This window comes from Sphingomonas sp. NBWT7 (assembly GCF_014217605.1).
Classification (GTDB): Bacteria; Pseudomonadota; Alphaproteobacteria; order Sphingomonadales; family Sphingomonadaceae; genus Sphingomonas.
In genome coordinates, this window is record NZ_CP043639.1 from 2433136 (window position 1) to 2543096 (window position 109961).

The 109961-nt window shown below is 68.2% G+C and carries 116 protein-coding genes and 2 tRNA genes (1 of these 118 running past the window's edge); 76 read left to right on the forward strand and 42 right to left on the reverse strand.

Going from position 1 to position 109961, the window contains the following annotated elements:
- On the forward strand, positions 1–41 hold the 3' end of the coding sequence (locus tag F1C10_RS11765; protein ID WP_185206401.1) for a folate-binding protein YgfZ. The gene continues 715 nt to the left of window position 1, outside the view; the window shows 41 of its 756 coding nt (coding positions 716–756); the start codon falls outside the window, past its left edge; the stop codon is at positions 39–41.
- On the opposite strand, the gene F1C10_RS11770 is transcribed toward F1C10_RS11765, so the two are convergent.
- A complete protein-coding gene (locus F1C10_RS11770) occupies positions 38–865 on the reverse strand; it encodes an LD-carboxypeptidase (protein ID WP_185206402.1) in 828 nt (275 codons plus the stop codon). The genes F1C10_RS11765 and F1C10_RS11770 overlap by 4 nt on opposite strands.
- An 85-nt stretch (positions 866–950) precedes the next feature.
- Here F1C10_RS11770 and F1C10_RS11775 point away from each other — a divergent pair, with 85 nt between their 5' ends.
- The 10 genes from F1C10_RS11775 to F1C10_RS11820 all read left to right on the forward strand — a co-directional run bounded on the left by F1C10_RS11775 (position 951) and on the right by F1C10_RS11820 (position 8241).
- The gene (locus F1C10_RS11775; protein WP_185206404.1) at positions 951–2360 is read left to right on the forward strand and encodes a glutamate ligase domain-containing protein; all 1410 of its coding nucleotides are present in this window, start codon (positions 951–953) and stop codon (positions 2358–2360) included.
- Between the two features lie 22 nt (positions 2361–2382).
- Entirely contained in the window at positions 2383–2637 is a 255-nt protein-coding gene (locus F1C10_RS11780; RefSeq protein ID WP_185206406.1) for a DUF6356 family protein, read from the forward strand.
- Between the two features lie 16 nt (positions 2638–2653).
- Positions 2654–3196, forward strand: coding sequence for a GNAT family N-acetyltransferase (locus F1C10_RS11785; protein WP_185206408.1), 543 nt, complete (start codon positions 2654–2656; stop codon positions 3194–3196).
- Positions 3197–3256: 60 nt separating this feature from the next.
- Complete coding sequence (locus tag F1C10_RS11790; protein ID WP_185206409.1) at positions 3257–4003, forward strand: alpha/beta hydrolase; 747 nt, start codon at positions 3257–3259, stop codon at positions 4001–4003.
- Positions 4003–4713 carry a tetratricopeptide repeat protein gene (locus F1C10_RS11795; RefSeq protein ID WP_185210211.1) on the forward strand — a complete coding sequence of 237 codons (711 nt, stop codon included), beginning with the start codon at positions 4003–4005 and terminating at the stop codon, positions 4711–4713. Before F1C10_RS11790 ends, F1C10_RS11795 begins: the two co-directional genes overlap by 1 nt.
- 13 nt (positions 4714–4726) lie before the next feature.
- Positions 4727–5182, forward strand: coding sequence for a VOC family protein (locus F1C10_RS11800; RefSeq protein WP_185206411.1), 456 nt, complete (start codon positions 4727–4729; stop codon positions 5180–5182).
- Positions 5182–5523, forward strand: coding sequence for a VOC family protein (locus tag F1C10_RS11805; protein ID WP_219729749.1), 342 nt, complete (start codon positions 5182–5184; stop codon positions 5521–5523). Before F1C10_RS11800 ends, F1C10_RS11805 begins: the two co-directional genes overlap by 1 nt.
- A gap of 82 nt (positions 5524–5605) precedes the next feature.
- The gene (gene gloB / locus F1C10_RS11810) at positions 5606–6343 is read left to right on the forward strand and encodes a hydroxyacylglutathione hydrolase (protein ID WP_185206413.1); all 738 of its coding nucleotides are present in this window, start codon (positions 5606–5608) and stop codon (positions 6341–6343) included.
- 38 nt (positions 6344–6381) lie between these two features.
- Positions 6382–6798, forward strand: a complete 417-nt coding sequence (locus tag F1C10_RS11815) for a hypothetical protein (protein ID WP_185206415.1) — start codon at positions 6382–6384, stop codon at positions 6796–6798.
- 120 nt (positions 6799–6918) lie between these two features.
- Positions 6919–8241, forward strand: coding sequence for a cystathionine gamma-synthase family protein (locus tag F1C10_RS11820; RefSeq protein ID WP_185206416.1), 1323 nt, complete (start codon positions 6919–6921; stop codon positions 8239–8241).
- A 96-nt stretch (positions 8242–8337) separates the two neighbouring features.
- On the opposite strand, the gene F1C10_RS11825 is transcribed toward F1C10_RS11820, so the two are convergent.
- From F1C10_RS11825 to F1C10_RS11840, 4 genes are all read right to left on the reverse strand, one after another.
- A complete protein-coding gene (locus F1C10_RS11825; protein ID WP_185206417.1) occupies positions 8338–9807 on the reverse strand; it encodes an ammonium transporter in 1470 nt (489 codons plus the stop codon).
- Between the two features lie 11 nt (positions 9808–9818).
- On the reverse strand, positions 9819–10157 hold the full coding sequence (locus F1C10_RS11830) for a P-II family nitrogen regulator (protein ID WP_085809919.1): 339 nt from the start codon (positions 10155–10157) through the stop codon (positions 9819–9821).
- A gap of 141 nt (positions 10158–10298) precedes the next feature.
- The gene (locus F1C10_RS11835) at positions 10299–10499 is read right to left on the reverse strand and encodes a DUF2007 domain-containing protein (RefSeq protein ID WP_185206418.1); all 201 of its coding nucleotides are present in this window, start codon (positions 10497–10499) and stop codon (positions 10299–10301) included.
- Between the two features lie 95 nt (positions 10500–10594).
- Entirely contained in the window at positions 10595–11149 is a 555-nt protein-coding gene (locus F1C10_RS11840; protein WP_185206419.1) for a pyridoxamine 5'-phosphate oxidase family protein, read from the reverse strand.
- Positions 11150–11201: 52 nt separating this feature from the next.
- On the opposite strand from F1C10_RS11840, the gene F1C10_RS11845 reads away from it, so the two are divergent.
- Both F1C10_RS11845 and F1C10_RS11850 read left to right on the forward strand, forming a co-directional pair.
- Positions 11202–11447 carry a type II toxin-antitoxin system CcdA family antitoxin gene (locus tag F1C10_RS11845; protein WP_185206420.1) on the forward strand — a complete coding sequence of 82 codons (246 nt, stop codon included), beginning with the start codon at positions 11202–11204 and terminating at the stop codon, positions 11445–11447.
- Positions 11447–11740 (forward strand): CcdB family protein, encoded by a 294-nt coding sequence (locus tag F1C10_RS11850; protein WP_185206421.1) that lies wholly within the window; start codon positions 11447–11449, stop codon positions 11738–11740. The genes F1C10_RS11845 and F1C10_RS11850 overlap by 1 nt, the downstream gene beginning before the upstream one ends.
- 10 nt (positions 11741–11750) lie before the next feature.
- Here F1C10_RS11850 and tldD read toward each other — a convergent pair whose 3' ends face one another.
- From tldD to F1C10_RS11865, 3 genes are all read right to left on the reverse strand, one after another.
- On the reverse strand, positions 11751–13175 hold the full coding sequence (tldD, locus tag F1C10_RS11855) for a metalloprotease TldD (protein WP_185206422.1): 1425 nt from the start codon (positions 13173–13175) through the stop codon (positions 11751–11753).
- A gap of 54 nt (positions 13176–13229) precedes the next feature.
- The gene (locus F1C10_RS11860; RefSeq protein WP_185206423.1) at positions 13230–13424 is read right to left on the reverse strand and encodes a hypothetical protein; all 195 of its coding nucleotides are present in this window, start codon (positions 13422–13424) and stop codon (positions 13230–13232) included.
- A gap of 139 nt (positions 13425–13563) precedes the next feature.
- Positions 13564–13794, reverse strand: coding sequence for a zinc-finger domain-containing protein (locus tag F1C10_RS11865; protein ID WP_185206425.1), 231 nt, complete (start codon positions 13792–13794; stop codon positions 13564–13566).
- Between the two features lie 66 nt (positions 13795–13860).
- On the opposite strand from F1C10_RS11865, the gene F1C10_RS11870 reads away from it, so the two are divergent.
- On the forward strand, positions 13861–14781 hold the full coding sequence (locus F1C10_RS11870; protein ID WP_185206427.1) for an ABC transporter ATP-binding protein: 921 nt from the start codon (positions 13861–13863) through the stop codon (positions 14779–14781).
- Positions 14782–14803: 22 nt separating this feature from the next.
- On the opposite strand, the gene F1C10_RS11875 is transcribed toward F1C10_RS11870, so the two are convergent.
- A complete protein-coding gene (locus F1C10_RS11875; RefSeq protein ID WP_185206429.1) occupies positions 14804–15733 on the reverse strand; it encodes a DUF808 domain-containing protein in 930 nt (309 codons plus the stop codon).
- Positions 15734–16022: 289 nt separating this feature from the next.
- Here F1C10_RS11875 and F1C10_RS11880 point away from each other — a divergent pair, with 289 nt between their 5' ends.
- The 4 genes from F1C10_RS11880 to F1C10_RS11895 are packed head-to-tail and all read left to right on the forward strand — an operon-like array spanning position 16023 to position 19511.
- Entirely contained in the window at positions 16023–18095 is a 2073-nt protein-coding gene (locus F1C10_RS11880; RefSeq protein WP_185206431.1) for a S9 family peptidase, read from the forward strand.
- Entirely contained in the window at positions 18092–18565 is a 474-nt protein-coding gene (locus tag F1C10_RS11885) for a hypothetical protein (protein WP_219729750.1), read from the forward strand. Before F1C10_RS11880 ends, F1C10_RS11885 begins: the two co-directional genes overlap by 4 nt.
- Entirely contained in the window at positions 18562–19122 is a 561-nt protein-coding gene (locus F1C10_RS11890) for a DedA family protein (RefSeq protein WP_185206435.1), read from the forward strand. The genes F1C10_RS11885 and F1C10_RS11890 overlap by 4 nt, the downstream gene beginning before the upstream one ends.
- Entirely contained in the window at positions 19119–19511 is a 393-nt protein-coding gene (locus F1C10_RS11895) for a thioesterase family protein (protein ID WP_185206437.1), read from the forward strand. The genes F1C10_RS11890 and F1C10_RS11895 overlap by 4 nt, the downstream gene beginning before the upstream one ends.
- 24 nt (positions 19512–19535) lie before the next feature.
- On the opposite strand, the gene ppc is transcribed toward F1C10_RS11895, so the two are convergent.
- The 3 genes from ppc to F1C10_RS11910 are packed head-to-tail and all read right to left on the reverse strand — an operon-like array spanning position 19536 to position 23237.
- Positions 19536–22193, reverse strand: coding sequence for a phosphoenolpyruvate carboxylase (ppc, locus tag F1C10_RS11900; RefSeq protein WP_185206439.1), 2658 nt, complete (start codon positions 22191–22193; stop codon positions 19536–19538).
- Between the two features lie 56 nt (positions 22194–22249).
- The gene (locus F1C10_RS11905) at positions 22250–22648 is read right to left on the reverse strand and encodes a hypothetical protein (protein WP_185206441.1); all 399 of its coding nucleotides are present in this window, start codon (positions 22646–22648) and stop codon (positions 22250–22252) included.
- Between the two features lie 19 nt (positions 22649–22667).
- Positions 22668–23237, reverse strand: coding sequence for an HNH endonuclease (locus F1C10_RS11910; RefSeq protein ID WP_185206443.1), 570 nt, complete (start codon positions 23235–23237; stop codon positions 22668–22670).
- A gap of 100 nt (positions 23238–23337) precedes the next feature.
- Between F1C10_RS11910 and F1C10_RS11915 the strand changes: the two genes are divergently transcribed.
- The 7 genes from F1C10_RS11915 to F1C10_RS11945 all read left to right on the forward strand — a co-directional run bounded on the left by F1C10_RS11915 (position 23338) and on the right by F1C10_RS11945 (position 28713).
- Entirely contained in the window at positions 23338–24153 is an 816-nt protein-coding gene (locus tag F1C10_RS11915) for an enoyl-CoA hydratase/isomerase family protein (protein ID WP_185206444.1), read from the forward strand.
- A gap of 65 nt (positions 24154–24218) precedes the next feature.
- Positions 24219–25055 (forward strand): tRNA glutamyl-Q(34) synthetase GluQRS, encoded by an 837-nt coding sequence (gluQRS, locus tag F1C10_RS11920; protein WP_185210212.1) that lies wholly within the window; start codon positions 24219–24221, stop codon positions 25053–25055.
- 9 nt (positions 25056–25064) lie between these two features.
- The gene (locus F1C10_RS11925) at positions 25065–25301 is read left to right on the forward strand and encodes a twin transmembrane helix small protein (RefSeq protein ID WP_185206446.1); all 237 of its coding nucleotides are present in this window, start codon (positions 25065–25067) and stop codon (positions 25299–25301) included.
- 23 nt (positions 25302–25324) lie between these two features.
- On the forward strand, positions 25325–25882 hold the full coding sequence (locus F1C10_RS11930; protein ID WP_185206448.1) for a cob(I)yrinic acid a,c-diamide adenosyltransferase: 558 nt from the start codon (positions 25325–25327) through the stop codon (positions 25880–25882).
- A 60-nt stretch (positions 25883–25942) separates the two neighbouring features.
- Positions 25943–27196, forward strand: coding sequence for an ergothioneine biosynthesis protein EgtB (gene egtB, locus F1C10_RS11935; protein ID WP_185206450.1), 1254 nt, complete (start codon positions 25943–25945; stop codon positions 27194–27196).
- A 25-nt stretch (positions 27197–27221) separates the two neighbouring features.
- Complete coding sequence (gene egtD / locus F1C10_RS11940; protein WP_185206452.1) at positions 27222–28199, forward strand: L-histidine N(alpha)-methyltransferase; 978 nt, start codon at positions 27222–27224, stop codon at positions 28197–28199.
- Positions 28200–28209: 10 nt separating this feature from the next.
- Positions 28210–28713, forward strand: a complete 504-nt coding sequence (locus F1C10_RS11945) for a hypothetical protein (RefSeq protein ID WP_185206454.1) — start codon at positions 28210–28212, stop codon at positions 28711–28713.
- Positions 28714–28717: 4 nt separating this feature from the next.
- On the opposite strand, the gene kynU is transcribed toward F1C10_RS11945, so the two are convergent.
- Both kynU and F1C10_RS11955 read right to left on the reverse strand, forming a co-directional pair.
- Positions 28718–29956 carry a kynureninase gene (kynU, locus tag F1C10_RS11950; protein WP_185206456.1) on the reverse strand — a complete coding sequence of 413 codons (1239 nt, stop codon included), beginning with the start codon at positions 29954–29956 and terminating at the stop codon, positions 28718–28720.
- A complete protein-coding gene (locus tag F1C10_RS11955; RefSeq protein ID WP_185206458.1) occupies positions 29953–30786 on the reverse strand; it encodes a tryptophan 2,3-dioxygenase in 834 nt (277 codons plus the stop codon). Before F1C10_RS11955 ends, kynU begins: the two co-directional genes overlap by 4 nt.
- Before the next feature lie 143 nt (positions 30787–30929).
- On the opposite strand from F1C10_RS11955, the gene F1C10_RS11960 reads away from it, so the two are divergent.
- The 9 genes from F1C10_RS11960 (at position 30930) to F1C10_RS12000 (ending at position 39616) form a co-directional block, all read left to right on the forward strand.
- The gene (locus F1C10_RS11960) at positions 30930–31907 is read left to right on the forward strand and encodes an NAD-dependent epimerase/dehydratase family protein (protein WP_185206460.1); all 978 of its coding nucleotides are present in this window, start codon (positions 30930–30932) and stop codon (positions 31905–31907) included.
- Between the two features lie 94 nt (positions 31908–32001).
- A complete protein-coding gene (locus F1C10_RS11965; RefSeq protein ID WP_185206462.1) occupies positions 32002–32538 on the forward strand; it encodes a glycoside hydrolase family 108 protein in 537 nt (178 codons plus the stop codon).
- Between the two features lie 11 nt (positions 32539–32549).
- Complete coding sequence (locus tag F1C10_RS11970) at positions 32550–32957, forward strand: holin family protein (RefSeq protein ID WP_185206464.1); 408 nt, start codon at positions 32550–32552, stop codon at positions 32955–32957.
- Positions 32958–33045: 88 nt separating this feature from the next.
- Positions 33046–33609, forward strand: coding sequence for an ATP-dependent protease subunit HslV (gene hslV / locus F1C10_RS11975; protein WP_308458059.1), 564 nt, complete (start codon positions 33046–33048; stop codon positions 33607–33609).
- 273 nt (positions 33610–33882) lie between these two features.
- Positions 33883–35304 carry an amidohydrolase gene (locus F1C10_RS11980; protein ID WP_185206466.1) on the forward strand — a complete coding sequence of 474 codons (1422 nt, stop codon included), beginning with the start codon at positions 33883–33885 and terminating at the stop codon, positions 35302–35304.
- On the forward strand, positions 35301–36593 hold the full coding sequence (locus F1C10_RS11985; RefSeq protein ID WP_185206468.1) for an amidohydrolase family protein: 1293 nt from the start codon (positions 35301–35303) through the stop codon (positions 36591–36593). The genes F1C10_RS11980 and F1C10_RS11985 overlap by 4 nt, the downstream gene beginning before the upstream one ends.
- A gap of 83 nt (positions 36594–36676) precedes the next feature.
- Positions 36677–38635 carry a heme lyase CcmF/NrfE family subunit gene (locus F1C10_RS11990; protein WP_185206470.1) on the forward strand — a complete coding sequence of 653 codons (1959 nt, stop codon included), beginning with the start codon at positions 36677–36679 and terminating at the stop codon, positions 38633–38635.
- A 22-nt stretch (positions 38636–38657) separates the two neighbouring features.
- Positions 38658–39185 (forward strand): redoxin family protein, encoded by a 528-nt coding sequence (locus tag F1C10_RS11995; protein ID WP_185206472.1) that lies wholly within the window; start codon positions 38658–38660, stop codon positions 39183–39185.
- Positions 39182–39616: a cytochrome c-type biogenesis protein gene (locus F1C10_RS12000; protein WP_185206474.1), complete on the forward strand. Its 435-nt coding sequence runs from the start codon at positions 39182–39184 to the stop codon at positions 39614–39616. The genes F1C10_RS11995 and F1C10_RS12000 overlap by 4 nt, the downstream gene beginning before the upstream one ends.
- Here the strand turns inward: F1C10_RS12000 and F1C10_RS12005 are convergent.
- Positions 39613–40143: a GNAT family N-acetyltransferase gene (locus F1C10_RS12005; RefSeq protein WP_185206476.1), complete on the reverse strand. Its 531-nt coding sequence runs from the start codon at positions 40141–40143 to the stop codon at positions 39613–39615. The genes F1C10_RS12000 and F1C10_RS12005 overlap by 4 nt on opposite strands.
- Before the next feature lie 144 nt (positions 40144–40287).
- On the opposite strand from F1C10_RS12005, the gene F1C10_RS12010 reads away from it, so the two are divergent.
- Positions 40288–41082: a glutathione S-transferase family protein gene (locus F1C10_RS12010; protein WP_185206478.1), complete on the forward strand. Its 795-nt coding sequence runs from the start codon at positions 40288–40290 to the stop codon at positions 41080–41082.
- 21 nt (positions 41083–41103) lie between these two features.
- The gene (locus tag F1C10_RS12015) at positions 41104–42459 is read left to right on the forward strand and encodes a cytochrome P450 (RefSeq protein ID WP_185206480.1); all 1356 of its coding nucleotides are present in this window, start codon (positions 41104–41106) and stop codon (positions 42457–42459) included.
- A 51-nt stretch (positions 42460–42510) separates the two neighbouring features.
- Here the strand turns inward: F1C10_RS12015 and F1C10_RS12020 are convergent, their stop codons facing one another.
- The 3 genes from F1C10_RS12020 to F1C10_RS16735 form a co-directional block, all read right to left on the reverse strand.
- Positions 42511–43449 carry an NAD-dependent epimerase/dehydratase family protein gene (locus F1C10_RS12020; protein WP_185206482.1) on the reverse strand — a complete coding sequence of 313 codons (939 nt, stop codon included), beginning with the start codon at positions 43447–43449 and terminating at the stop codon, positions 42511–42513.
- A 250-nt stretch (positions 43450–43699) separates the two neighbouring features.
- Complete coding sequence (locus tag F1C10_RS12025; protein WP_185206484.1) at positions 43700–43843, reverse strand: hypothetical protein; 144 nt, start codon at positions 43841–43843, stop codon at positions 43700–43702.
- Positions 43844–44116: 273 nt separating this feature from the next.
- Complete coding sequence (locus F1C10_RS16735) at positions 44117–44242, reverse strand: hypothetical protein (RefSeq protein ID WP_258042890.1); 126 nt, start codon at positions 44240–44242, stop codon at positions 44117–44119.
- A gap of 18 nt (positions 44243–44260) precedes the next feature.
- Here F1C10_RS16735 and F1C10_RS12030 point away from each other — a divergent pair, with 18 nt between their 5' ends.
- Both F1C10_RS12030 and F1C10_RS12035 read left to right on the forward strand, forming a co-directional pair.
- A complete protein-coding gene (locus tag F1C10_RS12030) occupies positions 44261–45319 on the forward strand; it encodes a GSCFA domain-containing protein (RefSeq protein WP_219729751.1) in 1059 nt (352 codons plus the stop codon).
- On the forward strand, positions 45316–46092 hold the full coding sequence (locus F1C10_RS12035; RefSeq protein WP_185206486.1) for a hypothetical protein: 777 nt from the start codon (positions 45316–45318) through the stop codon (positions 46090–46092). The genes F1C10_RS12030 and F1C10_RS12035 overlap by 4 nt, the downstream gene beginning before the upstream one ends.
- A gap of 154 nt (positions 46093–46246) precedes the next feature.
- Here the strand turns inward: F1C10_RS12035 and F1C10_RS12040 are convergent.
- Positions 46247–46333: transfer RNA gene (locus F1C10_RS12040), tRNA-Leu, on the reverse strand.
- Between the two features lie 97 nt (positions 46334–46430).
- Here F1C10_RS12040 and F1C10_RS12045 point away from each other — a divergent pair.
- The 4 genes from F1C10_RS12045 (at position 46431) to gltB (ending at position 54374) form a co-directional block, all read left to right on the forward strand.
- Positions 46431–47357, forward strand: coding sequence for a complex I NDUFA9 subunit family protein (locus F1C10_RS12045; RefSeq protein WP_185210215.1), 927 nt, complete (start codon positions 46431–46433; stop codon positions 47355–47357).
- A gap of 109 nt (positions 47358–47466) precedes the next feature.
- Positions 47467–48267: an undecaprenyl-diphosphate phosphatase gene (locus F1C10_RS12050; RefSeq protein WP_185206488.1), complete on the forward strand. Its 801-nt coding sequence runs from the start codon at positions 47467–47469 to the stop codon at positions 48265–48267.
- A gap of 135 nt (positions 48268–48402) precedes the next feature.
- Positions 48403–49860, forward strand: coding sequence for an NAD(P)-dependent oxidoreductase (locus F1C10_RS12055; protein WP_185206490.1), 1458 nt, complete (start codon positions 48403–48405; stop codon positions 49858–49860).
- Positions 49857–54374, forward strand: a complete 4518-nt coding sequence (gene gltB / locus F1C10_RS12060) for a glutamate synthase large subunit (RefSeq protein ID WP_185206492.1) — start codon at positions 49857–49859, stop codon at positions 54372–54374. Before F1C10_RS12055 ends, gltB begins: the two co-directional genes overlap by 4 nt.
- Before the next feature lie 144 nt (positions 54375–54518).
- Here the strand turns inward: gltB and F1C10_RS12065 are convergent, their stop codons facing one another.
- Entirely contained in the window at positions 54519–56681 is a 2163-nt protein-coding gene (locus F1C10_RS12065; protein WP_185206493.1) for a transglycosylase domain-containing protein, read from the reverse strand.
- Positions 56682–56744: 63 nt separating this feature from the next.
- Here F1C10_RS12065 and F1C10_RS12070 point away from each other — a divergent pair, with 63 nt between their 5' ends.
- The 13 genes from F1C10_RS12070 (at position 56745) to F1C10_RS12130 (ending at position 71526) form a co-directional block, all read left to right on the forward strand.
- Positions 56745–57350 carry an NADPH-dependent FMN reductase gene (locus tag F1C10_RS12070; protein WP_185206494.1) on the forward strand — a complete coding sequence of 202 codons (606 nt, stop codon included), beginning with the start codon at positions 56745–56747 and terminating at the stop codon, positions 57348–57350.
- A 155-nt stretch (positions 57351–57505) separates the two neighbouring features.
- Complete coding sequence (locus tag F1C10_RS12075; protein ID WP_185206496.1) at positions 57506–58618, forward strand: hypothetical protein; 1113 nt, start codon at positions 57506–57508, stop codon at positions 58616–58618.
- Complete coding sequence (locus tag F1C10_RS12080) at positions 58615–60024, forward strand: phosphotransferase family protein (protein WP_185206497.1); 1410 nt, start codon at positions 58615–58617, stop codon at positions 60022–60024. Before F1C10_RS12075 ends, F1C10_RS12080 begins: the two co-directional genes overlap by 4 nt.
- Complete coding sequence (locus F1C10_RS12085; protein WP_185210216.1) at positions 60021–62315, forward strand: CoA transferase; 2295 nt, start codon at positions 60021–60023, stop codon at positions 62313–62315. The genes F1C10_RS12080 and F1C10_RS12085 overlap by 4 nt, the downstream gene beginning before the upstream one ends.
- 12 nt (positions 62316–62327) lie before the next feature.
- Positions 62328–63143 carry a crotonase/enoyl-CoA hydratase family protein gene (locus F1C10_RS12090; RefSeq protein WP_185206499.1) on the forward strand — a complete coding sequence of 272 codons (816 nt, stop codon included), beginning with the start codon at positions 62328–62330 and terminating at the stop codon, positions 63141–63143.
- The gene (locus tag F1C10_RS12095; RefSeq protein WP_258042891.1) at positions 63144–64649 is read left to right on the forward strand and encodes an acetyl-CoA acetyltransferase; all 1506 of its coding nucleotides are present in this window, start codon (positions 63144–63146) and stop codon (positions 64647–64649) included. It abuts the gene before it with no gap.
- 123 nt (positions 64650–64772) lie between these two features.
- Positions 64773–66812 carry a malate synthase G gene (locus F1C10_RS12100; RefSeq protein ID WP_185206501.1) on the forward strand — a complete coding sequence of 680 codons (2040 nt, stop codon included), beginning with the start codon at positions 64773–64775 and terminating at the stop codon, positions 66810–66812.
- Positions 66809–67657 (forward strand): CoA ester lyase, encoded by an 849-nt coding sequence (locus tag F1C10_RS12105; RefSeq protein WP_185206502.1) that lies wholly within the window; start codon positions 66809–66811, stop codon positions 67655–67657. Before F1C10_RS12100 ends, F1C10_RS12105 begins: the two co-directional genes overlap by 4 nt.
- 111 nt (positions 67658–67768) lie before the next feature.
- Complete coding sequence (rpiB, locus tag F1C10_RS12110) at positions 67769–68227, forward strand: ribose 5-phosphate isomerase B (RefSeq protein ID WP_185206504.1); 459 nt, start codon at positions 67769–67771, stop codon at positions 68225–68227.
- Positions 68224–69531 carry a serine hydroxymethyltransferase gene (gene glyA, locus F1C10_RS12115; protein ID WP_185206506.1) on the forward strand — a complete coding sequence of 436 codons (1308 nt, stop codon included), beginning with the start codon at positions 68224–68226 and terminating at the stop codon, positions 69529–69531. The genes rpiB and glyA overlap by 4 nt, the downstream gene beginning before the upstream one ends.
- 9 nt (positions 69532–69540) lie before the next feature.
- Complete coding sequence (locus F1C10_RS12120; protein ID WP_185206508.1) at positions 69541–69717, forward strand: hypothetical protein; 177 nt, start codon at positions 69541–69543, stop codon at positions 69715–69717.
- Between the two features lie 56 nt (positions 69718–69773).
- Complete coding sequence (gene nrdR / locus F1C10_RS12125) at positions 69774–70235, forward strand: transcriptional regulator NrdR (protein ID WP_185206510.1); 462 nt, start codon at positions 69774–69776, stop codon at positions 70233–70235.
- 91 nt (positions 70236–70326) lie between these two features.
- The gene (locus F1C10_RS12130; protein WP_185206512.1) at positions 70327–71526 is read left to right on the forward strand and encodes a TrmH family RNA methyltransferase; all 1200 of its coding nucleotides are present in this window, start codon (positions 70327–70329) and stop codon (positions 71524–71526) included.
- 60 nt (positions 71527–71586) lie between these two features.
- Here F1C10_RS12130 and F1C10_RS12135 read toward each other — a convergent pair whose 3' ends face one another.
- On the reverse strand, positions 71587–71850 hold the full coding sequence (locus F1C10_RS12135) for a hypothetical protein (protein WP_185206514.1): 264 nt from the start codon (positions 71848–71850) through the stop codon (positions 71587–71589).
- Positions 71851–72262: 412 nt separating this feature from the next.
- On the opposite strand from F1C10_RS12135, the gene F1C10_RS12140 reads away from it, so the two are divergent.
- Positions 72263–72730: a hypothetical protein gene (locus F1C10_RS12140; RefSeq protein ID WP_185206516.1), complete on the forward strand. Its 468-nt coding sequence runs from the start codon at positions 72263–72265 to the stop codon at positions 72728–72730.
- Positions 72731–72993: 263 nt separating this feature from the next.
- Here F1C10_RS12140 and F1C10_RS12145 read toward each other — a convergent pair.
- The 6 genes from F1C10_RS12145 to F1C10_RS12170 all read right to left on the reverse strand — a co-directional run bounded on the left by F1C10_RS12145 (position 72994) and on the right by F1C10_RS12170 (position 76394).
- Positions 72994–73069: transfer RNA gene (locus tag F1C10_RS12145), tRNA-Phe, on the reverse strand.
- 29 nt (positions 73070–73098) lie between these two features.
- Positions 73099–73284, reverse strand: a complete 186-nt coding sequence (locus tag F1C10_RS12150) for a DNA gyrase inhibitor YacG (RefSeq protein ID WP_185206518.1) — start codon at positions 73282–73284, stop codon at positions 73099–73101.
- On the reverse strand, positions 73281–74204 hold the full coding sequence (locus F1C10_RS12155; protein WP_185206520.1) for a ribonuclease: 924 nt from the start codon (positions 74202–74204) through the stop codon (positions 73281–73283). The genes F1C10_RS12150 and F1C10_RS12155 overlap by 4 nt, the downstream gene beginning before the upstream one ends.
- Positions 74197–74772, reverse strand: coding sequence for a nucleoside triphosphate pyrophosphatase (locus F1C10_RS12160; RefSeq protein WP_185206521.1), 576 nt, complete (start codon positions 74770–74772; stop codon positions 74197–74199). The genes F1C10_RS12155 and F1C10_RS12160 overlap by 8 nt, the downstream gene beginning before the upstream one ends.
- Before the next feature lie 14 nt (positions 74773–74786).
- Positions 74787–75032, reverse strand: a complete 246-nt coding sequence (gene infA / locus F1C10_RS12165) for a translation initiation factor IF-1 (RefSeq protein ID WP_026325702.1) — start codon at positions 75030–75032, stop codon at positions 74787–74789.
- 147 nt (positions 75033–75179) lie between these two features.
- Positions 75180–76394, reverse strand: a complete 1215-nt coding sequence (locus F1C10_RS12170) for a UbiH/UbiF/VisC/COQ6 family ubiquinone biosynthesis hydroxylase (RefSeq protein ID WP_185206523.1) — start codon at positions 76392–76394, stop codon at positions 75180–75182.
- Between the two features lie 194 nt (positions 76395–76588).
- On the opposite strand from F1C10_RS12170, the gene F1C10_RS12175 reads away from it, so the two are divergent.
- On the forward strand, positions 76589–78901 hold the full coding sequence (locus tag F1C10_RS12175; protein WP_185206525.1) for a DNA translocase FtsK 4TM domain-containing protein: 2313 nt from the start codon (positions 76589–76591) through the stop codon (positions 78899–78901).
- A 126-nt stretch (positions 78902–79027) separates the two neighbouring features.
- Here F1C10_RS12175 and F1C10_RS12180 read toward each other — a convergent pair whose 3' ends face one another.
- A complete protein-coding gene (locus F1C10_RS12180; RefSeq protein WP_185206527.1) occupies positions 79028–79393 on the reverse strand; it encodes a hypothetical protein in 366 nt (121 codons plus the stop codon).
- A 78-nt stretch (positions 79394–79471) separates the two neighbouring features.
- Positions 79472–80482 carry a hypothetical protein gene (locus tag F1C10_RS12185; protein WP_185206529.1) on the reverse strand — a complete coding sequence of 337 codons (1011 nt, stop codon included), beginning with the start codon at positions 80480–80482 and terminating at the stop codon, positions 79472–79474.
- A gap of 74 nt (positions 80483–80556) precedes the next feature.
- Between F1C10_RS12185 and cysD the strand changes: the two genes are divergently transcribed.
- From cysD to F1C10_RS12205, 4 genes are all read left to right on the forward strand, one after another.
- Positions 80557–81465, forward strand: coding sequence for a sulfate adenylyltransferase subunit CysD (gene cysD, locus F1C10_RS12190; protein WP_185206531.1), 909 nt, complete (start codon positions 80557–80559; stop codon positions 81463–81465).
- Between the two features lie 160 nt (positions 81466–81625).
- Entirely contained in the window at positions 81626–83554 is a 1929-nt protein-coding gene (gene cysN / locus F1C10_RS12195; RefSeq protein ID WP_185206533.1) for a sulfate adenylyltransferase subunit CysN, read from the forward strand.
- 8 nt (positions 83555–83562) lie between these two features.
- Positions 83563–84303, forward strand: coding sequence for a 3'(2'),5'-bisphosphate nucleotidase CysQ (locus tag F1C10_RS12200; protein ID WP_185210218.1), 741 nt, complete (start codon positions 83563–83565; stop codon positions 84301–84303).
- 60 nt (positions 84304–84363) lie between these two features.
- Complete coding sequence (locus F1C10_RS12205; protein ID WP_185206535.1) at positions 84364–84666, forward strand: hypothetical protein; 303 nt, start codon at positions 84364–84366, stop codon at positions 84664–84666.
- 28 nt (positions 84667–84694) lie between these two features.
- On the opposite strand, the gene F1C10_RS12210 is transcribed toward F1C10_RS12205, so the two are convergent.
- Positions 84695–85396, reverse strand: coding sequence for a dienelactone hydrolase family protein (locus tag F1C10_RS12210; RefSeq protein ID WP_185206537.1), 702 nt, complete (start codon positions 85394–85396; stop codon positions 84695–84697).
- Between the two features lie 118 nt (positions 85397–85514).
- Between F1C10_RS12210 and F1C10_RS12215 the strand changes: the two genes are divergently transcribed.
- Genes F1C10_RS12215 through F1C10_RS12240 form a run of 6 tightly spaced genes read left to right on the forward strand, consistent with a single transcriptional unit; the run spans position 85515 to position 91038 of the window.
- The gene (locus F1C10_RS12215; RefSeq protein ID WP_185206539.1) at positions 85515–85748 is read left to right on the forward strand and encodes a DUF6489 family protein; all 234 of its coding nucleotides are present in this window, start codon (positions 85515–85517) and stop codon (positions 85746–85748) included.
- A complete protein-coding gene (mnmE, locus tag F1C10_RS12220) occupies positions 85748–87019 on the forward strand; it encodes a tRNA uridine-5-carboxymethylaminomethyl(34) synthesis GTPase MnmE (protein ID WP_185206540.1) in 1272 nt (423 codons plus the stop codon). The genes F1C10_RS12215 and mnmE overlap by 1 nt, the downstream gene beginning before the upstream one ends.
- Positions 87019–88746 (forward strand): tRNA uridine-5-carboxymethylaminomethyl(34) synthesis enzyme MnmG, encoded by a 1728-nt coding sequence (gene mnmG / locus F1C10_RS12225; protein WP_185206542.1) that lies wholly within the window; start codon positions 87019–87021, stop codon positions 88744–88746. Before mnmE ends, mnmG begins: the two co-directional genes overlap by 1 nt.
- Complete coding sequence (locus tag F1C10_RS12230) at positions 88743–89363, forward strand: 16S rRNA (guanine(527)-N(7))-methyltransferase RsmG (protein WP_185206543.1); 621 nt, start codon at positions 88743–88745, stop codon at positions 89361–89363. Before mnmG ends, F1C10_RS12230 begins: the two co-directional genes overlap by 4 nt.
- On the forward strand, positions 89360–90142 hold the full coding sequence (locus F1C10_RS12235; protein ID WP_185206545.1) for a ParA family protein: 783 nt from the start codon (positions 89360–89362) through the stop codon (positions 90140–90142). Before F1C10_RS12230 ends, F1C10_RS12235 begins: the two co-directional genes overlap by 4 nt.
- The gene (locus tag F1C10_RS12240) at positions 90139–91038 is read left to right on the forward strand and encodes a ParB/RepB/Spo0J family partition protein (protein WP_185206547.1); all 900 of its coding nucleotides are present in this window, start codon (positions 90139–90141) and stop codon (positions 91036–91038) included. Before F1C10_RS12235 ends, F1C10_RS12240 begins: the two co-directional genes overlap by 4 nt.
- Before the next feature lie 7 nt (positions 91039–91045).
- On the opposite strand, the gene holA is transcribed toward F1C10_RS12240, so the two are convergent.
- Genes holA through F1C10_RS12260 form a run of 4 tightly spaced genes read right to left on the reverse strand, consistent with a single transcriptional unit; the run spans position 91046 to position 95536 of the window.
- Complete coding sequence (gene holA, locus F1C10_RS12245; protein WP_185206549.1) at positions 91046–92062, reverse strand: DNA polymerase III subunit delta; 1017 nt, start codon at positions 92060–92062, stop codon at positions 91046–91048.
- Complete coding sequence (gene lptE / locus F1C10_RS12250; protein ID WP_185206550.1) at positions 92059–92571, reverse strand: LPS assembly lipoprotein LptE; 513 nt, start codon at positions 92569–92571, stop codon at positions 92059–92061. The genes holA and lptE overlap by 4 nt, the downstream gene beginning before the upstream one ends.
- Positions 92568–95090 carry a leucine--tRNA ligase gene (leuS, locus tag F1C10_RS12255; protein ID WP_185206552.1) on the reverse strand — a complete coding sequence of 841 codons (2523 nt, stop codon included), beginning with the start codon at positions 95088–95090 and terminating at the stop codon, positions 92568–92570. Before leuS ends, lptE begins: the two co-directional genes overlap by 4 nt.
- An 8-nt stretch (positions 95091–95098) precedes the next feature.
- Complete coding sequence (locus tag F1C10_RS12260; protein WP_085810087.1) at positions 95099–95536, reverse strand: DUF3576 domain-containing protein; 438 nt, start codon at positions 95534–95536, stop codon at positions 95099–95101.
- Between the two features lie 255 nt (positions 95537–95791).
- Here F1C10_RS12260 and F1C10_RS12265 point away from each other — a divergent pair, with 255 nt between their 5' ends.
- Complete coding sequence (locus tag F1C10_RS12265; RefSeq protein ID WP_258042893.1) at positions 95792–96463, forward strand: porin; 672 nt, start codon at positions 95792–95794, stop codon at positions 96461–96463.
- A gap of 19 nt (positions 96464–96482) precedes the next feature.
- On the opposite strand, the gene F1C10_RS12270 is transcribed toward F1C10_RS12265, so the two are convergent.
- Positions 96483–97034, reverse strand: a complete 552-nt coding sequence (locus F1C10_RS12270) for a thiamine phosphate synthase (protein WP_258042894.1) — start codon at positions 97032–97034, stop codon at positions 96483–96485.
- 22 nt (positions 97035–97056) lie between these two features.
- Between F1C10_RS12270 and F1C10_RS12275 the strand changes: the two genes are divergently transcribed.
- A complete protein-coding gene (locus F1C10_RS12275; RefSeq protein ID WP_185206556.1) occupies positions 97057–97734 on the forward strand; it encodes a YggS family pyridoxal phosphate-dependent enzyme in 678 nt (225 codons plus the stop codon).
- Positions 97731–98396 (forward strand): HAD family phosphatase, encoded by a 666-nt coding sequence (locus F1C10_RS12280; RefSeq protein ID WP_185206558.1) that lies wholly within the window; start codon positions 97731–97733, stop codon positions 98394–98396. Before F1C10_RS12275 ends, F1C10_RS12280 begins: the two co-directional genes overlap by 4 nt.
- A gap of 23 nt (positions 98397–98419) precedes the next feature.
- Here the strand turns inward: F1C10_RS12280 and ribA are convergent, their stop codons facing one another.
- The 7 genes from ribA to hemE all read right to left on the reverse strand — a co-directional run bounded on the left by ribA (position 98420) and on the right by hemE (position 105257).
- Positions 98420–99490, reverse strand: a complete 1071-nt coding sequence (ribA, locus tag F1C10_RS12285) for a GTP cyclohydrolase II (protein ID WP_185206560.1) — start codon at positions 99488–99490, stop codon at positions 98420–98422.
- The gene (locus F1C10_RS12290) at positions 99487–100269 is read right to left on the reverse strand and encodes an exodeoxyribonuclease III (RefSeq protein WP_185206562.1); all 783 of its coding nucleotides are present in this window, start codon (positions 100267–100269) and stop codon (positions 99487–99489) included. The genes ribA and F1C10_RS12290 overlap by 4 nt, the downstream gene beginning before the upstream one ends.
- Before the next feature lie 356 nt (positions 100270–100625).
- Positions 100626–101222 carry an outer membrane lipoprotein carrier protein LolA gene (locus F1C10_RS12295; RefSeq protein WP_185210220.1) on the reverse strand — a complete coding sequence of 199 codons (597 nt, stop codon included), beginning with the start codon at positions 101220–101222 and terminating at the stop codon, positions 100626–100628.
- 112 nt (positions 101223–101334) lie between these two features.
- On the reverse strand, positions 101335–102066 hold the full coding sequence (locus F1C10_RS12300; RefSeq protein WP_374939349.1) for a TerC family protein: 732 nt from the start codon (positions 102064–102066) through the stop codon (positions 101335–101337).
- 223 nt (positions 102067–102289) lie between these two features.
- On the reverse strand, positions 102290–103546 hold the full coding sequence (gene rho, locus F1C10_RS12305; protein ID WP_185206564.1) for a transcription termination factor Rho: 1257 nt from the start codon (positions 103544–103546) through the stop codon (positions 102290–102292).
- A gap of 179 nt (positions 103547–103725) precedes the next feature.
- Positions 103726–104184 carry a CopD family protein gene (locus F1C10_RS12310; protein ID WP_185206565.1) on the reverse strand — a complete coding sequence of 153 codons (459 nt, stop codon included), beginning with the start codon at positions 104182–104184 and terminating at the stop codon, positions 103726–103728.
- A complete protein-coding gene (gene hemE, locus F1C10_RS12315) occupies positions 104184–105257 on the reverse strand; it encodes a uroporphyrinogen decarboxylase (RefSeq protein WP_185206567.1) in 1074 nt (357 codons plus the stop codon). The genes F1C10_RS12310 and hemE overlap by 1 nt, the downstream gene beginning before the upstream one ends.
- Positions 105258–105596: 339 nt before the next feature.
- On the opposite strand from hemE, the gene F1C10_RS12320 reads away from it, so the two are divergent.
- The 6 genes from F1C10_RS12320 (at position 105597) to hpf (ending at position 109951) form a co-directional block, all read left to right on the forward strand.
- Positions 105597–106430, forward strand: a complete 834-nt coding sequence (locus F1C10_RS12320; RefSeq protein WP_185206569.1) for a pyruvate, water dikinase regulatory protein — start codon at positions 105597–105599, stop codon at positions 106428–106430.
- A gap of 65 nt (positions 106431–106495) precedes the next feature.
- Positions 106496–107044 carry a nucleoside triphosphate pyrophosphatase gene (locus F1C10_RS12325; protein ID WP_258043159.1) on the forward strand — a complete coding sequence of 183 codons (549 nt, stop codon included), beginning with the start codon at positions 106496–106498 and terminating at the stop codon, positions 107042–107044.
- Between the two features lie 80 nt (positions 107045–107124).
- Positions 107125–107949 (forward strand): shikimate dehydrogenase, encoded by an 825-nt coding sequence (locus F1C10_RS12330; protein WP_185210222.1) that lies wholly within the window; start codon positions 107125–107127, stop codon positions 107947–107949.
- A 29-nt stretch (positions 107950–107978) separates the two neighbouring features.
- On the forward strand, positions 107979–108617 hold the full coding sequence (gene coaE / locus F1C10_RS12335; RefSeq protein WP_185206573.1) for a dephospho-CoA kinase: 639 nt from the start codon (positions 107979–107981) through the stop codon (positions 108615–108617).
- 7 nt (positions 108618–108624) lie between these two features.
- The gene (gene dnaQ, locus F1C10_RS12340) at positions 108625–109311 is read left to right on the forward strand and encodes a DNA polymerase III subunit epsilon (RefSeq protein ID WP_185206575.1); all 687 of its coding nucleotides are present in this window, start codon (positions 108625–108627) and stop codon (positions 109309–109311) included.
- Positions 109312–109363: 52 nt separating this feature from the next.
- The gene (gene hpf / locus F1C10_RS12345) at positions 109364–109951 is read left to right on the forward strand and encodes a ribosome hibernation-promoting factor, HPF/YfiA family (RefSeq protein ID WP_185206577.1); all 588 of its coding nucleotides are present in this window, start codon (positions 109364–109366) and stop codon (positions 109949–109951) included.
- The last annotated feature ends 10 nt before the right edge of the window (positions 109952–109961 follow it).

The following is a 109961-nucleotide window of genomic DNA, read 5'->3' on the forward strand; positions in this document are numbered from 1 at the left end:
GGCTTCAGGCAGCGCTGACGGTCGCCGCGCCATCCGATTAGCCCGCGACCATCCCGAACGGCACGACGCGGTTGGTCTGCGTGTGCCCGATCTCCGCCGGCCCCAGGAACGGCACACCCATGTTGGCGCACCACCGCGCGATCATCGCCGCCAGCGTCTCGCCCCAGCGTGGGCTGTTGTCCTTGACGTCGGTCACGGCGCCTAGCCGCACGCCGGCGATGCCGCGCAGCTGCGTCGCGTTGGCCATCGTGAACAGCAGCCGGTCGACATTGTACAGCGGCTCGGACACTTCCTCGATCAATAGCTCGTGATCGGTAAGATCGGGCAGCCACGGCGTCCCAATCAGCGCGCCGAGGATCGCGAGATTGAACGCCGCCGCCGGCCGTTTGCCGAGGCCCGGCTCGAGCCCCTGCCGCTCGCCGCGCGCGATCCAGCCCAGCGCGCGCGCCACCGTCGCATCGCCGCCGCCCGATCGACGCATGATGTCGATCGGCATCGGTCCGTGCGCCACCTGCCCGATCCGCCGCGCGTAGAGCGCGCCGAGCAGGAAGCCCATATCCGAATAGCCGACGTATTTCTTGACGCGCGCGGCGGCGTTGAGCTGCGGCATCACGCGCGCCAGGATCCGGTTCGATCCGTAGCCGCCACGCGCAAACCAGATCGCGCCGAATGCGGCATCGTTGGCGAATTCGAGGAACGCCGCCGCGCGCCGCGCATCGGGGCCGGCGAAATGCCCGTCATTCTCCCAGCATTGGGGATGGAAGACGAGCTCGACCTCGGGATAGGCGATCGCGGCGAGCGCGGTCAGCGGCGCGACCATGTCGGGGTTCGCGGTGTTCGCCGGCGCGACGATGCCGATCTTCACGCTGCGATGCTCATGCTGGCGCCTTTGTCATCTGTTCCGGCGCCTTCACCTTGCCCGATCCCGCCCGCGGCGATAGCGCGCCGCCATGCACGACGGCAACATCGCGAACGCCCGCTTCTTCTTCGTCGGGGTCGGCGGATCGGGGATGATGCCGCTTGCGATGATCCTCGCCGGGCGCGGCGCGATCGTGGCCGGCTCGGATCGCGGGCTCGATCAGGGGCGCGTACCGGCGAAGTTCGACGATCTCGCCGCCAAGGGCGTCGCGCTGTTCCCGCAGGACGGCAGCGGCATCGTCTCGCCCGACCAGATCGTCGTCGCCTCCGCCGCGGTCGAGGCGAACGTCGCGGACATCGTCGCCGCCGACCGGCTCGGCTGCCGCCGCATGACGCGCGCCGAGCTCAACGCGACGCTGTTCAACGCCAGCCGCGTGCCGATCGGCGTCGCGGGCACCAGCGGCAAGTCGACCGTCACCGGCATGATCGCGCGCATCCTCCACGATGCGGGCCGCGATCCGACGGTGATGAACGGCGCGGTGATGAAGGATTTCGCGCGTGCCGATCGCCCCTTCGCCAGCGCGCTCGTCGGTAGCGGCGACGCCTATGTCAGCGAAGTGGACGAGAGCGACGGATCGATCGCGCTCTACCGCCCTAGGATCGCGGTGCTCAACAACGTCAGCCTCGACCACAAGTCGCTCGACGAACTGAACGCGCTGTTCGCCGCTTTCATCGGCGCGGCGGGGATGGCGATCGTCAACGCCGACAATCCCGATGCCGCCGCGCTCGCGCTGCCGCTGCCACGCGATCGGGTGACGACCTTCTCGCTCGGCGGCGACGCCGATCTCGTCGCGCGCGAGATCGTCGAGGAGCCGTTCGCGGTCGGCTTCACGCTGCGCGACGCGCGCGTGCGGCTGCAGGTGCCCGGGCGGCACAACGTGTCGAACGCGCTCGCCGCGATCGGCGCCGCGCTCGCCGCGGGCGTGCCGTTCGACGCCGCGGTCGCCGCCATCGCCGCATACACCGGGCTGAAGCGCCGCTTCGATCTCGTCGGCACGGCGGGCGGCGTCGCGGTGATCGACGATTTCGGACACAACCCGGACAAGATCGCCGCAACGCTGGCGACACTCCACGCCTTTCCCGGCCGGCTCCTCGTCCTGTTCCAGCCGCACGGTTACGGGCCGTTGAAGGCGATGCGGCGCGAACTCGTCGAAACCTTCGTGCGCGGCCTCAATCGCAACGACCTGCTCGTCCTCCCCGATCCCGTCTACCAGGGCGGCACCGTCTCGCGCGAGGTGACGAGCGCCGATCTCGTCGGCGACATCGCAGCGGCGGGCGGCGCGGCGCGCCACGTGCCCGATCGCGCCGCCGCCGCCGCGCATCTCGTCGCCCAGGCGCGGCCCGGCGACCGCATCGTCGTGATGGGCGCGCGCGACGATACGCTGCCACTGCTTGCCGCGGAGATGGTGGCGCAGCTCGCCGCACGTGATAAGGTCGCATGACCAGCCACCAAGGAGAGCACCGATGATCCGCCGCCTGTTCCTCGACCACCCCGCCTCGGTCGGCGAGAGCTACGTCGAGCATTTCGGCGTCGCCTCGCGCTTCGGCGTGCGGATGGTGGCAGGCGGGCTCGGCGCGCTGGTCCACGGCGTCCTGCCCTTCGCGTGCAAGTCGACCGGCAGTCGCACGATCGCGATGCTCCACGCCGAGATGGTCGCCAAGCGGACGGCGAAGCGCGACGCCGAAACGCAGCTCAAGACGGTCGAATACGTCATCTGAGCGTGGGCGCGCGGTAATGAGCAGCGCGGCACGATCGATCGATATCCGTCCGCTCGCAGCCACCGATCTCGGCGCGGCGGTGGCGATTCAGGACGCAACCTATCCCGCTTTCCTGCGCGAGCCGGCGACGGCCTTCGCCAGCCGCCTCGCGCTCGGGGCGAGCTACTGCTTTGCGGCGCATATCGACGGTGTGCTCGCGGGATATCTCCTCGCGCATGGCTGGCAGCGTGAAGCGCCCCCGCCGATCGGCGCCGCGCTGATCGACGATGGCGCGCGCGACGTGCTGTTCATCCATGATCTGGCGGTCGCGTCGGCGGGACGCGGCACGGGAATCGGCCGCGCGCTGGTGGCGCAGGGCATCACCGCCGCGGCGGTCGATGGGATCACGGCGGCGGAACTGATCGCGGTCGAGGGGGCGAGCGCCTTCTGGGCCATGCTGGGCTTCGCACAGGCGCCGACCAGCCCCGCGCTCGCGGCCAAGGTCGCCGACTACGGCCCGCACGCCAGGTGGATGACGCGAGCGATCGGGCTCACGAGCCAACCCGACGGCCTCGCCTGACGTCTCTCATCCGCTCGTCGGGGTTTCGCCGATCCGTCCGCTCCCCTACATCGCGCGGCGATGACCGACGCCCCCCGCGCCGCCAGCGCGCCCCGCCCCCAAACCCGCCCGCGCCTCGCCTACCACCTCACCGAAGGCGCCGGGCCGACGATCGTCTTCCTCCCCGGCTATGCCTCCGATATGGAAGGTACCAAGGCGCTCGCGCTCGAGCGCTGGGCGAAGGCGAGCGGCCGCGCCTTCCTTCGCTTCGACTATGCCGGTTGCGGCGCGAGCGAGGGCAAGTTCGAGGATCAGTCGCTCGCCGACTGGCGCGACGATGCGCTGGCGATGATCGATCAGGCGGTGACGGGGCCGGTCGTGCTCGTCGGCTCGTCGATGGGCGGGTGGATCATGCTGCTCGCCGCGCTCGCCCGCCCGGATCGCGTCGCGGCGCTCGTCGGCATTGCGCCCGCGCCCGATTTTACCGACTGGGGCTTCAGCCAGGACGAGAAGCTCTACATCCTCCAGCACGGCCGGCTCGAGCGGCCCAATCCCTACGGCCCCGCCCCCACCGTTTACACCCGCCGCTTCTGGCAGGCGGGCGAGGCGAGCCGCGTGATGCACGGCCCGATCGCGATCGACTGCCCCGTCCGGTTGCTTCACGGCCAGCGCGACCCTGACGTGCCGTGGGCGCAGTCGACGCGGCTCGCCGAGCTGCTGCGTACCGGCGACGTTCAGCTGACGCTCGTCAAGGACGGCGACCACCGCCTGTCGCGTGACGCCGATCTCGCGCTGCTGATCCGCACGGTGGAGGAGGTATTGCCATGATGCTGATCGCGCTTGCGCTACAGGCCGCGGCGCTGCCGCCGAGCGAAAGCTGCGCCGCGCTGATTTCGACCGACGCCGTCGCGGCGGAACGGCGCGCGAGCGGCGATCGCAGCGTCGACGGGCGCGCCTGCCTCGGGCTCGCGCTCGTCGCGCAGCAACGCTTCGTCGACGCCGCCCCCGCCTTCGAAGAGGCCGCCAAGGCCGCTGAGCTGAAGCGTGACGGCAACGCCGCCCGCTATTGGGCGCAGGCGGGCAATGCGTGGCTCGCGGGACAGAACCCGGCCAAGGCACGCGCGGCGCTCGACGCGGCGCTGGCGGCGGGCACGCTCGATGGGCTGGAGCGCGGAGAGGCGGCGCTCGATCGCGCGCGCGCGCTCGTCGCCGCGGGCGACACCAAGGCAGCGCGCGCCGACCTCGACCTCGCGCTGGTCGATGCGGCGGACGATCCGCTCGCCTGGCTCCTCTCCGCGACGCTCGCGCGGCGCACCGGCGACATGACGCTGGCGAAAAATCACATCGCCGAGGCGTTGCGCCGCTCGCCCGACGACGCGCAGGTGCAGCTCGAGGCGGGCAACATCGCCGCACTGGCAGGCGACGAGGCGAGCGCACGCGCCGCGTGGGAGGCGGCGGCGCGGATCGCCCCCGATCGGCCGGCGGGCCAATCCGCCGCTCGTGCGTTGACGCAGTTCGCCGCAGCCGCGACCAAGTAACCACGGAGGACCAATGCGCTATCTCCACACCATGATCCGGGTCGCCGATCCGGAAAAGACGATCCGCTTTTTCGAGGTGCTCGGCCTCAAAGAAGTCCGCCGCACCGAGAGCGAGGCGGGGCGCTTCACGCTGATCTTCCTCGCCAGCCCAGACGACATGAACGGCCCGGGCGAGCGCGCGCGTGCCGAGGTGGAACTGACCTACAACTGGCCGCCCGAAGACGGCAGCGCGCCCGAGGAATATACCGGCGGGCGCAATTTCGGGCATCTCGCCTATGATTGCGACGATATCTACGCGACGTGCCAGGCGGTGCTCGACGCAGGGTACACCGTCCACCGCCCCCCGCGCGACGGGCACATGGCGTTCGTGAAGTCGCCCGATGGCATCTCGATCGAGCTGCTGCAATTGAACGGGCGCAAGCCGCCGCAGGAGCCCTGGGCGTCGATGCCCAACACCGGCAGCTGGTGATGGCGGTGCCCGCGCCCGCAATGTCGACGGGGACGGGACGGTTGATCGTCAACATCGACGTTCCCGATCTGGCGCGGGCGCAGGCCTTCTACTGCGGCGTGTTCGGCCTCACACCGGCACGGCGGCTCGGGCCCGGCGTGCTCCAGCTCGTCGGGCTGGACGCGCCGATCTACCTGCTCGAGGTGGACGACGGCAGCCGCGCAAGCGACCAGCCGCCGGCGCGGCGCGACTATCGTCGCCACTGGACCCCGGTTCACCTCGACGTCGCGGTCGACGATCTCGACCGCGCCCGTGCCGCGGCGATCGCCGCCGGCGCGCGCGACGAGGGCGGGATCCGCTAGGCCGCCTATGGCCGCATCGCCAGCTTCGCCGATCCGTTCGGCCACGGTTTCTGCTTGATCCAGTTCAACGAAAGGGGCTATGATGCCATCGCCACTTGAGATCGTCCGCGTCCCCGTCCTCAGCGACAATTACGCCTGGCTGGTGCACGATCCCGGCAGCGGGACGACGATGGCGCTCGATCCGGGCGAGGCGCAGCCGCTGCTCGATGCTGCGGCGGCACGCGGCTGGGCGATCGGCGAGGTGTGGAACACGCACTGGCACCCCGATCACGTCGGCGGCAACGCCGCGATCGTCGCCGCGACCGGCGCGCGCGTGATCGGGCCCGAGGCCGAACGCGGCAAGATCGGGCACCTCGATGTCGGGCTGAGCGAGGGCGACACAGCGACGCTCGGCGATCACGTCGCCAAGGTGATGACCGTGCCCGGCCACACGCAGGGGCATATCGCGTTCCACTTCGCGGGCGACGGGGCGATCTTCACCGGCGACACGCTGTTCGCGATGGGCTGCGGCCGCCTGTTCGAAGGCACGCCGGCCGACATGTTCGGCAACATGCAGCGCTACGCCGCGCTGCCACCCGAGACGCGCGTCTTCTGCGGGCACGAGTACACGCTGTCGAACGGCCGTTACGCTCTGGTCGCCGAGCCAGACAACGCCGCGGTCCGCGAACGGATGGTTGAGGTGGAACGGCTACGCGCGGCAGGCGAGCCGACCGTGCCGATGACGATTGGCGCGGAGCTCGCGACCAACCCGTTCCTGCGCGCGCGCAGCGTCGAGGAGCTCGCCGAGCGACGCCAGGCGAAGGATGTTTTTCGCGGCTGACCGCTTATATCGAGGGTGGCGGGGCAGGAGTGACGACGATGCGTAAGATGCTGCTTTACTTTGCTATTCCCGCGCTGGCCGGCGGCGCGGTGATGACCGCTGCGACTGCGACCGACAGCCGCCCCGGGCCGCTTGCGCGCGAGCAGGCGCGTGTTGCCAGCGATCTCGCCCGGCTGACGCCGCGGCCCGACGTCGACTGTATCGACACGCGCCGCAACGACGGGTCGCTCCGCGCGGTCGGCCGTCAGTTGATCTACCGCCAGAACCGCAACAAAATCTTCGTCAGCAACACCGCCGGCGGGTGTGAGGGCGTAGCGCGCGGCGACGTGCTGGTGACGCGGCAGTTCGGCACGCGGCTGTGCCGGGGCGATATCGCGCAAACGGTCGATCGCACCGTCGGCTTCCCGACGGGCAGCTGCGCGATCGGGCGGTTTACCCCCTACACCAAGCGCTGACCCCGCCCTCCCCTCCGAACCCGCGCCCTCCAAACCCGGCCCGCATCGCGCGGGGCGGGACTTGGTGCTAGGCCGCTGCGATTGCCGCCCGGCGAGGCGGACGATCAATCGGAGTGCACCATGTCCAACCCAACCGAAGCCGATCTGACCGGCGTCGAACCGCGCGTGTCGCCCAAGGCGGAAGTCGAGCAGATCGGCGGCCGCAAGCTCAAGCCAGCCACGCTGATGATGGGCCACGGCTTCGATCCCGCACTGTCAGAAGGCTCATTGAAGCCGCCGATCTTCCTCACCTCGACCTTCGTCTTTCCCAATGCCGCCGCCGGCAAGCGCCATTTCGAAGGCGTAACGGGCAAGCGGCCGGGCGGCGCCGAGGGGCTCGTCTACTCGCGCTTCAACGGCCCCAACCAGGAGATCCTCGAGGATCGCCTCGGCGTGTGGGAGGATGCGGAGGACGCACTCACCTTCTCCAGCGGCATGTCGGCGATCGCCACCTTGTTCCTGTCGATGACCAAGCCCGGCGACACGATCGTCCATTCGGGCCCGCTCTACGCCGCGACCGAGACGCTGATCGCGCGCATCCTGGGCAAGTTCGGCGTCAAGTGGCTCGATTTCCCTGCCGGCGCGACGCGTGCGGAGATCGACGCGGTGCTGACCGAAGCGGCAACCGGCAACGTCGCGCTGATCTACCTCGAAAGCCCCGCCAACCCGACCAACGCGCTGGTCGATGTCGAGGCGGTGGCGGCCAGCCGCGACGCGATCTTCACGGGCGAAAACAAGCCGCCGATCGCGATCGACAACACGTTCCTCGGCCCGCTGTGGCACAAGCCGCTGCGCCACGGCGCGGATATCGTCGTCTACAGCCTCACCAAATATGCCGGCGGGCACAGCGATCTCGTCGCCGGCGGCGTGCTTGGGTCGAAGGAGCACATCAACACCATCCGGCTGATGCGCAACACGATCGGCACGATCTGCGATCCAAACACCGCCTGGATGCTGCTGCGCAGCCTCGAGACGCTCGAGCTGCGCATGAGCCGCGCGGGCGAGAATGCCGCCAAGGTATGCGAATTCCTCGCCGCGCATCCCAAGGTGGAGAAGGTCGGCTATCTCGGCTTTCTCGAGCGCGGCGAGGACAAGCGGCAGGCGGATATCTATCGCCGCCACTGCAGCGGCGCGGGATCGACCTTCTCGCTGTATCTGAAGGGCGGCGAGGCGGAGGCGTTCGCTTTCCTCGACGCGCTAAAGATTGCCAAGCTCGCGGTGAGCCTGGGCGGTACCGAGACGCTCGCCAGCCACCCGGCCGCGATGACGCACCTGTCGGTGGCTGACGCGCGCAAGGCGGCGCTCGGCATTACCGACAATCTCGTGCGGATCTCGATCGGGGTCGAGGATGCGGACGATCTGATCGCCGACTTCGCGCAGGCGCTCGACGCGATCCCGGCCTGAGCAACAAAAAAGGGCCCGGTACTTTCGTACCGGGCCTTAGTGCGTCCGCAGGAGGAACATCGGTGGGGTGCCGGCCGCGGCCGGCACCCGATCGGGTCAATAATTGTAGGCGCGCTCGCCATGCTCGTTGATGTCGAGGCCCTCGGCCTCGACCTCGGCGGAGGGTCGCAGGCCGATCGTGGCCTTGAGCGCGAGGAACAGGACGGCGCTGACGACGCCGGTCCACAGCACGGTGGTGCCGACTGCCCAGATCTGCGTCATCACCTGACCGCCGAGATCGTAGACGCCCGCCTTGGCGACGGGCGCGGTATAGTCGATCCAGCCCTGCCCGCCGAGCGCGGGGTCGGCGACGATGCCGGTGCCGATCGCGCCGACGATGCCACCGACGCAGTGGATGCCGAACACGTCGAGCGTGTCGTCATACTTCAGCGCGTTCTTCACGGTGGTGACGAAGACGAAGCACACGCCCGAGGCGACCGCGCCCAGGATGATCGCGGTGCCCGGATGGGCGAAGCCCGCGGCGGGGGTGATCGCGACGAGCCCGGCGACGACACCCGAGGCACCGCCGAGCAGCGACGGCTTCTTGTGCACGACCTGCTCGATCACCGCCCAGGTGACGCCGGCGGCGGCGGTCGCGGTGAAGGTGTTGATGAAGGCCAGCGCCCCGAACGCATTCGCCTCGAGCCCGGAGCCCGCGTTGAAGCCGAACCAGCCGATCCACAGCAGCGACGCGCCGATCATCGTCATCGTCAGCGAGTGCGGCGGCATCGGCTCGGCCTTGTAGCCGCGGCGCGGGCCGATGATGATGCAGCCGACTAGTCCCGCGATCCCGGCGTTGATGTGCACCACCGTGCCGCCCGCGAAATCGAGCGCGCCCCAGCCCCACAGCAGCCCGCTGTCGTCGGGTGCGGCCGGCAGGAAGTCCGGGCCCGCCCAATACCACACCATGTGCGCGAGCGGGAAATAGGCGAGCGTCAGCCAGCCGACGACGAACAGGATCAGCGGCGTGAACTTCACCCGCTCCGCGAACGCGCCGACGATCAGCGCGGGGGTGATGCACGCGAACGTCATCTGGAAGATGACGAAGACGTATTCGGGCAGGTAGACGCCGTTGGAGAAGGTGGCGGCGTACGTCGACGGCGAGACGCCCGCGAGGAACGCCTTGTCGAGCCCGCCGAACAGCTTGGGGAACGGCGTACCGGTGGAGGTAAAGGCCATCGAATAGCCCCAGCCGAACCACACCAGCGCCGCGACGCACACGATCGTCAGCACCTGCATCAGCACCGACAGCATGTTCTTGGTGCGCACCAGCCCGCCGTAGAACAGCGCCAGCGCAGGCACCGACATCATCAGCACGAAGGCCGACGCGACGAGCATCCAGGCGACGTCGCCCTTGTTGACCATCTCGGCGGTGGGAACGAACGGCGTGGCCGCCGCGGCGGCGGGCGCGGCGGCATCGGCGACGTTGCCGGCCGCGTCCTGCGCCCAGGCGGGCAGCGCGGCGAACAGCGCCGCCCCCGTCCCGGCCGCGATGCGGGCAGCGCCCGCGAGATTGCTAAGCTTCATACCCACCCCTCTCAAAGCGCCGTGTCGTCGGTTTCGCCGGTGCGGATGCGCACCGCCTGGCCCACGTCGAGGACGAAGATCTTGCCGTCGCCGATCGCGCCGGTGTTGGCGGAGGACTGGATCGCCTCGACCACCCGGTCCGCGAGGTTCGCCGCGCAGACGACCTCGATCTTGATCTTGGGCACCATGTTGGTGCTGTATTCGGCCCCGCGGTAGATTTCGGTTTGCCCCTTCTGGCGACCGAAGCCCTTGACCTCGCTGACCGTCATCCCCGCCACGCCGATCGCGGTCAGCGCCTCGCGCACCTCGTCGAGCTTGAACGGCTTGATGATGGCAATGATCAGTTTCATCGCGCCCCCTTCGCGTTACCCGCAAGGATGCTTCGCAATGCGCGTGCCAATCCGTACGCCGCCGCTGTCAGCAGCCGCAGCCGCGCGGAAGAAGGTTAAGACACGTTAGTTTTTGTGCAGCCGCGAGAAACTGCCTGAATTTTAGGCAATGTCGACGATCGCCCGTGCGGCGGGCAAATCACTTTCGTCGACCATCACGCGCACCGGGATGAGCAGCCAGCTCCCCTCGACGATCGAGGTGGCGCCATCAAAGGCGATCGCGTCGATCCCCTCGCTGTCCAGTCGCGCGACGATGATGTTGGCGAGGTTGCGGTCGTACCGCCCGAGTTCGACGAGACTCATGACGCGGTCAGCGGGGCACGGGACATGACGGCGCAACGCATGGCGCGCGGCGATGGCGCATCGGCAATCACCGACAGTCAGGCAGGCGCGGGTAGTCAGGCAGGCAGGGCGTCGGGCACGCGCGTCGGCAGTCCGTCGATGCTAACGCCCTCGTGCCCGCGCCAATAGGCGAGGCGTTCGTCGTCCGAATATTTGGCGTTGTACTTGTTGAGCGTCTCGCGCGGGTGATCGAGCGTCATCTGCGGCACGCCCCAGCCGCACGATGTTTGCACTTCGTCGATCGCGACGACGAAGATCTGCCGCGTGCCGGGCAGCGGCGTGAACTGCGCGTGCAATCCTTGCCACTCGGCATCCTGCGGCAGCACCGCGCGGCCGCGGCCGTAGATGCGAAAGATCAGCGCCGGCTGGTCGAAGGCGCAGAACATGATCGTGATCCGCCCGTCGGCGAGCAGGTGCGCGTTGGTCTCGTTTCCCGATCCCGCCACGTCGAGATAGGCGACGGTGCGCTCGTCGAGGATGCGGAAACTGTCCATCCCCTTTGGGCTGAGGTTGATCCGCACGCCCGCCGCGGCGGTTGCGACGAAGAACACCGGCTGACGCGCGATGAAATCGCGATGCGCGGGCGTAAGGGCGGGGAAGAACTCGGCCATGATCGATGCTCCGCGCGTTGACGCGCACGGTCGGTGCGCATAGCTTTCGCGCATGAAACATGATCGCGTCGTTTCCGGCAAGCGAAAGTCGGTCAACCTCTCAATCGATACAGGCGTGATCGCCGCGGCGCGTGATGCAGGGATAAACCTTTCCAAGGTCAGCGAGGCCGCAATTCTCGCGGCGACGCGCGCCGAGCAGGCCCGCCGTTGGAAGGAAGAGAACAAGCCGGCGATGGAGGACTGGAACCGCTGGCTCGAACGGAACAGGATGCCGTACGCCGAACACCGGCTGTGGTGATGGCGCGCTTCGACGTTCACCTAATGGCAAGCGGCGATCTCGCGCTCGACTGCCAGTCGGACCAGCTCGAATATCTGGCGTCGCGCTTCACCGTGCCGCTCGTGCCGGAAAGCGAAACGGCGTCACGGATCGCTCCCCTACATCCGACCTTCGAGGTGCGCGGCGAGCGGCTGATCATGGCGACACATCTCGCCGGCGCGGTGCCGGTCCGCGCCCTTGGCACGGCGATCGCCTCGCTCAAGACGCACGAATATGAGATCCAGCGCGCGCTCGATACGCTGACCGGCTACTGAACCCGCTTCCTCAGGCAGCAGTGCCGCCCACTGTCAGCCCGCCGACCAGCAACGTCGGCTGGCCGACGCCCGCGGGCACGCTCTGCCCGCCCTTGCCGCACATGCCGATGCCCTCGTCGAGCGCGAAGTCGTTGCCGACACCCAGCACCTTAGTCAGCACCGTCGGGCCGTCGCCGATCAGTGTCGCGCCCTTGATCGGCGCACCGATCTTCCCGTTCTCCACCTTGTACGCCTCGGTGCACGAGAAGACGAACTTGCCCGACACGATGTCGACCTGCCCGCCGCCGAAGGATTTGGCGAAGATCCCGTTCTTCACGCGGCCCAGCAGCTCGGCGGGATCGTCGTTGCCGCCTTTCATGAAGGTGTTGGTCATGCGCGGCATCGGGGCGTGCGCGAAGCTCTCGCGCCGCCCGTTGCCGGTCGCCTCGACGCCCATTAGCCGCGCGTTGAGGCGATCCTGCATATAGCCCTTGAGAAAGCCGTCCTCGATCAGGATCGTCTCGCGCGTCGGCGTGCCCTCGTCGTCGATCGTCAGCGACCCGCGGCGGTCACGAATCGATCCGTCGTCGACGACGGTGACCCCGCGCGCCGCGACCTGTTCGCCGATCCGATCGGAGAAGGCGCTCGTTCCCTTGCGGTTGAAATCACCCTCCAGCCCGTGGCCGATCGCCTCGTGCAGCAAGATGCCGGGCCAGCCGGGGCCGAACAGCACAGTGAACTCGCCGGCGGGCGCGGCTACCGAATCAAGATTGACCAGCGCCTGCGCCAGCGCCTCGTCAATCGCGCGGTTCCATGTCGCTGCGTCGAACAGCGAGTCGTAGAGGTAGCGCCCACCGATCCCGAACGTGCCCGTCTCGCGCCGGCCGTTCTGCTCGACGACGATCTGCACATTCAAGCGCACGAGCGGGCGGACGTCGGTCGCGACGAAACCGTCAGGGCGCACGATCTCCACCACGCTCCACGTGCCCGACAGGCCGACCGAAACCTGCGCGACGCGCGGGTCGCGCGCGCGCGCCGCCGCGTCGATCGTCTGGCACAGATTCACCTTGTCGGCGAAGGGCACGAGATCGAGTGGATCGCCGTCGGTGTAGAGCCGCTGATTAGTGCCGGCGGGCGCCGCCGCCTTCGGCCCGGTCGACGGATCGATCAGCTGCATCGTCTCCGCCGCGCGCTTGATCGCGGCTTCGGACACCTCGCTCGCGTGCGCGAAGGCGGTCATCTCGCCCGAGACGGCGCGTAGGCCGAAGCCCGAATGCGTATCGTAGCTCGCCGTCTTCAGCCGTCCGTCGTCGAATCCGAATGCCTCCGACTTGCGATACTGAAGGTACAGTTCGCCGTCGTCGGCCCGCCCGAGCGCGTCGGCAGTCAGCGCCTTCGCCGCCTCGGGGTCGAGCGCGTCGCGGTACAGGAACGAGCGGGGATCGATTGCGGTCATGGCAATGAATGTAGGGCGTGCGCCGCCCAACGCAAACGATCCTTGCCGCGCGCCTTAGCGCCGCGCCGTCTCGGTCGCCGGTGCCGCGTCGACGGCAAGCGCCATCGCCGTCGCGGTGCCGCTCGCTGGGCGCAGTTCGAGCCAGTCGGTCCGTTCGTTGACGACGAGCAGCGCGACGACGAGCAGGCCGATTACCAGCGCGAGGAGCAACGGCGCGCGGCGCGACGCGGCGGGGGAAGGATCACGCATCTTTGTCTCCGGATCAAAGGATGCGCGGCCAACGTCCATCACCGCCGCGGCGTTTCGCGCGGCGAACCACAGTGACAATTCGTCACACGGCGTTCAGCGATCGGCCAAATTCCCGCTTTGTCGCGCCGTCGCGGGCGGCTCAGCGCCCCGCGCCGTCACCGTGATCGCGCAGTGCCGCCTGCTCCGCGCCGTCCGCCGCGCCGCCGATCAGCACGAAGCGCCGGTCGCAATAGCCGCAGTCGACATAGCCCGTCTCGTCGATCTCGAGCCACACGCGCGGGTGGCCGAGCGCGGCGGGAAGCCCGTCATGCGCGCCGTCACAGGCGACACGGTGCTGCGAAACGCGGGTGGTCTGCGGAGGCGCGATCATGCGGCCCGCGTTAGCAACGCGGCCCGGCGCTAGCAATCGCCTGCGCACGGGCCTAACGCTCCGGCCATGAGCGACGCGGCGATCTCGATCAAAGACCTGTGCAAGACGTACGAGGGCGGCAAGCGCGCGCTCGATCGCGTCAGCTTCGATGTGCCGCAGGGCACGATCTTCGGGCTGCTCGGCCCCAATGGCGCGGGCAAGTCGACGCTGATCAACACGCTCGCTGGGCTGGTCAACAAGACCAGTGGCACGGCGTCGATCTGGGGGTTCGACATCGATGCCCATCCGCGCAACGCCAAGGCATCGATCGGCATCGTCAACCAGGAAATCCTGTTCGATCCGTTCTTCACCCCGATCGAGACGCTGGAGATCCAGGCCGGCCTCTACGGCATCCCGAAGAGCGAACGCCGCTCGATGGAATTGCTGCGCGCGGTGCATCTCGACGACAAGGCCAACGCCTATGCGCGCACGCTGTCAGGCGGCATGAAGCGCCGGCTGATGGTCGCCAAGGCGATGGTGCACTCGCCCCCCGTCCTCGTCCTCGACGAGCCGACCGCGGGCGTCGATATCGAGCTCCGCCAGCAATTATGGGCCTATGTCCGCGAATTGAACGCGGGCGGCGTCACCGTCGTGCTGACGACGCACTATCTCGAGGAAGCCGAGCAATTGTGCGACCGGATCGCGATCATCAATTACGGCCAGGTCGTTGCCAACGAACCGACCCGCCAACTGCTCAGCCGCGCACAGGAAAAGGTCGTCGCGGTGACGGTGGATCGCGACGTCGCCGCCCCGCCGGAAGCGATCTGTTTCGAGAAGGTGGCGCTGGCAGGCGAGCGGACGCTCGAGATCACCTATTCGAAGGACAAGGTGAACGCGGGCGAAGTGCTTGCCGCGGTGCAGCAGGCGGGGTTCGGCATCGTCGACGTCTCGACGCGTGAGGCGGATCTCGAGGACGTGTTCCTCAGCCTGACGCGCAGCCCCGCCTGAGATCGGCGGCGCACGCCCGCGCTCAATGCTTCTTGGGCTTGAAGTGCAGCAGGCCGACGATCACGCCGCCGATGACGATCCCGACCACCGCCGACAGTGCGGCATAGACGACCCATTCCGCCACCGGGCCGATCGCCGGCAGCGTTTCGCGCGCGCCGAGCGAGGCGTGGTGGATCCATTCGGGCAGCGGCGTCAGGTGGAAATGCTCGAGCCCGTGGACGATGATCTGCCCGCCGACCCACAGCATCGCCACCGTCCCGATGATGCCGAGCGCCTTCAGGATAACCGGCATCGCCGAGACGAGCCCGCGCCCGAACGCCTGCGCGCCCGCGCCCTCGCGCTGCGCCAATGCCAGTCCGATATCGTCCATCTTCACGATCAGCGCGACAACGCCATAGACGCCGACGGTGATCGCGACCCCGACGAGCGCGAGCGCGATCGCCTGGTTGACCAGGCTCTGGTCGGCGAGTTCGGCAAGCGCGATCGCCATGATCTCGCCTGACAGGATCAGATCGGTGCGGATCGCGCCCGAGACCTGGCGATCCTCCAGTTGCTTCGGGTCAGTGATCTCAGCCGCCGCCTCGTCGTGGTGGCCGCCGGTGAACGCCTCGAGGATCTTCTCGCTCGCCTCGAAACACAGATAGGCGCCGCCCATCATCAGGATTGGTGTGATCGCCCAGGGCGCGAAGGCGGATAGGAGCAGCGCGGCGGGCAGCAGGAACAGCAGCTTGTTGCGCAGGGATCCGAGCGCGATCTTCCAGATGATCGGCAGTTCGCGCGCGGGGCTGAGCCCGGTGACGTAGCGCGGCGTGACGGCAGTATCGTCGATCACCACGCCGACCGCCTTCGACCCCGCCTTCGCGGAGGCCGCCGCGACATCGTCGAGGCTTGCCGCGGCAAGCTTGGCGATCGCTGCGATATCGTCGAGCAGCGCGACTAGGCCTCCGGCCATCCGGTCATTCCCCTTTTGCGAACGGTGCAGGCCCGTCCTTGCGGGACGCCGAGCGCGCGGGCAAGCGCACGCGTTCCCCGTCGAACCATGAAAATCGACCACGAAAAAAAGGCCGACCCTTACGAAAAGGATCGGCCGGAAAAGTTTTTAGGAGAGGATGCCTGAAAGGCCCGATCCTTGTGCGACGCAGCATGATTCGCCGCAATTGCAAAAAAAACGAAGTGAATTGCATTTTGTGCAATCTACCCCGCGCATCGACTTATCTGGAGCAGGACGTAAGACGGGCGTCATGACGCTTCCGACCCCGCCGATCGCCGCCACCCGCCCGCACCAGTTCGAGCGTCACGGCGCTTCCATCTCCGATCCCTGGGCCTGGCTCAAGGATCCCGACTACCCCGACGTCGGCGACAAGGACGTGCTCGCCTACCTCGAAGCGGAAAACGCCTATTTCGAGGCGGTGATGGCCCCGCACCGCCCGCTCGTAGACCGGCTGTACGAGGAGATGAAGGCGCGCATCAAGGAGGACGAATCCTCGGTGCCGCAGAAGGACGGCGACTGGCTGTACTGGACCGCGTACGAAACGGGCGGCCAGTATCGCAAATGGTGGCGCCGCCCGGTCGGCGCGCCCGACGACGGTAGCGCCGACGTGCTGCTGCTCGACGAACCCGCGCTTGCCGAGGGCAAGGAATATTTCCGCCTCGGCGCGTTCGCGGTGTCGAACGACGCGCGCCTGCTCGCCTATGCGATCGACGACAACGGGTCCGAGCGTTTCACCATCCACGTCAAGGATCTCACGACCGGCGCGCTGCTGCCCGACACGATCCCCGGCATGCTGTCCGACATCGTGTGGACCACGGACGATTCGGCGTTCCTCTACGGCCTCGCCAACAAGGAATGGCGCACCGACAATGCACGGCTGCACGTGCTCGGCACCGATCCCGCCACTGATGTCGAACTCTATCACGAGGACGACGAGGGCTATCGCGTCGCCGTGTCGGAGACGAGCGACCGGCGGTGGATCGTCATCGCAACGGGCGATCACGTGACGAGCGAGGTGCGGCTCTATCCCGCGAACGATCCGCGTGCGGCGCCGATCCTCGTCGCGCCGCGCCAGGCGGGGCGCGAATATGACGTCGATACGCACGGCGACACGCTGTTCATCCACACCAACGACGTGAACCCGATGTGGCGTCTCGTCACCGCGCCGATCGCCAGCCCGGGCGAGTGGACCGAGCTGATCGGCCCGTCGGCGCATTTCTACATGACCGGCGTCGAATGCTACCGCGACTTCTTCATCGTTGAGGGGCGCGAGGACGGGCTCGATCAGGTCGCGATCCACCGCTACGACGCGCCCACGGTTCCCGAGCGCATCGCCTTTCCCGAGGCTAGCTACGCCGCCGGCAGCGGCGACAATCCAGAATACGATCAGACCGTCATCCGGCTCGGTTACGAATCGATGGTCACGCCCGGCACCGTCTACGATTACGACACCGCGACGAAGACGCTGGCGACGCTCAAGGTGCAGGAAATCCCCTCTGGCTACGACGCCGGAAAGTATCGCACCAAACGGCTGCACATCGCCGCGCGCGACGGCACGCAGGTGCCCGTCTCGATCGTCTATCCGGCAGATTTCCCGCGCGACGGCAGCCGCCCGCTGTTCCTCTACGCTTATGGTGCCTACGGCCACGCGATCCCGCCAGGCTTCTCGACCGGGCGCCTGTCGCTGCTCGACCGCGGCTTCGCCTATGCCATCGCGCACATTCGCGGCGGCGACGATCTCGGCCAGCAATGGTATCACGACGGCAAGCTCGACAAGCGCACCAACACCTTCAACGATTTCGTCGACGTCGCGCGCGGGCTGATCGCGGAAGGCTGGACCAGCGCTGGCCGCATCGCCATCGCCGGGCGCTCGGCGGGTGGCGAACTGATGGGTGCGGTGGTCAATTCCGATCCCGAATTGTGGGGTGCGGTGATCGCCGACGTGCCGTTCGTCGACGTGCTTAACACGATGCTCGACGAAAGCCTGCCGCTCACCCCGGGCGAATGGCCCGAATGGGGCAATCCGATCACCGATCCCGCCGCGTTTCAGCTGATCCGCAGCTACAGTCCGTACGACAACGTACGCGCGCAGGATTATCCGCCGCTGTTCATCTCAGGCGGACTCAACGATCCGCGCGTCACTTATTGGGAGCCTGCGAAATGGGCTGCGAAGCTGCGCGCGACCAAGACCGACGATAACGTCCTGCTGCTCAAGACCAACATGGGCGCGGGTCACGGCGGCAAGTCGGGCCGGTTCGAGAGCCTGCGCGAGGCAGCCGAAGAGCACGCCTTCGTACTGTGGCAGCTGAGCGTCGAGGCATGATGCTGCTCGCCGTGCTCGTGCAGGGTGCGGCGGCGCCAGCGGCAGCTCCGCCGCCAGTGGTCACGTCCGCGCCATCACCCGCGGCGGCGGCGATGGGCGAGCGGCTCGCGCGTAGCGGCTCGATCATGGCGCTGCTGCCGCTCGTCGCGGCCAAGGACACCGACGATCTCGTCGCGGCGCATCCCGACCTGTCGCCGGCCGAGCAGGCGCGGCTGCGCGCGACGGCGCGCACGACGCTCGCCGCCGGCATGGCACGGATCGAGACGGCGTTCGGCACCGCCTACGCCAAGCGGCTGACACTTGGCGAGCTGACCGCACTCGTCGCCGCGGCCGAGCGGCTTGAGCAGCAGCGGCTGCGCGCAGTGCAGCCGATGGTGATGGCGGAGGCGATCGCGGCGCTCGGCGCGCTCGATTTCAAGAAGGACGTCGCCGCCGCCTTCTGCCGCGATACCGGCAAGCTGTGTAAATGAGCATCGAGGCGATCGTCGCGCGCTGGGGCATCGCCGCCGTGTTCGCCGGCGCGATGCTGGAGGGCGAGACCGCGGTGGTCGCCGGTGGATTGCTCGCGCACCAGGGGCTGATCGCCTGGCCGTTCGCTTTTGCCGCTGCCGCGCTCGGCTCGTTCCTCGCCGACCAGGCGTTCTTCGCCGCCGGGCGGCGTTACCGCGACCGCGCATTCGTCCAGCGCTGGGTGCAAAAGCGCGCCTTCGCCAAGGCGCTGCAGCTGCTCGAACGCTATCCGATCGGCTTTATCTTTGCGTTCCGCTTCCTGTACGGCTTCCGCACCGTCAGCCCCGTCGCGATCGGCACCAGCCAGGTGCCCACCGCGACCTTCCTGCCGATCAACGCCGCCGCCGCGGTGCTGTGGGCCGCGCTGTTCACCGCGCTCGGCTATTGGTTCGGCGAGGCGGTGACCGAATTCGCCGGTCGCCTGCGCCCCAGCCGCCACACGCTGCTCGTCGGCGTCGCCGTCCTCGCCGGCGGCTTCGCGCTGTTTCAGCTGATCCGCTGGTGGCGCGCGCGATGAGCTTCGCCCAGCCGTTCACCGCCGCGCCGGACGACATCGACGAGCTCGGCCACGTCAACAACGCCGTCTGGGTGCGCTGGGTGCAGGAACTGGCGGTGGCGCATTGGGAAAGCGTCGCCCCGGCCGCACATCGCGACGCCTATGTCTGGGTCGTGACGCGCCACGCGATCGACTATCGCGGCAACCTCGGCCCCGGCGAGACCGCGACCGGCAAGACCTGGGTGCCCGAGGCGCCGCGCGGCGCGCGCTTCGACCGCCACTTCCGCTTCACCGACGCCGCCGGCAAGACATTGGTCGAAGGCGTCACCACCTGGGCGCTGCTCGACCGCGCCACCGGCCGCCTTCTGCGCGTCCGCCCCGACATCGCGGCCCCGTTCCTCGAACGCTAGCGCCGCGACACGCTCGCCTCGCCGCTATCCCGAATTGCGCAAGCCCGTCGCGATCGCGTTGATCGACAGAAGGATGCCCTCGCCGATCCGCGCATCCTCCTCGCCCGCGCGGTGGCGCCGCATCAGCTCGATCTGAAGCAGGTTGAGCGGCTCGATATAGGGCAACCGCAGCCGGATCGACGCGTCGAGCGCCGGATGCTTCTCGAGCAGGCGTGACTGGCCGGTAACGGCGAGCAGCCCGTCGTGCGTCTGCTGCCAATCGTCCTTGATCCGGCCGAAGATGCGCGCGCCCAGCTTCTCATCCTCGACGAGGCCTGCGTAGCGCTCGGCGATCCCCATGTCCGATTTCGCGAGCACCATCTCCATGTTGGCGAGCGTCGCGGCGAACAGCGGCCAGCCTTGCGCCATCTCGGCGAGCAGGCCCTTGTCGGCGAACCCCGCGATCGCCGGCCCGACGCCATACCATCCCGGCAGCATGACGCGCGCCTGCGCCCAGCTGAACACCCAGGGGATCGCGCGCAGGTCCTCGATCCGGTTCGATTTCTTGCGGCTCGCCGGGCGGCTGCCGATCTTGAGGCCGGAAATCTCCGCGATCGGCGTCATCTGGCGGAAGAAGGTACGGAAGCCTTCGGTGCCGTAGACGAGATCGCGATAGGCGCGGAACGCCGCATCGGACAACTGGTCCATCGCCGCCGCGAAGCTCTCGTTCTCGGCATTGGAGAGCGGCGCGGGCGACAGGCTGGCGAGCAGGGTGGCGGACGCGATCGCCTCGAGGTTGGTCGTTGCGCTCTCGCGCGTGCCGTACTTGCCCGCGATCACCTCGCCCTGCTCGGTGATCCGGATGCGGCCCTGCACCGTGCCCGGCGGCTGCGCGCGGATCGCGGCGAACGCCGATCCGCCGCCCCGCCCGACCGCGCCGCCGCGCCCGTGGAACAATTGCATGCCGACGCCCGCCGCCTCGAACACGGGCCTGAGCGCGGTCGACGCCTTCGACAATTGCCACGTCGAGGTCAGGTAACCGCCGTCCTTGTTCGAATCGGAATAGCCGATCATCACTTCCTGGTGGCCGCGCGCGCCGGCGATCGCCGCCACCGCGGGCAGCGCGAACCAGTCGGTCATGATGCCCGGCGCGGCTTCGAGATCCTCGATCGTCTCGAACAGCGGCACTGCCATCACCGTCGCGGTCGCCGGGTCGCCCGGCACGTAGAGGCCGACCTCTTTCAGCAGCAGATGCACCTCGAGCAGGTCGCTGACCGATTTGCACATCGACACGATATACTGGCGGATGCACGCCGGCCCGTAGGCGGCATGCGCGTCCGCCGCCGCCGCGACGATGGCGAGCTCGCCCGCGGTTTCCTCGCTATAGTCGATGAAGCGGCTGGTCAGCGGGCGCGCGGTCGCAAGTTCGCGTGTCAGCAGGTCGACGCGCGCCGCCTCGTCGAGCGCGGCATAGTCGTCGCACACCCCGGCGTGCGCGAGCAGTTCGGCGACGACGCGCTCGTGCACCGCGCTGTTCTGCCTGAGGTCGAGCGTCGCGAGGTGGAAACCGAACACCTCCACCGCGCGGATCAGCCGACCGATCGCGCCGCCGCTCGCCAGCGGGCCGTTGCCGAGCGGTCGCGCGATCGTGACGAGATCGGCACGCAGATCGTCGGGGCTGGCATAGGGCTCGGCCGCGCGGCTCGGGCGTGGCGGCGGGGTGCCGGTCAGCTTCGTGTAGGTCGCGGCGGTGCGCGCGTAGATACCCGACAGCGCGCGACGATACGGCTCGTCAAGGCGACTCTCGGCATCGTCGCCGCTCGCCTCGGCCAGCGCGATCACCGCCGCGTCGACCGCGGCATGATCGGCCGAGATCGACAGTTCGGAGCCGAGCGCGTGGAGCTGGTCGAGATAGAAGCCGAGCGCTGCGGCGGACGCCTTGGCAAGCGCGGTCTTTAGCGAGTCGGCGGTGACGAACGGATTGCCGTCGCGATCGCCGCCGATCCAGCTGCCGGGCCGGAGGAAGCCCGGAACGCGCGCACCCATCGCACGGTCCCAGCGCTGGTAGAGTGCGGGGATGACGGGGAGGAACACGTCGCGCAGGTAACTGAGCGCGGTCTCTACTTCGTCGGTAACGTAGAGCCGCTCGCGACGCAGCACGCGCGTCTGCCACAGCAGCGCGACCTGCCGCACGATCGCCTCGTCGATAAGGTCGCCCTCGGGCGTCTCGCGCGTACCGGCATCGCGCAGCGCCATCAGCGCGGCGATGCGGTTGCGGTGATCGATCATGCTCTTGCGGCGCACCTCGGTGGGATGCGCAGTGAGCACCGGTGCGATGAGGGCGTGATCGAGCAGCTTCGCGACCGCTGCCTTGTCGACGTCCTCGCTTTCCAGCCGCTCGAGCGCGCTGGCGAGGTCCGCGCCCTCCTCTGCCGCGATCCCCTGCCGGTCTTCGGCGAGGTTGGCGAGCATCGAGAAGAGCATGAAGCCGCGCACGAAATCGAGCGTCTCGTCGAGGGTAAGTGCGTCAAGGTGATGGTCGACCGGCGCGCCGCCGTCGCGGTGCCGCTCGACCGACGCGGCGCGGATCGCCTCGGTCGCCTCGAACAATCGCGCGCTGCCCAGCTCGCGAATCACGTCGCCGAGGATGCGACCGAGATAGCGGATGTCGTCGTTGTTGGTGACGGGGGGCAAAGTATTCATCGGGTCATGCTGCACCGCACCAGAAGAGGCGTCAACGCGCCCGCTTCTGCCACCGGTCAATTGCCCGCCGCTGCGCGCGCCGCGCGGGCGGCGGCGCGCGCCGCATCACGCTCCTTGCTCGTCACCGTGCCGTCCTTGTTGGCGTCCATCCGGTCGAAGCGGTCGAGCATCAGCTTGCCCCATTCGTCCGAACTGAGGCTGCCGTTGCCGTCCGTATCATAGCGGTCGAACCCGCCACGCAGCCACGGTGGCAGCTCGTCACGCACCAACCGATCGTCGCCGTTCTTGTCGAGCCGGTGAAAACGCCGCTCGATCGAGCCGCCGAAATCGAGCCGCGAGGTGACCGTCGGCGGGCGGTAATCGACGGCGGCGGCATTCTCGTCGGCGCTCGTCGTTCCCGTGCCGCAACCGGCGACCAGCGGGACGATACCCGCCAGCACGATCAACCCCCGCATGGACGCACTCCTCCTGTCGTTACGCGTCCAGCTCAACGTCCCAATACAGCCAATCGTGCCACGTCTGATGGAGATAATTGGGCGGAAAACTGCGCCCGTGTTCCTGCAGCTGCCAGCTCGTCGGGCGGATCGGCTCGCCGTAGAGGGGCATCGCCGCCTGCCTGGGGGTGCGCCCGCCCTTCTTGAGATTGCACGGCGCGCACGCGGTGACGACGTTCTCCCACGTCGTGCGCCCGCCCTGCGCGCGCGGCACGACGTGATCGAACGTCAGGTCGCGCTGGTCGGTGCCGCAATATTGGCAGGCGAAGCGATCGCGCAGGAACAGGTTGAAGCGCGTGAACGCAGGAAACTGCGACGGCTTCACATATTGCTTGAGCGCGATCACCGACGGCAGCTTCATCGCCTGGGTCGGGCTGCGCACCTCGCGCTCGTAATGCGCGACGATATCGACGCGATCGAGAAACACCGCCTTGACCGCGGTCTGCCACGGCCAGATGCTGAGCGGATAATAGGATAAAGGCGTGTAATCGGCGTTGAGGACGAGCGTCGGGCACGCCTCCGGGTGGCGGATCAGATCGGGATGGAACAAGCGCGCTCCCCTTCGATACCGTGTCGCCGGTGCATGTCGCGCCCGGCGGTGACGCCATGATGACAGCCGGCAAAACGCCGGGTCAAGGGGAGAGGATGCAATGACCGACACCAGCCAGGGCGCCGCGGGCGAGAGCGTGACCTACGCCGTCGCCGATCACGTCGCGACGATCACGCTCAACCGCCCGCACCGCCGCAACGCGCTGAACTGGGACGCTTACGCCAAGCTCGAGGCCGCGTTCCGCCGCGCCGTGATCGACGAGGACGCGCGCTGCGTCATCGTTACCGGCGCCGATCCTGCCTTCTGCTCGGGCGACGACGTCGGCGAGATCATGGCCGGGCCGGATGCCTTTGCTAGCCGCAAGGCGCCCCCCGTCGTGCGCCACCAGCCGACGCCGGCGGCGATCGCCGCGCTCGAGTGTGACAAGCCGGTCATCGCCGCCGTCAACGGCGCGGCGGTCGGCTGGGGGATGGAGCTCGCGCTTTACGCCGACATCCGCATCGCGTCGGACAGGGCGAAGTTCGCCGAGCTGTTCATCAAGCGCGGGCTGGTGTGCGACGTCGGCGGCTTTTACCGCCTGCCCGCGATCGTCGGGCCGGCGAAGGCCGCGGAGCTGCTGTTCACGGGCGACGTGATCGACGCGGCCGAGGCGGCGCGCATCGGGCTGGTGCGCGAGGTGGTGCCGCACGACGAACTCATGGCGCGCGCCCGCGATCTTGCCGGGCGGATCGCCGCCAACCCGCCGCTCGCCCTGCGCTACATGAAGGAGGGGCTGCGCCGTGCGGCGTACGGCGATGCGCGCGAGCTCGGCGGCTGGGCGATCGAGACGATCCGCCGCCTGATGGCGACCGAAGACCACAAGGAGGGCGTCGCCGCCTTCATGGAGAAGCGCGAGCCGCGGTTCAGCGGCCGCTGACGCGCGGGGGGGCAAGGCGAAAGGCAGCCCGCGCGCCTCTTGCCCCCGCCCCCGCCTGGCCGCACATCGCGGGCGTGATCGTCACCCGCTTCGCCCCCTCGCCCACCGGGCGGCTGCATCTCGGCCACGCGTACAGCGCGATCCTCGCGCATGATCACGCACGCGCACACGATGGGCGCTTTCTCGTCCGGATCGAGGATATCGACGGCACGCGCAGCCGCCCCGAGCATGTCGCGACGATCCTCGACGATCTCGCCTGGCTCGGCCTTGCATGGGACGGCGCGGTCGTGTTCCAGTCGGCGCGGCTCGCCGCCTATGCCGCCGCGCTCGACCGGCTGCGCGGCGCGGGGCTGCTGTACCGCTGCTACTGCACGCGCGCGCAAATCGCCGCCGCCAGCCTTGCCGCGCCGCACGGCGCCGAGCCGGTCTACCCCGGCACGTGCCGCAGCCGCGCCGACGATCCCGACCGCCCCTATTGCTGGCGGCTCGACATGGCCGCTGCCGCCGCGCAGGCGGGCCCGCTCGCCTGGACCGATCACGGGGAGGCGATCCGCGCCGATCCGCGCGCTGCCGGCGACGTCGTCCTCGCGCGCAAGGACGCGCCGGCGAGCTACCACCTTGCCGTCACCATCGACGATGCGTCGCAGGGCGTCACCGACGTGGTCCGCGGCGTGGACCTGTTCGCCGCCACCCACGTCCACCGACTGCTCCAAGCGCTGCTCGACCTGCCGACCCCGGCCTATCATCATCACCCGCTGCTGCTCGGCCCCGACGGGCGCCGGCTCGCCAAGCGTGACGGCGCCCCCGCGCTTGCCGACCTGCGCGCACGCGGCGTCGATGGCCGGGCGGTCGCCGACGATCTTCGCCGCGGACGGCTTCCAAACCCCGGCGGCGATGCCTAGATAGGGCGCATGCAGACGTTTCTGGTGATCCTCCTCGTCGCAGCCATGATTGCGACGCTCGTTGCCCTGATCCGCGGCATCGTCGCTTTCCTGAAAAGCGCGAGCGACGAGGCGCACGGTATCAGCACCGGCGGCCCGAGCGCGAGCCAGCTCAAGTCGAACCGCATGATGCAGCAGCGCATCCTGTTTCAGGCGCTGGCGGTGCTGATCGTCGTCGTCCTGCTGTTCGCCGCCGGCCGTACCTGACACCGCTTCGTTCCTGACGAACCTTGGTCAAGCTCAACAAGATCTACACGCGCACCGGCGACGACGGGACCACGGGCCTTGTCGACGGTAGCCGCGTGTCGAAGGCCGATCCCCGGATGGAGGCGATCGGCGATGTCGATGAGGCGAACAGCGCGATCGGCGTCGCGATCGCCAGTCTCGCCGATCATCCGATCACGGCGGAACTGTCGCGCATCCAGAACGACCTGTTCGATCTCGGTGCCGATCTCGCGACGCCAGGCGATGATTTCACGCCGTCCGCCATGACGCTGCGGATCGTGCCCGCGCAGGTCACGTGGCTCGAGCACGCGATCGACGCGATGAACGACGGCATGGCGCCGCTCACCAGCTTCATCCTGCCCGGCGGCGCCGCGGCATCACTGCATCTCGCGCGCGCGATCGTGCGCCGTGCGGAGCGGGCATGTGTTTCAATTCACGGCCCGATCAACCCCGCGGCCCTGATGTACATAAATCGCCTGAGCGATTATTTGTTCGTCGCGTGCCGCTTGGTGAACCAACAGGGCTCGGCAGACGTTCTGTGGATACCTGGGGGTTCGCGCTAGCACCAGCCGGCGGATTTCCCGCATCCGGCCTGCCGTTCGCGTTCCGATGAGAGGAACAGGATGCAGGTTCAGCCAGCGTCGGCGTCGGACGAACTCGCGGCGCGCTACACGAAGGTTCGTCGTCTCAGCGAAGCGCTCGTCGCCCCGCTCGGCGATGCCGACGCGACGGTCCAGTCGATGGACGATGCGTCGCCGGCGAAATGGCATCTCGCGCACACCAGCTGGTTCTTCGAGACGTTCATCCTTCGCGATCACGTCGCGGGCTATCGGCTGCACGATCCACGCTTCCCGTTCCTGTTCAACAGCTATTACGAGGCGGAAGGGCGGCGCCACGCACGCGGCCGGCGCGGCATGATCACGCGCCCGTCGCTCGATGAAGTGCTTGCCTATCGTGCCGCGGTCGATGCGGCGCTGGTCGCCGCGCTACCCACTCTCGGTGAGGAGGCGCGAACGCTCGTCGCGCTCGGCTGCCATCACGAGCAGCAGCATCAGGAGCTGCTCGTCACCGATATCCTGCACCTCTTCTCGGAAAACCCGCTCGAGCCCGCGATCTGGCCCGCCGCGCGCAAGGTGCCCGTCGCCGTTCCTGAGCCGATCGGCTGGATCGCCCGCGACGAGGCGATCGTCGAGGTGGGGCACGACGGCGCGGGCTTCGCGTTCGACTGCGAAGGGCCGCGCCACCGCGCGCTGGTGCCGGCGCACCGCATCGCCGACCGCACCGTCACCAACGGCGAGTGGCAGGCGTTCATCGCCGACGGAGGGTACGGCGAACCGCGCTGGTGGCTCGCCGATGGCTGGGCGTGGGTGCAGCGTGAAGGCATCAGTGCGCCGCTCTATTGGGAGGAACGCGACGGCACCTGGACGCGCTTCGGGCTCGATGGTCGCCGTCCGGTCGATCGCGCCGCACCGGTGACGCACGTTAGCTTCTACGAGGCGGATGCCTATGCCAGTTGGGCCGGCGCGCGGTTGCCGACCGAATTCGAGTGGGAAGCCGCCGCCGCCGCGTACGACGCCGCCGCGGGCAACCAGCTCGACCGCGCCGGTGCGATCGAACCCCGGCCCGCAGGCAACGGCCCGGCCTTCTTCGGCGACGTATGGGAATGGACCGGCAGCGCCTATCGCCCCTATCCCGGCTTCGCCGCCGCGGAAGGCGCGGTGGGCGAATATAACGGCAAGTTCATGAGCGGCCAGTTCGTGCTGCGCGGCGGATCGTGCGCCACGCCGCGCGGGCACGTGCGCCCCTGCTACCGCAACTTCTTCTACCCCCATCAGCGCTGGCAGTTCACCGGCGTCAGGCTGGCCAAGGATGCCTGACACAGCGCTTCGCGAAAGGACGCCAATGCTCAAGCCAGAGATCGAGGACGGCCAGGCGTCGCTCGCCGACCCGCAGTTCCGCGCCGACGTGCTCGCCGGGCTCGAACGCCGCCCGCGGGCGATCCCCGCGCGCTGGTTCTACGATCATCGCGGGTCGCAGCTGTTCGAGCAGATCACTGAGCTGCCCGAATATTATCCGACGCGCACCGAGACCGCGATCCTCCAGCGGATCGCACCCGAGCTTGCGCGACTCGTCCCCGCCGACGCGGCGCTGGTAGAGTTCGGATCGGGCTCGTCGACCAAGACGCCGCTGGTGATCGATGCGATGAAGCCGTCGGCCTATGTGCCGATCGACATATCGGGCGATTTCCTGCGCGAATCCTCGCGCGCCTTGTCGGCCGCCTATCCCGATCTGTTCGTGCTGCCGTTCGAGGCCGATTTCACCCGCGCGCTCACCTTGCCCAAGACGATTGCGGCCGCGCCCAAGCTCGGCTTCTTTCCCGGCTCGACGATCGGCAATCTCATCCCGCACGCCGCGGTCGATCTGCTGCGCGCGATGCGCGGTTCGCTCGGGCTCGGCGCGCATCTGCTGATCGGGATGGACCGGATCAAGGACGCCGACGTGCTGACGCGCGCCTACGACGATGCCGCCGGGGTGACCGCGGCGTTCAACATGAACCTGCTCGGCCGGATCAACCGCGAGCTCGACGGCACCGTGCCGCTCGACTCCTTCGCGCATCGCGCCCGCTGGAACGACGATCGCGCGCGGATCGAGATGCATCTGGAGGCGCTGCGCGACGTCGCGTTCGAGGTCGAGGGACGGCCCTTCGCGATCGAAGCGGGCGCGACGATCCACACCGAGAACAGCCATAAGTATGGCCCGCGCGACGCCCGCATTCTGCTGCGCGCGGGCGGGTGGACGCCGGTCGCCGAGTGGACCGATCCCGACGGGCTGTTCGGCGTCTACCTCGCCGAAGCACAGGCCGAACGCCCCGCCCCCTAGGAGCCGAGCGATGAGCGAGACTGCCGAGCGTGACGATCCCGAACTGTGGGAAAAGGTGAAGGCGCGCGTCACCGCCGGTGCGAAGGGCGGCAAGAAGGGCGAATGGTCCGCGCGTAAGGCGCAGCTCGCGGTCGCCGAATACAAGAAGGCGGGCGGCGGCTACGTCGGCAAGAAGGACGCCGACAACAGCCTGCATGAGTGGACCGAGGAGGAGTGGGGCACCAAATCGGGCAAGAAAAGCGGCGAAACGGGTGAGCGCTACCTGCCCAAGAAAGCGCGCGCGGCGCTGAGCAAGGAAGAATATGCGCGCACCACCGCCAAAAAGCGCCGCGATAGCGCCAAGGGCAAGCAATTCTCCGATCAGCCCGCCGATGTTGCGGAGAAGACCGCGCGCTATCGCGACCGCGGTGGCAAGCCGACCAAGGCCGATCTCCTCGCCGAGGCGCGCGAGCGCGATATCAAGGGCCGCTCGACGATGACCAAGGCGGAGCTCGCCGCGGCGCTCGGCAAGTAGCGCGTCAAGTCACCGCCGCGCGCACCGCATAGGCCGGGTCGCGCCACGTCTCGCGCGCGAGCACGTCGGCGATGATCTCCACCGCCTGCCACACGTCCTCGAACTGCGTGTAGAGCGGCGTCAGCCCGAGCCGCAGTACGTCGGGCGCGCGGAAATCGCCGATCACGCCGCGCGCGATCAGGGCCTGGCAGATTTCCCAAGCGTGCGGATGCGCGACGCTGACGTGGCTGCCGCGCATCGCCGTTTCGCGCGGGCTCGCCATCGTCAGCCCCGGGCAGCGCGCATCGATTCCGGAGATCAGCAGCTCGGACAGCGCGCGGCTCTTCGCCACCACATCGGCCATCGCAACGCCGTCGAACGTGTCGAGGCCAGCGTCGAGCGCCGCCATGCCGATGATCGGCGGCGTGCCGCACAGGAAACGCTTCATGCCCTCCGCCGGTCGATAGTCGTCGCCGAAGTCGAACGCCGCGGCGTGGCCCATCCACCCCGTCATCGGCGAGGCGAGCGTGCCGTGCAGCGCGCGCGCAACGTAGAGGAACGCCGGCGCCCCCGGCCCGCCGTTGAGATATTTGTAGCCGCAGCCGACCGCCAGATCGGCGCCGCATCCGCCGAGGTCCACCTCGACCGCGCCAACCGAGTGGCTGAGATCCCACAGCATCAGCGCGCCCGCCGCATGCGCCGCCGCGGTGACCGCGTGCATGTCGCGCATCGCACCCGTTTTGTAGTGGACGTGCGTCAGCACGACGACCGCGGTGTCGCCGTCGATCGCCGCGACGATGTCGGCGGCGGTGCGCACATGCCGCCCCGGCAGCGTCGCCGCCACGCCCTGCGCGATGTAGAGATCGGTCGGGAAATTGCCCGGTTCGGTCAGGATCGTCGATCGGCCGGGCCGCGCCTGGCACGCCGCGACGATCAGCTTGAAGAGGTTGGCAGACGTCGAATCGGCGACGATCACCTCGTCCGCCGCCGCCCCGATCAGCGGCGCAATCCGCGCGCCGAGTCGCGCCGGCGCGTCGATCCAGCCGTGCTTGTTCCAGCTCGCGATTAGGTCCCCGCCCCACTCGCGCGTCACCGTCTGCGCGACGCGCGCTGCGCTCGCCCTGGGCAGCGCACCGAGCGAATTGCCGTCGAGATAGATCACGCCGTCGGGCAACGCGAAGCGATCGCGGCACGCGCGCAGCGGATCGGCGGCATCAAGCGCGCGAACGTCGTCAAGCGTCGGCCAGTGTCGTTTGCCGCTCATAATACAGCCCTCACCGTCAGCAATTCTGGGAAGAACACCTGGTCGATCACCTTGGCGAGATACGGCACGCCCGCCGTGCCGCCGGTGCCGCGCTTGAAGCCGATCACCCGCTCCACCGTCTTCAGATGCCCGAAGCGCCACAATTGGAAACGATATTCGAGATCGACGAGCTTCTCGGCGAGCTCATACAGGTTCCACCACCGCTCGGGCGCGGCATAGACCTGCGCCCAGCATGCCTCGACCGCGGGCGACGCGGCATAGGGCTGCGTGAAATCGCGCTCCAGCCGGTCCGTCGGCACCGGCAGCCCCGCCCGTGCCAGCGCGCGCAGCGCCTCGTCGTAGATGCTCGGGCGGTGCAGCGCGCCCTCGAGCGCCGCCTGGAGGTGCGGTGCGTCGCCGAACACCGCGATCATCGCCGCATTCTTGTTGCCGAGCAGATATTCCATTGCGCGATACTGGTGCGACTGGAAGCCCGAGCTCGCCCCCAGTGCGCCGCGCATCGCCGAGTAATCGGCCGGGGTGATCGTCGCGAGGATCTCCCAGCTGCCGATCAGCTGCTGCTGGATCCGCGCCACGCGCGCCATCATCTTGAACGCGGTGTCGAGCCGGTCGTCGGCGATCGCCGCGCGCGCCGCGTCGAGTTCGTGCAGGCACAGTTTCATCCACAGTTCGGACGCTTGGTGGATGACGATGAACAGCATCTCGTCATGCGTGTCGCTGAGCGGCGTCTGGCAGCCGAGCAGGTCGTCGAGGCGGAGATAGCTGGTGTAGCTCGGGCTGCCGGGCGGCGTGACTAGATTCGGGGGCGGGGCGGGCGTGCGCTGGTCCATGCCGCCGGCTGTAGCGCGATTGGCAGCGGATTTCGCGTGCCTAGCCGGTGCAGCACCAATTGCGCGTTAACCGTCGCGCCCTACGAATACGCGAACAGCGGCGCGCAAAGCGGCGTTGGCGGGGCAACGAAGCGAGCGCGAACATGACCTATCTCGTCACCGGTGCGGCCGGGTTCATCGGGGCGGCGGTGGCGCGCCAGCTGCTCGATCGCGGCGAGCGCGTCGTCGGGATCGACGATCTGAACAATTACTATCCCGTGCAGCTGAAGCGCGATCGCCTCGCGACGCTGGCGCACCCCAACTTCACCTTCGCGCACGTCGACATTGCCGACAATGCCGCGCTCACCGCCGCGCTCGCGCCGCACGCAATCACGCACATCGTCCACCTCGCCGCACAGGCGGGCGTGCGCTACTCGATCACCAACCCGCACGCCTACGTCCAGTCGAACCTCGTCGGGCAGGTCAACATGCTCGAATATGCCCGCCGGCTCGATGGCCTCGTCTCGATGAGCTACGCCTCGTCGAGCTCGGTCTACGGCGGCAACGTCAAGCAGCCGTTCGCCGAGGACGATCGCGTCGACGCGCCGATCTCGCTCTACGCCGCAACCAAGAAGGCCGACGAGCTGATGGGCAACGTCTATGCCCACCTCTATCGCCTGCCGCTGACGGGCTTGCGCTTCTTCACCGTCTACGGCCCGTGGGGGCGGCCCGACATGGCGCTGTGGCTGTTCACCAACGCGATCCTCAAGGGCGAGCCGATCCGCGTCTTCAACAACGGCGACATGCGGCGCGACTTCACCTATATCGACGATATCGTCGCGGGCGTCCTCGCCGTCACCGATGCGCCCCCCGCCGACGACGGCGCCACCCCGCCGCACCGCGTCTACAACATCGGCAACAACAAGCCCGAGCAACTCCTGCGCATGATTGACGTGCTCGAGGACGCGATCGGAGTAAAGGCGATCCGCCAACTCGAACCGATGCAGCCCGGCGACGTCCCCGCCACCTACGCCGACATCACCACCATCCAGCGCGATCACGGCTTCGCGCCGACGACGCCAATTGAGGTGGGCATTCCGCGCTTCGTCGAATGGTTCCGCGGCTATCACGCACGGTCCTGATCGGACCCGTCTCCGCCGCGTACGACACGCGACGTCTGTCCTACATCGCCTGCCGTATATATGTTCCCGTTCTGTTCGTAATACAGGAGGGGATATGATCGACGAACTTATCGACGCGGTGATCGATCGCGAGGGCGGCTACAGCAACCATGCCGCCGACCGCGGCGGCGCGACACGCTGGGGCATCACCGAGGCGGTCGCGCGCGCCAACGGCTATGTCGGCGAGATGCGGCATTTCGCGCGTGAGGCGGCAGCGCCGATCTACCGCCGCCTCTACTGGCAGCGCCCGCGCTATGACGCCGTGGCGGAACGTGCGCCGCTGATCGCCGCCGAACTGTTCGACACCGGGGTCAACATGGGGCCCGCCGTCGCCACCGCGTTCCTGCAGCGCGCGCTCAACGCGCTCAACCGCGGCGCGCGCGACTATCCCGACATATCGCTCGACGGGCGCGTCGGCCCGCAGACCCTCGCCGCGCTCGATCTCTTCCTGCTCACCCGCGGCGCGGGCGGCGAAACCGTGCTGCTCAAGGCGATCGAGGCGCTGCAGGGCGAGCGCTATCTCTCGCTTGCCGAGCGCCGCCCGGCGAACGAGGCGTTCCTCTACGGCTGGCTTGCCAACCGGTTGGGCTGAGGAGAGCGGACATGGCGATCCTCGATACGATCATCGGCCCCGTCGCCGCGCTGATCGACAAGATCATTCCCGATCCCGCCGCGCGCGAGGCGGCGAAGCGCGAACTCGTCCGGCTGGAAGGCACGCAGGAGCTCGAACGCGTCAAGGCGCAGATGGCGGCAGTGCTGGCGGAGGCCAGCTCTCCCGACGCGTGGACCAGCCGCGCACGCCCAAGCTTCCTCTACGTCATGTACGTGCTGCTCTTGTGGTCGATCCCGATGGGGCTGATCGCCGCGGTACGCCCGGCAGCGGCGGAGGCGATCGCGCGCGGCATGAACGCCTATCTCGCCGGCATCCCCGAACCGCTCTACGCGCTCTTCGGCACCGGCTATCTCGGCTACACCGTGGCGCGCGAGTGGGGCAAGGCGAAGCTGCGTTAGATACGGTGGCGCGGTGCGGGGGGCAGACGTTGCGGTGCGGACGGCCGCGACTGTTGCGCCGCCCCGCCCGCGTCCTACATCGCGGGACATGAGCGAACATAGCAGCATGCCCGTCTGGCACGGCACGACGATCCTCTCGGTGCGGCGCGGCGGCAAGGTCGTCGTCGCTGGCGACGGCCAGGTCTCGATGGGGCAGACCGTGATGAAACCCAATGCGCGCAAGGTCCGCACGCTCGGCCCCGACGGCAAGGTGATCGCCGGGTTCGCCGGCGCCACCGCCGACGCCTTCACCCTGTTCGAGCGGCTCGAGGCGAAGCTCGAGCGTCACCAAGGCCAGCTGATGCGCGCCGCGGTGGAGCTCGCCAAGGACTGGCGCACCGACAAATATCTGCGCAACCTGGAAGCGATGATGATCGTCGCCGACAAGGACGTGACGCTGATCCTCACCGGCAACGGCGACGTGCTCGAACCCGAGGCGGGGGTGGCGGCGATCGGATCGGGCGGCAATTTCGCGCTCGCCGCCGCGCGTGCGCTTGTCGATTACGAGGGCGACGCCGAGACGATCTGCCGCAAGGCGATGAAGATCGCCGCCGAGGTGTGCGTCTACACCAACGACCGGCTGGTGGTGGAAACGCTCGACAGTACGAGTTGAGCTTGGCGGTTTGGCGGTTCCGTACCCGTTCGCCCTGAGGAGGGATTGAGCGTAGCGTAGCGTAGCGAAGACGAAAGCCCGTCTCGAAGGGCGGTGCTTCGAGACGGCACCCTTCGACTGCCTGCCAAGGCAGGCGCTCAGGACAGGCTTCGCCTGCGCCTCAGCACCTCCTCAGCACGAACGGAGGGGGGCGCAGCACGAACGGGCGGAGGCAATCCACCGCAAGCGCTAAGCGCTTGTCTTCCGCCGCGTCCGCGTCCAATCACGCCGGCCATGATCCCACGCATTTCCATCGTCGGTCGCTGGCTCGCGACCGGCGCCGCGGCGCTCTCGCTGCTCGCCTGTTCGCAGGGCGACGCACGTCCCAAGTCCGCTTCGGCGAAAGCGCCGCCGCAGCCCTATGCGCGCGATCCCTTCCCCTCCACCTATCGCGCCTACCCCGGCGTGCCGACGTTGGTGCGCAACGTCACCGTCTATGACGGCGAAGGCGGGCGGATCGACAACGGCCAGGTGCTGTTCGCCGACGGCAAGATCGTCGCGGTCGGGCAGAGCGTGAACGCGCCGGCCGACGCGCAGGTGATCGACGGCACGGGCAAGTGGGTGACGCCCGGCGTGGTCGATATCCACAGCCACCTCGGCGATTATCCCACCCCCAGCGTGCAGGCGCACAGCGACGGCAACGAGGCGACCGGGCCGATCACCGCGGACGTCTGGGCGGAGCACAGCGTGTGGCCGCAGGATCCCGGTTTCAGCCGCGCGCTCGCCAACGGCGGCGTCACGACGCTGCAGATCCTGCCCGGCTCGGCGAACCTGATGGGTGGCCGTTCGGTGGTGCTCAAGAACGTCTACGCGCGCACGATGCAGGCGATGAAATTCCCCGGTGCGCCTTACGGCCTCAAGATGGCGTGCGGCGAAAATCCCAAGCGCGTCTACGGCTCGAAGAGCCGTCAGCCTTCGACGCGGATGGGCAACATCGCTGTCGATCGCGCGACCTGGGCGAAGGCGCAGAGCTATCGCCGCAAGTGGGACCGGTACGACGCCGACGGCGGCGATATGCCCGATCGCGATATCGCGATGGACACGTTGCGCGGCGTGCTGGCGGGCGAGATCCTGATCCAGAACCACTGCTATCGCGCCGACGAGATGGCGATCGTCGAGGATATGGCGAAGGAATTCGGCTACAAGGTTACCGCCTTCCACCATGCGGTGGAAGCGTACAAGATCGCCGACATCCTGAAGGCCAACGGCACTTGCGCGGCGGTGTGGGCCGACTGGTACGGCTTCAAGATGGAAAGCTACGACGGGATTGGAGAGAACCTCGCGATCCTCGAACGCGCGGGCGCGTGCGCGATGATCCACTCGGACGACGAGAATGGCATCCAGCGGCTCAACCAGGAAGTCGCCAAGGTACTTGCCTCGGGCCGCCGTGCGGGGATCGACATCGCGCCGCAGGTCGCGTGGAAGTGGCTGTCGCTCGGCCCCGCCACCGCGCTCGGCATCGCCGACCGCACCGGCAGCCTCAAGCCCGGCAAGATGGCCGACGTCGTGCTTTGGAACGGCGATCCGTTCAGCGTTTATACCCGGCCCGAAAAGGTGTGGATCGACGGCGCGCTGCTGTTCGACGCCACCGATCCGAAGCGTCGCCCGGTGAGTGATTTCGAACTCGGCCAGCCCGGCTCGGGAGACGTCAAGTGAAGCGCGCCCTCCTGCTCCTTGCCACGATGCTGGCAAGCCCCGTGGCTGCGCAGACCGTCGCCATCACCGGTGCCACCGTCGCGACGGGCGACGGCTCGGCCCCGATCGAGAACGGCACCGTCGTGTTCCAGAACGGCCGCATCGTCGCGGCCGGCCCCGGCATCGCCGTGCCCGCGGGCGCGCAGGTGATCGATGGCCGCGGCAAGTGGGTCTCGCCCGGTTTCGTCGCGGGCTTCAGCGATCTCGGCATCAGCGATGCGGCGGGGGTCGAGGAGAGCAATGACGCCGGCGCGCGCAACGCGCCGTTCAACGCCGCGATCGACGTCGCGGTGGCGATCAACCCGGCCGAGGTGAAGATCGCCAACGAGCGGCTGGGCGGCGTCACGCGCGCGCTCGTCGCGCCGGAAGCGGCGGGCTCCATCTTCGCTGGCGAGGGCGCGGTGATCGATCTCGGCGACGATCCCGACGCCGTCACCCGCCCACGTGCCTTCCAGTTCGTCGAACTGGGCGAATCGGGCGGGCGTCTGGCCGGCGGCAGCCGTCCGGCGGCCTATGCCATGCTGCGCGACGCGCTCGCGCAGGCGGAGGACTATCGCCGCAATCCCGCAGCGTTCGGTGGCCGCGAGCGTATGTCGTTGGTCAAGCGCGGCGACGCGCAGGCGCTGCTCCGCGTGCTCGACGGCAGTGTCCCACTCGTTGTGCATGTCGAGCGCGCTAGCGACATTCTCACCGTCCTCGCCCTCCCGCGCGATTATCCGCGGCTCAAGCTGGTGCTGACGGGCGTCTCCGAAGGCTGGATGGTCGCGCGCGAGATCGCCGCCGCGCGCGTCCCCGTCATCGCCGCCGCGCTCGCCGATCTGCCTGCGCAGTTCGAATCGCTCGGCGCGACCGAATCGAACGTCGGGCGGATGCGTGCTGCGGGCGTCCAGGTTGCGCTCGCCTCGACCGGCAACAGCGGCGGTGAGCATAACCTGCGCCAGTACGCCGGCAATCTCGTCGCGATTGCGCGCCTGCCCGGCCACACCGGGCTCGCCTGGGGCCAGGCGCTCGCCGCGATCACCTCGGGCCCGGCCGCCGCGCTCGGGATGGACGGCGAGATCGGCAGCCTGCGCGCCGGTCGCCGTGCCGACGTCGTGCTGTGGGACGGCGATCCGCTCGAACTGTCCTCCGCGCCGACCGCGGTGTGGATCGACGGCCGCGCGCAGCCGATGAACTCGCGCCAGAAGGCATTGCGCGACCGCTATCTCGTGCCGACCGAAGGCGCGCTGCCCAAGGCCTATGAGCGCTGAACCTGCCCGCGTAACAGGGCGGCCGAACCAATGCGTCGCCTGATCGATCCCGAGCCACGCCGCGATTGTGCCGAGACGCGGCGATGACGGCCGAGTTCGGCCTCGTCGCACTGTGGCTCGCCGCCGCGCTCGCCGCGATGCAGCTCGCGCTCGCCGCCCTCGCGGTGCGGCGCGACGACACCGCCCTCGCCATCGCGGTCCGCCCGGTTGCGATCGTGCAGGGCGGGCTCGTCCTGCTCGCGATGGCGGCGCTGATCCGCGTCTTCCTCGCCTCCGACATGTCGGTCGCGCTGGTCGTCGCCAACAGCCATTCGGCCAAGCCCTGGCTGTACAAATTCGCCGGCGCGTGGGGCAATCACGAAGGCTCGATGCTGCTGTGGGTCACGATCCTCGGCCTTGCCGGCGGCGCGGTGGCGCTGCTCGAACGGCGCGTGGCTGAGCGCACGCTCACCGCGACGCTCGGCGCGCAGGCCGCGATCGCGCTCGGCTTCTACGCCTTCCTGCTCTTCGCCTCGAACCCGTTCGCGCGGCTCGCCGATCCGCCCGCCGACGGCCAAGGATTGAACCCGCTGCTGCAGGATCCCGGCCTCGCCTTCCACCCGCCGACGCTCTACGCCGGCTACGTCGGCCTGTCGGTCGCCTTCTCCTTCGCCGTCGGCGCGCTGGTGACGCGCGACGTCGGGCCCGCCTTCGCGCGTGCGATGCGGCCGTGGGTGCTCGCCGCCTGGGTGTTCCTGACGCTCGGCATCACCGCCGGCAGCTACTGGGCCTATTACGAGCTCGGCTGGGGCGGTTGGTGGTTCTGGGACCCGGTCGAGAACGCCTCGCTGATGCCGTGGCTCGCCGCCACCGCGCTGCTCCACTCGGTCAGCGTGCTCGCGACGCGCGATGGTTTGCGCGCCTGGACGGTGATGCTCGCCGTTGTCGCCTTCTCGATGTCGATGCTCGGCACCTTCCTCGTCCGCTCGGGCATCCTGACGAGCGTTCACGCCTTTGCGGTCGATCCCGAACGCGGCGCCTTCATTCTCGTGCTGCTGGCGCTCTACATTGGCGGCGCGCTGACTCTGTTCGCGACGCGCATCGGCGTGGTGCGTGCCGGCACGACGTTCGAGGTCGTCAGCCGCGAGGGCGCGCTGGTCGCCAACAACCTCCTCCTCTCGGTGATTCTGGGCATCGTGCTGATCGGCACCTTCTATCCGATCGTCGCGGCATCGATGGGCACGCAACTGTCGGTCGGCCCGCCGTTCTTCGAGAAGGCCGCCGGTCCGATCGCACTCGCGCTCGTCGCGATCATGGCGGCGGGCCCGCTGCTGCGCTGGCGCAGCGACACCGGGCAGGCGCTGCTCCAGCGGATGACCTGGCCGATCGCCGCGACGATGTTCGCCGGCGCCGGGCTGTTCGCGCTCGCCGGCTGGTTCGGCGCGCTGCCGCTGCTCGGCCTCGCACTTGCCGCCGGGCTGGCGGTGGCGAGCGTCGCGCCGCTGGTCGGCCGCAACCTGCGCCGCACGCCCCTGTTCGTCTACGGCATGGTGATCGCGCATCTCGGCATCGCCGTCAGCCTTGCCGGCATGGCGGCGTCGTCCGCCTTCACGAAGGAGACGCTGGTCGCCAAGGGCGTCGGCGAGCCCGCCTTCGTTGGGCCGTACCGCGTCGTGCTGCGCGGCATCCGCCCGGTGATCGGCGACAATTGGTCCGCGCTCGAGGCGCGGCTTGAGATACAGCGCGGCGAGGCGGCGCCGACGCTGCTCGCGCCGCAATCGCGCTTCTTTTCCAACCCGCCCACCACCACCAGCGAGAGCGCGATCCTCACCGCGCTCGACGGCCAGCTCTACACCGTGCTCGGCCAAGCGGACGGCGCGGGCCGCTGGCAGCTGCGGCTATGGTGGAAGCCGTGGGTGACGCTGATCTGGTTCGGCGGCGCGCTGATCGCGCTCGGCGGTGCGCTGTCGATCGTCGGCCACGCGCTGCGCGATCGCCGGCAGAAGCGTCGCGCGGTCGAGGCGGCCGACGCGCAGGCGTATCGCGCGGCCTGGGGAGTCTGATGGGCGTGCGTGTGAGCGGCCGATGAGGCGCTGGCTGCTCTGGCTGCCGCTCGCCGCGTTCATGCTCGTCGCGCTCTTCGCCGCGCGCGAATTGCGCAAGCCCGCCGATCGCACCGTCTATTCGGCGATGGTCGGCAAGCCGGTGCCCGATTTCACGCTGAAGCCGATTGCGCCGGGCAAGTCCGGCCTAGCGCTCGCCGATCTCAAGACCGGCAAGCCGCGCCTGCTCAACATCTTCGCCAGCTGGTGCGTACCGTGCATCGCCGAAGCGCCGCAGCTGATGAAACTGAAGGCGCTGGGCGTCCCGATCGATGCGATCGCGATCCGTGATACCGGCCCCGCGATCGCCGATTTCCTCGCGCGCAACGGCGACCCGTACCGGCGCATCGGCGACGATGCCGATAGCCGCGTCCAGCTGTCGCTCGGCTCGTCGGGCGTGCCCGAGACGTTCGTTATCGACGGGCGCGGCATCGTCGTGAAGCAGCACGTCGGCGATATCCGCGACGAAGATGTCGCCGAACTCGCCGCCGCGTGGCGCGCCGCGCGATGAGCGGCGCCGCGCGCCTCTGGCAGTGGCTCGCGCTCGCCCTTGCGCTTGCCGTGCCCGCCGCCGCGCAGACGCGCCCGGCGGCCGATTACGCGAACGTCCAGCTGCGCGATCCGGCGAAGGAAGCCGAGGCGGCCGCGCTGATGGCGACGCTGCGCTGCCTCGTCTGCCAAGGCCAGTCGATTGCGGACAGCGACGCCGACATGGCGGGTGACATGCGCAGCCTGGTGCGCCAGCGCGTCGCCGCTGGTGAGAGCCCAGCCGAGGTGCGCGACTGGCTGATCGCGCGCTACGGCGATTACGTGACCTACGATCCGCCAATGAGCGCGGTGACGCTGCCGCTGTGGCTCGCCCCGCTCGCGCTGCTGGCAATCGGCGCGTGGATCGCGCGCGCCAGCTTCCGCCGCCGCAAACGACCGGGCGATCCAAGCTAGGCCCGCCGCTCCAGCCGCATCTCGACCGACGCCACGTCGCGGCCCAGCATCAGGCACGGCCGCGTCCCCTGCCCGGTCTCGACGAACCCCAGCTTGCGCAGCACCGCGCCCGACGCCGCATTGTCCGCGAAATAGTTCGACAGGATATACGGCAGGCCCAGCGTATCGAACCCATAGGCGACCACCGCGCGCGCTGCCTCGGTCACGATCCCCTCGCCCCACGACGCGCGCGCCAGCCAATAGCCGAGTTCCGCCGTCTCGCCGTCTGGCGTCAGCCCCACCGCGCCGATCATCCTATCCGTGCCGTCACGCGTGATCGCCCAAACCCATTCGCCCGGCACGACATGGTCGAGGAAGAAGCGCGCGTCCGCCGCCGTATAAGGGTGCGGTATCCGCGACAGCCGCCGCGCGACCTCGGCATCGCCCACCGCGTCGATGATCGCCGGCACGTCGCGATCGTCCGGACGCCGCAGGTGTAGCCGTGCCGTGTCGATAACCGGCCGATCGTAATTCTGCGCCACTGCCATGCTCTCCCGCGATCTCGTCGCGCCGCTACTGCCATCGCAGCCTGCCCGCTTACACGACGGACTACCAGCAATTGCCTCTGGAATTTCGCCGCGAGCGCGCATAGCGTCGCGCCCAGAACAAAAGTTACGGAGAGGGGCTGGCCGATGGCCGTCACGATTTGGGATCACCCGCTGTCGCCCTATGCGCAGAAGGTGAAGATCGCGCTGCGCGAGAAGGGCGTCGGGTTCGACACCGCGATCCCCGGCGGGATCGGCGTCGGCGGCGCGGCGGGGGATTTCGTCGCCGCCAACCCGCGCGCCGAAGTGCCGGCGCTGATCCACGATGACGCCGCGATCTTCGATTCGACGATCATCCTCGAATATATCGAGGACGCCTGGCCCACGCCCCCTCTGCTCCCCGCGACGCCCGCCGAGCGCGCGCGCGTGCGGATGATCGAGGAGGTCGTCGACACGCATCTCGAAGCGGTCAACTGGGGGCTCAGCGAATTGCGCTGGTTCCGCCGCGCCGAAGGGCCGCTCGGCGACGCGCTCGCCGGCAAGGCGGCGGCGCAGATCCGCGGCTATCACGCTTGGCTCGAACGTGCGCTGGGGAACCGCGAATGGTTCAACGGCGACAGCTTCGGCTGGGGCGATCTGTCGGTCGTGCCCTATATCAACGGGTCCGCCGGCCACGGCGTCCCACCCGCCGAAGGCTCGCCGCTCGCCGCGTGGCTAGCCCGCGCCAATGCCCGCCCATCGGTGCGCGATACCGTCGCGGAGGCGACCGCCGTCGCCGCGTCGGGCGGGATGGGCGATGTCGCCAAGCTGCTCGATCAGGGCCTGTTCAAGCGCGAATACCGCGATCACCGCCTCGAATGGATGGTCAAGTCCGGCGGGATCGACGTCGTCACGCAGGGCCTCGCCAAGGGCAACATCCGCTTCTCCCCCGATCTCGCCTGATTTTCCGGAGCCGACCGCATCATGCATCTCGTCAGCGATCACATCGTCGAAGGCCGCGCTGGCCCCACGTTCGACCAGGTCTATCCTACCCTGCCCGGCGTCGACCTCATCGACATCAAGCGCTTCACGCAAGGCCAGCCATGGGCCGATTTCGCCCGCATGCGCGAGGAGGCACCCGTCATGTGGCACCCGATGCCGCGCGGCGGGATCGGCTTCTGGGCTGCGACGAGCTTCGCGGGCGTCAAGCAGATCAACGGCGATCCCAAGACGTTCAGCTCGGAGACGGGCGGCATCCTGATGGCGCTCGGGCCGCAGGAAACGCGCCACCCGACGCTGTTCTCCGCCTCGACCAACTCGATGATCAACCTCGACGGCCGCCCGCACCGCGAGATGCGGCGCGAGCACATGCCCTATTTCACGGCCAGCTATATCAAGACGCTGCGCGAGCGGGTCTCGGGCGAAGTGACGCGGCTGCTCGACACGATGGCGCCGCTCGGCAAATGCGATCTGGTCGAGAAGTTCTCGCAGCGCCTGCCGATCTTCACTCTGTGTGAGATGCTCGGCGTACCGCCGTCGGATCGCGAGCGCTTCATCGGCTGGATCCACTTCCTCGAAATGGCGCAGCAGGTCGCGACCGAACAAGCCGAGCAGCTCGCCGGCGGCGGCGAGCTCAGCCCGCAGATCGCCGCCTTCATCGAACTGTTCAACAAGAACGTCGCCGAGATGTTCGCATACGGCCGGCACATGATCGCCAAGCGCCGCGCCGATCCGCAGCCCGATCTGATGAGCGCGATCGCCAATGCGGTGGTGGAGGGCGATCAGCTGCCCGATCCGTATCTCGACGGCGCGTGGCTGCTGATCGTCTTCGCCGGCAACGACACGACGCGCAACTCGATCTCGGGCGCGATGAAGCTGTTCACCGAGAATCCGGGCGAGAAGGCGCGGCTGCAGGCGGACGGCAGCCTGCTGACCAATGCGGTGCACGAGATCACCCGCATGGTCTCCCCCGTCATCTACATGCGCCGCACCGCCACCGCCGATACCGAGGTCGAGGGGCAGAAGATCGCGGCGGGCGAGAAGGTGATCATGTATTACGGCGCGGCGAACCGCGATCCCAAGATGTTCGCCGATCCCGACCGCTTCGACATCACGCGCGCGAACGCCGAGAAGAACATCGCCTTCGGCCACGGCCCGCACATCTGCATCGGACGGATGACGGCGCAGCTCCAGCTCGAGGAAGCCTATCGCCAGATCTTCGCGCGCTTCCCCGACATCCGCTGGACCGGCGAGATGGATATCGCCCCCAACAACTTCGTCCACGCCGTCCGCCGGCTGGAGGTCGAATTCACCCCCGAGCGCGCCGCCCAGGCGGCGTGACCGGCTGATCGGCGGGCGGCGCGTGGTTCGGCGCCGCCCGTTGCCCCGCGTTCAGTCCGCCGCCAGGCCCAGCTCGGCGGCGTAGCTGCGGACCCCCGCCGCCAGCGGCCGCGCGTGATCCATGCCCAGCGCGCGCAACCGTGCGACGTCGAGCACCAGTCGCGGCACGTCGGCCGCGCGCGCCGGCTTGAAGTCGAGCGCGATCCGCCGCCCCGTTGCCGCTTCCACCGTCCGCACCACCTCGATCAGCGAATGTCCCATGCCGCTGCCGATGTTGACGATCGTGCCGCGCACGTCGCGCTCAATCAGGTCGCGCAGCGCGCGCGCCAGGTCGGCGACATGGATATAATCGCGCACGCTCGAGCCATCGCCCCACACGTCGAGCGCTCGCCCCTCCCGCACCCGGCCGAGCAATACCGAGACGAGCCCCTGCGCGCCGTCGAGCGCCTGATGCGGGCCATAAGGGTTGGACGGACGCGCGATCAGCAGGCGCAATCCGCGCGCGGCGTGAAGCTCGAGCAGCGCCAGTTCGACTTGCCGCTTCGCCTCGCCGTACAGGCTGATCGGCGCGCAGGCGTCGTCCTCGCGTGCGCGCTCACGCGGCAACGCGCCGTACACCGTCCCGCCCGACGATACGAAGACCAGATCGACGCCGCGCGCCGCAAGCTCGCTGGCGAGCGCGATCGTCGGTGCGATCACCGCCTGCTGCTCGTGCTCGAACTGCGCCGTGCTGCTCGACGGCAGCATCGTCGACACGAGATGGACGACGGTGTCGATCCGCCGCGCGTCGATCAGCCGTAGAATCGCGTCGGTCGCCGTCAGCGCAAGCGCCGTCACCACCGCGCCGTCGATCGATCGGGCCGTCCGGCCGAGCAGCGTCACATCATGCCCTGCCTCGCGCAGCGCCGCCGCCAGATTGCGCCCAATAAACCCGCCGCCACCCAGCAGCAGGATATGGCGCGGCCGCCCGGCCGCCACGCTATTCGTCACGAGGGGCGACCACCGCCGGCGTGGGGCACCGATCGACGATACGTCGCGCGGGGGGCGGCGCGATCGCCGAAAAGCGGCAACCGACCCGTCAGCACCGCATCTGCGCTACCGCGTTCGTCATGGCTCATGCATCATGCCCTAAGCACCGGCGGAAGAGCCGCGGTCCGATAGCGTCCACCAACCCGATGCCCGCTATTCAAGCAGCGCCGTGGCCTCGCGTCACTACCCCGCCCGGATCACATGCTGCGCATCAATGACCGTAGGTCTTGATGCCCCGGCGGCGCAGTTTGTCGCGGCGACGGCGCTTCATATAGGCCATGCCGACCGGCGCACCGACGATCATGATCGCGCCGATGATGGCATAGGCAATCATTTCACGAGTAAGATCAACCATGGCGGATTTATTGCAAAGCCCGCTCGCGCTGTCACCATGATTGTTTGATCATGTACCGTACACTCCCCTCGTTGCACTATCGCTCGGCGCTGCAACTTCACCGCTGCCGTTCCGACAATCGTCGGCGCACCGCACGAATATTTCGGCGGTACGCGGCCTTCCGTTCGGGCGCAGGCTGACCGCAGATAACCGATTTGCGATCGGCAGCCTGGTGTCCCGTTGTTAGTCCCGGCGACGAATTCGGCCCGTGGCAAAGTGCAGAAGAGGCATGGATCAGGCGGCGGGATCGACGGCGGCGGCGGCGACGCAATACCTGCCGGCTTGATCACGGCTCTTCGTCTTTTCGCCTTTGATGTCGTCCTTACCGCGACCGATGAACGCATGGTGGTCGACGGCCACTTACGGTAAGGTGGCGTCATGTCGATCAGCCCATACGCAAACCGGCCCGCCCGCACCTTCTGGAAAAGCGGTGTCGCAGCGGATTTGCCGACGCGCACGGCTCTTTACGAAAAGCGATTCGTCATCGCGAAGACCGATCGGATTGCCACGGCAGGAAGCTGCTTTGCCCAGCATATCGCGCGCAATTTCCGCCAGCGCGGCTATACGATCCTCGATACCGAACCTTCCCCGCCGTTACTGTCGCCGGAAGATGCGACGCGCTTCGGTTTCGGCCTGTATTCGGCGCGATACGGCAACATCTACACGTCGCGGCAGTTGCTTCAGCTATTGCAGGAGACGTTCGAGGGGCGTGATCCCGGGGACATCGTATGGGAGCGGGGCGGCCGCTATTTCGACGCCTTGCGCCCCGCGGTCGAGCCGGGCGGCCTTGCGTCCCCTGAAGAAGTGCTGGCGCATCGCCGCTCGCACATCGGCAAGGTGGCGAAACTGTTCCGCGAAACGGACGTGTTCGTCTTCACATTCGGCCTGACCGAGACGTGGATGGACACCGCCAGCGAAACGGTTTTCCCGACCGCGCCCGGCACGATCGCGGGCAGCTTCGATCCGGCGCGCTTCCAGTTCCGCAATCTCGACTATTTCGATGTGTGGCGTGATTTCGTTGCGGTGCGGCGCATCCTGCGGGCGATCAATCCGGCGATGCGCTTTCTTGTCACGGTATCACCGGTGCCGCTCACCGCGACCGCGACCGAGCAACATGTGCTGGCCGCGACGGTCTATTCCAAATCGGTGCTACGCGCAGTCGCCGGGCGAGCGTATGACGTGTTCGACGACGTCGATTACTTTCCGTCGTACGAAATCATCGGCACGCCGTTCATGCGCACGAATTTCTATAGCGATTCCCTCCGTGAGGTCGCCGACGAGGGCGTTTCTGCCGTGATGCAGGCGTTCTTTGCCGAGCATGGGGGCGCGGATGCAGCGGCGCCTTCTGCCCCGCTACCCGCGGCGCGCCGTGGCTCGGACCGGGAAAGCGAGGGCGTGGTGTGCGAAGACATGTTGCTGGACGCGTTCGGCGCATGAGCGTGCCCGACCAACTCCGCCTGTGCGTGATCGGCAATTCCCACGTGCTGCCGCTACGTGCCAATTGGAGCAGCGTCGCCGAACTGGAAGGCGTCGCCACCACGTTCTTCTGCGCGAGCGGCCGCAAGCTCGACGGGTTAAAGGTCGAGGGGTCGGCTATCGTGCCCGACAATCCCGCGCTTGCCGAGGCGCTGAAACAGACTGCACGTGTTACCGATCGGATCGTACCGGCGGACTATGATGCGGCGCTGGTGGTCGGTTTGCAGACCGGCATCCGCCCGCTGTGGGATCTGTATGCGACACACCGGCTGGCCGAACATGCCCGGCCGCGGCATGTCGTCATCTCGCCCGCCTGTCTCGAGATGGCGATCGAGGGCATGTTCGCCCGCTCCGTCGCGGTGAGGATCTTCGCATTGCTGCGAGAACTCGGGATGAACAGAATCTATCTGGTGCCCGATCCGAACACGCCCGAACAATATGCGGTCAATCGGCCGACGCTGGCCGATGCGGCGGTTAACGCCTTTGTCTCGGCAGCGTTCGACCGTGGGCTTGCTCAACTCTCGGCGCGCCATGGCGTCACCGTGATCCATCAGCGTCCGGAAACGAAGCGCGACGGCTTCACGCTGGCGCACTATTCCATGTCCACCGACGATGAGGAGGAAGGGCGCAGGACATCGCGCGTCCGGATGCTGCATGCCAGCAAGGCTTTTGGTCTGCTCGTGGCGCAGGATGTCGCAGCAGCGCTCAGAAAAAAAGCGCGCACGGCCGCCTGACGCAATCGGGCGGTCACCGATTCCCGGTCGTAGCGCCGTATATCGTCGAGGTTACCCAGCCGCCGTGCCCAAACAGCTCAGCAAGCGCACGCCGTATGGTCATCAGTAGAAAACGCCGACACGCGAACGCCCCGCTTCGGCAAGCGGGAAATAATGGTGCCCAGAAGAGGACTCGAACCTCCACGCCCTTGCGAGCGCCAGCACCTGAAGCTGGTGCGTCTACCAATTCCGCCATCTGGGCACGGGGTAGGCCGGCGCCTCTAGGGCCGGGGCGGCGGCCTTGTCAACAGCGGCCTCGCACGGCTAGGGGCGGCGCGATGTTTCCGGCGGAGCGCGAGATGAAGGACAGGCTGTTCACGCTGGTCGGCGGTGGCGGATTTCTGGGGCGCTATATCGCCCAGGCGCTGCTCAAGACCGGCGCCCGCGTGCGGATCGCGCAGCGCGATCCGCGCGAGGCGTTCTTCCTCCGCCCGCTGGGCGGGCTCGGGCAGACGCAGTTCGTCGCGGCGGACGTGACGCGCCCCGATACGATCGCGCGCGCGGTCGATGGCGCCGACGGCGTCGTCAATCTCGTCGGCATCTTCGCCGGCAATCTTCAGGCGGTGCACGTGGATGGCGCGCGCACGCTGGCCGCCGCCGCGCAGCGCGCGGGCGCGGCGAGCTTCGTCCACATTTCCGCGATCGGCGCCGATGCCGAGGGCACGTCGGTCTACGCGCGCACCAAGGGCGAGGGCGAGGCGGCGGTGCGCGACGCCTTCCCTGCCGCGACGATCCTACGCCCGTCCACCGTCTTCGGCCGCGAGGACGAATTCGTGAACCGCTTCGCGGGCATGATCCAGAAACTGCCGGTCGTCCCGGTGCTGAAACCCGAGACGCGCTTCCAGCCGGTGTTCGCGGGCGACGTCGGCGAGACAGTGCGCGTCGCGCTGTCGGATCCCAAGACGTACGGCGGCCGCACCTTCGAGCTTGGCGGGCCCGACGTGCTGTCGATGCTCGAGCTGCACCGCTGGATCGCGGCGCAAATCGGCCGCAACCCGTCGCTCGTTCCGCTGCCCGACGCGGCCGGCGCGCTGCTCGCCAGCCTGCCGCTGTCTCCGATCTCGCGCGATCAGTGGAAGCTGCTCCAGCGCGATACGGTTGTCGCCAACGGCGCCGAAGGGCTGGCCGCGCTCGGCATCACACCGACGCCACTCGCCGCGGTCGCCCCGCAGTGGCTGGTGCGCTATCGCCGCAACGGCCGCTTCGCCAAGCCGAGCGCGGCGTGATCGCATCCTGATCACCGCCGGGCGCCGGGTGCGCGCCCGCTGACGATCACTCCCGGCGGCCCTCGCGCCGTACGCGCCGCCTCGCGCGGCGCCGACCCGAAAGGCCCACATGTCCGATTTCCTGACCGCGATCCTGCTAGGTATCGTCGAAGGCGTCACCGAATTCCTGCCTGTCTCCTCCACCGGCCACCTCGTCCTCGCGACCGAGCTGCTCGGCTACGACCCGCAGCGCTGGGCGGTGTTCAACATCGCGATCCAGCCGGGCGCGATCCTCGCCATCGTCGTCCTTTACTGGCGCACCTTCATGGCGGTGCTCGCCGGGCTGGCGAAGCGCGAGCCCAAGTCGATCGCGTTCGTCCGCAACCTCCTCATCGCCTTCGTCCCCGCGGTCGCGCTCGGCCTGGCGTTCAACGACCAGATCGAGGCGTTGCTCGAAAATGCGGTCGTCGTCGCCTGGGCGCTGATCGCCGGCGGTGTCGCGATCCTCGTCATCGAACGGCTGGCGAAGACGCGCGAGGTGAGCGGGATCTCGGGGGTCACCACCGGCCAGTCGATCAAGATCGGCCTTGTCCAGTGTATCGCGATGATTCCCGGCGTCAGCCGCTCGGGTGCGACAATCATGGGGGCGATGGCGCTCGGCATCGATCGGCGCACCGCGGCCGAATTCTCCTTCTTCCTCGCGCTGCCGACGCTGACCGGCGCGACGGTGCTCCAGCTCGTCAAGCATCGCGACGCGATCACTGGCGGCGATCTGCAGCTGATTGCCGTCGGCGCGCTCGTCTCGTTTGTTGTCGCGCTGGCGGTGGTGAAGGCCTTCCTTGCGGTGGTTACGCGCCATGGGTTCGCGCCTTTCGCTTGGTATCGAATTGCGGCCGGTGCGACGGCGCTATTCATGCTCTCAGGCCGATAGTCCGGTATCGGAACTAAAAACATCACTATTGGGGGCTAATTATATTGCGAACTGCGCAGTTACGACGAGATAGGGCAGCATGGCTGACTTGATGCACTTCTGCTGATGTGAGACCGGCGTCGGCGGAGAACGCTCATGACCGCCGATACGATGCTGAAATTCGTCGCGACGCCGCAGTCCTATCCGGAAAAGCGCGCCGCCGAGGCGCGCGCGGATGATTTCCGCGAAATCGCCGATCGCTATGCCATCGTGCGGGCGGAGGAGCAGGCCGGGCGCTGCTCGCAGTGCGGGGTGCCCTATTGCACCGTCCACTGCCCGCTGCACAATCACATCCCCGACTGGCTGCGCCTCACTGCGGAAGGCCGGCTGCGCGAGGCGTACGAGCTGTCGAATGCCACCTCGACGATGCCGGAGATCTGCGGCCGCATCTGCCCGCAGGATCGCTTGTGCGAGGGCAATTGCGTGATCGAGTTCACCGGCCACGGCGCGGTGACGATCGGCTCGGTCGAGAAGTTCATCACCGATACCGCTTGGGAGGAAGGCTGGGTCGAACCGCTCGTCCCCGGTCCGGCGCGCGGGCTGTCGGTGGGGGTCATCGGCGCCGGGCCGGCGGGGCTGAGTGCGGCCGAATATCTGCGCGGCTTCGGCTATGACGTCCACGTCTACGATCGCCACGATCGCGCCGGCGGGCTGCTGACCTACGGCATCCCCGGCTTCAAGCTTGAGAAGCCGGTGGTGATGCGCCGCGTCGATCGGCTGAAAGCGGGCGGCATCGTCTTCCACGAAGGCTTCGCGGTTGGTTCGGACGCGACGCTCGCCGAGCTGCGCGCGCGCCACGACGCGATCCTGATCGCGACCGGCGTCTACAAGGCGCGTGCGATCGACGTGCCCGGCAGCGATGCGGGCAGCGTGGTCGAGGCGCTCGACTATCTCACCGCGTCGAACCGCAAGAGCTTCGGCGATGCCGTGCCCGCGTTCGACGACGGCAGCCTCGACGCGAGCGGCAAGAACGTCGTCGTGATCGGCGGCGGCGATACCGCGATGGATTGCGTGCGCACCGCGATCCGCCAGGGCGCCGCCTCGGTGCGCTGCCTCTACCGCCGCGATCGCGCCAACATGCCCGGCTCGCAGCGCGAGGTGACCAACGCCGAGGAGGAAGGCGCCGAGTTCGTCTGGCTCTCCGCGCCGCACTCCTTCACGTCCGGCGAGGGAGCCGAAGCCGTCGCGGCAGTGCGCGCCAACCGCATGCGCCTCGGCGCCCCCGACGCCAGCGGCCGCCGCGCGCCCGAGGTCGATCCTGGCGGCCCGGTCGACATGCCGGCCGATCTGGTGATCAAGGCGCTCGGCTTCGATGCGGAGGCGCTGCCGCATCTGTGGGACGCACCCGAACTCGGCGTCACCCGCTGGGGCACCGTGCTGGTCGACAACAAGACGCTGATGACCAGCCTCGACGGCGTGTTTGCCGCGGGCGACATCGTGCGCGGCGCCAGCCTCGTCGTCTGGGCGATCCGCGACGGCCGCGACGTCGCCGCCTCGATGCACCAATATCTGAAGGCCAAGGCCGCCGCCTCACCCGCGAAGGAAGCCGCATGATCGACCAGCGCACCTATCTCGCCACCCACGGTATGTACCGCCCCGAGTTCGAGGGCGATGCGTGCGGCGTCGGCATGGTCGCCGCGACCGACGGCAAGCCGTCGCGCCGCGTTGTCCAGTCGGCGATCGATGCGCTGAAGGCGGTGTGGCACCGCGGCGCGGTCGATGCCGACGGCAAGACCGGCGACGGCGCGGGGCTCCACGTCGACCTGCCGGTGCGTTTCTTCGACGATGCGATCGCGCTTGGCGGGCACAAGGTGCTGCCCAACCGGCTCGCGGTCGGCATGGTGTTCCTGCCGCGCACCGATCTCGGCGCGCAGGAGACGTGCCGGACGATCGTCGAGAGCGCGATCATCGAGGCTGGGTACACGATCTACGGCTGGCGTCAGGTGCCGGTCGACGTGTCGGTCATCGGGATGAAGGCGCAGGCGACGCGCCCCGAGATCGAGCAGATCATGATCGCCGGTCCGCTGCCCGATGAGGTCGACGCCGCCGAGTTCGAGAAGAACCTCTACCTCGTCCGCCGCCGGATCGAGAAGCGCGTCATCGCCGCGCAGATTCAGGGCTTCTACGTCTGTTCACTCAGCTGCCGCTCGATCATCTACAAGGGGCTGTTCCTCGCCGAGAGCCTGTCGGTCTTCTACCCCGACCTGACCAACAAGCGCTTCGAGAGCCGCATCGCGATCTTCCACCAGCGCTATTCGACGAACACCTTTCCGCAATGGTGGCTGGCGCAGCCGTTCCGCTGCCTCGCGCACAACGGCGAGATCAACACGATCCGCGGCAACAAGAACTGGATGCTCAGCCACGAGATCCGCATGGCCTCGATCGCGTTCGGCGAGCATTCGGAGGATATCAAGCCGGTGATCCCGGCCGGCGCGTCGGACACCGCGGCGCTCGATGCGACGTTCGAGGCGATCTGCCGCTCAGGGAGAGACGCGCCGACCGCCAAGCTGATGCTCGTGCCCGAAGCGTGGCAGAGCGACGTCGCCGACGACATGCCCCCCGCGCACGCCGCGATGTACCAGTATCTCGCCTCGGTGATGGAGCCGTGGGACGGCCCCGCCGCGCTAGCGATGACCGACGGGCGCTGGGCGGTCGCAGGGATGGATCGCAACGCGCTTCGTCCGCTGCGCTACACGCAGACCGCCGACGGCCTGCTCATCGTCGGGTCGGAGAGCGGCATGGTCGTCGTCCCCGAATCGACGATCATCGCCAAGGGGCGGCTGGGGCCGGGGCAGATGATCGCGGTCGATCTCGCCGAAGGGCGGCTGTACCACGATCGCGCGATCAAGGACCGGATCGCCGCCGAGGCTGACTATGCCGGCATGATCGGCAATTTCGCCGCGATCGACGATCTGCCGCCGGCGCCTGCGAGCGACGTGCCACGCTACGATCGTGCCGAGCTCGCGCGGCGCCAGGTCGCCGCCGGGCAAACGCTCGAGGACATGGAGCTGATCCTGTCGCCGATGGTCGAGACGGGCAAGGAAGCGATCGGCTCGATGGGCGACGATACGCCGCTCGCCGTCATTTCGGACAAGCCGCGCATCATCAGCCAGTTCTTCCGCCAGAACTTCAGCCAGGTGACGAATCCGCCGATCGACAGCTTGCGCGAACGCTACGTCATGTCGCTCAAGACGCGCTTCGGCAATCTCGCCAACATCCTCGATACCGAGGACAGCCGCGAGCGCGTGCTGGTGCTCGATTCGCCGGTCCTCACCTCGTCGCACTGGGCGCGGCTCAAGGCCTATTTCGGCCGCGCCGCCGCCGAGATCGACTGCACGTTCGAGGCGAATGGCGGGCCGGAGAAGCTGCGCGCCGCGATCCAGCGCATCCGCAACGAGGCCGAACAGGCGGTGCGGCAGGGCAAGAGCGAGCTGTTCCTGACCGACGAGCATATCGGGCCCGAACGTGTGGCGATCGCCGGCGTGCTCGCCGCCGCCGCGGTGCACACGCACCTCGTGCGTCGTGGCCTCAGGTCCTACGCGTCGATCAACGTGCGCACGGCGGAATGCCTCGACACGCATTATTACGCGGTGCTGGTCGGCGTCGGCGCGACGACGGTGAACGCCTATCTCGCCGAGGCGGCGATCGCGGATCGCCAGGCGCGCGGGCTGTTCGGCGATCTCGCGCTCGACGAATGCCTCAAGCGCCACCGCAAGGCGGTCGAGGAAGGCCTGCTCAAGATCATGTCGAAGATGGGGATCGCGGTGATCTCCTCCTATCGCGGTGGCTATAATTTCGAGGCGGTCGGCCTCAGCCGCGCGCTGGTCAACGATTTCTTTCCCGGCATGCCCGCGAAGATCTCGGGCGAAGGCTATGCCTCGCTCCACGTCAACGCGAAGGACCGCCACGACGCGGCGTTCGACGAAGCGGTCGTCAACCTGCCGATCGGCGGCTTCTATCGCCAGCGGCACACCGGCGAGGCGCACGCCTATTCGGCGCAGCTCATGCACCTGTTGCAGACCTCGGTCTCGACCGACAGCTATTCGACCTATCTGCAATTCTCGCGCGGGGTCGGCGATCTGCCGCCGGTGTACCTGCGCGATCTGCTCCAGTTCAACTTCCCGTCGGAGGGCGTGCCGGTCGACCAGGTCGAGCCGATCACCGAGATTCGCAAGCGCTTCATCACGCCGGGCATGAGCCTCGGCGCGCTATCACCCGAGGCGCACGAGACGCTGGCGATCGCGATGAACCGCATCGGCGCCAAGGCGGTGTCGGGCGAGGGCGGCGAGGACAAGGTCCGCTACCAGCCGTACGAGAATGGCGACAACGCCAATTCGGTGATCAAGCAGATCGCCTCGGGCCGCTTCGGCGTGACCGCGGAATATCTCAATGCCTGCGACGAGATCGAGATCAAGGTCGCGCAGGGCGCCAAGCCCGGCGAGGGCGGGCAGCTGCCCGGCTTCAAGGTGACCGAGTTCATCGCCAAGCTGCGCCACGCGACGCCGGGCGTGACGTTGATCTCGCCGCCGCCGCATCACGACATCTATTCGATCGAGGATCTGGCGCAGCTCATCTACGATCTGAAGCAGATCAACCCGCGTGCGCGGGTGTGCGTGAAGCTCGTCTCGTCGGCGGGCATCGGCACCGTCGCGGCCGGCGTCGCCAAGGCGCATGCCGACGTGATCCTCGTCTCCGGCCACGTCGGCGGCACCGGCGCGTCGCCGCAGACGAGCATTAAATATGCCGGCACGCCGTGGGAAATGGGGCTCAGCGAGGTTAACCAGGTGCTGACGCTCAACGGGCTGCGCGGGCGGATCAAGTTGCGCACCGACGGCGGGCTTCGCGTCGGGCGCGACATCGTCATCGCCGCGATCCTCGGCGCGGAGGAATTCGGCATCGGCACGCTCAGCCTCGTCGCGATGGGCTGCATCATGGTCCGCCAATGCCACTCGAACACCTGCCCGGTCGGCGTCTGCACGCAAGACCCGCGGCTGCGCGAGAAGTTCGTCGGCACGCCCGAAAAGGTCATCAACCTGATGACCTTCATCGCCGAGGAAGTGCGCGACATCCTCGCGCGGCTCGGCGTGCGCAGCCTCGACGAGGTGATCGGGCGCACCGAATTGCTTCGCCAGGTTAGCCGCGGCGCCGAGCATCTCGACGATCTCGACCTCAATCCGATCCTCGCCAAGGTCGATGCGACCGACGCCGAGCGCCGCTTCACGCTGTCGACCTTCCGCAACGAAGTGCCCGACAGCCTCGACGCGCAGATCATCAAGGATGCCGCGGCGGTCTTCTCGCGCCGCGAGAAGATGCAGCTTACCTATTCGGTGCGCAACACGCACCGCGCGGTCGGCACGCGGCTGTCGAGCGAGATCACCCGCACCTTCGGGATGAGCGCGCTTAACGACGATCACGTCACCATCCGGCTGCGCGGTTCGGCAGGGCAGAGCCTCGGCGCGTTCCTGTGCAAGGGCATCACGCTCGAGGTATTCGGCGACGCCAACGATTATGTCGGCAAGGGATTGTCGGGCGGCGTCATCGTCGTGCGTCCGGCGGTCTCCTCGCCACTCGCCAGCCAGGAAAACACGATCATCGGCAACACCGTGCTGTACGGCGCGACCTCGGGCGCGCTCTACGCCGCGGGTCAGGCAGGCGAGCGGTTCGCGGTGCGCAATTCGGGCGCGACGGTAGTGGTCGAGGGCTGCGGCGCGAACGGCTGCGAATATATGACCGGCGGCGTCGCGGTCGTACTCGGCGGCGTGGGTCAGAATTTCGGTGCGGGCATGACGGGGGGCATGGCCTTCGTCTACGACCACGACGACAGCTTCGCGCGCCGCGCCAATCCCGAAAGCATCACCTGGCAGCGGCTCGCCTCGACGTATTGGACCGGCGTACTGCGCAGCCATATCGAACGCCACGCGCGCGTGACCGATTCGAAGTGGGCGCGCGGCATCCTCGAGGATTGGGAACGTGCGGTCGGCCGCTTCTGGCAAATCGTTCCGCGCGAGATGCTCACCCGCCTCCCCCACCCGCTCGACGATGCGCCGGCGATGGAGGCAGCGGAGTAGCGCAGAGCCAAGACAGCCGCGTCATTGCGAGCGAAGCGAAGCAACCCAGCGCCGGACCGCGTAACCCCCGGATCGCGTCGTTACGCTCGCTATGACGCCCTAGAGCGAGGGTGATCTCACGCGCGCCACACTCCGACGTGCCGCTCAGAACGCCTGTGGTTCGAACGCCTCTTCGGGCACCGGCTCCTCGCGCCGCCGCGGTGGCTCTGCCTCGCGGGGGCGGCCGATGCTGATCGATCCGTCGGGCCCGACTTCGAGGTCGACGCCCAGCCCGTCGAGCCGCCCAGCGATCGGCGCCACCTCGTTCTGCAGCACGCCGATCAGCCCCGCCTCGGGATCGATATCCTCCACCACCGGCGCCTTGACGACCGGCGCGAGATTGAGCGCGGACACCATGAAGTTGCGCCAGATCCGCGCGGGGATGCCGCCACCGTGCAAGCCCGGATTGGGCGTATTGTCGTCGTTGCCGACCCACACGCCGACCACCAGATCGCCCGCGAAGCCGATGAACCACGCGTCGCGCCCCGATTGCGACGTGCCCGTCTTGCCGTACGCGTCGACTGACAGCGCCGCGGCGCGCCCGGTGCCGCGGATCGACGCGGCGAGCAGCGTCAGCATGTCGCGATGGATACGGTCGGGCATCGTCTTCTGCCCGTCGGTCAGCGCCTGGTACCAGCTCTTGTCGGCGACGTTGCGCAGCCCGTGCGGCTGCACCGGATAGCGCCCCTCCGCGACGCCAGCGAACGCCGCGGTCAACTCGAGCAGCGAGACTTCCGACGTGCCGAGGCCGATCGTCGCCTCGTTCGCGATCGGGGTCGAGATGCCGAGATCGCGCGCCGCGCGGATCACGTTGCGCACGCCCACCTCCTGCGTCAGCCGCGCGGCGACGACGTTCGACGATCGCTGGAACGCGCGCCGCAGCGAGATGTCGCCGAGGTACCGCCCGTCATCGTTCTTCGGCTTCCACCCAGCGATCTCGATGGGTGAATCGTCGACCACCGTGTCGGGATTCATCCCCGCGCGCAGCGCCGCGAGATAGACGAACAGCTTGAAGGTCGATCCCGGCTGCCGCCGCGCCTGCGTCGCGCGGTTGAACGGGCTTTTGGCATAGTCGCGCCCGCCGACCATCGCGACCACCTCGCCGTCGCGCTTCATTGCGACGATCGCCGCCTGCGCCTGCCGCAGCCCCGCCTGCCGGATCGCGCGCTCCGCGGTACGCTGCAGGTTGCGGTCGAGCGTGGTGCGCACCGTCGCCTCGGTCTGCACCTCGCCCGCCTGGTCGCGCGCGTCGGGCAGCACCCAGTCCGCAAAATAGGTGCCCGTCGGCAGGCTCTGCGCGCGCCGTGCCAGCACGCGCTGCGGCTGCACGTCTGCCGCCTGTCCCTTGGTCAGGAAACCTGCGTCGACCATCGCGCCGACGACGATCGCCTGCCGCTTGCGTGCGCCTTCCAGGTTGCCGGTCGGCGCCAGCCGCGACGGCGCCTTGACCAGCCCGGCGAGCATCGCCGCCTGGCCGATGTTCATCTTGCCCGGCTCACGCCCGAAATAGTGCTTCGACGCCGCGCGCAGCCCGTACACATTATCGCCGAAATAGACGTTGGAGAGGTAGCGCGAGAGGATCTCGTCCTTCGACAGCCACGCCTCCAGCCAGAAGGCGATCATCACCTCGCGCAGCTTGCGCGCCGCGGTGCGATCCGAATCGAGGAACGCATTCTTGGCGAGCTGCTGCGTGATCGTGCTGCCGCCCTGCCGCACCCCGCCCGAGCCGACATTCGCCCAGGCCGCGCGCAGGATGCCCCGCGGCGAAATCCCCCAGTGCGAATAGAAGCGCCGGTCCTCGATCGCGAGAAACGCCTCCGTCACGTGCGCAGGCAGGTCGGACGCGACCACCGGCGCGGCGATGATCGCGCCGCGCCGCGCGATCGGCGTGCCGTCCGCTGCGGTCAGCGTGATCGACGGCGGCGTCGGCGGCTTCAACGATTTGGACAGCGGCGCGGTCACCGCGAGCCAGCCGATCGCCAGCACCAGCAGGATCAGCGCGATGCCGATGCCCCGCGTCACCCAGCGCAGCGGGATGCGGCGGCGGCGGCGCGGCGGCCCCTCGGGCGGCAGCCCCGGATCGTACCCATGCTGATCCTGACGGTGACGGGGATCGCGATCGACCCACGCGTCGAACCCCGGCATCGCCGTGCGCGGCTCGGCGGGCGCATGGTTGTAGCGCAGCCGCCCGGGCTCGTACGGGCCGTCGCCCATCGGGCGCGGATCGAAGGGATCGGGGCGCATATCGTCGTTCCGGCGGTCGGCCATTACGCGTATTACTTTACTAAGACAGTTGCCGCAAGGTTGCGCATCGTGCGAGGGAATAGGGCGATGAACGCCGCAACGGAAGCTCCCACGTCCGACACCCGCCCGCTCGTCGTCGGCATCGGCGGCACGATCGGCGGCCCCTCCTCCACCGAGCGCGCGCTCGCGATCGCGCTCGACGCAGCCGGCGAGCAGGGCTTTCGCACCCGCCTGTTCGGCGGCGCGGACATGGCGAAACTGCCGCTCTACGATCCCAAGGCTGCGCATCGCACCGCGGAGGAGCAGGATTTCGTCGCCACGGTGCGCCGCGCCTCGGCCCTCATCATCGCCTCGCCCGGCTATCACGGCAGCATCTCGGGCGTGGTCAAGAACGCGCTCGACCTGCTTGAGGAAACCGCGCGCGATACCGATCGCGCCTATCTCGCCGACATGCCCGTCGGCCTCATCGCCACCGCCTACGGCTGGCAGGCGACCGGCTCGACGATCGCGGCGCTACGCTCGATCGTCCACGCGCTGCGCGGCTGGCCGACGCCCTTCGCGGCGGCGATCAACACGCAACTGACCAAGTTCGACGACGAGGGCGGCGCGAGCGATCCCGCCGTGATCGAACAGCTCAAGCTCGTCGGCAAGCAGGTCGCGCGCTTCGCGCCGCTCGCCGGCCTCGCCGACTAGGGCGGGCGACCGACGATCCGCGGGCAATAAACGCCCGTAAAACGCAGCTCGACGTAACTTTAGTTATCCCACCGTTGACAGCCGCGCCGCCGCTGGTCCACCTCCGCGCCTGACGCGCCGACGCCACGATCGGCCGACGAAGCTGGAGAGCGGGCATGGTGCTGACCAAGGGCGACGAATATCCGATCCACCAGACGGCCGAGCCGGTCGCCTATGCCGGCACCGATCGCAATTTCTACGATCGCTTCTTCTTCAACGGCTATGCGCCCGGCGTCGCGGAAGACGGCTTCTTCGCCGCGGCGATGGGCGTCTATCCGCACATCAACATCATCGACGCAAGCTTCTGCTGGCTGAAGGACGGCAAGCAGATCAACCTGCACGCCAGCCGCGGCCTCAACATGGAGCGGATGGATACGCAGGTCGGCGGCATCGCGGTCGAGGTGCTCGAACCGCTGAAGTCGGTGCGGCTCACCGTCGACGCGCCCGAACACGGCATTCGTGCCGAGCTGACCTACACCGGCCGCGCCTTCCCGCTCGAAGAGCCGCGCTTCACGCGCCGCAACGGCCCGCGCATCCTGATGGACGTCACGCGCATGACGCAGAACGGCACCTATCAGGGCTGGATCGAGGTCGACGGCGTCCGCACCGAGGTGACCGACTGGCTCGGCACGCGCGACCGCTCGTGGGGCGTCCGCCCGATCGGTGCGCTCGATGCGCAGCCCGCAAGCCCGCCGATCGCGCCGCAGTTCTTTTGGCTGTGGAGCCCCACCGCGATGGAGGACGGCGACTTCTACTTCCACACCAACGACGACGAGCACGGCCGCTTCTGGAACCGGCGCGCCGCGTGGAAGCCACTCGGCGGCGGGATCGAGGACGAGACGCACTTCGAATCCGATTACAAGATCCAGTGGAAGCAGGGCTCGCGCCACGCGCAGGGTGCCAGCGTCACGCTGAAGGACGAGGAGGGGCGCGAGACGCAGGTCGAGTTCGATATCGGCCAGCCGTTCATGATGCTCGGGCTCGGCTACACGCACCCCAAATGGGGCCACGGCCGGCACCAGGGCGACGGGCTGACCGTGGAGCGCGAGGATTTCGTGCCTGCGGACCTCGACGTGATGCAGCCGCACCACCTCCACATCCAGGCGGTGGCCGGCGTCACGATGACGGGCCCCGACGGCAAGGTGCGCCGCGGCAAGGGCGTGCTCGAACAGCTCGTCATGGGCCCGCACGCGCCATCGGGCTTCAAGGACGTGCTCGACCCGGCATGAGCACGCTCACCGCTTCCGAGATCGAAGCCTATCTCACCCGGCTGTGGCAACAGCCGGTGCGCGTCGAGGCGCTCGCGCGCATCCCCGGCGGCGCCAGCCGCGAGACGTATCGCTTCGACGCGCACACCGATAGCGAACGGCACCAGCTGATCCTGCGGCGCGAACCCGCCAAGGGGCTGATCGACACCGAGAGCGCGACTGAGTTCCGCGCCTATCAGAGCGCGGCAGGCGTCGTCCCCGTGCCGCGCGCGATCGCGCTCGAACCCGACGGCGCGGAGCTCGGCCGCCCGTTCTTCATCATGCAGCGGATCGAGGGCGGCGAGGTCGCAGGCAGCTTCGCGCGCGATCCGTTCGGCGCCTCGGCGCCGGCATTGGGCGAGGAATTCTTCGGCGCGCTCGGCCGGCTCGCCGCGCACGATGCCGCCGGCACCCCGCTCGCCGATCACGCCGCGATGCCCGCGCCTGACGAATGCTGGCGCATCGCGCTCGATTACTGGGACGGCGTGATCGAGGAGGACGCGCTGCTGCCGCAACCGATCGCGCGCGCCGCGATCCGCTGGCTGCGCGCCAACCCGCCGCCGCCCGCGCAGCGCGTCGCAATCGTCCACGGCGATTATCGCTCGGGCAACGTCATGCACGACGGCGCGGGCAAGATGCTCGCGATGTTCGATTGGGAAATGGCGCATTTTGGCGATCCGCTCGAGGATCTCGGCTGGGCGCTCGATCCGATCTGGGATCACTTCACCCCCGGCATGGCGAGCGGCATGGTGCCGCGCGCCGACGCGATCGCGATCTGGGAACGCGCCAGCGGGCTCACCGTCGATCCCGCAGCGATGCATTGGTGGTCGCTGTTCGCCTCGGTCAAGGGCGCGGCGATCTGGCTGTCGGCGTTCCGCGAATTCGTCGACGGTGGGCGGCAGGATCCGGTGCTCGCGGTGTCCGGCTGGTACACGCTGCGCCGGCAGGACGCGATCATCGCCGCGCAGCTCGGCGGATCGGTGTTCGATCCCGTGCCCGCGCTGCCGGCGAGCGACTTGGCGCAGGTGCTGATCGGCGCCGGTATCGCCGCCGCGGGTGCCGGTGAGAAGATGGGCACGATCGATGCCTTTGCCGGCTCGACGCTCACCGTCGCCGCGCTGCTCGCATTGCTGGGCGCGCAGGAGGCGGAAAAGGCCGCCGCCTGGCGCCGCGCCGACATCGCCGATATGCGCCGGCTGCTCGGCGACGATGCGCCGGTGACCGCGGAGGGCGAGACGCTCGCTGCGCTCGACGGCATCTGGTCGACCCTGGCAAGCGCGCTGATCGCGCACCACGACCACGTCGCGACCGACGCCGATGCCGAGCGCCCGCTGCTCGATTTCTACCGCGAGAGCGCGGCGCGGCGGGAACTCGCTTGGCCGCTATGACCGCCGCCGCCGAGCCCGCCGCCGACCTGCCGCTGGCCGGCGTGCGCGTGATCGATGCGGTCCCCGGCATACTTGGCGCGCTCGGCCGCTTCCTCGGCGAACTCGGCGCAGAGGTGATCCGCATCGAACCGAGCGCTGGCGCGGCGGATCGTGCCGCCGGTCCGCGCGTCGCCGGGGTCAGCCTGCCCTTCGTCGCCGCCAATCTCGGCAAGGCAACCTGCCCGATCAATCTGCCGGCAGATATGCCGGCACTGCTCGATCTCGCGCGTGAGGCTGACATCCTGCTCGAGGCGGGGCTGCCCGGGCTCGACGCCGCCGCGCTCGCTGCCGCCGCGCCGCGCCTCGTCCACGTCGCGATCACCGATTTCGGCGACATCGGCCCGTGGCGCGACTGGCAGGCGAGCGACTCGGTGCTCCACGCGCTCACCGGCGGGCTCTCGCGCTCGGGGCTCCCCGGCCGCGCGCCGCTGATCCCGCCCGGCCAGCTCACCTATGAGACGGCGGTCGCGCATATCGCGGTCGCGACGCTCGGCGCGTTCATCCGCACGCTGCGTACCGGCGAGGGCGATCGTCTCGACGTCTCGCTGATCGAGGCGGCGATGCAGGCGCTCGATCCGGGCTTCGGGCTCAACGGCAGCGCGCAGTCGGGCGTGCCGAGCTGGAAGATGCCACGCGGTCGCACCGACGAGCGCTTCCGCTATCCGATTCTGCCGTGCGCCGACGGCTTCGTGCGGCTGTGCGTCCTCGCGCCGCGCCAGTGGCGCCAGATGCACACCTGGATGGGCGCCCCCGCCGCCTTCGCCGGCCCCGAGTGGGATCGGCTGATGACACGCTACAAATCGCCCGACCTCCTGCCAGCGATCACCGCCTTCTTCGCCGACAAGACGCGCGCCGAGATCGAAGCGGAGGCCGCAGCGCGCGGCATCCCCGCCGCCGGGCTGCTCGATCTGGGCGAAGCGATCGCGACGCCGCAGATGGTGGCGCGCGGCGCCTTCGTGCCGGTCGAGATCGTGCCGGGCGTATCGCTGCCCTTCCCCGCCGGCGCGGTGACGATCGACGGCGCGCGCGCCGCGCCCGCCGCCCGCTATCCGCTGCCCGTCCGCACCGCTTTCAGCGCCCCACGCCCGCGCTACGCCGCGCCGCCGCCCGCCGAGTACCCGCTCGCCGGCATCCGCGTGCTCGATTTGGGCGTGATCGTGGTCGGCGGCGAGAGCGGGCGGCTGCTCGCCGATCTCGGCGCCGATGTCATCAAGGTCGAGAACGCCGCCTTCCCCGATGGCCAGCGCCAGTCGCGCGACGACGATCCCGTCAGCCTGACCTTCGCCGCCGGGCACCGCAACAAGCGCGGCCTGTCGATCGATCTGAAATCCCCGCGCGGCAAGGCACTGTTCCTTGATCTCGTCCGCGGGGCCGACGTGTTGCTGTCGAACTTCAAGCCCGGCACGCTCGCCGGGCTCGGCTTCGACGCCGCGACGCTGGCAGCGGCGAACCCGCGCCTCGTCACCGTCGACAGCTCGGCCTACGGCGCGACCGGTCCATGGTCATCGCGGCTCGGCTATGGCCCATTGGTCCGCGCCTCGGCCGGGCTGACCAAACAGTGGACCTATCCCGGCGAGCCCGACAGCTTCGCCGACGGCATCACCGTCTATCCCGATCACGTCGCCGGCCGCATCGGCACCGCCGGCGCGCTCGCGCTGCTGATCCGCCGGATGCGCACCGGGCACGGCGGCAACGTCAGCGTCAGCCAGGCGGAGGTGATGCTCGGCCACAAGGCGGCGGAGATTGCCGCGCTCGCCGGCACCGCCGCCGGCTTGCAGCTCGACACGCCCGCAACCGCCGAGGACTGGCTGCTGCCCTGCGCCGGGGACGACGAATGGTGCGCCGTCAACGTGCGCCACGCCGCCGATCGCGCGGCGATCGCCGCGCTCGTCGGCGGAAACGATCGCGCTGCGGCCGAGCGCTGGGCCCGCGCACTGCCGCCCGACCAGGTGATGGCGCAGCTTCAGGCGGCCGCCGTCCCGGCGGGCATGATGGTGCGCGTCGTCGATCTCCCCAGTCTTCCCGCCTATCGCGCGCTCGGCACCTTTCGCGAGGCGACGCACCCGCTGCTCCCCGTGCCGTTCCAGGTCGAGGGCACGCTCACCCGTTTCGCGCGCGTGCCGCCGCCCGATCAGCGTCCCGCCCCGCGCATCGGCGAGGACAGCGTCGCCGTGCTCAAGGACTGGCTGGCGCTGGACGACGCCGCGATCGCGCCGCTCCTCGCCGACAAGATCATCGAACAAGCTGCCTAGAAAGGGATAATCATGGCCGAGCCGACTGCGAACCTGGGAAACGAAGCCGTCACCGTCGAGACGCGCGGCAACGTGATGCTCGTTACGATCAACCGCCCGGAGGCGCGCAACGCCGTCAACCGCTTCGTCCACGAAGGCGTCGGCGACGCGCTCGAGGCGGCGGACAGTAATCCCGAAATCCGCGTCGTGATCGTCACCGGCGCGGGCGACAAGTCGTTCTGCGCCGGTGCCGATCTCGTCGCGCTTTCGCGCGGTGAGAGCCTCGCCCCCGACGACAAGACCAAGGCGGCCTGGGGCTTCGCCGGCATCGTCAGCCACGCGATCTCCAAGCCGGTGATCGCCGCGGTCAACGGCATGGCGCTCGGCGGCGGGCTCGAGATCACGCTCGCCTGCGACCTCGCCGTCGCGGTTGACGAGGCGAAGTTCGGCCTGCCCGAGCCCAAGCGCGGGCTGTTCGCGGCGGCGGGTGGCGTGTTCCGCCTGCCCGAGCAATTGCCGAAGAAGATCGCGATGGAGATGATCCTCACCGGCGATCCGATCGACGCCAACCGCGCACTCGAACTCGGCCTGATCAACGCCGTCGCGCCGCGCGACAAGCTGCTCGACACCGCCTTCGCGCTCGCCGAGCGGATCGCGGTCAACGCGCCTCTGTCGGTGCAGGCGTCGAAGCGGATGGCGCAGGGTATTTCGGGCGGCAAGGTCGCGCGCGAGGAAGCCGCCTGGGCACAGAACCGCGACGAGACCAAGATCGTCTTCACCAGCGAGGATTCGCGCGAAGGGCCAAAGGCGTTCGCCGAGAAGCGCACGCCGGTGTGGAAGGCCAAGTAAGTGGCCGATCCGGAGAAGGTCGCCGTCATCGTCGGGGTCGGGCAGGTCAACGACCGCCCGGCCGATCCGATGGCGGGAAAGGATTCGCTCGGGCTGATGATCGCCGCGCTAGAGGAAGCCGACAAGGACGCCGGCGGCGGCTGGCTGCCTGACGTCGATTCGGTCGCGGTCGTTCAGCAGATCAGCTTCCGCAAGACCAATCCGCTGGCGCAGAAGGTCGCCGACGGCATCGGATCGAAGGCGGGCATCGTCTACGAGTCGGTCGGCCCAAATGGCGACAGCCCGATCCTGCTGCTCAACGAGGCGGCGAACCGCATCGCGCGCGGCGAGATCAGGATCGCGGCGGTGACCGGCGGCGAGGCGCTGCGCACCGCGAGCCAGCAGGCCGCGCTCGCCGCGAAGACCAGCGTCGCGGACCAGAACCCGCTGCGCAACCTCGCGAAGAATGCCGCGCCCGGCTACCGTCAAGTCTACGGTCTCGCGACGCCGGTCGACGTCTATCCGCTGTACGAGAATGCCGGTCGAGCCGCTTATGGCCAGACGCTGGCCGAGGGGCAGCGCGAGTCGGGCGAGATCTGGTCGCGCTTCTCCGAGGTCGCGGCGCAGACCCCCGCCGCCTGGATCCACGCCCCGAAGACGCCGGACGAGGTGATCGAGCCGACCGCCGACAACCGCCCGATCGCCTTCCCCTACACCAAGCTGATGGTCGCCAATTCGAGCGTCAACCAGGGCGCCGGCTTCATCGTCACCAGCCTTGCCGAGGCGCGCCGCCGCGGCGTCCCCGACGACCGCATCGTCTACGTCGGCCGCGGCGCGAGTGCGCACGAGGCGGACGATTTCCTCGCACGCGACCGTTACGACAAGTCGCCGAGCATGGAGGTGTGCCTTCGCCGCACGCTTGAGTTCAACCAGGTGACCGCGGACGATCTCGATCTGGTCGAGCTCTATTCGTGCTTCCCGTGCGTCCCCAAGATGGCGCGGCGCGTGATCGGCTGGCCGGTCGAGAAGCCGGCGACGGTGTTCGGCGGCCTCACCTTCGGCGGCGGGCCGATCGGCAATTACATGGCGCACGCCGTGGCCGAGATGGTCGATAGTCTCCGGGCCGGCGAGGGCGAGAAGGGCCTGCTGTTCGCCAACGGCGGCTTTGCGACGCACAACCACGCGATCGTCCTCGCCACCCAGCCGTTGCCCGGCGCGGGCGAGGCGCACGAGTTCGACCTGCAGGCGGAGGCGGACGCGGCACGCGGCGCGGTGCCGGCACTGGCGAAGGACTATACCGGCCCCGCCGAGATCGAGACCTACACCGTCTTCTACAACCGCGACGGGTCGTCGAAGGCCGGCGTCGTCGTCGCCAAGCTGCCGGACGGCAAGCGCACGCTGGCGCAGGTGCCCGCGAACGACACGGCGACGATCGCCTTCCTCAGCGACGGCACGGCGGAGCCGGTCGGTACCGCCGGCACCGTCGTCGCCGATGGCGACGTGATGGTGTGGCAGCGCAGCGCCTGATCGTACCCCCTGTCCTCCCCGGCACCGCGTCGGGGAGGACGGGGTTGCACTCCCCCGCCGCTGTCGCCTAATCGCGCCGGTGCCCTCCCCAGGCGCTGTTGGTAACGTCAGGAGGAATCCCCCATGCAGACCCGCGCCGGCCTATCGGTCGATCCACGCCTCGCCGCCTTCGTCGAGGACGAGGCGCTCGCCGGCACCGGCATCACGCCCGACGCCTTCTGGCAGGGCGCAGCGGCGATCTTCGCTGAGTTCACGCCCGAGAACCACGCGCTGCTCGCCCGGCGCGAGGAGTTGCATGCCGCGATCGACGCGCGCTACGCCGCGGGCGCGCCCGTCGACACCGCGTTCCTTACCGAGATCGGCTATCTCGTTCCCGAGCCCGCGCCCTTCACGATCGGCACGCAGAACGTCGACGCCGAAATCGCGACGATGGCGGGGCCGCAGCTCGTCGTCCCCAGCCTCAACGCGCGTTTCGTGCTCAACGCCGCCAACGCGCGCTGGGGCAGCCTGTACGACGCCTTTTACGGCACCGATGCGCTGCCCGGTAAGGCGAAACCCGGCGGCTACGACGCGGATCGCGGCGCTCAGGTTATCGCCCGCGCGCGCGCCTTCCTCGACGAGACGTTGCCGGGGTGGGAAGCGGCGCTGACGGGGGGCGACTGCCCGCATCGTTTCGCGACCTTCGATAAGGGCGTGATGTTCGCGCACAACGGCCTGCACATCGAGATCGTCGTCGATCGCGACCATCCGATCGGCCGCACCGATCCGCTCGGCATCGCCGACGTGGTGCTCGAATCGGCGCTGACGACGATCGTCGATCTCGAGGATTCGGTCGCCGCGGTCGATGCGGAGGACAAGGTCGCTGCCTATCGCAACTGGCTCGGGCTGATGCGCGCCGATCTGGTGGAAACGTTCGAGAAGAACGGCGAGACGCTGACGCGCCGCCTCGCCGCCGACCGGACGTACACCGCGCCGAGCGGCTCGACGTTCACGCTACCCGGCCGATCCTTGCTGTTCGTGCGCAACGTCGGCCATCTGATGACGACGCCGGCGCTCCGCCTCACCGATGGCGGCGAGGCGCCCGAGGGCATCCTCGACGCGATCATGACGTCGCTGATCGGGCTGCACGATCTGAAGCGGCTCGGCTCCTCACAGAACAGCCGCACCGGATCGATCTACATCGTCAAGCCCAAGATGCACGGGCCCGACGAGGCGGCGTTCACCAACCAGCTGTTTGACGCGGTCGAGGATCTGCTCGGCCTCGCGCGCCACACGATCAAGGTCGGCGTGATGGACGAGGAACGCCGCACCTCCGCCAATCTCGCCGCGTGCATCCATGCAGTGCGCGACCGAATCGTGTTCATCAACACCGGCTTCCTCGATCGCACCGGCGACGAGATCCATACCGCGATGCGCGGCGGCCCCGTCATCCGCAAGGCAGAGATGAAGGGCGCCGACTGGATCAAGGCGTATGAGGATCGCAACGTGCGCATCGGCCTCGCCTGCGGCCTCAGCGGCAAGGCGCAGATCGGCAAGGGCATGTGGGCCGCGCCCGATATGATGGCCGATATGCTCGACCAGAAGATCGCGCATCCGCGGAGCGGCGCCAACACCGCCTGGGTGCCCTCCCCCACCGCCGCGACGCTCCACGCGCTGCACTATCATCAAGTCGACGTGTTCGCCCGCCAGCAGGAAATCGCCGGCGAGGCGCCGCCGGCGCTCGACCGCCTGCTGAGCGTGCCGTTCGCCGCCGGGCGCAACTGGTCGCCCGACGAGGTGCGCGAGGAACTCGACAACAATTGCCAGGGCATCCTCGGCTATGTCGTGCGCTGGATCGATCAGGGCGTCGGCTGTTCCAAGGTGCCCGACATCCACGACGTCGGGCTGATGGAGGATCGCGCGACGCTGCGCATCTCGTCGCAGCATCTCGCCAACTGGCTGCTCCACGGCGTCTGCACCGAGGCGGAGGTCGACGCCGCGCTCGATCGGATGGCGAAGAAGGTCGACGCGCAGAACGCCGGCGACCCACTCTACCGCCCGCTCACCCGCGACGGCCTCGCCTTCCAGGCGGCGCGCGCGCTGGTGTTCGAGGGTGTGACGCAGCCGTCGGGCTATACCGAGCCGCTGCTCCACCGCTTCCGGCAGGAAAAGAAAGCCGCATGACGATCCGCCCGCGCCGTTCCGCGCTCTACATGCCCGCCTCGAACGCCCGCGCGATCGAGAAGGCGCGCAGCCTCGCGTGCGACGTCGTGATGCTCGATCTCGAAGATGCCGTCGCGCCCGAGCAGAAGGCGGCGGCGCGCGACCAGGCGGCGGCGGCGGGCGGGTTCGGCCGCCGCGAGTGGGTGATCCGCGTCAACGGCCTTGATACCGAGTGGGGTGCGGACGACCTTGCCGCGTGCCGTGCCGCCGCGCCCGATGCGGTGCTGCTGCCCAAGGTCTCCAGCCCCGACGATCTGCGCCAGGCGCGTGCGCTGCTCGGGCCCGGCCCGGCGCTGTGGGCAATGATCGAGACCGCGCGGGCGCTCGTCGATCTGCGCGCGATCGCCGAGGCCGCGGCGGAGACCGGGCTCGCCGCGTTCGTCGTCGGCCCCAACGATCTCGCCAAGGAGCTTCGCGTGCGCCCCGGCGTCGATCGCGCACCGCTGCTGCCGATCCTCAGCCGGATCGTCACCGTCGCGCGCGCCTACGGCATCGCGCCACTCGACGGGGTGATGAACGCGTTCGACGACGATGGCGCGATGGCCGCTGAATGCGCGCAGGGCCTCGCCTTCGGCTTCGACGGCAAGACGCTGATCCACCCCAACCAGATCGCCCCCGCCAACCGCGTCTTCGCGCCGACCGCGGAGGAAGTCGCCTGGGCGCAGCGCATCGTTGCCGCGTTCGACGCGCCCGAGAACGCCGGCAAGGGCGCGATCAAGGTCGACGGCAAGATGGTCGAGCTGCTCCACCGCGACGACGCGCAGCGCACGCTCGCGGTGGCAGCCGCGATCGCTGACCGCGGATAAGCGTCGGGAGGCGCGCTCCGGGTCGCAGCGGCTAGTATCGCGGTGGCAATCGCGCGTCACTGCCGCTAAAGCGCGCGCGACCCACAATCATCGAGAGCCCCGCCGATCCCGATGCGAATCGCCATCGCCTCTGATCACGCCGCCGTCGCGTTAAAGGCGACGCTCGCCGCGTGGCTGCGCGACGCCGGCCACGACGTCACCGATCTTGGCCCCGCGACCGACGCGCGCGTCGACTATCCCGATTACGGCTACCGGCTCGCCCAGGCGATCGCCGGTGGCAGCGCGGCGCGCGGCATCGCGCTGTGCGGCTCGGGCATCGGCATCTCGATCGCAGTGAACCGCCACCCCGCCGCGCGCTGCGCACTCGTCGCCGAGCCGCTGTCCGCCGCCCTCGCGCGCGAGCACAACGACGCCAACGTCCTCGCGCTCGGCGCGCGCCTCGTCGGCGAGGACATGGCCAAGGCCTGTATCACCGCCTTCCTCACCACCGCCTTTGCCGGCGGCCGCCACGCCGCGCGCGTCGACAAGCTCGCCGCGCCGAACCTCCGTTCCGAAAGGGAGCCCGCATGAGCACCAACCCCGCCGTCCTCACCGATGTGCAGCCCGACGGCTTCTTCACGCGCGGCCTCGCCGATGCCGATCCCGCGGTGTTCGGCGGCGTCGCGCAGGAATTGGAGCGCGAGCAGACGCAGATCGAGCTGATCGCGTCGGAGAACATCGTGTCGAAAGCGGTGCTCGAGGCGCAGGGCTCGGTCTTCACCAACAAATATGCCGAAGGCTATCCAGGCAAGCGCTATTACCAGGGCTGCCACCCGTCAGACGTCGTCGAGCAGCTCGCGATCGATCGTGCGAAGGAGCTGTTCGGCTGCGGCTTCGCCAACGTCCAGCCGCATTCGGGCGCGCAGGCGAACGGCGCGGTGATGCTCGCGCTGGTCAAGCCGGGCGAGACGATCATGGGGCTCAGCCTCGACGCCGGCGGCCACCTGACGCACGGCGCGAAGGCGGCGATGAGCGGCAAGTGGTTCAACGCCGTGCAGTACGGCGTCACCCCCGACACGCATCTCATCGATTACGACGCGGTCGAGCGGCAGGCGCTGGAGACGAAGCCCAAGCTGCTGATCACCGGCGGGTCGGCCTATCCACGGCAGATCGATTTCGCCCGCTTCCGCGCGATCGCGGACAAGGTCGGCGCCTATTTCATGGTCGACATGGCACATTTCGCGGGCATCGTCGCGGCGGGGCATCACCCCAGCCCGCTGCCGCACGCGCACGTCGTCACCACCACGACGCACAAGACGCTGCGCGGGCCGCGCGGCGGCATGGCGCTGACCAATGACGAGGGCATCGCCAAGAAGATCAACTCGGCGGTCTTCCCCGGGCTTCAGGGCGGCCCGCTGATGCACGTCGTCGCGGCCAAGGCGGTGGCGTTCGGCGAGGCGCTCCAGCCCGAGTTCAAGAGCTACATCGCCGCCGTGGTCGAGAACGCCAAGGTGCTCGCCGCGACGCTCGCGGAGCGCGGGTGCAACCTCGTCTCGGGCGGCACCGACACCCACCTCGCGCTGGTCGATCTCACCCCGCTCGGCGTCACCGGCAAGGATGCCGACGAGGCGCTCGAGCGCGCCGGGATCACCTGCAACAAGAACGGCATTCCTAATGATCCGCTGCCGCCGGTGAAGACCAGCGGTATCCGCGTCGGCTCGCCCGCCGGCACCACGCGCGGCTTCGGCACCGCCGAATTCCGCGAGATCGGCAACATGGTCGCCGACGTGCTCGATGGCCTCGCCAAGAACGGCGAGGCGGGCGACGCACAGGTCGAGGCAGCGGTGCGGGAACGAGTCCGCGCGCTGTGCGCTCGTTTCCCGATCTACCAGTAAGGGAAGAACATGTCGAAGATCGAAGAAGTCCAGAACACCGTCAAGGCGACGCCGGGGCTCGGCAAGAAGATGGCGAAATACGGCGCGATCGGCGCGGTCGTCGCGATCCCCGTGCCGTTCGTTGGTCCGGTGCTCGGCGCGCTCGTCGGCGCCGGTGTCGCCTACGCCCGCCGCGACAAGATCTGACGGATCGGCGGCACCGCGCCGGATAGCGGTGCCGCCATCGATACGAGACGAGACCGATGCGCTGTCCCTTCTGCGGCCATGATGCGAGCCAGGTAAAGGACAGCCGCCCGACCGACGACGGCGCGGCGATCCGCCGCCGTCGCCAGTGTGAGGGCTGTGCCGCGCGCTTCACCACGTTCGAGCGGATTCAGCTGCGCGAGCTTACCGTCGTCAAGTCGGAGGATCGGCGCGAGCCGTTCGAGCGTGAGAAGCTGCTCCGCTCGATCGGCATCGCCGCGCGCAAACGCCCGCTCGACGGCATCGCGATCGAACGGCTGGTCAGCGGCATCCAGCGCCAGCTCGAAACCAGCGGCGAGGCCGAAGTCGCCTCGAAGCGTATCGGCGAAATGGTGATGGACGGACTGAAGGGACTCGATTCGGTCGCCTATATCCGCTTCGCCAGCGTCTACCGCGATTTCAGCGAGGCCAAGGATTTCGAGGAATTCGCCGGCAGTGTCGAGGAAGCCGCACGGGGGTAGCGCCTCTCCGCCCCCGCCGCCTCCCCACCCTGCTGGCCCCGAACGGCGTTCGCGCTTGTCGAAGAGGGCTATCGAGCGATAGGCCGCCTGCATGACGTTCTGGGTTTATGTCCTCCGCTGCGCCGACGACAGCTACTACACCGGCCACACCGACGATCTCGAACGTCGCGTTGCCCAGCATCAGGCGGGAGAAATCCCCGGCTACACGCAGCAACGTCGCCCAATAACCCTGATATGGTCACAGGATTTTTCGTCGCGGTCGGAGGCGCTGGAAGCCGAGCGTCAGATCAAGGGCTGGTCGCGGGCCAAGAAGGAGGCACTGTTCGGTTTCGACTGGGCGACGATCCGTTCACTCGCGAGCCGGGCGCTGCTTCGAGACGGCACTTCGCCCGGGCAAAGCCCAACCTCAGCGCCTCCTCAGCACGAACGGATACCAAACACACCCGTTCGTCTTGAGGAGGGACTGAACGCCAACGAAGGCCTGTCTCGAAGCGAAACCTCCGTTCGTCCTGAGGACGTGCTGAGCGCCAGCGAAGCCCCGTCTCGAAGGACAGCCACGCCCGAAGCGCCACCCCCCGTCATCGTCCTCGTCCGCCCGCAGCTCGGCGAGAATATCGGCAAGGCAGCGCGCGCGATGCTCAATTTCGGGCTGACCGAGATGCGCCTCGTCGCCCCGCGCGACGGCTGGCCCAATCCCGCCGCCGGCCCCGCGGCGTCGGGCGCCGATATCGTTCTCGCCAATGCGCAGGTATTCGACACCGTCGCCGACGCCGTCGCCGATTGTCCGCACGTCTATGCCACCACCGTGCGCAAGCGCGGCGTCACCAAGCTCGTCGTCACGCCCGAGCACGCCGCGCAGGCCATGCGCGCCGCATCAGGCCGCAGCGCGATCCTGTTCGGACCCGAGCGATCGGGGCTCGAAACCGACGATGTCGCGCTCGCGCGCACGATCCTGACGGTGCCGATCAATCCCGCGTTCGGCAGCCTCAACCTCGCGCAGGCGGTGATCCTCGTCGCCTACGAATGGTCGAAAGGCGAAGCGCTCGCCTCGCCGCCGGAAGTCGATCTCGGCGTGCCCGCGCCGCAGGAGGAACTCGAGGGGATGATTGGCCAGCTCGACGCGATGCTCGTCGCGGCCAACTTCTTCTTTCCGCCCGATCGCACGCCGGCGACGCGGCGGACATTGCGCACGCTGCTCACCAAGCCGGGCTGGACCAGCCAGGAGGTCCGCACGATGCGCGGCGTGCTTTCCGCCCTCGCCGGCGCCAAGGCGAAGAAGTCGGGCGGATAGATTTACGCGGCGCGAACGCCGGCCAATGCCAGGGGGGATATCCTCCCCCCTGGAAATCACTCAGTTGCTGTCCGAATCGTCGTCGTCTTCGTTGTCGATGATCAGCAGCGCGACGCCGACCACAACGGCAGCGCCGATGATCGCCGGGATGATGCTCACGCCGGCAAGGCGATCGGCCTTGGCAGTTGCGGTGCCCGCGCGCGGCGCGTTCGACAGCGAGAGCTTCGAGGCAGCCGTCGTCGGAGCGACGGGGGCGGCGGTCGCCGCTACCGGCGCCATGGCAATCGAACCGGCAGCCAGGCCGGTCATCAGTTTTGCGATCATTTCAACTTCTCCCATTCACGCACACGAAAGTCAGCGTAGCGCCACAACCAGTGACGCACCGATAAGTCTCACAGCTTTATTGATGCAGCGCAATAATCAAGCCGGGCCGGGTATCGAACCCGGTAGTCGGACCTTTCAAAGCAATCGGCACATACCGCAGCGTCGCGGCTACGCGTGCCCGTCGGCCGGCGGTAGGGTGGCATCGAGGTCGAGGCGGGGGCGGGGCCGAAGATCAGCGGCAAAGGCGGCCATACACCGCGTCGTGTCTCCGTACGGCGCGCGACGTGTTCCTCAACAAACGCCGGCGTTTGATATCGGCCGTACCCACTCTGCTTTTGGGATAATGCTTGTATCGCGAGCGTTAACCTGAAACGCTGAGGATCACCCTCGATGCAGCGCAGGAGTTGTTCACATGCTGGTACTTGCCGCAATACTTGCTGTCGTCGCACCGGCCGATAATCAGCCGAAGGCAGAGCTGGAATTGAATGCCGCCGATCGTCGCGCGCTGGTGATCGGGCTTGAGCGGCGAGTCGGCGGGAAGTTCGTCCTGACCGGCATCAAGGATGCCGAACGCGCCTGTCAGACGGCCCACTCCTGCATCACGGATGAAGCACTGCTTGCGGCAGCAAGGCACGGTGCACCCGTTAACGCTGTTCGGACGATCGACCAGTTACTTGCATCGAGCGATGTGAGTGGTGAGACGCCCGTCGCGATCGTAAGCGCACGCAGCGCACGGTGGAAGGGGGACAATCTGATCGTTCGCACCTCCGTGTACGACAAAGCCGGTGGCCGGTGGATGGCTCGCGAAGCGACGATCGCTCAATTTCCCGGTGTCATAGCGCCGGTACGAACACTGCTGTCCTGGCAATCGGTCGACTGACAAGGACGTCCGCTGCCTAAACGCCCCGCAGGTGTGATTACCTGCGAAGGCTTGGCACGCTTCGAGTCCATTCCCACGCCAAGCCTGCGGACGGCGTAGGCCGCCCCGCGACGAACGCCGCGTCGGGGCAGCGCCCTTCGCACAATACCCCGTTCCGCGCGTGGAGTTGCGACGGCGTAGCACGGTGGCCGAAGACGACGAAAGCCGGGGAAAGCAGAGCCTTACGGTCAGCTAGGCTCTTGGCTGTCTATCAAGCTATGAAATGGTGCCCAGGGACGGGATCGAACCGCCGACACTGCGATTTTCAGTCGCATGCTCTACCAACTGAGCTACCTGGGCGCACGGTGGATCACCGCGGAGCGGTCCCCCTAATCGCGCGGCGTCGCGCTGTCCAGCCCATCCGCGCCGTCACCGATACGATCGATCGCCGGACCGGGAATGCGATAGCCTTCGCCAAGCCATTGCAGCAGGTCGCGGTCCTTGCACCCGCGCGAGCAGAAAGGCGCAGCGGCGGGCTCGGGCGGCCGGCCGCAGATCGGGCATTTCGTCTTCATGCGTCGAAGATAGGCATTCGGCCCGTGCGGCGCACCACCTCGTCGAGCCAGCCGGGCCGCTGCACGATCCGCGTCCGTACCGCATCGGGTAGCCGCACATTGTTCGAGGCGCCAGGCGGCGTCCGCTCGATCGTGCGCAGCGCCGCGCGCGCCGCCGCGCCGATCGGATCGGCGCGCAGCAGCTCGGGCAGCGATGGGCCGGTGCGCGGACGCACGATCTGGAGGAAGCCGAAGCCGTTGACCGCGGTCCGCTCGAACGGCGGCGGCAGATGCGCGTCGATCGCGTCGGCCACCGCCTGCCGCGGCGTGCGGCCGCTCAGCGTCGGGAAGTCGATCCCGATCGACCCGCCGATCGCGTGGCGCTCGATTGCCGCGGCGACCGCCAACGCCGCGCGCACCGCCAGCGCATCGAGCGGCGCGCCGCCGTCGACGTCGAACAGCGTCATCGCCGGCGTCGGCGTCAGCCGCAGCGCGCCACCGGCAAAGGCGATGTCGCCGCTCGCCGCCTCGTCGAGCACTTCGGACCAGCCCGCCGCCTCGAGCGCATCGGGCTCGTGCGCGCGCAGTTGGCGCACCGGCGCATCGGTCAGCTGGTCGCGCAGCGTCGGCGACGGGCGCAGCGCAGCGTCGCTGATCCGACCGCGCGGCGGCTTGCGCCGGCCAGCCTCGGGAACCGTCGCGCGGGTAATCTCGATGCGGATCGCCGCGCCCAGCGTCGTTCCCGCCGGCGCGCGATCGAGCGCGACCTCGCTACCGTCGTCGAGCCGCGCGACCAACCGGTCGATCAGCCGCGCCGCCGCTACCATCCCCGGCTGCGGACCGGCGTCATCGGGCAGGATGCGCGCGCGAACGATCCGGTCGTCAACGACGAGCGCCGCGCGCTCCTCGCCGACCCCCGCCTCATACAACCACTCAGCCAAATGCGATCCCGGCGCTTGTCAGCAAGGCGCGCGTCTCGAACAGCGGCAGCCCGACGACGCCCGAGTAGGAGCCGTCGATGCGGCGGACAAAGGCTTCGGCGCGGCCCTGGATCGCATAGCCGCCCGCCTTGCCCATCCCCTCACCGCTCGCGACATAGGTCGCGATCTCCGCGGCGCTGAGCGGCTTGAATGCGACGGTCGTGTCGGACAGCCGCGTGCGCTGCGTGCCGTCGGCACCGATCACGACCACCGCCGACAGGCAGTGATGCCGCCGCCCGGAGAGCAGCTCGAGCATGCGGACGAGATCCGCATCGTCGGCCGGCTTGCCGAGGATGCGGCGCCCGGCGACCACGCTGGTATCGGCCGCAAGCACGACCTCGGCAGCATCGCGCGCAACCGCTTTGGCCTTGGCGATTGCGACGCGCAGCACGTAATCGCGCGGGCGCTCGTCCTTCAGCGGTGTCTCGTCCACCTCGGGCGCGACGACGCGCGCCGGCACGACGCCGATCTGCGCCAGCAGCGACAGCCGGCGCGGCGATGCGGAAGCGAGAATGAGGGGGGCGGGCATCAGCCCTACCCGGATTATTGCGGGCCGGGGCCGCCGCGGCCGGGCATGAAGCGGTAGGTGATCCGCCCCTTGGTCAGGTCGTACGGCGTCAACTCGACGAGCACTTCGTCACCGACGAGCACGCGGATGCGGTTCTTACGCATCTTGCCCGCGGTGTGGCCCAGGATTTCATGGTCGTTCTCCAGCCGCACGCGGAACATCGCGTTGGGAAGGAGCTCGACCACCTGGCCGCGCATTTCGAGAAGTTCTTCTTTCGCCAAACAATTACACTTTCTGCGGATGATCGCGCGCGCCCATAGCCCAAGCGTCGCCGGAATGAAAGGCGCGCGGCATCACGGAACGCAAACTGGTGTGCGGCCTAGATCGTGCTGCCCGGCGTGTCGATCAAGCCCCGCCGCCCGCCATGCTCACACCAGCATGCCCTGCAGCAGCTTGGGCAACGCACCGCTCTCGCCGCGCGCCTCGGCCATGAAGCGGTTCTTGAGCGGCGGGATCGCATCGACCGCCGAGATTCCCAGTCGCCGCACCGCGCTCGCCGCGCGACCGGGAATCCCGAACAGCCGCGTCAGCGTGTCGGTCGCGCCGGCGACCAGCATCGTGTCGAGGCTGCGCCAGCGCTGATACCGCGCGAGGAGTTGAGCGTCGCCCGGCTCCAACCCAAGCCGGCGTCCTTCGACCAGCACCTCCGCCAGCGCCGCGACGTCGCGGAAGCCGAGGTTGAGCCCCTGCCCCGCGATCGGATGAATGCCGTGCGCCGCATCGCCGACCAGCGCCAGCCGCTCGGCGGTGATCGTCGCCGCGTGGTGGAAGCCGAGCGGATAGCTCGCGCGCGGGCTCGCTTTCGACAGCGCGCCGAGGAACCCGCCCATCCGCTGCTCCGCCTCAGCCAGGAAGCCGCGATCGCCGAGCTTGAGCATCCCCGGCGCGTGCGCCGCCTTCACCGTCCACACGATCGCAGAGCGGTGCCCGTCCGCATCGTCGACCAGCGGCAGCAGCGCGAACGGCCCGGCCGCGTAGAAGATCTCGTACGCGATATTCTCGTGCGACCGCTCGTGATGGAACGCGCCGATGATCGCGGCGTGGTCGTAGCGCCAATGCGCGGTCGCGATCCCCGCTGCCGCGCGGGTCGGCGAGTTGCGCCCCTCCGCGGCAACGAGCAGCGACGCCGTCACCTCACTGCCGTCACTCAGCGTAGCGCGCACGCCGCTCGTCGAACGATCGACGCTGGTTGCGCGCGTCAGCGACCGGAAATCGACGCCGCTCTCCCCGATCGCGTCGGCCAGCGCGCGCCGGATCGCGCGATTCTCGTACATCGTGCCAAGCGCGCCGTCGTCGGCATCAGGAATGAAATCGAGCTTCCCCGGCTCCAGCCCGTCGCTCACCCGGATCTGCCGGATCGCGCAGCCCTGCCCGGCCAGCCGCTCGGCCACCCCGATCGCCTCGAGCATGCGGTGGCTCGCGCTCGCCACCGCAGAGGCACGCCCGTCGAACCCGGGCGCTAGCGTCACCGCCGGATCGGCAGGATCGACGACGATCACCGACAGGCCATGCCGGTCTAGCGCCAGCGCGAGCGTGCTGCCGACCAGCCCGCCTCCAAGGATCAGAACGTCCGCGTGAACCATGTGGGCGACCTTAGCGGGGCAAGAGGAGAAGCGGAACCGCGCAATCCGGTATGATCGCGTGTCGCGGCCACCGCCGTTAACCGTGCCCGCGGCACCACAGTTCCCCGCGGATCGTGCGCGCCCTGCTTGACGGCGGCGGCGGCGCGGCGGACAATCGGGCGGGCGTTTTTTCCAGGCATTTCGGGGGCGGTACGATGGCGAGCAGGGCGCAACCGTCCTTGTGGCGCGAGACGGTGAAGGCGGGGGCGGTGCGCAGCGGCGCACTCGTCACCGCGCTCGCGCTGTTCGCGGCGACGGCGCTGATGGCACTCGCACTCGCCAGTTATCGGCCGAGCGACGCTGCGCTCAACACCGCGGCGGCCGGCACCACCGGCAATCTCGTCGGCGTGCCCGGCGCGTGGTTCGCCGATCTTGCGCTCACAATCTTCGGCCCGGCGGTCGCGCTGCTGCTGCCGATCGCGCCGATCGTCGCCCTGCGGCTGTGGCGTGAGCAGCCGGCGGGCGCGTGGCAGCAGATGCTGCGCCAGGCGGTGCTTGGCGTCGCGCTGATGGCGGTGGCGCTCGCCTGCGTCGCCGACGATGCGGTACTCGCACTGCCGTTCGGCTGGGGCGGCGCGATCGGGCTCGGCGGGGTCGCCGCCGCGCGCGCCGGCCTCGCCTATGCCAACAACCCGCTGATCGAATGGTGGAGCATCGTTGCGCTCGGCATCGTCACCGGCATTGCCGGCGCGATCGTGTGGGGCCGCAGCCTCGAGGTCGACATGCCGCGCGGCTGGATCGCGCGCCGCCGCGCGCGCCGCGCCGCCGCCTTCGATGACGGTTACGCCGACGAGTTCGACGATGCGATCGACGACGAGCCGATCGAGCTCAAGCGCAAGGTCGTCACCCCGCGCGCGGTCGCGCAGCCCGATACCCGCCCGGCGCCCGTCATCAACGATCGCGCCGCCGCCCCCGCCAGCGTCACCAAGCCGCCGCGCCAGCCCAAGCTCGACCTACGCGACGATTACGCACTGCCGACGCTCGACATGCTCACCCCCGCCCCGTCCAAGCAGGGTGGCACGATCGACAAGACCGCGCTCGAGCGCAATGCGCGGCTGCTCGAGACGGTGCTCGACGATTTCAACGTCAAGGGATCGATCGTCGAGGTACGCCCCGGCCCCGTCGTGACGATGTACGAGCTCGAGCCCGCGCCCGGCATCAAGGCCACGCGCGTCGTCAGCCTCGCCGACGATATCGCGCGCAACATGAGCGCGATTTCAGCCCGCGTCGCGACGATCCCCGGCCGCACCGTGATCGGCATCGAATTGCCCAACGCGCGCCGCGAGACGGTGTCGCTGCACGAACTGATCCGCAGCCAGGCGTTCGAGGATCAGAACGCCTCGCTCCCCGTCATTCTGGGCAAGAACATCGCCGGCGATCCCGTCATCGCCGATCTCGCGCCGATGCCGCACCTCCTCGTCGCCGGCACCACCGGGTCGGGCAAGTCGGTCGGCCTCAACGCGATGATCCTGTCGCTGCTCTATCGGCTCACCCCCGATCAGTGCCGCATGATCATGATCGATCCCAAGATGCTCGAACTGTCGATGTATGACGACATTCCGCATCTCCTCTCCCCCGTCGTCACCGATCCCGCCAAGGCGGTGCGCGCGCTGAAATGGGCGGTCGAGCAGATGGAGGATCGCTATCGCCAGATGTCCTCGCTCGGGGTGCGCAGCCTCTCGGGCTTCAACGACAAGGTGCGCGCCGCCAAGGCGAAGGGCGCGCCGCTGGGGCGCAAGGTACAGTCGGGCTGGGACGAGAACGGCCGCCCGGTCTATGAAGAGGAGCAGCTCGACTATCAGGTGCTGCCGCAGATCGTCGTGATCGTCGACGAGCTTGCAGATCTGATGATGACGGCCGGCAAGGAGGTCGAATTCCTTATCCAGCGGCTCGCGCAGAAGGCGCGCGCCGCGGGCATCCACCTCATCATGGCGACGCAGCGCCCATCGGTCGACGTCATCACCGGCGTCATCAAGGCGAATTTGCCGACGCGGATCAGCTTCCACGTCACCTCGAAGATCGATTCGCGCACTATCCTGGGCGAACAGGGCGCGGAACAGCTGCTCGGCAAGGGCGACATGCTCTACATGCCCGGCGGCAAGGGCATCGTGCGCGTCCACGGCCCGTTCGTCAGCGACGAGGAAGTGCAGCGCGTCACCGATCACTGGCGCGCACAGGGCCAGCCCGATTACGTTTCGTCCGTCACCGAGGAGCCCGAGCAGAGCTTCGAACTCGAAGGCGCACCGACCGGCGAGGATTCGGCCGAGGACCAGCAGTATCGCGCCGCGATCCAGCTCGTCTGCGGCAGCCAGAAGGCGTCGACCTCGTGGCTGCAGCGCCAGCTGCGTATCGGCTACAATTCCGCCGCGCGCCTCATCGAGCGGATGGAAAAGGACGGCATCGTCGGCCGCCCCGACCACGTCGGCCGCCGCGAGGTGCTACGCGACACCGACGGCCAGCCGATCTAGGCGGGCGCTAGGCGACAACGTTGCCGCTCGAGCGTGCTGCGATCTACCCTGGTCAATAGCGATCATTTGCCAGCGGCGCTGCCACGCATAGGTAAGGCATTCTGCCCGAACCGCCGATATCGTCGATCACCTGATATCGTCAGTCGGTCCGAACCGACGCTCAAGCGCGCGCAACGTGTCGTCGAACCGATCCATCGCGCGCGAATGGTTCCGGTCCAGCTCGCGTGCCGGTGCGAGCGTGATTCGGCAGCTGGTCGTGATGATGAAGTCGGGATCGGGCCCGTATCGACTCTCATGGTAACGCGTCAGCGCCCTGATCCGCGCGCCGTATCGCCGATTGAATAGTGCGGCGTAGCGGGCGCCCGTGCGGCGATCACACAAGCGGCTGCCGCTGGCGTCGACACTTGCCGCGTACAGCGCTTCGGACAAATTGCCCGGCGCCGGGGCGCTGACCGCGATCGTAAACTGAGCAGCAACGATTGCGGCTAGCACCAGTATCGCTCCCTCCCCACGCCTTTCCTCATCAAACCCGTCGGCTCGTAGCTCTACTCAAGATCGTCGCGCCTTAGATCAGCCGAACCGCGCCACGCTGTCCGAAACCATGCGAACGAGATCGACCTGCCCCGACGTCCGCGTCTTGGCATAGACACGCTTCGAGTAATTGCGCGCGGTCTCGATCGTCAGCCCGAGCGCCGCGGCCGCCGTCGTCAGTGACGCCCCCGCCCCGATCGCTGCCGCGAAGCGCGCCTCGCTCGGCGCTAGTCCGTGCAGCGTCGCCAAAACCGCGGCGCGCATGGCGGGATCCCCGCCATCCTTGGTAGAGACCAGCCCGATCGCCGCCGCCGGCGTCGCCGTCATCGCCATTTCGATCGACGCGGCCGGCAGCAGCAGCATCGCGGCCGGCCCCCTGCCCTCCAGCGGCACTGCCAACGCGTCGCGCGGCGTTTGGCAGAAGTTGGCGATTGCCATCGCCGCGTCGCGGCCCACTGGCCCGACACCGCGGCGCGCACCAAGCCGCTCCCCGATCCCATTGCCGAACGTTGCTTCGGCTACCGCCGACATCGCCAGCACGCGCGCGTCCTGCGCCAGCGCGATCCATCCCACACCGGCGCGCGCGAGGGCCGCCGCACCGCTGTTGTCACGCACCGCATGGCGGTCGAGCGCCTGCCGCGTACGCACGGCGATCGCGAGGTGCGGCGCTAGGCCCGTCAGCACGGCCCCATCGGCCGCCGCGAAATCGCGCTGCCCGCGCCAGATCGCCAGCCAGGCGCTCGCCCCGTCACCACTCTCGACGCGTACGATGCGGCCGACGCCCGGCGCATCCGCATCGCACTCCTCGAGCCCGTAGACACGGCCCGCCCGCAACGTTCCCTGCCATGCCCTGCCACGCATCCCCGTCTGCAAGCCCGACGCGAACCCGACCACTGCCGCATCATTCGCCGGCTGCACGTCAATCATTGCGCCATCGGCACGCGTGCGCTGCCGCAACCGATCGAGGAACATCGCCCAGGGCGTCTGCTCATGGACCCCCTCGTGCAACGGCATCACTAGATCGGTGAAGTCCGAACGCATCATCGCCATGAAGCACCCTCCCATATGGGAGATGCCATGTCACGCGTTGCGCATCATGTTCCACGTGGATCATCGGAGCCTTCATGACCGCGTATAGTCTCACCCATCTCGAACGGCTCGAAGCTGAGTCGATTCACATCATGCGCGAGGTCGTTGCCGAGAGTGAGCGACCGGTAATGCTCTATTCGGTGGGCAAGGATTCGGCGGTCATGCTGCACCTTGCCCGCAAGGCCTTCTACCCCGCCCCGCCGCCCTTCCCGCTGCTCCACGTCGACACCACGTGGAAGTTCAAGGCGATGTACGAGCTGCGCGATCGTATGGCGCGCGAGAGCGGAATGGAGCTCCTCGTTCACAAGAACCCGGAGGCCGAGACGCGCGGGATCAATCCGTTCGATCACGGTCCCCTGCACACCGATATGTGGAAGACCGAGGGGCTGAAGCAGGCGCTCGACAAATACGGTTTCGACGTTGCCTTCGGCGGCGCACGCCGCGACGAGGAGAAGAGCCGCGCCAAGGAACGTGTCTTCTCGTTCCGCTCGGCCAATCACCGCTGGGATCCTAAGAACCAGCGCCCGGAACTGTGGAACCTCTACAATGCCCGCAAGGCGCGCGGCGAGAGCATACGCGTTTTTCCGATCTCGAATTGGACCGAGCTGGATATCTGGCAGTACATCCAGCTCAACGACATACCGATCGTCCCGCTTTACTTCTCGGCGAAGCGCCCGACCGTCGAGCGAGACGGGCTGCTGCTGATGGTCGACGACGATCGCTTCCCGCTGCGCGCGGGCGAGGTTCCGGTCGAACGATCGATCCGTTTCCGCACGCTCGGCTGCTACCCACTCACCGGCGCGGTCGAGAGCGAGGCGGCAACTCTGTCGGACGTGATCCAGGAAATGCTGCTCACTACCACCAGCGAGCGCCAAGGCCGCGCGATCGACAAGGATGCCGGCGCCGCCAGCATGGAAAAGAAGAAGCAGGAGGGATATTTCTGATGCTGCAAAGTGGTACTTTGCAGCAGGCCGGAATGGCGCCCGCTTCTTTCGCTCCCTCGGTCATCCCCGCGCTGGCGAAGACGCGGACGCGCTGCCGCCTCGATCACCGTGAAACGTCGAGCTTATCGATTCCCGCGTTCGTGCGGATGACGAGGTAATCATGTCCAGCATCGTTCAAACCACCGTCGATCAGCAATCCGCCTACCAGGTCGATGCGCTCATCGCGCAGGACATCGACGCCTATCTCGATCGCCACCAGCACAAGTCGCTGCTCCGCTTTATCACCTGCGGTTCGGTCGACGATGGCAAGTCGACGCTGATCGGCCGCCTGCTCTATGATTCGAAGATGATCTTCGAGGATCAGCTGGCCGCGCTCGAATCCGATTCGAAGAAAGTCGGCACACAGGGACAGGAGATCGACTTCGCCCTTCTCGTCGACGGCCTCGCTGCCGAGCGCGAGCAGGGCATCACGATCGACGTCGCCTATCGCTTCTTCGCGACCGAGAAACGCAAGTTCATCGTCGCCGACACGCCGGGCCACGAACAGTACACCCGCAACATGGTCACCGGCGCCTCGACCGCCGATCTCGCGGTAATCCTGATCGACGCACGCAAGGGCGTGCTTACGCAGACGCGCCGCCACTCGTACCTCGCGCACCTCATCGGAATCCGGAACATCGTGCTCGCTGTGAACAAGATGGACCTCGTCGGTTACGACCAAGCCCGCTTCGACGAGATCGTCGCCGACTATACCGCCTTTGCGGAATCGATCGGCATCGCCGATTTCACCGCGCTGCCGATCTCGGGGTTCAAGGGCGACAATATCACCGCCCGCTCGTCAAACACCCCGTGGTACAGCGGCCCGTCACTGGTCGAGCATCTCGAGACTGTCGAGATCGATACTGAAGCCGATCAGGCAAAACCCTTTCGCTTGCCAGTGCAGTGGGTCAACCGCCCCAACCTCGATTTCCGCGGCTTTGCCGGTCTCATCGCGAGCGGCACGATCAAGCCGGGCGACCCCGTCCGCATCCTTCCCTCGGGCAAGACCTCGACCGTCGCACGCATCGTCACGCTCGACGGTGATCTCGACCAGGCGGTGGCCGGCCAGTCGATTACGCTCACGCTTGCGGACGAGATCGATTGCTCGCGCGGGGACGTCATCGCGGCCGCCGATGCCCCGCCGCAGGTCGCCGACCAGTTCGAGGCAACGATCGTCTGGATGGCTGAGGACGAGATGCTGCCCGGCCGCTCCTACTGGCTGAAGCTCGGCACGCAGACCGCGACCGCGACGGTGCAGGCGCCGAAATATCAGATCAACGTCAACACGATGGAGCAGCTTGCGGCGAAGACCCTTGATCTCAATGCGATCGGCGTCGCCAATCTGTCGACCGACAAGCCGCTGGTGTTCGAACCCTATGCCGATAGCCATGCGCTGGGCAGGTTCATCCTCGTCGACAAGCTGACCAACGCCACCGTTGCCGCGGGCATGCTCCACTTCGCGCTGCGCCGCGCGCAGAACGTCCACTGGCAGCCGACCGACGTCAGCCGCGAAACGCTCGCCGCGCTCAAGAACCAGAAGCCCGTCGTCCTGTGGTTCACCGGCCTCTCGGGCGCCGGCAAATCGACCATCGCCAATATCGTCGAGAAGAAGCTGGTGCGGATGAACCGCCACACCTTCCTGCTCGATGGCGACAACGTGCGCCACGGCCTCAACCGCGATCTCGGCTTCACCGATGCAGATCGCGTCGAGAACATCCGCCGCGTCGGTGAGGTCGCCAAGCTGATGACCGACGCCGGCCTGATCGTCGTCACCGCGTTCATCTCACCCTTCCGCGCCGAACGCGACATGGTGCGCCAGATGATGCGCCCTGGCGAGTTCATCGAAGTGCACATCGACACCTCGCTTGAGGAAGCCGAGCGCCGCGACGTCAAGGGCCTCTACGCCAAGGCGCGCGCGGGACAACTCGCCAACTTCACCGGCATCGACAGTCCGTACGAGCCGCCAGAGGATCCCGAGATCCGCATCGACACCGCGCAGCTGACGCCGGAGGAAGCCGCCGAGCTGATCATTCAGAGGATCATCCCGTGAAAGCCGCCATGACCGATGCCGAACTCGCCGCGCACCTTGCTGAGACCGCCGGCCGCATCCTGATCGAGGTGCGCAATGCCGGCATCTTCTCCGACAAGGCGCTCGGCAAGGCGGGTGACCAAACCGCCAACCAGTTCCTCGTCCACGCGATCCGCGAGGCACGCCCCAACGACGGGCTGCTGTCGGAGGAGATGAAGGACGATGGCGCGCGGCTCGCCAAGTCACGCGTCTGGATCGTCGATCCCGTCGATGGCACGCGCGAATATGGCGAGAAGCGCGCCGATTGGGCGGTTCATGTCGGTCTCGCGATCGATGGCGAACCCGTGATCGGCGCGGTGGCGCTGCCCGATGCCGGGCTCGTGCTGCGTTCCGATCATCCCGCGCCGGTACCGCCCTCGCCCACGCCGCTGCGTATGCTCGTCAGCCGCACGCGTCCGGCGAAGGAGGCGCTCGCGGTCGCCGAGCGGCTCGGCGCCGATCTCGTCCCGATGGGCTCGGCGGGCGCCAAGGCGATGGCCGTCGTGCGCGGTGATGCCGACATCTACCTCCACTCGGGCGGACAGTTCGAATGGGATTCGATGGCTCCGGTCGCGGTGGCGCTGGCGCACGGACTGCACTGCTCGCGGATCGACGGTAGCCCGCTGATCTACAACCAACAGGAAGTCTATCTGCCCGATCTGCTGATCTGTCCCAAGCCACTCGCCACCGAAATACTGACGATCATCGCCGGTCTCGACACCGCCACATGACCATTCGCCTGACGCGGCGCGGGATGGTCAGCCCACGACGCGGCGGTTAGATCGCGTCGGATGGAGTATATCGCGTTAAAACAGTTCGTCGCCGACATGATCGCGCCCGGCAGCGATTCGCTCGCGCACGTCCACGGCGGCATGGCAGTGCTGCTTCTAGCCAGGTTGATCACACGGCGCTCGCTCGCCACACCGATACCGCTCGCCTGCGTCGTCGTAATGCAGGCGCTGAACGAGTGCATCGATCGCTACAATCACGGGTCATGGCGCTGGCCCGATACGATCGGTGACACGATCAACACGCTGTTCTGGCCGATCGTGCTCTTCGTCGGCCTGCGCTGGCGGCGGCAGCGCGAGCGATAGAAACACCGCTCCTACCGCCGCCCGCTGTTCACCCGAGATGCTCGGCGAAAAACGCCGCGGTGCGCTGATCCGCCAGCGTCGCCGACTTTTCCGAGCGGCGGTCGCCCATCTCGGTCGCGAAGCCGTGATCCTCGCCGGCGTAATCGTACAGCGTGACCTTCGGATGATCGTCGAGCCCGGCGTGCATCGCCGCCTGCGTCGCCTTGTCGACAAAACCGTCCTCGGTCGGGATATGCAACAGCACCGGGTTGGCGATCGCATGCTTCTCGCCGAGCAGCCCGTCGATCCCGACACCGTAATAGCCGACACTCGCGTCCACGTCGGTCCGGCACGCCGTCATGAACGCGAGACGCCCACCGAGGCAGTAGCCCACCGCGCCCACCTTCCCGGTACCGCCGAGCAGGTCGCGCGCGCGAAGGATCGTCGCCTCTATGTCGCGGATGCCGGCATCCTGGTCGAACTGGCCGAACAGGTCGAGACCAGCCTGCAATTCCTCGGGCACATCCGGGTTGAGCTCGACGCCCGGCTTGATGCGCCAGAACAGATCGGGCGCGATCGCGAGATAGCCTTGTGCCGCCAGCCGATCGCACTTCTGCCGGATCCCCGGATTGACGCCGAACACCTCCTGGATAACGACGATCGCGGCGCGCGGCGTATCGGACGGATCCGCGCGATAGGCCTTGAAATCGCCCTCGCCGTTCAGCGCCGTGACGTCGATCATCTCACCCATTGTTCTTCCTCTCAGCTAGGCAGCGCCCGCCACGGTTGCGATCGATACGCGATCGCGGGCATAGCACATCGCGGGTGACGCTATCGTCCCCGGCCATGGGGCTCAAGGGAGCGCGACGATGAAGGTCACGATCGAGGTCGATTGCACGCCGCAAGAGGCGCGCGGCGTCATGGGCTTGCCCGATCTCACGCCACTGCACGATCGCTACGTCACGATGATGCAGGAGACGATGCAGGGCAATCTGCGCCCCGAACTGCTCGAGAATATGGTCATGAGCTGGGCGCCGATGGGCGATGCCGGCGCCGCCTTCTGGCGCCGCCTGTTCGAGGCGGGAACCAAGCCGGGCGGCTGATGGACACGATCTTCGCGATCTCGAGCGGCCGTCCGCCCGCGGCGATCGCGGTGATGCGGATCAGCGGTCCCGCAGCGATCGCCGCCGCCTCGCAACTGGCGGGCTCCCTCCCCCCGCCGCGACACGCCGCCGTGCGAACCTTGCGCGATGGCGAGGACATCATCGACCGCGCGCTCGTCCTCGTCTTCCCCGAACCGAACACGGCGACAGGTGAGGACCTCGTCGAGCTACACCTCCATGGCGGCCGTGCCGTCGTCGCTGCCGTCGAGCACGCACTTGCCGCCATGCCGGGGTGCCGTCCGGCGACCGCCGGCGAATTCACCCGCCGCGCCCTATGCAACAACCGCATCGACTTAGTCCAGGCGCAGGGCCTCGCCGACCTTCTCGAGGCGGAGACCGAGCAGCAGCGTCGCCAGGCGATCATGCACGCCGAAGGCGCGATCAGCCGGCAGATCGCCGCGTGGATGGATGACCTCTCCGTACTGCGGGCCCTCGTCGAAGCGACGATCGACTTCGATGATGAGGGTGACGTGTCGCCGCTCGACGCGCTTGCGATCAATGGACGCATGGCAGCGATCGCTGCCGAGCTCTCCGCGGCGCTCGATCGCCCCTCGGTCGAGCGCTACCGTGACGGCCTTCGCGTCGTCCTGGTCGGCCTACCGAACGCGGGCAAATCGTCACTGTTCAATGCGCTGATCGGCCGCGACGCCGCGATTGTTTCGCCGGTCGCGGGCACCACGCGCGATCGTATCGAGGCGTCGGTCATCCGCCGTGGCGTAGCTTACACGCTGGTCGACACCGCAGGACTTCGCGATGCGACCGATGATCCGGTCGAGCAGATCGGTATCGCTCGTACGCGCCTCGCCCGTGACACTGCTGACATCGTCGTCGACCTGTCGGACGAAGCTACCACCGAGCCCCACACCATCACTGTCCACGCGCGTGCCGACGTTCGCGCCGACACACCGCGCGCAGGGTCGATCGTGACTGTATGCAGCGATCTGTCTTCGATCGACGGTTTGTGGGAGGCGATCGACAAGCAACAGCGCACGATCATCGGCGCTGGTGACGAAGCCGCTTTCCACGACCAGCAGAGACAGGCAATCGGCACCGCGCAAGCTGCTCTTACGGCTGCCCTCGCCAGCGACGATCTACTCGCGCAAGCCGAGGAACTACGTGTTGCCTCACAGGCGCTTGCAACGATCCTTGGCATCGATTCAACCGAAGCGATGCTGGATGCCCTTTTCAGTCGTTTCTGTGTCGGGAAATAATGTTTCACGTGGAACAGCAATTTGACGTCATCGTCGTCGGTGGAGGTCACGCCGGCACCGAAGCCGCCGCTGCCGCGGCTCGGCGAGGTGCGCGCGTAGCGCTTGTCACGCACGATCCATCCCGCATCGGCGCGATGTCGTGCAACCCGTCGATCGGCGGTCTCGGCAAGGGGCACCTCGTGCGCGAGGTCGATGCCTATGATGGGCTGATCGCACGCGCCGCCGACATGGCCGGTATCCACTATCGCATGCTCAATCGCAGCAAGGGACTCGCCGTCCAGGGCCCGCGGGCTCAAGCCGACCGCCGCCTTTATGCGCAGGCGATCCAGCAAATGCTGGCATCGAACCAGAACGTATCGATCGTTACCGGCGACGTGGCATCACTCTCGCTGACCTCCGATCGGATAACCGGCATTAAGCTGTCCGACGGCCGAGAGATCGCCGCGCCTAGCGTCATCCTCGCGACTGGCACCTTCCTCGGCGGCCGCATCTTTCGCGGATCGGACGAAACGTCTGGTGGCCGCGTCGGCGAGGCGGCAGCGATCCCGCTCGCCGCGCAGCTTCGCGCGCTCGCCCTTCCGATGGGCCGCCTCAAGACGGGCACCCCGCCCCGGCTCGATGGCCGCACGATCAACTGGGCGAAGCTCGAACCCCAACCTTCCGACACCGACCCTTGGACGATGTCGCCGACGACAACGAAACGCGCGCTGCCGCAACTTGCCTGTGCAATCACCCGCACCACGCCAACCGCTCATGCAATTATTGCCGACAATCTCCATCGCTCGCCGCTGCACACCGGTGCGATCGAAGGTCAGGGGCCGCGCTACTGCCCGTCGATCGAGGATAAGATCCGCCGTTTCGGCGACCGGGACGGTCACCAGATCTTCCTCGAACCTGAGGGCCTGAATGATCATATCATCTACCCCAACGGGATCTCCACCTCGCTGCCGACCGACGTGCAGGACGCTTTCATCCGCGCCATTCCCGGGCTCGAACGATGCGAAATCACGATGCCCGGCTATGCGGTCGAGTACGACCATATCGATCCGCGCGCGCTCGATGCGACACTGGCCCTGCCCGCACTCGACGGTCTGTTCCTGTGCGGACAGATCAACGGTACGACCGGCTATGAGGAGGCCGCCGCGCAAGGCCTGGTCGCCGGGGCGAACGCCGCCGCCCATGCGCTGTCACTCTCACCATTCGTCCCCGATCGCAGCAACAGCTATATCGGCGTGATGATCGACGATCTGATCCTGCAAGGCATCAGCGAGCCCTATCGCATGCTCACCGCCCGCGCTGAATATCGCCTGTCGCTGCGCGCGGACAATGCCGAAACACGGCTGACATCGCACGCCAAGGCGCTCGGCCTTCTGACACCAGATCGCCTCGCGCATGTCGAGCGACGCGACACACAACGCGCCGCCATCCAGAACGGCCGCGGAGACGCAGCGTTGCACGACGCCCACCTGATCCGCGAACACGAGGAGGACGTTCGCTACGCCCCCTACCTCGCCCGCCAAGCAGCGGAGGTCGAACGCATGAAGCGCGACAAGCGCATTACCATCGCCGCCGACCACGATCTCGATCGTATCGCCGGCTTGTCGAACGAGATGCGCGAGCGGCTACGCACGGCACGACCGCGCACCTTGGGCGAGGCGTCGCGCGTGCGTGGCGTCACGCCGGCCGCGCTGACCGCCCTGTGGCTCGACGCCAAGGCGCAACGATGACCGAGGACGAGGCACGCGCCGCGGTCGAGAGCATTGTCGGTACAACTGCAATGCCTAAGCTCGACAGGTTTGCCGACCGCGTCCGCCGCGAAAGCGGCGAGCAGAACCTCGTCGCGCGCGCGACCCTCGACACGTTCTGGCTGCGGCACATGCTAGACTCCGCGCAGCTTCTCCCCTTGGCCCCGGCGTCGATCAGTTCATGGATCGATGTAGGTACGGGAGCCGGCTTCCCCGGAATGGTTGTTGCCCTCGCCCGCGATATACCCGTGGCGCTGGTCGAGCCGCGTCGGATGCGCGCCAGCTTTCTTCAAGAAGTGATCGATGACGAAGGCCTAGCTCATCGCATTACCGTGCACCAATGCAAGGTCGAGCGCGTCGCGGCGACGACCGCTGGCGTCATCTCTGCCCGCGCGGTAGCGGCGCTCGCCGATTTGTTCTCCAGCACCGCCCATCTCGCGAACGATGAAACTGTGTACTTGCTCCCGAAAGGACAATCCGCCACGACGGAAATGAGCGACGCACGGCGGCAGTACGCTGGATTGTTCCACGTGGAACAGAGCCAAACTGAGCCGACATCCGGTATCATCGTCGCGTCAGGCGTGAGGAAGCATCGATGATCCGTATCGCGGTCGCCAACCAGAAAGGCGGGGTTGGCAAGACAACCTCCGCCATCAATCTGGCGACCGCGCTCGCGGCAACGGGCAAGCGCGTGCTGTTGATCGACCTCGATCCGCAGGGTAATGCCTCGACTGGCCTCGGCATCACCCAGGCGCAGCGCACCTCGTCGAGCTACAACGTCCTCGTCGATCAGGCGCCGATTGCGCAGGGTGTGGTAGCGAGCGGCATCCCGCGGCTCGACATCCTCCCCGCGACGGTCGACTTGTCAGGCGCCGAGATCGAGCTCGTCGAGCTCGATCAGCGGACGCATCGCCTCCATCGCGCGCTCGACGCCGCACCGGCGCGGTGGGATATCACGCTGATCGACTGCCCGCCCTCACTCGGCCTGCTGACGATGAACGCGATGGTCGCGGCGGATTCGCTGCTCGTGCCGTTGCAATGCGAGTTCTTCGCGCTTGAGGGCCTTAGCCAGTTGCTCACCACCGTCGAGCGGATACGCGCGCGGTTCAATCCATCGCTGTCGATCATCGGCGTCGCGCTCACCATGTACGATCGCCGCAACCGGTTGACCGAGCAGGTGTCGGCGGACGTCCGCGCAGTGCTTGGCCGCGTCGTCTTCGATACCGTCATCCCGCGCAATGTGCGCCTTTCGGAAGCGCCGAGCCATGGACTGCCCGCGCTGATCTACGATCACCGTTGCAGCGGCTCGCAAGCCTATATCACCCTCGCCCGCGAGCTGATCGCGCGACTCCCGCAGGTCGCGGAGGTCGCGGCATGACCGACAAGCGACCGCGCGGCGGGCTCGGCCGTGGCCTCAACGCGCTGCTGGGCGACATCTCGCGCGACGATTCACCCGTCGATCCGCAGGGTAGCCCGCCGAGCGGCGTCCGCATGATCCCGGTCAGCGCGATCGCGCCTCACCCCGAACAGCCGCGCCGCCATTTCGACGAGGATGCGCTTAACGAGCTCGCCGCCTCGATCGCGGAACGCGGCATCATCCAGCCGATCGTCGTCCGCCCACACGGCCATGATTATCAGATCGTCGCCGGCGAACGGCGCTGGCGCGCGGCACAGCGCGCCCGGCTGCACGAAGTGCCGGTCGTCATCCGCGACTATTCCGACGCCGAGACGCTGCAGATCGCGCTGGTCGAGAACATCCAGCGTCAGGATCTAAACGCGATCGAGGAAGCGGAGGCCTACAGTCGCTTGCTCGACGAGTTCGGCCACACGCAGGAGGTGCTCGCCAAGACGGTCCACAAGTCGCGCAGTCACGTCGCGAACCTGCTACGCCTGCTCGATCTCCCGTGCAGCGTCCAGGATCGGGTAATCGACGGCACGCTCAGCATGGGTCACGCCCGCGCGATCATCGGTGCGCCCGATGCCGAGGCGCTCGCCGACCAGGTCGTCGCCAAAGGCCTCTCGGTGCGCCAGACCGAGAAGCTCGCGCAGGTCGCCAAACCTGCCGCCACCCGCAACAAGGCGGCGCGATCCACGGGAACGCGTGAGGAGGCCGACAACGCCGACGTGGCCGCGCTCGAGCGCCAGCTCGGCGATCTTCTCGGGCTCAAGGTTCGTATCGCTTATAACGCCGGTGGCGGCACGCTGACGGTCGACTATTCGACGCTCGATCAGCTCGACATGATCTGTCAGCGGCTCAGCGGTGAGCCAATCTAGCGCGCCGTCAGCCGCCGGCGCGGCGACTGGCAAGCTCGATCATCGCCTGTGCCGGCAGGACGTTCCCCGCACTCGCGCCGCTCATCACCGATCGCTCCGCCGCGCGCACGATCGCCAGCGCGCCCGCCAGCGCCGCCGGTGACCAGCGGCGCAGCGCCGCTCCCGTCGCCGCCTCTTCCTTGAAGAACACACGGTGCCGCTTCATCACGCCGCCGATATCGGCCCCGCCCGCCACCTCGCCGCGCATCTCCGCCAGCGATGCCAGGCGCCGGGCTAACGCGCGCAACCACGGCACAGGCGAGACATTGGCCTCCTCCATCCGACGCAGCGCCTCCCCCAGCGCCGCCGGCTTGCCCGCCACCAGCGCGTCGATCACGTCGGACGCCTCGACCTCACCGAGATCGGCCCCGATCGCATCGAGCGCCGCATCCTCGGCCGTCACGGTACGCGTCGGATCGGCGTCTAGGTACAGCGCCAGTTTCTCGATCTCTCGCGCGATCACCGCGCGATCACCGCCGCCCGCCCCCGCCAGCCGCCGCGCGACCCCTGGCGCCAGCCGCAGGCCCTGCTCGCGCGCGATCTCGCCCACCACCCCCTCCAGCTGCTCCACGCCTGGCACGTAACACGCGAGCGTGAGCGCATTGGGCGCGTCGAGCGCGAGCTTGGCGAGCTTCGAGGTTGCCTTCAGCGTCGGGGCGATCACCACCACCGGATTCCCCGCGCGCTCGGCCTCCAGCAGTGCCGATACCGCCGCCAGGCTCTCCTCGCCCGCCCCCGTCACGCGCACGTGTCGCGCGGTGCCGAACAGCGACAGCGCCGCCGCCTCGTCCGCCAGCCGCGCCGGATCGCCGCGCAGCGTCGCGCCGTCGAGATCGATCCGCTCCGCATCGGGCCCCAGCGCGCGCGGCAGCCGATCGGCGAGCGCCATCGCCCCCGCCTCGTCGGGTCCGAACAACAGGTATAGCCGAATGTCGGCGGGCGGCCGGTCGAGCGCGGCCTTGAGGCGCGCCTCGGTCGCCTTCATTGCGCCGCCGGCGCCCGCCCGACGTAGAGCGCGACGCGCGTCAGGATCTGGTCGGCGATCGTCTCGGACAGCCGCTCGAGCGCGGTATTCTCCGCCGCGATCGTGGCATATTCCGATCCGACCACGTCGATCCCCGCGTCCGACCCGGCGGTCGCGTCGAGCACGACGCCGGCCTGCCCCACTTCGACCAATTGGTAGCGTGCGCGAAGCGTCCGCCGCTCGCGCGCCACCGAATCGTCGCGGCGGATGGCGAGCCCGGTGATCTGGTCGTCGAGCTTGATCTCCAACCGATAGCGCGCGCCCGCACCCTGCGGCTTGCCGAGCCGGTCACGCAGCGCATTGGCGACGAGCCACCCCGCCTTGCCCTCGATCGGCGCGATCTCGACCTGCGCCAGCGTCGCTGCGACCGGGCTCGACGAACCGCCAGCGTAGAGCGGCTTCAATCCGCACCCCGCCAGCAGCGGCAGCGCGAGCGCGATCCCCAGCAGCGAGCGCGGGAAGCGCCTCATGCGACGATATTCACCAGGCGGTCGGGCACCACGATTACCTTCTGCGGCGGCTTGCCGTCGAGCGCGCGGACGATCTTGTCGAGCCCCAACGCCTGCGCCTCGGCAACGTCCTTTGCTGCGCCCTTCGGCAGCACGATCGTGTCCTTGAGCTTGCCGTTCACCTGCACCGCGATCGTCACCTCGTCGTCGACCAGCATCGCCGGGTCGACCACAGGCCACGCCGCATCGGCGATCAGGCCGTCGCCGCCCTGCACCGCCCAGGCTTCCTCCGCGAGATGCGGCACCATCGGCGATACGATCCGCAGCAGCGTCGCGAGCGCCTCGGCGCGATCGCGCGACGGCGCCGCTTTGTCGATCGCATTGGCGAGCGTGTAGATCAGCGCCACCGCCTTGTTGAACTGCAACCCTTCGATCGCCTCGGCAACGCCCTTGACGGTGCGATGCGCCACCTTGCGCAGGCCGACGTCATCACCTTCGCCGACGGTATCGTCACCGATCAGCCGCCACAGCCGCTGAATGAAGCGCCACGCCCCCTCGATGCCGTTCTCGCTCCACTCGAGATCGCGCTCGGGCGGCGAGTCGGACAGCATGAACCAGCGCACCGCGTCCGCACCGTATTGGTCGACGATCGGCTCGGGATCGATCGTGTTCTTCTTCGATTTGGACATCTTCTCGATGCGGCCGACCGTCACCGGCTGACCGGTTGCCGTCTCGACACCGCCCTCGATCTCGCCCGGCGACAGCCAGCGGCCGTCCGACGACTTGTACGTCTCGTGCGTTACCATGCCCTGCGTGAACAGGCCGGCGAACGGCTCGGCGACATCGATCAGGTCGACCGCCTTCAGCGCGCGCGTCCAGAAGCGCGCGTAGAGCAGGTGGAGAATCGCATGTTCCACCCCGCCGATATACTGATTCACCGGCAGCCACTGCTCGGCCACCGCGCGGTCGAACGGGCGGTCACTCGGCTGGCTGGCGAAGCGGATGAAATACCAGGATGAATCGGCGAACGTGTCGAGCGTGTCGGTCTCGCGCACCGCGTCGGCGCCGCACGACGGGCAGGCGACATGCTTCCACGTCGGATGGCGATCGAGCGGATTGCCCGGCACGGCGAAGCTCACGTCCTCGGGCAGCACGACGGGCAACTGATCCGCCGGCACCGGCACCGCGCCGCACGCGCCACAGTGAATGATCGGGATCGGCGTCCCCCAGTAGCGCTGGCGGCTGACGCCCCAGTCGCGCAGGCGGAATACGGTGGTCCCCTCGCCCCAACCGCCAGCCTCGGCGCGCTGGATCACGGTGCGCTTGGCATCCTCCACGTCCATCCCGTCGAGGAAGTGCGAATTCACCAGCGTACCCGGCCCGGTATAGGCCTCGGCACCGTCGAAGTCGGGGGCATCCTTGTCGCCTTCCGAGACAACGCGGCGGATCGGCAGCGCGTATTTGGTGGCGAACTCGAAATCGCGCTGGTCGTGCGCCGGCACACCGAATACCGCGCCGACGCCATAATCCATCAGCACGAAATTGGCGATATACACCGGCAGCTGCCACGTCGGATCGAACGGGTGCGTCGCCTTCAGTCCGGTGTCGAAGCCCTTCTTCTCCTGCGTCTCCAGCTCGGCCGCGGTGGTGCCGCCGCGCTTGCATTCCGCGATGAAGTCCGCCGCCGCCGGGTCCCGTGCCGCCGCCTGCTGCGCGAGCGGGTGATCCGCCGCCACCGCGACGAAGCTCGCGCCGAAGATCGTGTCGGGCCGCGTGGTATAGACCTCGACCACGCCCTCGCCGGTGCCGGCCGCATCGCTGAGCGCGAAGCGGAACGTCAGTCCCTGGCTCTTGCCGATCCAGTTCTCCTGCATCAGCCGGACCTTGTCGGGCCAATCCTTAAGCTCGCCCAGCCCCTTCAGCAGATCGTCGGCGAAGGCGGTGATCTTGAGGAACCACTGGTTCAGCTTGCGCTTCTCGACCAGCGCGCCCGATCGCCAGCCGCGCCCGTCGATCACCTGCTCATTGGCGAGCACGGTCATGTCGACCGGGTCCCAGTTCACCGCGCTCTCACGGCGATAAACGAGACCCGCCTCGTAGAATTTGAGGAACAGCGCCTGCTCATGCCCGTAGTAATCGGGATCGCAGGTGGCGAACTCGCGCGTCCAGTCGAGCGCGAAGCCCAGCCGCTTCAGCTGCGCCTTCATCGTCGCGATATTGTCGCGCGTCCAGCCGCCGGGGTGCACCCCCTTTTCCATCGCGGCATTTTCCGCGGGCATGCCGAATGCGTCCCACCCCATCGGGTGGAGCACTTCCATGCCGTTCATCCGCCGGAAGCGCGCCAGCACGTCGCCCATCGTGTAGTTGCGCACGTGCCCCATGTGGATGCGCCCCGAGGGATAGGGGAACATCTCGAGCACGTAGCTCTTCGGCTTGGGCGAGGCGTCGTTCGCGGCAAAGGTCGCGCGCTTGTCCCACACGCGCTGCCATTTCGCATCGGCGGCGAGCGCATTGAAGCGTTGGCCGGTCCCCGAACTCATCGCCTGCCTCAGTTGATCGCGGAGGAGGCGCGGCGCAGGTCGCGTGCCCGCGTCAGGATCACGTCTTCCAGCTTCTGCGTCGTCGCCGCCGCCACCGGCGCGCCGACCCACTGGCCGCCCTGGTTTACCTCGCGCAGCGCCGCGACGCGCAGCGCGTCGGCGCGCAGATCCTGGTCGAGGATCGACACCGTCACCTTCATCCGCTCGGTCGGCGTCTGCGGATTGACGTACCAGTCGGTCACCACCACCCCGCCGTTCGAATCGGTCTGCAGCAGCGGCATGAAGCTCAGCGTGTCGAGCGTCGCGCGCCACAGATAGCTGTTCACCCCGATCGTCGTGATGCGCGAGGCGGCAAGGTCGGTCTGCGGCCGCTCGCGCCCCCCGCCGCAGCTCGCGGCGGCAAGGGCGGCACATACGATCAGCGCGGAACGCAACGGGCGGAACATCGGCATCGTCCTGATGGAAAAACTCACTGGCTGCGGCTCTATAGGGCGCCTCCCCGCCCCGCAAGTTGATCCGATTCGCGCGGGGCCGCCGTTCAGCTGCCGGCGATGTTGTGGATACTATGCAACACTCTCGCCAAAAGCCGGTCAAAATGTGCCCGCGCCGATGGCGGCGTGCGAACCAATCGTGTTACGAACGTTTCGAAGGGGTTGGAGGGACTCGTGTTTCGTAAGGGTGCGCTCATCGGTGGATCGCTCGTGGCACTCGTTGCCGCGTCGCTCGCCGTTGCGCCCGCGTTCGGCGCGTCGGAGGTCGACCGGCAGCTGCCGAAGCGACTCGCCGGGCCGCGCAGCGTCAGCGGCTTCACCCCCTCCGCCGCCGATCCGCGCCTCGCCGCGGCGTTCGCGCGCAGCGGCCTTGCCAGCAGCGAGTTCCGCTTCACTCCGTCAGAGACGCGCGGCGGCAATCGCCCGGTCACCGTGGCGGTTCGCGCCCGCTCGAATCGCGTTGACGACAGCAACCGCGTGGCCGCAGTCACCGCGCCGACGGTCGGCCTGGTACCGGTCGCCTACAATCTCGGCGTGTCGGTCGGTTGGAAGCGCTTTGCCGTCACTGGCGACGTCGCCAAGGTCGATCTCGCCGGCGCCCCCGGCAGCCGCGAGATCGCCGATGTCGGCGTCAGCTACTCGCTGCCGCGCTTCACCGGCCGCGTGAAGGCCGCCGCCGATCGCGCGCTGCCCGGCGCGCCAAAGCTGGTCGAGGACGCGCCGACCTACTCGCTCGACGTCGGTGGTTCCTACTCGCTTACCCGCAACATCGATCTCACCGCCGGCGTGCGCTACAAGTCCGAACGCGAGCGGCTTGCCCGCTTCGCCGACGACCGTCGCGACAGCCAGGCGGTCTACGTCGGCACCGCCTTCCGTTTCTGATACCGGCGTCGCTGGCGGGCTAGGCTAGCCACGCATCGATCGCCGCCCATCCATCAAAGCCGTGCAGCGTGCAAAAGCGCCGCGCTGTCATGCCGCCGAGCGCGATTCGCACCATCGGCAGCCCGCGCGCTAGGTGCGTCGCGCGGCGCACGCCTAGCGCCCCCGCGCCCGGATGCGATCGCGTCGTGAATACCGGCGAGACGAACGCTGCATCCACGCGCTGCCGCCGCGCCGCCTTCGCCTCGCGCCAATCGTGCACCGGCGCCGTCACCAAACCCCTTCGAACCCCTCCTTCAGCCCCCTTTTTAGCCGCTCCGTGGCGCCCCATTTCACCTTGCATGACGGTGCCGCCGGCGCGTACCAGCACCAGTTCGCGCGCGATCGCGACGCACCGCAGCCGCGCGAACAGGCGCCGCCGTTCGGCCGGCGGGGTGGCATGATGCCGAAACACGATGCCGCTGCCGCGCGGCAGCCGGCGCACCGCGCGCCACAGGTCGTCGCCCATCCGCTCGTCAGTCATCAGCCACACACAGGGCACGCGATCGGTCGCGATGGGGTGGCGGCGCTGCATCGCCCCGCCTATAGCCCGCGCGATGCACGCCGACGACCGTCTCGCCGCGATCCGCGGCCGCATCGCCCATGCCGCAAAGCTCGCGCAGCGCGCCCCCGATGAGGTGACGCTGATCGCGGTGTCGAAGACGCACCCTGCGACCACGATCGAACCGCTGCTCGCCGCGGGGCAGCGCGATTTCGGTGAGAACCGCGTCCAGGAAGCGCAGTTCAAATGGCCCGCGCTGCGCGAGCGCTACCCCGACACCCGCCTCCACCTCATCGGGCAGTTGCAGTCGAACAAAGCCGCCGATGCGGTGGCGATCGCCGATGCGATCCACGCCGTTGACCGCCCCTCGTTGGTCGCCGCGCTTGCCCGCGCGATGGAAGCGCAAAGCCGCAGGCCCGCCTGCTTCGTCCAAGTCAACATCGGTGCCGAGCCGCAGAAGGGCGGCTGCGCGATTGCGAACGTCCCCGCCCTGCTTGCCGAGGCACGCGCCGCCGACCTCCCGGTTGCCGGACTGATGTGTCTTCCGCCGGCTGGGATAGAGCCCGCGCCCTATTTCGCGCTGCTCGCCAAGATTGCGCGCGAGGAAGGAGTCGGTGGCCTCAGCATGGGCATGTCCGACGATTTCGAGACCGCGGTGATGATCGGCGCAACGCACGTGCGCGTCGGATCGGCGTTGTTCGGCGCACGCCCGCCGCAGGAGCCAAGTGCATGAAATTCGACGCATTGTTGTTCGATTTCGACGGCGTGCTGATCGAGAGCGAGTATCTCGGCAATAAGCATATCGCGGACTTCCTTACCGCGAACGGGCGCCCGACGACCACCGAAGAGTCAATGGCGAATTTCATGGGCTATTCGGGACGTGACTTCGTGACACGGCTCGAAGCATGGATCGGTGGGCCACTGCCCCAACAATGGAATACCGAACGCCTGGCAGAGAACGAGCGCGTCCTGGCAGAGGGGATCGAGGAAGTCGCCGGCGCCACCGCCTTCGTCCGCTCGCTACCGGCGAATCTGCCGAAAGCGGTGGTCTCGTCGAGCTCGACGCGCTGGATCCGCACGCATCTGGCGCATCTCGACCTCGCCGACGCGTTCGGCGATCACGTTTACTCGGGCGCGGAGCATGTCACGCGCGGCAAGCCTGCGCCCGATCTGTACCTGTACGGCGCGGCGCAACTCGGCGTTCCGATCGAGCGCTGCGCGATCCTCGAAGACTCGCCCGTCGGCACGACGGGCGCGGTGGCGAGCGGCGGCTACGTCATCGGTCTGTGCGCCGGCCGCCACTGCGCGATCGGGCATGACGCGACGCTGCGCGCGATCGGCGTCGATACGATCGCGCATGATTTCGAAGACGTGCGCCGTGAGCTTGGACTCTGACCGTTAGGGTGTCGCGAACAACCCTATAGCTGGTGCCCGGTGCGATCGCGCTTGGTCGCGAGATAGTGTTCGTTGTGCGGGTTGGTCGGCAGGAAGTGCGGTACGCGCTCCACTACCGTAATCCCGCGCCCCTCCAGCCCCGCGACCTTGTTGGGGTTGTTCGTCAGCAGCCGCACCGCGCGCTGGCCCAGCAGGTCGAGCATCCGCGCCGCGACGCCGAAATCACGCGCGTCGATCGCGAAGCCGAGCCGCGTATTCGCGTCCACCGTGTCGAAGCCTTGATCCTGCAGCGCATAGGCGCGCAGTTTGTTGACCAGCCCGATCCCGCGCCCTTCCTGCCGCAGATACAGGAGGATGCCCCAGCCTGAGGCGGCGATCGCCTTGATCGCGGCATCGAGCTGCGGCCCGCAATCGCACTTGAGACTGCCCAACGCGTCGCCGGTCAGGCATTCGCTGTGCAGCCGCACCAGCGGCGGGTGGCCGTTGGGTGCGCCGATCAGCAGCGCGACATGCTCGCCCGGCCCTTCCGGGGTGCGAAAGGCGACGATCTCCGCGTCCTCCGCATGCGCCACCGGCAGGCGTGCGCGTGCCGCGATCCACAGCCGCAGCGCATCCTCGTGCGCGTCGATGTCGTTCGCGGTAATCGTCACCTCGCCTGCGCCGTCCGGCAGCACGAAGAACGCCGGCAGCATCCCCGCAACCCGCGCCAGGCGAAGCGCCGCGGCGGCATCGGCGGCGGCAACCAGCGGCAGCGCGTGGAACGGCCCCTTCAGCGGGGTCGCGAGATCGAGCTGCGGATCGGCGAGCGCGGTCGCCGCGGCGAAATCGACCCACGGCGCACGATCGACCAGCACGGGCGCGTCGGGGATCGCCGCGTCCTTCTGATTGGCAAGCTTCAGCGTCTCCGCACGTCCGGCGGACAGCAGCACCGGCGCCGCCTCGGCAGGATCGAACGCGGCGAGCCGGAGCGGATCGCTCGTCTCGACCGGCAGCAACGCCAGCCCCCCGATGCGGATCGGCCACCCCCGGCGCAGCGCATCGATCGCGCGCGCGACATTGCGTGCCGCATCCGTACGAGCGGCCGGCTCGCTCAAAACGCGAACTCGGTCATGATCGGGACGTGATCCGATGGCGCCGACCAGCTGCGGCACGCCTCGAACACGACGTGTCGCGTCGCCGCCTTCGCCACATCGCCGGTAGCCCACATGTGATCGAGCCGGCGCCCGCGATCGTTCTTCGTCCAGTCGGGCGAGCGATAGCTCCACCAGGTATGCAGCCGCGCCGGGGCGGGATGGAAATGCCGCCCCAGGTCGACCCAGTCATTCGAAGCCTTGAGCCGATCGTGCGCTTCGACCTCGACCGGCGTATGGCTGACGACCTTGAGCAGCGCCTTGTGGCTCCACACGTCCTCGGGCAGGGGCGCGATGTTGAAATCGCCCGTCAGGATCGTCGGGCAATCGAGGGAGGCGGACCAAGCCGTCATCCGCTCGACGAAATCGAGCTTCTGGCCGAACTTCGCGTTCACCTCGCGATCGGGCACGTCGCCGCCCGCGGGAACGTAGACGTTCTCGAGCCGCACGCCGTTGGGCAGGCGCACGCCGATATGCCGCGCTTCGCGGTTCGCCTGCCAGTCGAGCCGATCGTCTTCGCTGATCGGCACGCGGCTGACGATCGCCACCCCGTGGTGCATCCGCTGCCCGTGGATCAGGACATGATCGTAGCCGAGCGCACGGAACGCCTCGATCGGAAAGTCCTCGTCCACCACCTTGGTTTCCTGGAGGCACAGGACGTCGGGGGCATTCTCGCGCAGGAATTGCTCGACGATCGCGATCCGGAAGCGAACCGAGTTGATGTTCCAGCTGACGATCTTCACGCCGCGGGCTTTAGACCCGTCGCGGCGACCACGGCAACCGTGCAGCTTGGTCGCGTTGTGTTGGCGCGCGATAGACAATGAAAGCGTGCAGCGCCGCGGCTAAGCCGCGTCGTCGATCGTCGCTGGTGCGACGTCGGCCGTGGTTGGGCGGCTTGTCGCTGCCGCGGCATACGCCCTACGCAGAAAGGCCCCCGCTCCGGGGGCATGGAGCGAGGGCCGACCTGGCGTTCGTCACGCAGGGGGAGTGGAGCAACCGTCCGGGCAACAGGGGGAAAATCCCGAACCGCCCCACATCCGCGAGGCAAGCTCTAGGCCCACTTACCTGTCGCCCACATGAACGGATTCACGAAATTCTTTCAGCTTCGCGCGCCGCTGCGCCGCGGATCGTTCCAACGGAACGCCCCGTCGCTGACCGGCGCGTTGAAGCGCTGGTTGGCAAGGCGGATCGTCGTGCGATTGCCCTGGCTGTCGAGCATCACCCAGCCCTGCAGCATCAGCCCGCCCGGCGCGCCGCCATCGCGCGCGAAAACCATCGTGATCCGGCCGTATTCGGGATGCTTGGGATCGTATCCCTCCACCGACAGCACGCGCGGGTCGGGATTGGGCACGATCTTGGCGTAGCGCGCGATGTCCTTGTCGGGATTGATCAGCACGCCAAGCGGCGAATTGCCGATCGGCCAGCGCTGCACCTGCCGGACCGAATAGTCGATGAAGGTCAGCGCCTTGCCGTCCCCGACGATCAGGATCGGCACGCCCTTCTCGTACTGGAAACGGATCCGCCCGGGCTTCTTCAGCGTCAGCGTACCGGTCAGCGTCTTGCCGGCGCGATCGGTCTGCGTGAAATCCGCCGTCATCGTGTTCACGCTGCGCAGGTGATTCTGCACCAGCGACAGGTCACCGCTCTGCGCCAGCGCCGGCGCGGCAAGCGCCACCATCGCGGCGACCGGCATCATGTATCTCACTCATACTCTCCCGATGGGCTGCCGATCCGGTGGCACCAATGCGTTGAACCTGCCGTGAACCCGGTCTCGATCATAAAGGTACGGCGATCGGAACAGGCGTCGATCAGAACAGCGTCCCCAGCCCGATCGTCTCACCCGTGCCGACCCAGCCTTCGTAAATCATCTTGAACGCGACGAAGACGATCGCTGCCAGGCCCACGTAGGCGATCCAGCGATAGCGTTCGATGAAGCGCGCGATGACGTTGGCGGCGAGGCCCATCAGCGCGACCGACAGGATCAGTCCGACGACGAGGATGCCGGGATGCTCGCGCGCCGCGCCAGCGACCGCCAGCACGTTGTCGAGGCTCATCGACACGTCGGCGACGGCGACCGCCCAGGCGGCACTGGCGAAGCTGCGCGCGGGCTTCAATCCGGAGCGTTCGTCGCCCTCCACCTCGACCGATCCGACGTTGGCGTGGCTATCGTGCCGCAGCTCGCGCCAGAACTTCCAGCTCACCCACAGTAGCAGCAGCCCGCCCGCGAAGATCAGCCCGACGATCCCCATCAGCCACGTGACGACGAGCGCGAAGGCGATGCGCAGCACCAGCGCGGCGAGGATGCCGATCAGGATCACCTTCTTGCGCTGATCCGCGGGCAATCCGGCGGCGAGCGCGCCAACGACGATCGCATTATCCCCTGCGAGGACGAGGTCGATCATCAGCACCTGGCCAAACGCGGCGAGCGCCGCCGGATCGGACAGGTTCGAGAAGTCGGCGACGATGTGTTGCCAGATATCGCCGAGCGATCCGGGGCCCTGGATGGCCGCGGCGGCCTGGGCGAGCAGGGAAAGGATCAACGGCTGGGCGCTCCCGCGAAAAGGTCTGGTGATCGAACGGCGACGATACCGTTTCGGTTGCGTCCATATGGCGTGGGGTCGGTAATCACCAGCTTGACGAGACGGCACCCGTCATAAAGACAAACGGCGTGGCAAAGCCACGCCGTCGATCGGGTTCGGCTGTGCCGACCCGTCGGCCGAGCCGGTGCGAGTCCTACGCCAGGGTGGCGCAGGCCGCACTCGGCTACTGATTCATGCTGGCGAAGAAATCCTCGTTGGTCTTGGAATCCTTCATCTTGCCGAGCAGGAACTCCATCGCGTCGACGGTGCCCATCTGCATCAGGATGCGACGCAGCACCCACATCTTGGACAGCTTGTCCTTCTCGACCAGCAGCTCCTCCTTGCGCGTGCCGCTCTTCGACACGTCGATCGCCGGGAAGATGCGCTTGTCCGACACCTTGCGGTCGAGCACGATCTCCGCGTTGCCGGTGCCCTTGAACTCCTCGAAGATCACCTCGTCCATGCGGCTGCCGGTGTCGATCAGCGACGTCGAGATGATCGTCAGCGATCCGCCTTCCTCGATGTTGCGCGCCGCGCCGAAGAAGCGCTTCGGACGCTGCAGCGCGTTGGCGTCGACACCGCCGGTCAGCACCTTGCCCGACGACGGCACCACCGTGTTGTAGGCGCGGCCGAGGCGGGTGATGTTGTCGAGCAGGATCACCACGTCCTTCTTGTGCTCGACCAGGCGCTTGGCCTTTTCGATCACCATCTCGGCCACCGCGACGTGGCGCGTCGCCGGCTCGTCGAAGGTCGACGAGACGACCTCGCCGTTCACCGTGCGCTGCATGTCGGTGACTTCCTCGGGCCGCTCGTCGATCAGCAGCACCAGCAGGAACACCTCGGGATGGTTCGCCGAGATCGCGCGCGCGATGTTCTGCATCATCACCGTCTTGCCGACGCGCGGCGGGGCGACGATCAGGCAGCGCTGACCCTTGCCGATCGGCGAGACGAGATCGAGTACGCGGCCCGTCTTGTCCTTCGCCGTCGGGTCCTCGATCTCCATCTTCAGCCGCTCGTCGGGATAGAGCGGCGTCAGGTTGTCGAAGTTGACGCGGTGGCGGACGGCGTCGGGATCGTCGAAGTTGACGCTCATCAGCTTGGTCAGCGCGAAATAGCGCTCGCCATCCTTGGGCCCGCGGATCTCGCCCTCGACGGTGTCGCCGGTGCGCAGCCCGTGCTTGCGCACCTGATTGGGGGAGACGTAGATGTCGTCGGGGCCGGCGAGATAATTGGCCTGGGGGCTGCGCAGGAAGCCGAAGCCGTCGGGCAGCACTTCGATCGTGCCCTCGCCCATGATCGTCTCGCCTTCCTCGGCCTGAACCTTGAGGATTGCGAACATCAGGTCCTGCTTGCGCAGCGTCGAGGCGCCCTCGACGCCGAGCTCCTCGGCAAGCTGGACCAGCTCGGCCGGGGCTTTCTTCTTCAAGTCTTTGAGATGCATGTCGTGTGTCCGATTGAAATCGGGTGGGGGGAGAAAGCCCGGTCGGCGGAAAACAATTCGCGCGGCAACGAGACTGAAGGAGGCAGCGGGCCGAACGGCCTCACCAAGTGCGAGACGTAGGTTTGGCCCGCCGGTTAGTCAAGCAGCGCGTGGCGCGCGATCCGCAAGTACGCGGCGGATCAGAACGGCTTTACCACCGCCAGAATGACGATGATCGTCACCGCGAGCGCGGGCACCTCGTTCATCATCCGCAGCTGCCGGTTGCCGAGGCTCGCCTGCCCGCGCGCCAGCCGCTTCGAATAGCCCACCGCCCAACCGTGATAGCCCGATAGCAGGAACACGACGAACAGCTTGGCGTGGAGCCATGCCAGCCCCTGGATACCCGCGAGAAGACCGACGTTGACCGCCAGCGCCAGCCCGATCGCCCACACCGCGATCATCGCCGGCGTCAGGATGATGCGGCGCAGCTTGGCCTCGCGCGTGATCCAGCGCTGCTCTTCCGCGGGATCGCCCAGCCCTTCCTGATGATGCACCAGATAGCGCGGCAGGATGAACATGCCCGCCATCCAGAAGATCACGAAGATGACGTGCGCGGCCTTCACCCACAGATAGGCAGCGCCCAGGAACCCGACACCCATCAGCCAATCACCTCCGGCTCCGCGGCAACGCCGCCGCGCACCCGCGCCACCACGTGCTCGACATGCGCGATCGGCGTGTGCTGGTCGATCCCGTGGCCGAGATTGAAGACGTGCGGCCGGTCCGGGAAGGCGGCGAGGATGCGGTCGATCGCCGTGTCGAGCGCATCGCCCCCGGCGATCAGCGCCAGCGGATCGAGATTGCCCTGCACCGGCATGCCGTCGGGCAGATTGGCGTCGGCCCACGCAGGATCGACCGTCTCGTCGAGCCCGACGGCGTCGACCCCGGTCTCGCGCGCATACGCGGGCAGCTTGCCGCCCGCCCCCTTCGGGAAGCCGATGACCGGCACGTCGGGGTGGCGCGCCTTCAGCCCGGCGACGATCGCCGCATTGGGCGCGATCACCCAGCGTTCGAATTGCGCCGGCGACAGCGTGCCCGCCCAGCTGTCGAACACCTGCACCGCCTCCACCCCGGCCTCGATCTGGCCGGAGAGATAGTCGATCGTCAGCGCCGTGATCGCATCGATGATGGCACCGAACGCGGCCGGATCGCGATATGCCATCGCGCGCGTCTCGGCCTGGTCCTTCGATCCCTGCCCCGCCACCATGTACGTTGCCACCGTCCACGGCGATCCCGCGAAGCCTAGGAACGTCGTCGCTGCGGGCAACATCCCGGCGACGCGGCGCACGGTTGCATAGACGGGATCGAGACGCGCCGTCACCGCGGTCAGGTCACCCAGCGCATGCTCGGCGAGGCGCGGCGCGAGCCGTGGTCCCTCGCCTACGCCGAACGTCAGATCCTGCCCCATCGCCCAGGGGACCATCAGGATGTCGGAGAACAGGATCGCGCCGTCGAAACCGAAACGGCGGATCGGCTGGATCGTCACCTCGGCCGCGCTTGCCGGATCGGTCGCCAGCGCGAGGAAGCCGCCCTTCTCCGCCCGCAATGCACGATACTCGGGCAGATAGCGCCCCGCCTGACGCATCAGCCACATCGGCGGACGCGCCGCACGCTGGCCCTGCAGCACGCCCAGCAGCGGCTTCGCGGACGGCTCGATCGGGGGGTGCACGGGCATCCTTCTAACTAGAAAAGAAGATTCTAAAGGGTTGTGAGATGTTGTTGGCGCGTTGGTGTCGGGGCTTATGCGTTCCCCCCCGAATTGCCAACAGCTTGACGTGCGGCGCCCCACGCGGCGCCGTCGATTCGAATGCGTCGTCCCCGTTATCCACAGGCTGTTGATGAAATCGGCCGGTGTGAACGGGATTGTGGATAGCCGCCCGGTTTTCCACCGCCGACGCGCGGCTTGGCCGTCGCGGCGGGTTGCGCTAGCGCTCCTCCCCATGTTGTCCACAGGGTTCACGATCGCCGCCTGCACGTGGCCGATCTTGCATGTGGTGCAGTTCGGATCGGCGTCGTGACCGTCCGTCTGCACCTCCACCTCCTGTCGGACTCGACCGGCGAGACGCTTGAGAACATCGCCAAGGCCGCGCTGGCGCAATATGACGACGTCGAGACGGTGCGCCATTTCTGGCCGATGGTCCGCACCGAGGCGCATCTCGACCGCATCCTGCAGGAGATTGCGCACAATCCCGGGCTGGTGATCTACACGTTGGTCAATCCCGCAACCCGACGCGCGCTCGAGCAGCGCTGCCAGAGCCTCGGACTTCCGATGGTCGCGCCGCTCGATCCGGTGAACGACGCGCTGTCGATGCTGTTCGGCCAGCAGGCCAAGGGCAAGCCGGGGCGCCAGCACGTCCTCGACGCCGCCTATTTCGCGCGTGTCGACGCGATCCAGTACACGATCGCGCACGACGACGGGATCGCGTGGGAGGAGTGGGAGGAAGCCGATATCGTCCTCGCCGGCGTCTCGCGCTCGTCCAAGACGCCGACGTCGATCTATCTCGCCAACCGCGGCTTCAAGGTCGCCAACATCCCGATCGTCGTCGAGAGCCCGCCGCCGCGCGATCTGTTCGCGCTGAAGAACCCGCTCGTCGTCGGGCTGACGACCAGCGCCGATCGGCTGATCCAGATCCGCCGCAATCGGCTGCTGTCGCTCAACCAGGCGCCCGAGACGCCCTATGTCGATCAGGAAGCCGTCACGCGCGAGCTGCAATATGCCCGCCGCATGTTTGCCGACAACGGCTGGCCGGTGATCGACGTCACGCGCAGATCCATTGAGGAAACCGCCGCCGCGATCATCGCGCTGGTCAACGATCGCCGCGGTGCGCCGAGCGTGGGTGAGCAATGATGTCGAACCCGGGACAAGACACCCTGCAACTCATCCTTGCCTCACAATCGGCGTCGCGCCGCGCGATGCTCGGGGCGGCGGGCGTGCCGTTCGTCGCGCAGGCGCCGATGGTCGACGAGGACGCCGCCAAGGCGGCGCTCGGCAACGTCGCGCCGCGCGATCTCGCCGACTCGCTCGCCGAACTGAAGGCGCTCAAGGTATCGCAGCGCGCGCCGCAGGCGCTTGTGCTTGGATCAGACAGCCTCGCGGTGCTCGAGGATGGCACGATCCTGTCGAAACCGCGCGACCGGGAGGAAGCTGCGGCGCACCTCGCGATGATGTCGGGCAAGCGGCATGATCTGGTCAGCGCGGCGGTAATTGCCGAAGGCGGGCGGGCGGTGTGGCGCCACGTCGACAAGGCGCGGATGATCGTGCGACCGCTGTCGCTTGCCTTCATCGAAGCGTATCTCGACGCCGAATGGCCGGCGATCGCGGGCTGCGTCGGCTGCTACCGGATCGAGGGGCCGGGTGTGCAATTGTTCAGCCGCGTCGAGGGCAGCCAGTTCACCGTGCTCGGCATGCCGCTGCTGCCGCTGCTCGGCTATCTGCGCGAGCGGCAGGTACTGCTCGCCTGATCGGCGGCCATCAGGGAAGGAACGCGGCAGTGTCGGAATCATCATCGCAGCCGGGTGGCGTCACCGCCGCCGCCACTGCCATCGCTACCGCCACCGGCCGCCCCTATGCCGAGGTGATCGGCGATCCCGTCGCGCATTCCAAGTCGCCGCTGATCCACCGCTTCTGGCTGGAGAAGCTGGGGATCGACGCCGATTACCGCGCCACCCACGTCCTGCCCGACGACCTGCCGGCCTATGTCGCGGCGCGGCGCGCCGATCCGGCGTGGCGCGGCTGCAACGTCACCATCCCGCACAAGATCGCGATGCTCGATCTGGTCGACGATCCGGGCGACGTGCGCGGATCGATCGGCGCGATGAACACCGTGGTGCGCGGGGAGGGGGGTGCCTTGTTCGGCACCAACACCGATGCCGCCGGCTTCTACGCGCCGATCGCCGACCTCGATCTCGCCGGCGCGCCCGTAGCGGTGATCGGGGCGGGGGGCGCGGCGCGCGCGATCCTCTTCGCGCTGGCGCGGATGGATGTGGGGCGGGTGACGATCCTCAACCGCTCGCCGTTGAAGGGTGCCGCGCTGCTCGGCCGCTTCGGCCTCAAGGGCGATGCGCTGCCGCTCGCCGCGCCGCTTCCCGCGGCGAAGCTGCTCGTCAACACCAGCGCGCTCGGCATGGCCGGCCAGCCGCCGCTCGACCTTGATCTGTCGCCGCTGCCGATCGGCGCGATCGTCTACGACATCGTCTACACCCCGCTCGAAACGCCGCTGCTGCAGGCCGCGGCCGCACTTGGGTTCGAGACGATCGACGGGCTCGACATGCTCGTCGGCCAGGCCGCCGCGGCGTTCGAACTGTTCTTCGGCCAGCCGGCGCCGCGTGCGCACGACGACGAACTGCGCGAGCGGCTGCTCGCCTGAGCCGGCATTTGAAAAAGGGAGACGCGACGATGATCAAACTCGGCCTCACCGGATCGATCGGCATGGGCAAGTCGACTGTCGCCAAGATGTTCGCCGACGAAGGCGTGCCCGTCTTCGATGCCGACGCCGAAGTGCACAAGCTGCAGGGCCCCGCCGGCCGCGTCGTCGCGGCGATCGAGGCGCGCTTTCCCGGCACCACCCGGGCCGAGGGCGTGAACCGCACCGCGCTCGCCGAGGCGGTGCTCGGCGACGATGCGGCAATGAAGGCGCTCGAGGCGATCGTTCATCCCGCCGTCGGGGAGGAACGCGCCGCCTTTCTCGCGGAACATGCCGCCGCGCCGCTCGTCATATTCGATGTGCCTTTGCTTTTCGAAACCGGCGGCCAGCGCGGCGTGGACAAGGTCGCGGTCGTCTCCGCCGATCCCGCCGTCCAGCGCGCCCGCACACTGCAGCGCCCGGGCATGACCGCGGGCAAGTTCGACGCGATCCTCGCGCGGCAGGTGCCTGATGCGGAGAAGCGCGCGCGCGCCGATTACATCATCCCGACCGACGTTTCGATGGACGAGACGCGCGCCCACGTCCGCCACGTCGTCGCCGATCTTATCGGCGATCGACCGGGCGCCGGATCGGGCGACCCGGCTTGCCTCGGTTCGAGCGAAGGCCGATAAACTCACGATGCGCGAGATCGTCTTCGACACCGAAACCACCGGCTTTACCTTCGGCGAGGATCGCATGGTCGAGATCGGCTGCGTCGAGCTCATCAACCGTGTCGAGACGGGGCGCACGTTCCACGCCTATTTCCATCCCGAGCGCAGCATGCCGCCGGGCGCGCAGGCGATCCACGGGCTGAGCGACGCGTTTCTGTCGGACAAGCCGCTGTTCCACGCGCTCGCCGAGGAGCTCGTCGCCTTCGTCGGTGATGCGCCGCTCGTCGCGCACAATGCCTCGTTCGATTTCGGCTTCCTCAACGGCGAGCTCGGTCGCTGCGGCCGTGATCCGATCTGCATGACGCGGATGATCGACACGCTGGCGATCGCCAAGCAGCGGCATCCCGGCGCCAAGCTGACGCTCGATGCCTTGTGCTCGCGCTTCGGCATCGATCGCTCGCACCGCGTGCTGCACGGCGCGCTGCTCGACGCGCAACTGTTGGCGCAGGTCTATGTCGAGCTGATGGGGGGGCGGCAGATCGGGCTGTCGCTCGTCAGCGATCTTGTCGCCGAGGCGCTGCCAACGCAATCCGCCGCGCCGCGCGTCACGCGCGCGGCGCGCCATTTCGCGCCCAGCGATGCGGAACTTGCCGCGCACACCGCGTTCATGACGCGGGTCAAGAATCCGATCTGGGGGGCCGCGGCGTCCGGCTGACGCCCAACGCTCCGGCGCGAGAACGCCGGGCCACTGAATGGAGAACAAGTCGATGGATATCCGCATCTCTGGACACCAGGTCGAGACGGGCGATGCGCTCAAGGATCATGTCGACACCCGGCTGCAGGGTATCGCCGACAAATATTTCAGCCGTGCGATCTCGGCGCATGTGACGTTCGGCAAGGGGCCTCACGACAACGGCTTCGGCTGCGACATCGTCGTCCACGTGATGCAGGGGCTGGTGCTGAAGGGCCGGCACGAGGCGCAGGACGCGCATCACGCGTTCGACGGCGCGGCGGAAAAGATCGAGAAGCAGCTGCGCCGCTACATGCGCCGGCTGAAGGACCGCAATGCCGGTGAGGCGCAGGCGCTGGCCGAAAGCGTGTCCTACGACAACGCCGGCTACACGCTGTTCGCCGAGCCGACCACAGAGGACGAGGAAGCAGGCGATGCGCCGCTGATCGTCGCCGAGACGCGTGTCGACGTGCCCGATGCCAGCGTGTCCGACGCGGTGATGATGCTCGATCTGCGCAACACCGCGGCGCTCTTGTTCAAGAATTCGGGGACGGGCGCGTACAACATGGTCTATCGGCGCGGCGACGGCACGATCGGATGGGTCGAGCCGCAGCGCGCGGGATGATTATCGAAGC

Excerpts from the sequence above, each read along its gene's own strand:
- F1C10_RS11775 (WP_185206404.1), top strand. The coding sequence starts at position 951 with ATGCACGACGGCAACATCGCGAACGCCCGCTTCTTCTTCGTCGGGGTC.
- F1C10_RS11780 (WP_185206406.1), top strand. The coding sequence starts at position 2,383 with ATGATCCGCCGCCTGTTCCTCGACCACCCCGCCTCGGTCGGCGAGAGC.
- F1C10_RS11785 (WP_185206408.1), top strand. The coding sequence starts at position 2,654 with ATGAGCAGCGCGGCACGATCGATCGATATCCGTCCGCTCGCAGCCACC.
- F1C10_RS11790 (WP_185206409.1), top strand. The coding sequence starts at position 3,257 with ATGACCGACGCCCCCCGCGCCGCCAGCGCGCCCCGCCCCCAAACCCGC.
- F1C10_RS11795 (WP_185210211.1), top strand. The coding sequence starts at position 4,003 with ATGCTGATCGCGCTTGCGCTACAGGCCGCGGCGCTGCCGCCGAGCGAA.
- F1C10_RS11800 (WP_185206411.1), top strand. The coding sequence starts at position 4,727 with ATGCGCTATCTCCACACCATGATCCGGGTCGCCGATCCGGAAAAGACG.
- F1C10_RS11805 (WP_219729749.1), top strand. The coding sequence starts at position 5,182 with ATGGCGGTGCCCGCGCCCGCAATGTCGACGGGGACGGGACGGTTGATC.
- gloB (WP_185206413.1), top strand. The coding sequence starts at position 5,606 with ATGCCATCGCCACTTGAGATCGTCCGCGTCCCCGTCCTCAGCGACAAT.
- F1C10_RS11815 (WP_185206415.1), top strand. The coding sequence starts at position 6,382 with ATGCGTAAGATGCTGCTTTACTTTGCTATTCCCGCGCTGGCCGGCGGC.
- F1C10_RS11820 (WP_185206416.1), top strand. The coding sequence starts at position 6,919 with ATGTCCAACCCAACCGAAGCCGATCTGACCGGCGTCGAACCGCGCGTG.
- F1C10_RS11825 (WP_185206417.1), bottom strand. The coding sequence starts at position 9,807 with ATGAAGCTTAGCAATCTCGCGGGCGCTGCCCGCATCGCGGCCGGGACG.
- F1C10_RS11830 (WP_085809919.1), bottom strand. The coding sequence starts at position 10,157 with ATGAAACTGATCATTGCCATCATCAAGCCGTTCAAGCTCGACGAGGTG.
- F1C10_RS11835 (WP_185206418.1), bottom strand. The coding sequence starts at position 10,499 with ATGAGTCTCGTCGAACTCGGGCGGTACGACCGCAACCTCGCCAACATC.
- F1C10_RS11840 (WP_185206419.1), bottom strand. The coding sequence starts at position 11,149 with ATGGCCGAGTTCTTCCCCGCCCTTACGCCCGCGCATCGCGATTTCATC.
- F1C10_RS11845 (WP_185206420.1), top strand. The coding sequence starts at position 11,202 with ATGAAACATGATCGCGTCGTTTCCGGCAAGCGAAAGTCGGTCAACCTC.
- F1C10_RS11850 (WP_185206421.1), top strand. The coding sequence starts at position 11,447 with ATGGCGCGCTTCGACGTTCACCTAATGGCAAGCGGCGATCTCGCGCTC.
- tldD (WP_185206422.1), bottom strand. The coding sequence starts at position 13,175 with ATGACCGCAATCGATCCCCGCTCGTTCCTGTACCGCGACGCGCTCGAC.
- F1C10_RS11860 (WP_185206423.1), bottom strand. The coding sequence starts at position 13,424 with ATGCGTGATCCTTCCCCCGCCGCGTCGCGCCGCGCGCCGTTGCTCCTC.
- F1C10_RS11865 (WP_185206425.1), bottom strand. The coding sequence starts at position 13,794 with ATGATCGCGCCTCCGCAGACCACCCGCGTTTCGCAGCACCGTGTCGCC.
- F1C10_RS11870 (WP_185206427.1), top strand. The coding sequence starts at position 13,861 with ATGAGCGACGCGGCGATCTCGATCAAAGACCTGTGCAAGACGTACGAG.
- F1C10_RS11875 (WP_185206429.1), bottom strand. The coding sequence starts at position 15,733 with ATGGCCGGAGGCCTAGTCGCGCTGCTCGACGATATCGCAGCGATCGCC.
- F1C10_RS11880 (WP_185206431.1), top strand. The coding sequence starts at position 16,023 with ATGACGCTTCCGACCCCGCCGATCGCCGCCACCCGCCCGCACCAGTTC.
- F1C10_RS11885 (WP_219729750.1), top strand. The coding sequence starts at position 18,092 with ATGATGCTGCTCGCCGTGCTCGTGCAGGGTGCGGCGGCGCCAGCGGCA.
- F1C10_RS11890 (WP_185206435.1), top strand. The coding sequence starts at position 18,562 with ATGAGCATCGAGGCGATCGTCGCGCGCTGGGGCATCGCCGCCGTGTTC.
- F1C10_RS11895 (WP_185206437.1), top strand. The coding sequence starts at position 19,119 with ATGAGCTTCGCCCAGCCGTTCACCGCCGCGCCGGACGACATCGACGAG.
- ppc (WP_185206439.1), bottom strand. The coding sequence starts at position 22,193 with ATGAATACTTTGCCCCCCGTCACCAACAACGACGACATCCGCTATCTC.
- F1C10_RS11905 (WP_185206441.1), bottom strand. The coding sequence starts at position 22,648 with ATGCGGGGGTTGATCGTGCTGGCGGGTATCGTCCCGCTGGTCGCCGGT.
- F1C10_RS11915 (WP_185206444.1), top strand. The coding sequence starts at position 23,338 with ATGACCGACACCAGCCAGGGCGCCGCGGGCGAGAGCGTGACCTACGCC.
- F1C10_RS11925 (WP_185206446.1), top strand. The coding sequence starts at position 25,065 with ATGCAGACGTTTCTGGTGATCCTCCTCGTCGCAGCCATGATTGCGACG.
- egtB (WP_185206450.1), top strand. The coding sequence starts at position 25,943 with ATGCAGGTTCAGCCAGCGTCGGCGTCGGACGAACTCGCGGCGCGCTAC.
- egtD (WP_185206452.1), top strand. The coding sequence starts at position 27,222 with ATGCTCAAGCCAGAGATCGAGGACGGCCAGGCGTCGCTCGCCGACCCG.
- F1C10_RS11945 (WP_185206454.1), top strand. The coding sequence starts at position 28,210 with ATGAGCGAGACTGCCGAGCGTGACGATCCCGAACTGTGGGAAAAGGTG.
- kynU (WP_185206456.1), bottom strand. The coding sequence starts at position 29,956 with ATGAGCGGCAAACGACACTGGCCGACGCTTGACGACGTTCGCGCGCTT.
- F1C10_RS11955 (WP_185206458.1), bottom strand. The coding sequence starts at position 30,786 with ATGGACCAGCGCACGCCCGCCCCGCCCCCGAATCTAGTCACGCCGCCC.
- F1C10_RS11960 (WP_185206460.1), top strand. The coding sequence starts at position 30,930 with ATGACCTATCTCGTCACCGGTGCGGCCGGGTTCATCGGGGCGGCGGTG.
- F1C10_RS11965 (WP_185206462.1), top strand. The coding sequence starts at position 32,002 with ATGATCGACGAACTTATCGACGCGGTGATCGATCGCGAGGGCGGCTAC.
- F1C10_RS11970 (WP_185206464.1), top strand. The coding sequence starts at position 32,550 with ATGGCGATCCTCGATACGATCATCGGCCCCGTCGCCGCGCTGATCGAC.
- hslV (WP_308458059.1), top strand. The coding sequence starts at position 33,046 with ATGAGCGAACATAGCAGCATGCCCGTCTGGCACGGCACGACGATCCTC.
- F1C10_RS11980 (WP_185206466.1), top strand. The coding sequence starts at position 33,883 with ATGATCCCACGCATTTCCATCGTCGGTCGCTGGCTCGCGACCGGCGCC.
- F1C10_RS11990 (WP_185206470.1), top strand. The coding sequence starts at position 36,677 with ATGACGGCCGAGTTCGGCCTCGTCGCACTGTGGCTCGCCGCCGCGCTC.
- F1C10_RS11995 (WP_185206472.1), top strand. The coding sequence starts at position 38,658 with ATGAGGCGCTGGCTGCTCTGGCTGCCGCTCGCCGCGTTCATGCTCGTC.
- F1C10_RS12000 (WP_185206474.1), top strand. The coding sequence starts at position 39,182 with ATGAGCGGCGCCGCGCGCCTCTGGCAGTGGCTCGCGCTCGCCCTTGCG.
- F1C10_RS12005 (WP_185206476.1), bottom strand. The coding sequence starts at position 40,143 with ATGGCAGTGGCGCAGAATTACGATCGGCCGGTTATCGACACGGCACGG.
- F1C10_RS12010 (WP_185206478.1), top strand. The coding sequence starts at position 40,288 with ATGGCCGTCACGATTTGGGATCACCCGCTGTCGCCCTATGCGCAGAAG.
- F1C10_RS12015 (WP_185206480.1), top strand. The coding sequence starts at position 41,104 with ATGCATCTCGTCAGCGATCACATCGTCGAAGGCCGCGCTGGCCCCACG.
- F1C10_RS12025 (WP_185206484.1), bottom strand. The coding sequence starts at position 43,843 with ATGGTTGATCTTACTCGTGAAATGATTGCCTATGCCATCATCGGCGCG.
- F1C10_RS12030 (WP_219729751.1), top strand. The coding sequence starts at position 44,261 with ATGTCGATCAGCCCATACGCAAACCGGCCCGCCCGCACCTTCTGGAAA.
- F1C10_RS12035 (WP_185206486.1), top strand. The coding sequence starts at position 45,316 with ATGAGCGTGCCCGACCAACTCCGCCTGTGCGTGATCGGCAATTCCCAC.
- F1C10_RS12045 (WP_185210215.1), top strand. The coding sequence starts at position 46,431 with ATGAAGGACAGGCTGTTCACGCTGGTCGGCGGTGGCGGATTTCTGGGG.
- F1C10_RS12050 (WP_185206488.1), top strand. The coding sequence starts at position 47,467 with ATGTCCGATTTCCTGACCGCGATCCTGCTAGGTATCGTCGAAGGCGTC.
- F1C10_RS12055 (WP_185206490.1), top strand. The coding sequence starts at position 48,403 with ATGACCGCCGATACGATGCTGAAATTCGTCGCGACGCCGCAGTCCTAT.
- gltB (WP_185206492.1), top strand. The coding sequence starts at position 49,857 with ATGATCGACCAGCGCACCTATCTCGCCACCCACGGTATGTACCGCCCC.
- F1C10_RS12065 (WP_185206493.1), bottom strand. The coding sequence starts at position 56,681 with ATGGCCGACCGCCGGAACGACGATATGCGCCCCGATCCCTTCGATCCG.
- F1C10_RS12070 (WP_185206494.1), top strand. The coding sequence starts at position 56,745 with ATGAACGCCGCAACGGAAGCTCCCACGTCCGACACCCGCCCGCTCGTC.
- F1C10_RS12075 (WP_185206496.1), top strand. The coding sequence starts at position 57,506 with ATGGTGCTGACCAAGGGCGACGAATATCCGATCCACCAGACGGCCGAG.
- F1C10_RS12080 (WP_185206497.1), top strand. The coding sequence starts at position 58,615 with ATGAGCACGCTCACCGCTTCCGAGATCGAAGCCTATCTCACCCGGCTG.
- F1C10_RS12085 (WP_185210216.1), top strand. The coding sequence starts at position 60,021 with ATGACCGCCGCCGCCGAGCCCGCCGCCGACCTGCCGCTGGCCGGCGTG.
- F1C10_RS12090 (WP_185206499.1), top strand. The coding sequence starts at position 62,328 with ATGGCCGAGCCGACTGCGAACCTGGGAAACGAAGCCGTCACCGTCGAG.
- F1C10_RS12100 (WP_185206501.1), top strand. The coding sequence starts at position 64,773 with ATGCAGACCCGCGCCGGCCTATCGGTCGATCCACGCCTCGCCGCCTTC.
- F1C10_RS12105 (WP_185206502.1), top strand. The coding sequence starts at position 66,809 with ATGACGATCCGCCCGCGCCGTTCCGCGCTCTACATGCCCGCCTCGAAC.
- rpiB (WP_185206504.1), top strand. The coding sequence starts at position 67,769 with ATGCGAATCGCCATCGCCTCTGATCACGCCGCCGTCGCGTTAAAGGCG.
- glyA (WP_185206506.1), top strand. The coding sequence starts at position 68,224 with ATGAGCACCAACCCCGCCGTCCTCACCGATGTGCAGCCCGACGGCTTC.
- F1C10_RS12120 (WP_185206508.1), top strand. The coding sequence starts at position 69,541 with ATGTCGAAGATCGAAGAAGTCCAGAACACCGTCAAGGCGACGCCGGGG.
- nrdR (WP_185206510.1), top strand. The coding sequence starts at position 69,774 with ATGCGCTGTCCCTTCTGCGGCCATGATGCGAGCCAGGTAAAGGACAGC.
- F1C10_RS12130 (WP_185206512.1), top strand. The coding sequence starts at position 70,327 with ATGACGTTCTGGGTTTATGTCCTCCGCTGCGCCGACGACAGCTACTAC.
- F1C10_RS12135 (WP_185206514.1), bottom strand. The coding sequence starts at position 71,850 with ATGATCGCAAAACTGATGACCGGCCTGGCTGCCGGTTCGATTGCCATG.
- F1C10_RS12140 (WP_185206516.1), top strand. The coding sequence starts at position 72,263 with ATGCTGGTACTTGCCGCAATACTTGCTGTCGTCGCACCGGCCGATAAT.
- F1C10_RS12150 (WP_185206518.1), bottom strand. The coding sequence starts at position 73,284 with ATGAAGACGAAATGCCCGATCTGCGGCCGGCCGCCCGAGCCCGCCGCT.
- F1C10_RS12160 (WP_185206521.1), bottom strand. The coding sequence starts at position 74,772 with ATGCCCGCCCCCCTCATTCTCGCTTCCGCATCGCCGCGCCGGCTGTCG.
- F1C10_RS12170 (WP_185206523.1), bottom strand. The coding sequence starts at position 76,394 with ATGGTTCACGCGGACGTTCTGATCCTTGGAGGCGGGCTGGTCGGCAGC.
- F1C10_RS12175 (WP_185206525.1), top strand. The coding sequence starts at position 76,589 with ATGGCGAGCAGGGCGCAACCGTCCTTGTGGCGCGAGACGGTGAAGGCG.
- F1C10_RS12185 (WP_185206529.1), bottom strand. The coding sequence starts at position 80,482 with ATGGCGATGATGCGTTCGGACTTCACCGATCTAGTGATGCCGTTGCAC.
- cysD (WP_185206531.1), top strand. The coding sequence starts at position 80,557 with ATGACCGCGTATAGTCTCACCCATCTCGAACGGCTCGAAGCTGAGTCG.
- cysN (WP_185206533.1), top strand. The coding sequence starts at position 81,626 with ATGTCCAGCATCGTTCAAACCACCGTCGATCAGCAATCCGCCTACCAG.
- F1C10_RS12200 (WP_185210218.1), top strand. The coding sequence starts at position 83,563 with ATGACCGATGCCGAACTCGCCGCGCACCTTGCTGAGACCGCCGGCCGC.
- F1C10_RS12205 (WP_185206535.1), top strand. The coding sequence starts at position 84,364 with ATGGAGTATATCGCGTTAAAACAGTTCGTCGCCGACATGATCGCGCCC.
- F1C10_RS12210 (WP_185206537.1), bottom strand. The coding sequence starts at position 85,396 with ATGGGTGAGATGATCGACGTCACGGCGCTGAACGGCGAGGGCGATTTC.
- F1C10_RS12215 (WP_185206539.1), top strand. The coding sequence starts at position 85,515 with ATGAAGGTCACGATCGAGGTCGATTGCACGCCGCAAGAGGCGCGCGGC.
- mnmE (WP_185206540.1), top strand. The coding sequence starts at position 85,748 with ATGGACACGATCTTCGCGATCTCGAGCGGCCGTCCGCCCGCGGCGATC.
- mnmG (WP_185206542.1), top strand. The coding sequence starts at position 87,019 with ATGTTTCACGTGGAACAGCAATTTGACGTCATCGTCGTCGGTGGAGGT.
- F1C10_RS12230 (WP_185206543.1), top strand. The coding sequence starts at position 88,743 with ATGACCGAGGACGAGGCACGCGCCGCGGTCGAGAGCATTGTCGGTACA.
- F1C10_RS12235 (WP_185206545.1), top strand. The coding sequence starts at position 89,360 with ATGATCCGTATCGCGGTCGCCAACCAGAAAGGCGGGGTTGGCAAGACA.
- F1C10_RS12240 (WP_185206547.1), top strand. The coding sequence starts at position 90,139 with ATGACCGACAAGCGACCGCGCGGCGGGCTCGGCCGTGGCCTCAACGCG.
- holA (WP_185206549.1), bottom strand. The coding sequence starts at position 92,062 with ATGAAGGCGACCGAGGCGCGCCTCAAGGCCGCGCTCGACCGGCCGCCC.
- lptE (WP_185206550.1), bottom strand. The coding sequence starts at position 92,571 with ATGAGGCGCTTCCCGCGCTCGCTGCTGGGGATCGCGCTCGCGCTGCCG.
- leuS (WP_185206552.1), bottom strand. The coding sequence starts at position 95,090 with ATGAGTTCGGGGACCGGCCAACGCTTCAATGCGCTCGCCGCCGATGCG.
- F1C10_RS12260 (WP_085810087.1), bottom strand. The coding sequence starts at position 95,536 with ATGTTCCGCCCGTTGCGTTCCGCGCTGATCGTATGTGCCGCCCTTGCC.
- F1C10_RS12270 (WP_258042894.1), bottom strand. The coding sequence starts at position 97,034 with ATGCAGCGCCGCCACCCCATCGCGACCGATCGCGTGCCCTGTGTGTGG.
- F1C10_RS12275 (WP_185206556.1), top strand. The coding sequence starts at position 97,057 with ATGCACGCCGACGACCGTCTCGCCGCGATCCGCGGCCGCATCGCCCAT.
- F1C10_RS12280 (WP_185206558.1), top strand. The coding sequence starts at position 97,731 with ATGAAATTCGACGCATTGTTGTTCGATTTCGACGGCGTGCTGATCGAG.
- F1C10_RS12295 (WP_185210220.1), bottom strand. The coding sequence starts at position 101,222 with ATGATGCCGGTCGCCGCGATGGTGGCGCTTGCCGCGCCGGCGCTGGCG.
- rho (WP_185206564.1), bottom strand. The coding sequence starts at position 103,546 with ATGCATCTCAAAGACTTGAAGAAGAAAGCCCCGGCCGAGCTGGTCCAG.
- F1C10_RS12310 (WP_185206565.1), bottom strand. The coding sequence starts at position 104,184 with ATGGGTGTCGGGTTCCTGGGCGCTGCCTATCTGTGGGTGAAGGCCGCG.
- hemE (WP_185206567.1), bottom strand. The coding sequence starts at position 105,257 with ATGCCCGTGCACCCCCCGATCGAGCCGTCCGCGAAGCCGCTGCTGGGC.
- F1C10_RS12325 (WP_258043159.1), top strand. The coding sequence starts at position 106,496 with ATGCTCGGGGCGGCGGGCGTGCCGTTCGTCGCGCAGGCGCCGATGGTC.
- coaE (WP_185206573.1), top strand. The coding sequence starts at position 107,979 with ATGATCAAACTCGGCCTCACCGGATCGATCGGCATGGGCAAGTCGACT.
- dnaQ (WP_185206575.1), top strand. The coding sequence starts at position 108,625 with ATGCGCGAGATCGTCTTCGACACCGAAACCACCGGCTTTACCTTCGGC.
- hpf (WP_185206577.1), top strand. The coding sequence starts at position 109,364 with ATGGATATCCGCATCTCTGGACACCAGGTCGAGACGGGCGATGCGCTC.